Raw genomic sequence first — 111,741 nt, forward strand, 5'->3', positions numbered from 1 at the left:
AGATGTAAACCGTGGGCAGGTTTTGGGGCTGCTGCGCAGCCCAACGCGGGGCAAGCCCGCTCGCCACATTGATATTGCCCAACCTCGCGCGCAGCATCGAGAATCACAACGCCATGACTACCTTGGCCCCTCCCAGGCCTTCGAGGGCATAACTCTTGTACTCATACACCCGCCCCTGAACATCCAATCGAAGCTCGCCATCCTGCTCACTCACTTGCACAGTGGGCTCTTGGGTTTTCAGAAAGGGATGTGCCGACACTAATGTGGTGAGTATTTCCTGATCATTACCCAGATCCTTATGGACGTAGTATCTGTAGGAAAAGCCCACCGTCGCTCCGCCTTGGCCATCTCGCGCACCGTAAATCGAATTACCGTTGCCCAAGGAATACTTCAACACCACTTCGTCCAGAGCCGGCGCTCCGGGTGACATCAGCCAACTGCCGCCGATATAGATCAGGCAGACCGCCAGCAAGCAATTACGCAGAACAGGTGTGAGTCCCTTAATGGCCTTGAGAAATTGCATACTCAATACCTCTCCTTATCCAATATTGATCTCGCGGGTCGTCACCAAAAGGCTCACCGCCCCACCATAATCCAAAATCCGGAAGCGTGGTTTTTGCGAGGGTTTGAGCAACACCTGCCGCCCGCAACAGCACATGCTCTGGAATCCCCAGCACGGCGCCTGTTGCACCGTAATTGAAATTACCAAAAGCCTCGTATTGACGTCCCCGCCTCTTGTAGTTCCAGGGGCCGGCGGCACGAACCTGAGAATAAAACCAGGAGTAGGCGAATGCCGACCCGGGCTTGAGATGAATGCGTTTGCATGTAGATATCGCCATGTTTTCAAGAATTGAAACACCAGGCGGCATTAACGGTACGGCCATTGCGAGTCCTAGCTGGCAGTGAGGAGCTAAGAAGCTAGCCATCCCACCCAGGCTTGAATACCCGCTCAATCAAATGCAGAACTCGCCTACAGCCAACTCATACCATTCCGACATTCTTTGATCATTTGCATGGTCTGCGAGGACGTGTCGCCGTGTCCTCCGACAGACAGCGAAGAATGTTCGGATAGGCTTTTCAGGCTATGGCTCAAAGACCCAGCCGAAATAGTCGATTATCTTGACTACCACTGAGTAGGAGTACCTATATGGGTATGCACAACCCACCTCACCCGGGTGAAATCCTGCTAGAGGATGTGGTCCCTGCCCTGGGCATCACCATCACCGAAATGGCCAGGCACCTTGGCTTCGCCCGCGAAACCTTTTCAAGGATCTTGCATGGCCACGCGCCTCTCAGCCCCGGCCTTGCCGTGAGGTTTGAGCGAGCCGGCGTGAGTACCGCGCACCTATGGCTGTCGATGCAAAGCGCCTACGACTTGTGGCAGGCCGAGCATCGGGAGCAGCCGATGATTGAGCCGTTTGCGCGGATTGATTGAGATCTTGGGCCGAGCACAATTCAGTGTGGGAGCTGGCTTGCCAGCGATAGCGGCGGGTCGGTTGTTGATGTTGCGACTGACAAGCCGCCATCGCAGGCAAGCCAGCTCCCACATTTTGATCTTCACGGGATTTGAGTGTGGGGTTCAGGCCAACCCGGACTCCACCAGCAGCGCCTCCAACCCCATCAAATCCGGCACCTTCGCCACATGCTCACCCACCTGTACCGCTGCCAGTTCCAGCGGGCACAGCGGTACATCGACATAGCTCAACTGGCTATCGAGCTTGTAAGAACGCGGAATTCCCTGAATCACCAGCGCAATAAACTTCAACGTCGGCCGCCCGCCCAAGGCGTTCAACACCACAATGCGCGAGCGCTCTCCCGTCACGATGGCCTCGCCGCATACCGCTTCGAAGCTGATCAATGGCAATTGCCGATCACGCCACGTCACTTGCCGCAAATACCATGGCGGCGCATCACTGGCCGGTTCGCCGCGTTGGAAGTCGATCAGCTCGGCGATGGCGACGTTGGGCAGCACCAGGTGGCGGTCGGCCAGGGGCAGGAGCAGGCCGGTGAGTTGGCTGGTGCGGTGGTCAAGCATGGGACTTGCTCCAATAGGCGATGCTTTCCAGCAGCACCGACTCTTGATACGGCTTGCCGAGGTAGTCGTTGACGCCAATCGCCATGGCGCGGTCGCGGTGTTTCTGGCCGGTACGCGAGGTGATCATGATGATCGGCAGCCGCATCAGGCGCGGGTCGTTGCGCACCTGGATGGCCACCTCGAAACCGTCCATGCGCGGCATTTCGATGTCGAGCAGCATCAGGTCCGGGGTGTGTTCTTCGAGCACGGCGATGGCGTCGATGCCGTCTTTGGCCGTGAGCACGTTCATGCCGTTGCGCTCCAGCAGGCGGCTGGTAACTTTGCGCACGGTGACCGAGTCGTCCACCACCAACACCAGCAATGGGCGCTTTTTCAGCGGGTCGTTGAGGATCAGTGGTGCATCAACCGTCTGCGCGGGCAACGCCGGTTGCCGCGCGCGGATATGCGCGAGCAAATCGATGATCAGCACCACGCGGCCATCGCCGAGGATGGTCGCCCCGGACAAGCCCTGGACCCCGGCAAACTGCGGGCCCAGGCCCTTGACCACAATCTCGCGCGTGCCGGCCATGGCATCCACGTGCACCGCCACGCGGCGCTCGTTGCACTGCACCAGTAGCACCGGCACCGGCTGGTACTGACCCAGCAATTTCGGACGGGCAACGGTGTGTAGCAGGTCGCCGAGGTAGAACAGCTCGTAGCGCTGGCCGGCGTATTCGTAGCGCGGCGGGTCTTGCTGATAGTGCCCGGCCAACTCGTGCGGCAGCACGCGCACCAGGCCCTCGATGGTGTTGAGCGGGATCGCGTATTGATCGTCTGCGCATTGCACCATCAGCGCGCGGTTGACCGACACGGTGAAGGGCAGGCGAATGCGAAAGTGCACGCCCTCGCCCGGCGTCGAATCAATGAACATCGAGCCGCCGAGTTGACGCACCTCTTCATGCACTACGTCCATGCCCACGCCACGCCCGGAAATCTGCGTGATTTTTTCCGCCGTGGAGAACCCCGGCTGCAGGATGAACTGCAAGACATCGCGGTCGCTGATCTCTTGATTGGGATCGAGCAGGCCACGCTTGATCGCCTTGCGCCGCACCGCTTCGAGGGGCACGCCGGCGCCGTCGTCGCGCATGTCGAAGACGATGTCGCCGCCTTCGTGGGTCAGGTCCAGGGTGATGCGCCCCTTCTCCGGCTTGCCGGCGGCCAAGCGTGCGTCGCGGGATTCCAGGCCATGGTCGACGGCGTTGCGCAGCATATGTTCGAGCGGCGCGGCCATGCGCTCCAGCACGTTGCGGTCCATCTCACCCTCGGCATTGCCGACGATGAATTCCACGTCCTTGCCCAGCTCGCCCGCCACTTGGCGCACGATGCGCTTGAGGCGCGGCAGCATGCGCTCGAACGGCACCATGCGCGTGCGCATCAGGCCTTCCTGCAACTCGGTGTTGATGCGTGCCTGTTGCTGCAACAGGTCGTGGGCGTCCTGGTTGCGGCGTTCGAGCGTGTCCTTGAGGTCGAGCAGGTCGGAGGCCGATTCAGAGAGTGCGCGGGACAATTGCTGCAACTGTGAATGGCGGTCCATTTCCAGCGGGTCGAATTCTTCATACCCCAGGCGTTCGGCCTCGGCCTGCTGGCGACTGAGGATGCGGCCCTGGGTCTCGGTGTCGAGGCGGCGCAGTTGGTCGCGCATGCGCTCGATGGTGGTTTCCACTTCAGTCAGAGCGATGCGCGCGTCGTTGACCTGCTGCTCGATCCGGCCACGAAAAATCGAGGTTTCACCGGCGAGGTTGACCAGGTCGTCGAGCAGGTCGGCGGAGATTTTCACCATGTCCGCAGCGGGGTCTACCGCGGCTTCGACCTTGCCCGCCGGCAATGCCACCGGCACCACCGGTTCATCGCTGGGGTGCACGAGGCTTTTGATGCGCTCGATCAGCTTGTCCACCGAACCCACCGGCAGGCCATCGGCGACCGCATCGATCATCTGCGCCAGGCGGTCATGGCAGCCTTGCAGCAATGCAAACAACTCGTCGGACGGCGCCAGCAAGCCGGCGGACAAACCCTCGTAGAGAAACTCCAGTTCATGCGCCAGATCACCAATCGGCCCGATCTCGACCATGCGCGCGCCACCCTTGAGGGTGTGCAGGTCGCGCAGCAGGGTTTCGACTTCCTGGCGATTGTTCGGCTCGGCCTGCCAGCGCAGCAACGCGCTGCCGGAACTGTCGAGAATGTCGGCGGCCTCTTCAAGGAAGATATCCAGCAACTCCGGGTCGGCGCTCGAAGTTTCAGCGGCCTGCGCCGCGGCGGAGGGCGTACCGCCCTGGCGCAGCGCGCGCACCTTGGCGATCAGCTCGGCGCTGTCACTCAGGGGCTGATGGTGTTGCAGCTCTTCCAACTGCAGCGCCAAGCGTTCATGGCTGGCCATCAGTACTTGGGACAGCTCGGGGGAGTAGCTGTAGCGACGGTCCACCAGGCCTTCGTAAAGGCATTCCAGCTCATGGGCCAGGTCGCCCACCGGGCCGATTTCGGCCATCCGCGCGCCGCCCTTGAGGGTGTGCAGGTCGCGCTGCAATGAGGACAACGGCGCCGCGCTGTCGGGCTCCAGCAACCAGCGCTTGAGGGACTGCCCGGCGCTGTCGAGGATATCCACCGCCTCTTCCAGGAAGATCTCGACGATCTCGTCGTCCATGACGGTGTCGTGCTCCAACTGCTGCGTCGCGGCGCCCAGTTCGGAGATGCTCAGGGCGCGGCTGCCATCACTTTTGATCAGGCCGGTGGCGGACGGGTCGAGCGCCTCATCCAACAGTTCACGCAGCGCCTCGACCCGTGCCGGCGCCGGATTGATTTCCTGCCCCGCGGCCAGTTGGTCGAGCATGCTGATCAACGCTTCATGGGCCTGCTCGGCCTCATGGAAAAACCGCTCGCTGACCGCCAGGCTGCTCTCTTCCACGGCGCCATACAGGTCGAGCAAGGCTTCACACAGTTCGTCGATGGCGTGCAGGTCGGCGACGTGCGCGCCCTCGCCCAGCGTAGTCAGTTCGTCGAGCAGCGCGGTGAGCTCCTGGCGTTCGCCGGGATGCTGTTGCCAGCGGCGCAGCAGGCTTTCGGCGTCCAGCAGGATGTCCATGCCCTGGGCCAGGAAGTTGGCGATCAACTGCGGGTCGCGCTTGATGCGCAGGCCGGTGTTGGGCGCATCGAGCAGCGCTGCGAGCTGTTGATCGAGCAGGCTTTGGGTCCGATTGATCAGGTCCTGCGCGCCCTGGATCGGCGCCAGGGGATCGCTCAGGCGGCGCAGCCCGCGCTGGAACAGGCCCTCGGCTTCGAGCAGCAACTCCACTTCGTCCAGGTCCAGTGGCAGGCGGTGCGCCTTGTACTCGCGGGTCAGGTGATCGAGCGGACGCGCCAGCTCGGCGATAGGCAGCACGCCAGCCATGTAGGCGCTGCCCTTGAGGGTATGCAGGGCGCGCTGCAATTCATCGCTGACTTGCAGCGGCACATGCTCGGCGGCTTCTTGCAGGAAGTGGTTGAGGCTCTCCAGGTGACTCTGGGCTTCGTTGCGGAAGATCTCCAGCAGCATCGGGTCATGGGCTTCGGCGACCGGCGCCTGCGCACCGCTGGCCAAGGCGTGGGCGCGAGCGGCCAGGGCGTCGACTGCATCACGCTGGTGCTGGTCGTCGGTGGCAAAATCGGCGATCAGTTCCGGCAGCAAATCCACCGCCTCGTCCAGCACCTGTTGTACCTCGGGACCGAGCGCCACGCTGCGCTCCAGCACGCGGTTGAGCAGGTTCTCCACGGCCCAGGCCAGCTCGGCCAGCACCAGCGCGCGCACCATGCGGCCGCTGCCCTTGAGGGTGTGGAAGGCGCGACGCATTTCGCCCTGGGCGGTTTTATCGCCGCTGTTGGGCAAGGAGCGGTGCAGCACCTCAAGGACTTCGTCGGTTTCTTCGAGGAAGACCTCACGCAGCTCGTCGTCGATCGGTTCCTCATCGGCCGGCGGCGGCAGCAGGCTGCCGGGACGCTGCAGGGCCGGCGGGTTGAGGCGCGAAGTGGGGCTGGCCAGGGCGTCGAATTGGGATTGGCTGGGCGCGATCTCGGTCGAGAGTGCCCCGTCCGGCGCGACCAGCGCCTGGCGCCAAGGCTTTTCGGCGGGCAGATAACCCAGCGCGGCCAAGCCCTGGGTGGCCAGCTCCAGCACTCGTTCGCCGGCGGCGTCGGGGTCCTGGAGCATGCGTTCGAGGTAGTATTCCAGGCTGCTGATCACATCGGCAAAATGCCCCAACTGCGCCTCGGAAGGCGGGCTGTCGTGGGTCATTAACTGTTCATCGACATAATCGGTGCAACCGCGCATCAGGCTCGCCGCCCGTGGCAGCGGAATCATCGCCAGCGCACCGCGTACCTGGCTCAGCAGCTCCGGCAGGGATTCCAGGCGCTGGCGGCCCCACTGCGCTTCGATGCAATCAATCACTAACTCCTTGGCCTGGCGCAGGCACTGGCAGGACTCGCGGATCACCAGTTGATGAATCTGGGTCAGGTCCGTGGTCGGCAGGCGGCTCTCTTCGCGGCTTTCCGGCTCGACGGTGCCGACCATGCCGGCCAGCGTCGCTTCGACATACAGCAAGGCACCCGCGACATCCATGAGCACCGCGTCATTCGGCTCGCGCTGCCCCTGGGCCAGGCTCAGCACCACGGCGAGCTGGTCGATAATCACTTTGCGTGGCTGGCCAAAGCCCAGCACGGCCAGGGTATCGGCGATCTGCCGCAACGGCGCGAGCAGCGCGTCGAGGTCGCTGGTGTGCTGGCGGTCGCTGCGCACGAACAGGTCGAGACGTTCCTTGACCCGCACCAGTTCCTCGCACAACGCACCGAGTACCGAGCCCATGGCATTGCGGTCCGGCCCGGCCAGGCGCGCGCGTTCGGCATCGACCACGGCACTGTCGGGCAAGGCCTCATCCAGGCCGTAGCGCTCCTTGAGGCTTTGCATGCGCGGCGTCGGCCGGGTGACCTTGGCCACGTAGAACAGCAGGCTCTTGAGCAATTCATCCGGCGCCGGCCGGTTGATCGCGCCAATGCCCTGGGCCAGCAGGCGCTTGAGTTCCTTGTCACTGGCCTTGAGCAGGCTGCGCAGCGCCGGGCTGTTGGCGATCACGCCGGTGAGCATGCCCTCGACCAGCGCCGAGGTGACCTGCCACAGCGGCAACAGCGGCGCACCCTGGCACAGGGCTTCGAGGCGGGCAAAGACCCGCGCCATGTCTTCCAGGTTGCTCGGGCCGTGGTCTTCACGCAGCAGGCCGGCCAGGGCCTGTTGCAGCAATTGGTGCCACTGGCGCAGTTGCTCGGCAAGGTCAGGGGCGGCGCGCTGGGCCAGGGCTTCGTCGGGCAGCGGTGCAATCGACAGCAGTTGCGGGCTGAACAGGCTGGTTTCCGAGAGCAGGCTTTCACCGCGTGCGGTGCGCAGGTCGTTGAGCAGCGGCAACACTACCAACGGCAGGTCGCGGCGGGCGCTGTGGATGCGGTCCAGGTACAACGGCAATTGACCGAGGGCCTGTTGCAACAGGCGGATGCTTTCATCGCGCCGGCTGACACGCCCGGCCTGCAGGGCCAGGGCCAGTTCTTCGATCTCTTCGGCGAGCAGCGCCGCGCCGTAGAACTCGACCATTTGCAGCGCACCGTGGACCTGGTGGATACCGGCCAGGCACTCGGCGATCGCGTCGCCATCGCTGGTGTCGACATAGGTATCGAGCGCCGACCGGGCCTGCTTCAGGGTTTCGGCAATGTCGCCCTTGACCCATTCGAGGGCCACGTAGTCGTGCCGATCAACCATAACTGCTCCGCTTAGATTTCGTGAATTGCGTGTGTTGCCAAGAACCCTGGAGATCCATGTGGGCGCTGGCTTGCCTGCGATGGCGGTGGGTCAGCTGCAGATGTATCCACTGACAGTCCGCTATCGCAGGCAAGCCAGCTCCCACAGTTGGACTGTGGTGTTCTCCAGATAGCCTTTCAATCATCCACCTGTTTTGGCGGCGGCAAGGTGAACCCCGATACCGACCGGCGCAACTGGCTGGCCATCTTCGCCAGGTTGCCGATGCTTTCCGCAGTGGCGGTGGAGCCCGACGACGTCTGGGTGGTGATCTGCTGGATCACGTTCATGGTCAGCGAGATCTGCCCCGCCGACGAGGTCTGCTGCTGCGCCGCATTGGAGATGCTCTGGATCAGTGCCGCGAGGGTTTTCGACACGCCTTCGATCTCTTCCAGCGCCACCCCGGCGTCCTGCGCCAGCCGCGCGCCGCGCACCACTTCGGTGGTGGTCTGCTCCATGGAGATCACCGCTTCGTTGGTGTCGGCCTGGATCGCCCGCACCAGGGTTTCGATTTGCCGGGTGGCGGCGGAAGAACGCTCGGCGAGCCGCTGCACTTCATCGGCCACCACCGCAAAACCGCGCCCGGCATCACCGGCCATGCTCGCCTGGATCGCCGCGTTGAGGGCGAGGATGTTGGTCTGGTCGGCGATATCATCGATCAAGCTGACGATATCGCCAATCTCCTGGGACGACTCGCCCAGGCGCTTGATGCGCTTGGCGGTGTCCTGGATCTGCTCGCGAATGTTGTCCATGCCGTGGATGGTGTTGTGCACCACCTCGTTGCCTTTGTTGGCAATCTCCACCGAACGCTCGGCCACCGCCGAGGATTCAGCGGCGTTGGCCGAGACCTGGTCGATGGACTGGGCCATCTGGTTGATCGCGGTGGAGGCTTCGGCGATCTGTTGGGCCTGATGCTCCGAGGCCTGGGCCAGGTGCATGGCGGTGGCCTGGGTGTCCTGCACCGCGCCGGCGACTTGCCCGGCGGTGAGGTTGATGGTGGCGACCAGGTCGCGCAGTTGGTCGACGGAATAGTTGATGGAGTCGGCGATGGCGCCGGTGAAGTCCTCGGTCACAGACGCCGTCACGGTGAGGTCGCCGTCGGCCAGGTCCTCGATTTCATCCAGCAGGCGCATGATCGCGTTCTGGTTGCGCTCGTTCTTCTCGGCGGTTTCATGCAGCTGGCGGTTGGTCTCGCGCACCATGACCAGGCCGATGAGGATGATCGAGGTCAGCGCCAGCAGGCCCAGCACGTAGCCGCCGATGGTGTCGAAGCTGCGCCCGCTGGCGAGGTTTTCAAAACCGGTGGCCAGGTGCGAGGCTTCATCGAGCAGGGTTTGCGACAGGTTGAAAATATTGCTCGCCGAAGCGCGCACCTGGAACAGCTGCGGCGAGGTCTCGAGGATTTCATCCACGGAGCCGGAGACAAACTCGAACAGCTCGGCAATTTCTGCCAGCCGCGCACGGGCGTCGCGGTCTTCGACCTGAGTGATGCGCAGCCCGGCGTTGCCCTGGAGCATGCCGTTGAGCACCTGGCCGAAGCGGTTGGCGTCGCGGCCGAAAGCGTCGGCGGCCTGCACGGCGGTTTCGTCGCCGGCGAGCACGGTATTCACCGCGCCGAGAATGCGCTCGGCCAGCAGCGACTGGCGCTGGGCCAAGGCCACCTGGCTGGCCGGGGCGCCGCGTTGCAGCAGGATATCGACGACTTTTTCCGACTCCATCTGCAACTGCGGCACGGTTTCAGCCAGGGTTGCGGCCACCTGGTGCAGGGACAGCACGGTCTGCTCGCTGGCGAGGATCGCGTCGGTGTTCTTCAGCAGCGCTTCCCAGTCGGTCTGTACCGCGCGCATTTCCGCACGTACAGCATTGGGCGCGGCGGGCAGCCCGGTCTCAATGTCACCTTTTTTCAGGTAGCCCCAGCGTTGCGCGAAGTCGTTGCGCGCATCGCTCAAGAGCTTGAACGCAGCCGCCTTGCCGGCAGCCGCTTCGGTGGCGTTCTTGGCGATGCGCTGGGACAGCACGCGCAACTCACCGGCGTGGCCGATGTACTGCTTGTCGTAGGTGGACTGGGTATTGAGGTACGCGAAGTTGGCGAACAACAGCATGATGAACACGATCAGCGCGATAAACAGCATGATGATCTGCGAGCGGCTGCGTGAAGCGGCCTGGGGTTTGGGCGTGGTCGGGGTGCTCATGCGGCAACATCCATGAAGCCTGGGGCCTGGGCCAGGGCGAAGGGGCTGAACACCTGCCACTGCTGGTCGCCATCGAACTGGCCCTGGATAAACGGTGCGGCGAAAGCTGCGCTCGCCCGCAGTGCGTCTTGTGCGAAATGCTGCATGCCTACCACCTCGTCTACCAGCAGCCCGACAAACAGGTCGTTGAATTCCACTACCAGCACCCGCCGCTGCTTGCGCGCCCGGGACAGTTCCAGGCCGAGAAACCCGCCCAGGTCCATCACCGGCAGCAAACGCCCGCGCAGATTGGCCACGCCCTTGACCCACGGCTTTACCCCCGGCATCAAGGTGCAGCGCGGCTCGTGCAAGACCTCGGCGACTTCGCCCATGGGCGCCACATACCAATGCGGCCCCAGGCGAAAACCGATCCCGCTCCAGCGCTGCAGGCGGGTTTCCTGCGACGGCAGGTCGGCGGCCAGCAGGCGGCAGCGGCGGTCGATGTCCAGCAGCAGCTCGAAGGCGGTTTGCGACTCGGTCATCATCGCGAGCCTTTAGCCGGCCAGCACCTTGTTCAGCGTGGCGATCAGGGTTTCTTCATCCACCGGTTTGGTCAGGTAATCCTTGGCGCCCTGGCGCGCGCCCCAGATCTTGTCGGTTTCCTGATCCTTGGTGGTGATGATGATGATCGGGATGCCGTTGGTTTCCGGCTCCTTGGACAGCTGGCGCGTGGCCTGGAAGCCATTGAGCCCCGGCATCACGATGTCCATCAGCACGGCATCGGGCTTTTCCTGGCGGGCCAGGGCCACGCCGTCCGCGCCGTTTTCGGCCTTGAGCACCTGGTGGCCATGCTTTTCCAGCATGCCGGTGAGTTTGTACATTTCAGTCGGCGAATCGTCGACGATCAGAACGCGTGCCATGGTTTTCCCCACTACATTGGTCGGCGCCAGCCCTTGTGGGGCGGCGTCAGTGTGCTTGTTCTACTGCGGCGAACCCAGGCACGTAGGCCTTGATCGCGCCCAGCAGTTCTTCCTTGCTGAAAGGCTTGGTCAAAAACTGATCGACACCGACGATGCGCCCCTTGGCCTTGTCGAACAGGCCGTCCTTGGAGGACAGCATGATCACCGGGATCGACTTGAACGCCGGGTTGTTCTTCACCAGGGCGCAGGTCTGATAACCATCCAGGCGCGGCATCATGATGTCGACAAAGATAATGTGCGGGTGATGATCAACAATCCGGGCCAGGGCATCGAAACCGTCGATGGCCGTGATGACATCGCACCCCACGTTCTTCAACAGGGTCTCGGCGGTGCGGCGGATCGTTTTCGAATCGTCGATCACCATCACTCTCAAGGCGTTGGAATGCTGTTCCATATCTGCTCTACCATCGCCACAGCGAATCGGTTTTCGGTGTGTACTGCCTGATGTTGCACAGGATGAGCGCCGCAAGCCTTGGAATTCAAGGGCTGCTGCGCCGTGGCAGTCTTTTTAGCACAGTCTCCGGGCGCAATCTATCGAGCAACCGGCCAGGTGGTTTTTCCTTGACCCACAACAGCCGCAGCGCCACTCTGACGCCACTTTTATGCGCCTAATTTGCTAGAGGAAATCCCCCATGAGCGTTCGCGTCGGCATTGTCATGGACCCTATCGCCAGCATCTCCTATAAAAAGGACAGCTCGCTGGCCATGCTCCTGGCCGCCCAGGCCCGCGGCTGGAGCCTGTTCTATATGGAACAGCCGGATCTTTACCAGGGTGACGGCCAGGCTCGCGCGCGCATGCGCCCGCTGCAGGTGTTTGCCAACCCCGAGAAGTGGTTCGAGCTTTCGGACGAAATCGACAGCCCCCTGAGCGACCTGGACGTGATCCTGATGCGCAAGGACCCGCCGTTCGACATGGAATTCGTCTACTCCACTTACCTGCTGGAGCAGGCCGAGCGCGCCGGGGTATTGATCGTCAACAAGCCGCAGAGCCTGCGCGACTGCAATGAAAAACTGTTCGCCACGCTGTTCCCGCAGTGCACGCCACCGACCGTGGTCAGCCGCCGCGCCGATGTGCTGCGTGAATTCGCCGCCAAGCACGGCGACGTGATCCTCAAGCCGCTGGACGGCATGGGCGGTACCTCGATCTTCCGTCACCGTGCAGGGGATCCGAACCTGTCGGTGATCCTGGAGACCCTGACCGCGCTGGGCACCCAGCAGATCATGGGCCAGGCCTACCTGCCGGCGATCAAGGATGGCGACAAGCGCATCCTGATGATCGACGGCGAGCCGGTGGACTATTGCCTGGCGCGCATCCCGGCGGCCGGCGAGACCCGTGGCAACCTCGCCGCGGGTGGCCGTGGTGAAGCGCGGCCGCTGTCGGACAAGGACCGCTGGATCGCTTCCCAGGTCGGCCCAACCCTGCGCGAAAAGGGCCTGCTGTTTGTCGGCCTCGACGTGATTGGTGAAAACCTCACTGAAATCAACGTCACCAGCCCCACCTGTATCCGCGAGATCGACAATGCGTTCGGCACCAATATTGGTGAAATGCTGATGGCGGCGATTGAGCGCAAGCTCCAGGCCAAGTGACATAGAACAGCCGGACATAAACCAACATTGCGTTATCATGCGCCACCTGTGAAACGCGCGATGTTGGTTTTCTTGTCATGACACTCCCGTCCGATCTGCCCCCCGAACTCTCCCACAGCGGCGTGCGCCCGGCTGATCGGCTCGGATTTACCCTGTTCCTCGCTGCACTGATTCACCTGGCCTTGATCCTCGGCGTGGGGTTCACCATGGTCGAACCCAAGCAGATCACCCAGACCCTGGAAATCACCCTCGCCACGTTCAAGAGTGAAAAACCGCCCGAAAAGGCTGACTTTCTCGCCCAGGACAACCAGCAGGGCAGCGGCACGCTCGACAAGAAAGCGGTGCCCAAGACCACCGAAGTGGCGCCGTTCCAGGACAACAAGGTCAATAAAGTCACCCCGCCACCGCCTGCGCCCAAGCCCGAAGTCAAACAGGCTGCGCCCAAGGCCGCCGTGACCACCGTCGCGCCCAAACCGCAAAAAGCCCCGACCCAGCGCGAAAAGGCCAAGACCGAACCGCAACCCGAGCCTGTAAAGCCGGCGCCCACGTTCGACAGCTCGCAGCTCTCCGACCAGATCTCCAGCCTCGAAGCCGAACTGGCCAACGAACAGCAGCTCTACGCCAAGCGCCCGCGCATCTACCGGTTGAACGCCGCGTCGACCATGCGCGACAAGGGCGCCTGGTATAAGGATGAGTGGCGCAAGAAGGTCGAGCGCATCGGCAACCTGAATTACCCGGATGAAGCCCGACGCCAGCAGATTTATGGCAATTTGCGCTTGTTGGTGTCGATCAACCGCGACGGCACGTTATATGAGGTGCAGGTGCTGGAGTCCTCCGGCCAGCCGCTGCTCGACCAGGCTGCCCAGCGCATCGTGCGCCTGGCCGCGCCCTTTGCGCCGTTCACCGGCGACCTGAATGACGTCGACCGCCTGGAAATCATCCGCACCTGGAAGTTTGCCAAGGGCGACCGGCTGTCCAGTAACTGACACACCGCCCCCTGGCAGCCAGCAGGACTAATAGGGCGAACAGGCTTATTGTGGCGAGCGGGCTTGCCCCGCGTTGGGCTGCGCAGCAGCCCCACTCTTCTCATCGCGCTCCTGCTGAAAAACCGCAGTGTCAGATTTTAGGGCCGCTGCGCAGCCCAACGCGGGGCAAGCCCGCTCGCCACAGTGAGCCCGCCCACCACAGCAGCCCCGCTCGTGACAATTAGGGCCCGCCGCAGCTTGTCAGTTCGCGCCTCCCCCGCCACACTAGCGGACATGAAAAATGTCAGCCCGACCTACCTCAAGCACCAATTCCTGATCGCCATGCCCCATATGGCCGACCCGAACTTTGCGCAGACCTTGACCTATATAGTCGAGCACACGGCCAATGGTGCCATGGGGCTGGTGGTGAACCGCCCGCAGGAGCTGAACCTGGCGGATATCCTCGAGCAACTGCGCCCCGAGATCGACCCGCCGGCGCGTTGCCAGGGCGTGCCGATTTATATCGGCGGGCCGGTGCAGACGGATCGCGGTTTTGTGCTGCACCCCACCGGGCCAAAGTTCCAGGCCACGGTTGACCTGGAAGGTGTGTCGCTGTCCACCTCCCAGGACATACTGTTCGCCATCGCCGACGGCGTCGGCCCGGAGCACAGTGTCATCACCCTCGGTTACGCAGGGTGGGAGGCCGGGCAGCTGGAAGCCGAACTGGCCAGCAATGCCTGGCTGACCTGCCCGTTCGACGCCGACATCCTGTTTCACACCGCCAGCGAACTGCGCCTGGAGGCGGCCGCCGCCAAGCTGCGCGTCAACCTCAGCCTGCTCACCAGCCAGGCGGGGCACGCCTGATGGCTTTGCGCTTGATCCTCGGGTTTGACTACGGCACCAAACAGATCGGCGTCGCGGTCGGCCAGGTCATCACCGGCCAGGCCCGCGAGTTGTGCACCCTTAAAGCCCAGAACGGCGTGCCGGACTGGAACCAGGTCGAAGCCCTGATCAAGGAGTGGAAGCCCGACGCCGTCGTGGTTGGCCTGCCCTTGAACATGGACGGCACACCCAGCGACATGTGCCTGCGCGCCGAGAAGTTCGCGCGTCGCCTCAATGGCCGCTACAACCTGCCCTTCTATACCCACGACGAACGCCTCACCACCTTCGAAGCCAAGGGTGAGCGCCTGGCCCGTGGCGGGCAAAAGGGCAGCTACCGCGACAACCCCGTGGACGCCATCGCCGCCGCCTTGCTGTTGCAGGGTTGGCTGGATGAAAACACCGCTTTATTTGAATCCTGACTGACGCGGCTTGCCGCGTCTTTTTACGTTTGAGCCCGGACCTTGCCGTCACCCCGCCGCGCAAGGCCTAGAAGGAGCCACCATGAGCCTGCCCAATCCCGCCGAACTGATCAGCCAGATGGCGACGAGCCTGACGGCCCATCTGCAACACCGCGCCATCAGCGAACCGCGCTTCATCGGCATTCGCACCGGCGGTGTGTGGGTGGCCCAGGCGTTGCTGGAAGCACTGGGCAGCGATTCGCCCCTGGGCACACTGGATGTGTCCTTCTACCGCGACGACTTCAGCCAGAACGGCCTGCACCCACAAGTGCGCCCATCGGCCCTGCCATTCGAGATCGAAGGCCAGCACCTGGTGCTGATCGACGACGTGCTGATGAGCGGCCGCACCATCCGCGCCGCCATGAACGAGCTGTTCGACTACGGCCGCCCAGCCAGCGTGACCCTGGTCTGCCTGCTGGACCTGGACGCCGGCGAACTGCCGATCAGCCCGGATGTGGTCGGCGCCACCCTGTCGCTTTCAGCCCATCAGCGGGTAAAATTGTCCGGTCCTACGCCGCTCGAACTCGAACTGCAAGACCTTGCCCTTTAAACCGCCTTGTAAAGAGTCCCCGCGATGACGCCTCTAGATGCCAAGCGCCCGCTGCAGCTCAATGCTCAGGGCCAGTTGCAACATTTCTTGTCCCTCGACGGTTTGCCCCGCGAACTGCTCACCGAAATCCTCGACACCGCCGACTCGTTCCTCGAAGTCGGTGGGCGGGCGGTGAAGAAGGTCCCGCTGCTGCGCGGCAAGACCATCTGCAACGTGTTCTTCGAGAACTCCACCCGCACCCGCACCACCTTTGAACTGGCGGCCCAGCGGCTGTCGGCCGACGTGATCACGCTGAACGTGTCGACGTCGTCGGCGAGCAAGGGCGAGACCCTGCTCGACACCCTGCGCAACCTGGAAGCCATGGCCGCCGACATGTTCGTGGTCCGCCACGGCGACTCCGGTGCCGCACACTTCATCGCCGAGCACGTGTGCCCGCAGGTCGCGATCATCAACGGCGGCGACGGCCGTCACGCCCACCCGACCCAAGGCATGCTCGACATGCTCACCATCCGTCGGCACAAGGGCAGCTTTGAAAACCTCTCGGTGGCCATCGTCGGCGACATCCTGCACTCGCGGGTCGCGCGCTCGAACATGCTGGCCCTGAAGACCCTGGGTTGCCCGGACATCCGCGTGATCGCGCCGAAAACCCTGCTGCCGATCGGCATCGAGCAATACGGCGTGAAGGTCTACACCGACATGACCGAAGGCCTCAAGGACGTGGACGTGGTGATCATGTTGCGCCTGCAGCGCGAGCGCATGGCCGGTGGCCTGCTGCCGAGCGAAGGCGAGTTCTACCGCCTGTTCGGCCTGACCACCGCGCGCCTGGCCGGGGCCAAGCCGGATGCCATCGTGATGCACCCCGGCCCGATCAACCGCGGGGTGGAGATTGAGTCGGCGGTGGCCGACGGCAACCAGTCGGTGATTCTCAACCAGGTGACCTACGGCATCGCCGTGCGCATGGCGGTGTTGTCCATGGCCATGAGCGGGCAAACCGCGCAACGTCAATTCGAGCAGGAGAAGGCCCAGTGAAGCTCAGCATTCTCGGCGCCCGAGTCATCGATCCGGCCAGTGGCCTGGATCAAGTTACCGATCTTCATCTGGAAGCCGGCAAGATCATCGCCCTCGGCGCGGCGCCCGCAGGCTTCGCCGCCAGCGAGACCATCGACGCCAAAGGCCTGGTGGCCGCGCCTGGGCTGGTCGATCTGAACGTCGCCCTGCGCGAGCCGGGTTACAGCCGCAAAGGCAACATCACCAGCGAAACCCGCGCCGCCGCTGCCGGTGGCGTGACCAGCCTGTGCTGCCCGCCACACACCAAGCCTGTGCTGGACACCTCGGCCGTGACCGAGCTGATCCTCGACCGCGCCCGCGAAGCCGGCAATTGCAAGGTGTTCCCCATCGGCGCCCTGAGCAAAGGCCTGGAAGGCGAACAACTCGCCGAGCTGATCGCCCTGCGCGACGCCGGTTGCGTGGCCTTCGGCAACGGCCTGGAAAGCTTTCGCAGCACCCGCACGCTGTGCCGTGCCCTGGAATACGCGGCCACCTTCGACCTGACGGTGATCTTCCACTCCCAGGACCGCGACCTGGCGGAAGGCGGCCTGGCCCATGAAGGCGCGGTCGCCAGCTTCCTCGGCCTGCCGGGCATTCCGGAAACGGCGGAAACCGTGGCCCTGGCCCGCGACCTGCTGCTGGTGGAACAAAGCGGCGTGCGCGCGCACTTCAGCCAGCTGACCAGCGCTCGCGGCGTGGCCCTGATCGCCCAGGCGCAGGCTCGCGGCTTGCCGGTGACGGCGGATGTCGCCCTGTACCAGCTGATTTTGACGGACGAGGCGCTGATCGACTTCTCCAGCCTGTACCACGTACAACCGCCCCTGCGCACCCTGGCCGACCGTGAAGGGTTGCGTGCGGCGGTCAAATCCGGCGTGGTCTCGGCGATCTCCAGCCATCACCAGCCCCACGAGCGTGATGCCAAGCTGGCGCCGTTTGGCGCGACCGAGCCGGGCATCAGCAGCGTAGAGCTGTTGCTGCCGTTGGCGATGACCCTGGTGGAAGACGGCCTGCTGGACTTGCCAACCCTGCTGGCACGCCTCAGTGCCGGCCCGGCCGAAGCCCTGCGCCTGCCGGCGGGCAAACTGGCGGTGGGTGCAGCGGCGGACCTGGTGCTGTTTGATCCGGCCAGCTCCACGGTGGCCGGTGAGCACTGGCTGTCCAAGGGTGAAAACTGCCCGTTCATCGGCCATAGCCTGCCGGCGACGGTGCGCTACACCTTGGTGGATGGGCGGATCAGCTACCAGGCCTGAAGCGGGCGCGGTAAAAAAGCGGGCTTGCTCGCGAATGCGGTGGATCAGTCAGCCTGTTTGGCGGCTGACACACCGTATTCGCGAGCAAGCCCGCTCCCACATTGACTCTCTATTAGGCTTGAAAGTCTCAGCGTCCGCTGTTGCGCTCGGCATTGCGGATCGAGACCTGGGTATTCAACGTCCAGAAGTCATACAGCACCCCCACCAGGAACAACCCGCCGGTCAGCAGGTAGATCAGGCCGGTGATCCATTTGCCCTGGTACATGCGGTGCACGCCGAATACGCCAAGGAACGCCAACAGAATCCACGCCACGTTGTATTCGATGGGCCCGGCGGTAAAACGCAGGTCCGCTTCACGGTCCATGGCCGGGATCAGGAACAGGTCGATCAGCCAGCCGATGCCCAGCAGGCCGAAGGTGAAAAACCAGATCGTACCGGTCACGGGCTTGCCGTAATAGAAGCGGTGCGCGCCGGTAAAACCGAAAATCCAGAGCAGGTAACCAATCACCTTGCTGTGGGTATCTTGCTGCGGACCAATCTGTTGATAGGTGTTCATGCAGTACCTCTTTTGCCTCGATAGATAAATTTTTTCACTTTCTTTGTGACTTTTTTACGGGCGCCCGACGTACGGCCAATGGTATCTTCACTGCCCTGAAAGCCTTATGCCACCTGACTTGTGTAGGACAATTGCGGCGATTCGTCGCGTTTTTCCTGAATTTGACCCCAAGGTTCAGTCGACAAACGGCCTGAGAACAGCACAAAAAGCTGTTATAAAGTTGCGCGCAAACCCATAAGAGCCACGCCTAATGCGACCATTTTTCAAGACATGGCTAACCATCTGCCTATTAATGCCACTGGCCGCCCACGCCACCAATCGTGAGCAACGACTTCCTAACGTCAACGGTTTCACCCCTAAAGTCCACAGCACGCCAAGCACGGCCAAGTCGGTAAAGCAGACCGTCAACCGCCCGACTCAACTGAGCACGGTGCACGGCAAATCGTCGACACACCTGGTTGCCGCCAACACCAAGCAAAGCAGCAACGTCCTCAGCCGCGCCGTCAACGTGCTCGGTACACCTTATCGTTGGGGCGGCAGCAGCCCAAGTAAAGGGTTCGATTGCAGCGGTTTGGTGAAATATGCGTTTAACGACGTCGCCGCAGTGGATTTGCCACGCACTTCCAACGCCATGGCCGCTGGCCACGGACAGAAGGTCGAGCGCAAGGACCTGAAACCGGGTGACCTGTTGTTCTTCAAGCTCAAGAGCCGCCAGGTCAACCACGTAGCCATCTACCTGGGCAACGACCGCTTCATCCACGCACCACGCCGTGGCAAGGCCGTCAGCATCGACACGCTGAAAAAGCCGTTCTGGGACAAGAACTACGTGATTGCCAAGCGCGTTCTGCCTAAAGAGCAAAACAGCAACCTGCGCGTCGTGCAGCGCTAGATCCAACCGGCAGCCGCCCTCCTGTTTGAAATGCAATCAAATGTGGGAGCGGGCTTGCCTGCGATGACGGTGTGTCAATGGCAGAGATGTCGTCTGACAGTGCGCTATCGCAGGCAAGCCAGCTCCCACATTCAACCTGCGTCGCGTCGAATATGGCGATCACACAGCGGATTATCCCCTGTGGGAGTTGTCGAGCCTTGGCGAGGCTGCGAAAGCGGTGTGTCAGCCAAAGATAACGCCCGCAATGCCGTCGCCTTCGCAGCCTCAATGGGGCTCCACAGTTGCTCCCACATTGATATCAGCACTCTCTAGATATCTGCAGGCACCCTCGCCTTCTCCCGTGCATCCGCTTGGCTGACCAGCCCTTCGCTGACCAGCGCCTTCAAGCTCATGTCCAGCGTCTTCATCCCCAACGCCCCGCCGGTCTGAATCGCCGAGACCATCTGCGCCACCTTGTCTTCGCGGATCAAATTGCGAATGGCCGGCGTGGCCAGCATGATTTCATGGGCCGCCACCCGCCCGCCGCCGATCTTCTTGACCAGCACTTGGGCCACTACCGCCTGCAGCGACTCCGACAGCATTGAGCGGACCATGGCTTTTTCTCCCGCCGGGAACACGTCCACAAGGCGGTCCACGGTCTTTGCCGCCGACGACGTGTGCAGGGTGCCAAAGACCAGGTGGCCGGTCTCAGCGGCCGTCAGCGCCAGGCGGATGGTTTCCAGGTCGCGCAGCTCACCCACCAGGATCACATCCGGGTCTTCGCGCAGTGCCGAGCGCAAGGCCGTGGAAAAGCTATGACTATCGCGGTGGACCTGGCGCTGGTTGATCAGCGCCAGGTTCGGCGTGTGGATAAATTCGATCGGGTCTTCCAGCGTGAGGATGTGCTGGCGTCGGTGCTGGTTGAGGTAGTCGATCATCGCCGCCAGGGTGGTGGACTTGCCGGACCCGGTCGGCCCGGTCAGCAGCACCAGGCCGCGCGGCAGTTGGGCGATACGCCGGAACACCTCGCCCAACTCAAGGCCTTCCAGGCTCTGGACTTCAGAGGGAATGGTGCGAAACACCGCGGCCATGCCGCGATCCTGCTGGAACACATTCGCCCGGAACCGCGCCAGCCCCGGCAGCGCGAAGGCGAAATCCGTTTCAAGAGATGTTTCGAAATCCTTTTGCTGGTATTTGTTCAGCAACGGGCTCAACAAGTCCGCCACTTGCGGGGCCGAAAGCACCGGGCAATCCAGCGGCCAAACCTCGCCATCGATTCGCAACATGGGTGCAAGGCCTGCCGACAGGTGCAGGTCAGAGGCGCCACGACGCACGCTGGCCGTGAGCAATTCAGTGATATCCATAGGGCTTTCCATTTCCAGTAGAATGCCGCGGACTCCATATCCACGGGCGCATCTTGAATGTCGACGATAGCAGACAACATCGGCCTGGTTAGCCAGCGCATCCGCGCCGCAGCCGACGCCGTGCAACGTGACGCAAGCAGCATCCACCTGCTGGCCGTGAGCAAGACCAAACCCGCGCAAGCCGTGCGCGAAGCCTATGCCGCCGGCCTGCTCGACTTCGGCGAGAACTATCTGCAGGAGGCCCTGGGCAAACAGGCGCAATTAACCGACCTGCCCTTGAGTTGGCACTTCATCGGCCCCATTCAATCGAACAAGACTCGCGCGATCGCCGAGAACTTCGCTTGGGTGCATTCCGTGGACCGCCTGAAAATCGCACAACGCCTGTCCGAACAACGCCCGGCCGACCTGCCACCGCTGAATATCTGCATCCAGGTCAATGTCAGCGGCGAAGCCAGCAAGTCCGGCTGTACACCCGCCGACCTGCCGGCCCTGGCCAACGCCATCAGCGCCCTGCCGCGCCTGAAACTGCGTGGCCTGATGGCGATCCCTGAGCCGACTGAAGATCGGAGCGCACAAGATGCAGCGTTCGCTGCCGTGCGCGAGCTGCAAGCCAGCCTGAACCTGGCGCTCGACACACTTTCCATGGGCATGAGCCACGACCTCGAGTCGGCCATCGCCCAAGGCGCCACCTGGGTGCGGATCGGTACCGCCCTGTTTGGCGCCCGCGACTACGGCCAGCCATGAAATGGCTGACATCCATCTGAATAAGGACCTGTCATGAGCAACACGCGTATTGCCTTTATCGGCGCCGGCAACATGGCGGCCAGCCTGATCGGCGGCCTGCGGGCCAAAGGCCTGGACGCCGCGCAGATCCGCGCCAGCGACCCCGGTCACGACACCCGTGCCCGCGTCAGCGCCGAACACGGTATTCAAACCTTTGCTGACAACGCCGAGGCCATCAGCGGCGTCGATGTGATCGTGCTGGCGGTCAAGCCACAAGCGATGAAAGCCGTGTGCGAAAGCCTGCGCCCGAGCCTGCTGCCACACCAGTTGGTGGTGTCCATCGCTGCCGGCATCACCTGCGCCAGCATGAACAACTGGCTCGGCGCGCAGCCGATCGTACGCTGCATGCCCAACACGCCGGCGCTGCTGCGCCAGGGCGTGAGCGGCCTGTACGCCACCGCCGAAGTGAGCGCCGAACAGCGCGACCAGGCCCAGGAGTTGCTGTCTGCCGTGGGCATTGCCCTGTGGCTGGAACAGGAACAACAGCTGGACGCCGTCACCGCCGTCTCCGGCAGTGGCCCGGCGTACTTCTTCCTGCTGATCGAAGCCATGACCGCCGCTGGCGTGAAACTCGGCCTGCCCCACGAAGTCGCCGAGCAACTGGCCGAGCAAACCGCCCTCGGCGCCGCGAAGATGGCCGTTGGCAGCGAAGTTGACGCCGCCGAGCTGCGCCGTCGCGTGACGTCTCCAGGTGGCACCACCCAGGCGGCTATCGAATCGTTCCAGGCCGGCGGCTTTGAAGCCCTGGTCGAAAAAGCTCTGGGTGCCGCGGCACATCGTTCGGCTGAGATGGCCGAGCAGCTGGGCAAATAGTCGTCCCCTACATAGGAAACAAACATGCTCGGAATCAATGACGCTGCCATTTTCATCATCCAGACGCTGGGCAGCCTGTACCTGCTGATCGTGCTGATGCGCTTTATCCTGCAACTGGTGCGGGCGAACTTCTACAACCCGCTGTGCCAGTTCGTGGTCAAGGCCACCCAGCCCTTGCTCAAGCCGCTGCGCCGGGTGATCCCGAGCCTGTTCGGCCTGGACATGTCGTCGCTGGTGCTGGCGCTGCTGCTGCAGATCCTGCTGTTCGCGGTGATCCTGATGCTCAATGGCTACCAGGCCTTCACTGTGTTGCTGTTGCCTTGGGCGCTGATCGGCATCTTCTCGCTGTTTTTGAAGATCATCTTCTGGTCGATGATCATCAGCGTGATCCTCTCCTGGGTCGCTCCCGGCAGCCGTAGCCCGGGTGCCGAACTGGTCTACCAGATCACCGAGCCGGTGCTGGCGCCGTTCCGTCGCCTGATCCCCAACCTCGGCGGCCTGGATATTTCGCCGATCTTCGCGTTCATCGCGATCCAGCTGGTGCAAAGCTGGGTGATTCCGCGCCTGGCGTTCTATGCGTTCATGCCCAAGGAACTGTTCGGCCTGATCTGACGCTGAACAAATGTGGGCGCTGGCGTGCCTGCGATAGCAGCACAGCGGTGTAACCCAAACACCGAGGTGCCCGCATCGCAGGCAAATCGGCGCCCACATTTTGTATCTGCCTACCGGTGCAGGCCTTTGCTTGCCGCTGGGTGCAGCGGTCTTTAGACTTACGCCTCATTTAAACGAGAGCAGGGTCGATGCCAGCTGCCTTCCCCCCCGATTCTGTTGGACTGGTCGTGCCCCAAGTGGCGCACTTCAGCGAACCGCTGGCCCTGGCCTGCGGCCGTTCGCTGCCTGCCTACGACCTGATCTATGAAACCTACGGCCAGTTGAACGCCACGGCGAGCAACGCCGTGCTGATCTGCCACGCCTTGTCCGGCCATCACCATGCCGCCGGCTACCACAGCGTCGACGAGCGCAAGCCCGGCTGGTGGGACAGCTGCATCGGCCCCGGCAAGCCCATCGACACCAACACGTTCTTTGTGGTCAGCCTGAACAACCTCGGCGGCTGCAACGGCTCCACCGGTCCCAGCAGCCTCAACCCGGAAACCGGCAAGCCGTTCGGCGCCGACTTCCCGGTGCTGACCGTGGAAGACTGGGTGCACAGCCAGGCACGCCTCGCCGACCTGCTGGGCATCGCCCAATGGGCCGCCGTGATTGGCGGCAGCCTGGGCGGCATGCAGGCCCTGCAGTGGACCATCACCTACCCGGATCGCGTGCGCCACTGTCTGGCAATCGCCTCGGCCCCCAAGTTGTCGGCCCAGAACATCGCCTTCAACGAAGTGGCGCGCCAGGCCATCCTCACCGACCCCGAGTTCCACGGCGGTTCGTTCCAGGAAGCCGGCGTGATCCCCAAGCGTGGCTTGATGCTGGCGCGGATGGTCGGGCACATCACCTACCTGTCCGATGACTCCATGGGCGAGAAATTCGGCCGTGGCCTCAAGAGTGAAAAGCTCAACTACGACTTCCACAGCGTCGAGTTCCAGGTCGAAAGCTACCTGCGTTACCAGGGCGAGGAGTTTTCCGGGCGTTTCGACGCCAACACCTACCTGCTGATGACCAAGGCCCTGGACTACTTCGACCCGGCAGCCAACCATGACGATGACCTGGCGAAAACCTTCGAAGCTGCCACGGCCAAGTTCTGCGTGATGTCGTTCACCACCGACTGGCGCTTCTCGCCGGCCCGCTCCCGTGAGCTGGTGGACGCGCTGATGGCTGCGCGCAAAGACGTCTGCTACCTGGAGATCGATGCTCCGCAAGGCCACGACGCCTTCCTGATCCCGATCCCGCGTTACCTGCAGGCGTTCGGCAATTACATGAACCGCATTACTTTGTGAGAACGCCATGAGAGCCGACCTGGAAATCATCCAAGACTGGATCCCCGCCGGCAGCCGCGTGCTCGACCTTGGTTGCGGCGATGGCGAACTGCTGAGCTGGCTGCGCGACAACAAGCAAGTCACCGGCTACGGCCTGGAAAACGACCCGGACAACATCGCCCAGTGCGTGGCCAAGGGCATCAACGTGATCGAGCAGGACCTGGACAAGGGCCTGGGCAATTTTGCCAGCAACAGCTTCGACATCGTGGTGATGACCCAGGCCCTGCAGGCCGTGCACTACCCGGACCGCATCCTCGACGAAATGCTGCGCGTAGGCCGCCAGTGCATCATCACTTTCCCCAACTTCGGCCACTGGCGTTGCCGCTGGTACCTGGCCACCAAAGGCCGCATGCCGGTGTCGGACTTCCTGCCCTACACCTGGTACAACACGCCGAACATTCACTTCTGCACCTTCGAAGACTTCGAAGCCCTGTGTGGCGAGCGTGAAGCCAAGGTGATCAACCGCCTTGCCGTCGATCAACAGCACCGCCACGGCTGGGCGAGTAAGCTATGGCCCAATCTGTTGGGCGAAATCGGTATTTACCGGGTCAGCAGTCCTGGCCTGACGGACCACAAGATTGCCGTCTAATCACCTTCAAGAGGGACGATCATGAGTCGCCTGGCTATTTTTCTACTGACCACACTGCTTGGGGCCAATGCCATGGCTGCCGACGCTATCGACCCCAATCGCACGAAAGAATTTGGCGATATCACCGTGCGTTACAACACGTTTACCTCGAGTTTCCTGCAACCGGAAACCGCCCAGGAGGTAGGCGTTGTACGCAGCAAGAACAAGGGGTTGATCAACGTTTCGGTATTCAAGGGCGTAACGCCCGTGGTGGCGCAGGTGACTGGCACCATCAAGGACTTGAGTGGCAAGAGCGAAGTGCTGACGTTCAAGCAGATCACCGAAAAAGGCGCGACCAATTACCTGGCGCCTTATTCCGTACCGCAGCAAGAGGTCAAGATTTTTACCATCAACGTTGAAACCGGTGGCAAGGCTCATAGCTTCCAATTCAACCAAGAACTGTTTCCGGCGCAATGATGAACCTCACCCAACTCGTATTGGCCAGCCATAACGCCGGCAAACTCAAAGAACTCCAGGCCATGCTCGGTGAGTCCGTGCAGCTGCGCTCGATTGGCGAATTCAGCCAGGTCGAGCCGGAAGAGACCGGCCTGTCGTTCGTCGAAAACGCCATCCTCAAGGCTCGCAACGCCGCACGCATCTCCGGCCTGCCGGCGCTGGCGGATGATTCGGGCCTGGCGGTGGACTTCCTCGGCGGCGCCCCTGGCATCTATTCGGCACGCTATGCCGACGGCAAAGGCGATGCGGCCAACAACGCCAAGCTGCTGGACGCCCTCAAGGACGTACCGGACGCGCTGCGCGGCGCACAGTTCGTCTGCGTGCTGGCCCTGGTTCGGCATGCCGATGACCCGCTGCCGATCCTCTGCGAAGGCCTGTGGCACGGGCGCATCCTGCACGCGGCCAGCGGCGAGCACGGGTTTGGCTATGACCCCCTGTTCTGGGTGCCGGAGCGTAATGTTTCCAGCGCCGAACTGAGCCCCGCCGACAAGAACCAGATCAGCCACCGCGCCCGCGCAATGGATTTGCTGCGCCAACGCCTGGGCCTGAAATGACCCAGAACACCTCTGCGCAGCCACTGATCCACGGTGGCACGCAAACACCACGGGCGGCCCTGCCCCACCTGCCGCCCCTGGCGCTGTATATCCACATCCCGTGGTGCGTACGCAAATGCCCATATTGCGACTTCAACTCCCATACCGCCAGCGCAGTGCTGCCGGAAGAAGAGTATGTCGACGCGTTACTGGCCGACCTTGATCAAGACCTGCATGCCGTTTATGGCAGGGAACTGAGTTCGATCTTCTTTGGCGGCGGTACGCCGAGCCTGTTCAGCGCCGCCGCGCTGGGCCGCCTGCTCAAGGGCGTGGAAGCACGCATCCCGTTTGCCAGCGATATCGAGATCACCCTGGAAGCCAATCCCGGCACCTTCGAACAAGAGAAGTTCGTGGCCTACCGCAAGCTGGGGATCAACCGGCTGTCGATCGGCATCCAGAGCTTCCAGCAGGAAAAGCTCGAGGCGCTCGGGCGCATCCACAATGGCGATGAAGCCGTGCGCGCTGCCGGCATGGCGCGCCAGGCCGGGTTTGATAACTTCAACCTGGACCTGATGCACGGGCTGCCCGATCAGTCCCTGGACGACGCCTTGAGCGACTTGCGCCAGGCCATCGCACTGAAGCCGACGCACTTGTCCTGGTACCAGCTGACCCTGGAACCCAACACCGTGTTCTGGAACCAGCCGCCCGCGCTGCCGGAAGACGACACGCTGTGGGACATTCAGGAAGCCGGCCAGGCGCTGCTGGCCGAACACGGTTACGCGCAATATGAGGTCTCGGCCTATGCCCAGCCAGGTCGCCCGGCGCGGCACAACCTGAACTACTGGAGCTTCGGCGACTTCATCGGTATCGGCGCCGGTGCCCACGGCAAGCTCAGCCACCCGGACGGGCGCATTGTGCGCACCTGGAAGACCCGTGCGCCGAAGGACTACCTCAACCCGGCCAAAAACTTCCAGGCCGGAGCGAAAGAACTGACCAATGAGGAGCTGCCGTTCGAGTTCCTGATGAACGCCCTGCGCCTGACTGAAGGTGTCGACGCCAAGCTCTACGCCGAACGCACCGGCCTTGAGCTGGCGAGCCTGGACGCCGCGCGCCGCGAGGCAGAACAAAGTGGCTTAATGCAGGTCGAACCGTCACGCCTGGCGGCCACTGACCGCGGGCAACTCTTTCTCAATGACCTGTTGCAGAAGTTTTTGAGCTGATCGCTCTAAGGAAATCGAATGGATCTGGTACTCGACCTGCTCGCCACCGTATCCCGCTGGAGCCGTAGCAACCTGTCGGAAATCTCCCTGGCCCTGGTCGGCTGTTTGCTGGTGTTGTTTGGCGCCGATATCAAAGGCTGGGTCGAAGCGCGCCTGGGCAGCATCGCCGGGGCATTGCGCGTGCCGTTGATGGCCCTGGTGTGCATGATCGGCAGCGGCGCCGCGCTGATCTACGCCACGCCATGGATCGTGCGGGGGCTGAGCCAGTTCAATAACTACAGCCTCGCACCGGTGCTGGTGGTGGTGCTGGTATTGATTGGCGTAGTTGCGGACCGCCGCTGATTTAAAGCGCACCGCAAAACAACTGTGGGAGCTGGCTTGGCTGCGATGCAGGCACCTCGGTGTATCAGTGATACCCAGGTGTTGCTATCGCAGGCAAGCCAGCTCCCACAGTTGATTGCACTTCAGGTTTCCAGCTGATTAAGCCAGCTTCTCGAACTTCAAATCCCAGACACCATGCCCAAGCCGCTCGCCGCGGCGCTCGAACTTGGTGATCGGCCGCTCGGCCGGGCGTGGCACGCATTTGCCGTCTTCGGCCAGGTTGCGGTAGCCAGGGGCGACGTTCATCACTTCCAGCATGTATTCAGCATACGGCTCCCAATCGGTGGCCATGTGCAGGATACCGCCGACTTTCAGCTTGCTGCGCACCAGTTCCGCGAAGGATGCCTGGACGATGCGGCGCTTGTGGTGACGGGCCTTGTGCCATGGATCGGGGAAGAACAGCATCAGGCGATCCAGGCTGTTGTCGGCGATGCAGCGGTTGAGCACTTCGATCGCGTCGCAGTCATACACCCGCAGGTTGGTCAGGCCTTGGGTCAGCACGCCATTGAGCAGCGCGCCGACACCCGGACGGTGTACTTCCACGCCGATGAAATCCTGCTCCGGCGAGGCGGCGGCCATTTCCAGCAGCGAGTGCCCCATGCCGAAACCGATTTCCAGGGAGCGCGGGGCCGAACGGCCGAAGACGTGGTCGTAGTCCACCGGCGCATCGGCCAGCGGCAGGACGAACAGTGGCGTGCCCTGCTCCAGGCCCTTTTGCTGGCCTTCGGTCATGCGCCCGGCACGCATCACAAAGCTCTTGATGCGGCGGTGCTTGGACTCGTCACCTTCGTCCACGGTGTTCGGCGTTTCGTTTGATTCAGTCATCAATAGCTCTTACTTGATCAGACCATCCAGCGGCGAAGAGGCGCTGGCGTAGAGTTTTTTCGGCATGCGACCGGCGAGGTAGGCCAGGCGGCCCGCGACGATGGCGTGGTTCATGGCTTCAGCCATCATGATCGGCTGCTGGGCGTGAGCGATGGCCGAGTTCATCAGCACCGCGTCGCAGCCCAGCTCCATGGCGATGGTGGCGTCGGACGCAGTGCCCACGCCCGCATCCACCAGCACGGGGATCTTGGCTTCTTCGAGGATGATCTGCAGGTTGTACGGGTTGCAGATGCCCAAGCCGGAACCGATCAGGCCGGCCAGCGGCATCACGGCGATACAGCCGATTTCTGCCAGTTGGCGCGCGATGATCGGGTCATCGCTGGTGTAGACCATCACGTCGAAGCCTTCCTTGACCAGCGTTTCGGCGGCCTTGAGGGTTTCGATCACATTGGGAAACAGGGTTTTCTGGTCGGCCAGCACTTCCAGCTTCACCAGGTTGTGGCCATCGAGCAGCTCACGGGCCAGGCGGCAGGTGCGCACGGCCTCGATGGCGTCGTAGCAACCGGCGGTGTTGGGCAAGAAGGTGTAGCGATCCGGCGACAGCACTTCGAGCAGGTTTGGCTCGCCTTCGATCTGGCCGAGGTTGGTGCGGCGCACGGCGAAGGTTACGATCTCGGCACCCGAGGCTTCGATGGCCAGGCGGGTTTCTTCCATGTCGCGGTACTTGCCGGTGCCGACCAGCAGGCGGGACTGGTAGGTACGACCGGCCAGGACGAAGGGCTTGTCGCTACGAACGATGCTCATGGGAAATCCTCTGTGTGGGTGAGGTTCTGCAGAATACGCGGTGGCGCACAGGCGCCGGGCGGGCTAGCCGCCGCCGATGGCGTGGACCACTTCGACCTGGTCACCTTCGGTGAGCGCGGTCTCGGCGTGCTGGCTACGCGGGACGATATCCAGGTTGAGTTCCACTGCGACGCGACGCCCGGTCAGGTCCAGACGGGTCAGCAGGGCCGCAACGGTTTCACCGTCGGGCAGTTCAAAGGATTCGCCGTTCAACTGAATGCGCATGCCACGGGCCGCCATCGTTTTTAGGGGCCAGCATTCTAGCCCGATTGGGACCCAAAGGTCAGCTCCAAGCGTCAAGCGGTCAGCTGCAAGCGCCAGGCAGCGAGGCCAAGGAAAAACCAGCCGAGCAGAAACGCCAACCCGCCGAACGGCGTAATGATCCCCAGTTTGCTGATGCCGGTCAGGGTCAGCACATACAGGCTGCCGGAGAACAACAGGATGCCGACGGCAAAGGAGATGCCCGCCCAGCCGACCAACCGGCCAGGAATATGTGCGGCCAGCAGCGCCACGCCAAACAGTGCCAGGGTGTGTACCAGCTGATAGGTCACGCCGGTATGGAAGATCGCCAGGTAGTCGGCGCTCAGGCGGTTTTTCAGGCCATGGGCGGCGAAGGCGCCGAGGGCAACACCGGTGAAGCCGAAAAAGGCAGCCAACATCAGAAAACCACGCAGCATGAGGAACTCCAGTCAGACTCAAAGGGCCGGGTCTGTATAATGGCCCGCTCAACGGGTTCGGCCAAGCCATCTCTATGCTGCGTCTCCTCTTCAATCGTTTTCTCAAAGTCGTGAAATGGTTCGCCATCGGCAGTGTCTTGCTGGTGCTGCTGTTTCGTGTCGTCCCGCCCCCCTTCACCGCGTTGATGGTGGAGCGCAAGGTCGAATCCTGGTTTGACGGTGAGCCGATTGACCTGCAACGTACCTGGGTGCCGTGGGACCAGATCTCCGATGACCTGAAAGTGGCGGTGATGGCCGGTGAAGACCAGCGTTTCCCGCAACACTGGGGCTTTGATTTCGGCGCGATCCAGGCAGCGATCCTGCACAACGAGCGCGGTGGTTCGATCCGTGGCGCCAGTACGCTGAGCCAGCAGGTCTCGAAAAACCTGTTCCTGTGGGCCGGCCGCAGTTATCTGCGCAAGGGCCTGGAGGCCTGGTTTACCGGGTTGATCGAGGTGCTTTGGCCCAAACAGCGGATTCTTGAGGTGTACCTCAACAGCGTGGAATGGGATGAAGGCGTATTTGGCGCCGAGGCTGCCGCGCGGCATCACTTTGGGATGAGTGCCAAGGCGCTCTCCCGTCAGCAGGCCAGCTACCTGGCGGCGGTGCTGCCTAACCCTCGGGTGTGGAGTGCCAGCCATCCGACTGCCTATGTGGCGCGGAGAGCCGCGTGGATTCGCCAGCAGATGAGCCAATTGGGTGGGGATGGTTACTTGGTGGAGTTGAATAACTCCCGCAAGGCGCCGTGGTCCGACTGAGACCCTACCAGGGATTGCGTGAGGCTCTGGGTTTTGCGCACAAACAAAAATGCCCCAATCTTTCGATCGGGGCATTTTTTTAGCTTTTCGCAGCGTTTTAGGCGGCGATCGACAACTTCAGCTTGTTCATCGCGCTTTTCTCAAGCTGACGAATCCGCTCGGCCGACACGTTGTACTTCTGCGCCAGGTCGTGCAGCGTGGCTTTTTCTTCCGCCAGCCAGCGCTGGTAGAGGATGTCACGGCTGCGGTCGTCCAGCACTTCCAGCGCTTCGTGCAGGTTGTGGTTGGAGTTGTCGCTCCAGTCGGCGTCTTCCAGTTGACGCGCCGGGTCGTACCGGTGGTCTTCCAGGTAATTGGCCGGCGATTGGAAAGCACTGTCGTCGTCCGCTTCGGCGGCCGGGTCGAACGCCATGTCATGGCCAGTCAGACGGCTTTCCATCTCGCGCACTTCACGCGGCTCCACGCCGAGGCTTTCGGCCACGCGGTGGACTTCCTCGTTGTTCAGCCACGCCAGGCGTTTCTTCTGGCTGCGCAGGTTGAAGAACAGCTTGCGCTGGGCCTTGGTGGTCGCGACTTTCACGATGCGCCAGTTGCGCAGGATGAACTCGTGAATTTCCGCCTTGATCCAGTGCACAGCAAACGACACCAGGCGCACACCCATCTCAGGGTTGAAGCGCTTCACAGCCTTCATCAGGCCGACGTTGCCTTCCTGGATCAGGTCAGCCTGGGCCAGGCCGTAGCCGCTATAGCTACGGGCGATATGTACGACAAAACGCAGGTGGGCGAGCACCATCTGCCGAGCCGCCCCCAAATCCTGCTCATAGTAGAGACTCTCGGCCAGTTCACGCTCCTGCTCCGGTGTCAGCAATGGAATGCTGTTCACCGTGTGCACATAGGCCTCCAGGTTCGCACCCGGGACCAAAGCATAAGCAGGTTGCAAAGAAGTGGTCATACGAAAAAACCTCCGACTCACATAACTCGTGCAGTTCAGCACTGCGAAAATTGACCGGGAACCGTAGGACAAGTTCCCTAAACCACTGATACGGTCAATACAAACGAAACCACATTACCTTGACATTAACTACTTCGGCGCCAACTCACGTAAATGCCGTGCGACCGCAATCCAAGCACCGATATACCCCAACAGGACCGCGCCAAGCAAGAGCGACAGACCATCGGCCACTGGCACACCGGCCAGGGCAAAATCACTGCCGTACAAGCCGGCAAGCCCGACTACCGCGTCGTTCAGCCAGTTCAAGCCAAACGCCAGCACACCCCAGGACAAAATCCCGGCACCGAAGCCATAAAGCGCGCCCATGTACAGAAAAGGCCGACGCACATAGCTGTCCGTGCCGCCGACCAGTTTAATCACTTCTATCTCGGTGCGACGGTTTTCAATATGAAGACGAATGGTATTACCTATCACCAAAAGTAATGCAGACACCAACAACACCGTCAGGCCGAACACAAACCGGTCACCCAGCTTGAGAATTGCCGCCAGCCGCTCAACCCAGACTAGATCAAGTTGTGCCTGTTGAACCTTGGGCAGCTCTGCGAGTTTTTGTCGCAGGGCTTCCAGGGCCGGCTTGTCGACTTCATTCGGCGTCACCAGCACCACGCCCGGCAGTGGGTTCTGCGGCAGCTCCTTCAGTGCCTCGCCCAGGCCGGATTGCTGCTGGAACTCTTCAAGGGCCTGGTCGCGGCTGATGTACTCGGCATCGGCCACACCCGGCAGGTTCTTGATGTCATCGCGCAGGCTCTCGCCGTCTTTGGCGCTCGCATCCAGGTTCAGGTACAGCGAAATCTGCGCCGCACGCTGCCAGGAGCCGCCCAGGCGCTCGACATTATTGAGCAGCAGCGACAGGCCCATCGGCAGGCTCAGGGCCACGGCCATCACCAGGCAGGTGAAAAAGCTGCCGATCGGTTGTTTGCCCAAGCGACGCAGGCTGTCCAGCAGGCTGGCGCGGTGGCTTTCGATCCAGGCGCGCAGCAAGGTGCTGAAGTCAGGACCGTCGTCTTCGTCGTGTTTTTTCTTTTTCGGCTGCGGATCGGCCGGTTTCGGTGCCACGCGTTCGGACACCTTGGGGCTGCGTGTAGCACTCATACGCCGGCCTCCCCGTCACCGATCAGGCGGCCACGCTGCAGGGTCAGCATGCGATGGCGCATGCGCGCGATCAGGGCCAGGTCGTGACTGGCGATCAGCACGCTGGTGCCCAGGCGGTTGATGTCTTCGAACACCCCCATGATCTCGGCCGCCAGGCGCGGGTCGAGGTTGCCGGTCGGTTCGTCCGCCAGCAGCAAGGCCGGACGGTGGACGATAGCGCGGGCAATGCCGACGCGCTGTTGCTGGCCGGTGGACAGGTCGCCGGGGTAGAGGTCGGTCTTGTCCGACAGCGCTACGCGCTCCAGGGCCGAATCCACGCGCTTGACGATCTCGGCCTTGGACAGCCCGAGGATCTGCAGCGGCAAGGCAATGTTGTTGAACACCGTGCGATCGAACAGCAACTGGTGGTTCTGGAACACTACGCCGATCTGGCGGCGCAGGAACGGAATCTGTGCATTGCTGATGGTGGCCAGGTCCTGGCCGGCCAGCAGCAGTTTGCCGGTGGTCGGGCGTTCCATGGCCAGCAGCAGGCGCAACAGGGTACTTTTGCCGGCGCCAGAGTGGCCGGTGACAAACAAGAACTCGCCCCGCCGTACTCGAAAGCTCAGCTCATGCAAGCCGACATGCCCGTTGGCATAGCGTTTACCGACCTGTTCGAATCGAATCATGAACGCTCCCGCTCGGCAAACAGTGCCTGTACAAAGGGTTCGGCTTCAAAAGTGCGCAGGTCGTCGATACCTTCACCGACGCCGATATAACGAATCGGCAACCCGAACTGTTTGGCCAGGGCGAAGATCACACCGCCCTTGGCCGTGCCGTCGAGCTTAGTCAATGCCAGGCCGGTCAGTTGCACCGTCTGGTTGAATTGTTTGGCCTGGCTGATGGCGTTCTGGCCCGTACCGGCATCGAGCACCAGCAGCACTTCGTGCGGCGCGTCGGCGTCGAGCTTGCCGATCACGCGGCGGACTTTCTTCAGCTCTTCCATCAAATTGTCTTTGGTGTGCAGGCGACCGGCGGTATCCGCGATCAGCACATCGATGTTACGGGCCTTGGCGGCTTGCACGGCGTCGAAGATCACCGAGGCGGAATCGGCGCCGGTGTGCTGGGCGATGACCGGGATCTTGTTGCGCTCACCCCACACCTGCAACTGCTCCACGGCAGCGGCACGGAAGGTGTCGCCGGCAGCGAGCATGACTTTCTTGCCTTCCGACTGCAGCTTCTTCGCCAGCTTGCCAATGGTGGTGGTCTTGCCGGCGCCGTTGACACCGACCACCAGGATCACGAACGGCTTGTTCGGCGTGATCACCAGCGGCGCTTCCACCGGTTTGAGCATCGCTGCCAGCTCGGCCTGCAGGGATTTGTAGAGGGCATCGGCGTCGGTCAACTGCTTGCGCGCGACCTTCTGGGTCAGGCTCTGGATGATCACCGCGGTGGCTTCGACGCCCACGTCGGCGGTCAGCAGGCGGGTTTCGATGTCTTCCAGCAGCTCGTCATCAATGACCTTCTTGCCCAGGAACAGGCTGGCCATGCCTTCGCCGATGCTGGCGCTGGTTTTGCTCAGGCCTTGCTTGAGGCGGGCGAAGAAACCGGTCTTGCTGGTTTCGGCAGGCGCGGCAGGCTCTTCGATGACGGCAGGGGCGGCAGACACTGGCTCGACCACCACCGGTGCCGGTGCTGGCGCTTCTACGACAACCGGCTGCGGCTCAATGACCACCGGAATCGGCGGCGCCACATGTTCGGCCTGTACATCTTCAACCAGTGCCACGGGCTCTTCGGCCACCGGCAATTGCGGCCATGGCTTGTGCTCGGGTTCTGGTTGCGGCTCTGGCTCTGGCTCTGGCTCAACCTCGGCCAGCGGCTGCAGCACCGGCTCGGCCATCGGCAATACCACCGGCGCCGGCGCTTCGGCAACCGGTTCGGCTTCTACTATAGGGTCCGGGATCGGTTCGGCTGGAACCTGCGGCTGTTCGGCGACGGGGGTTTCCTGCGGCTTTTTGCGCAGCCATCCGAACAGGCCTTTCTTCTCGCCAGCCGCAGCTGGGGTCTTCTTGTCGTCGTTGGAACCAAACATGGAGACGGCTATCTCAAGGTAGCGACGCGCCTGGGGGGGCGTCGGTAAATAAAATTCGATGCGTAACAGACTGTTTTTTAGCCAGCTCGTTCATGCGCAACATTTCGTAAGGCCTAAAACGGCCTCAACACGACTGCCGCAGTGGCCGTCCTTAAATCCGATCAGTATCCTAGCACCTCCTCGCCCGCCGACGCTAAGACCAAGCGGGCAGCCCAACAGGTTTAAAAACGAATGAATGCTCTAGCCCGCCACGCCGCAGGCCTGCTGTTCAGCACAGTTTGTCTGCCTCTCTCAGCCCTGGCTGCCGACCCACAACCCACCCACGAATTCACCCTGGATAACGGCCTCAAGGTGGTCGTGCGCGAAGACCATCGCGCGCCGGTGGTGGTTTCCCAGGTCTGGTACAAGGTCGGTTCGAGCTACGAAACCCCGGGCCAGACCGGTTTGTCCCACGCCCTGGAGCATATGATGTTCAAGGGTAGCGCCAAGGTCGGCCCCGGCGAAGCGTCGCTGATCCTGCGCGACCTGGGCGCCGAAGAAAACGCCTTCACCAGCGATGACTACACCGCCTACTACCAAGTGCTGGCCCGTGACCGCCTGGGTGTTGCCTTCGAGCTCGAAGCCGACCGCATGGCCAGCCTGCGCCTGCCGGCCGACGAGTTCAGCCGCGAAATCGAGGTGATCAAGGAAGAGCGCCGCCTGCGCACCGACGACAATCCAATGTCCAAGGCCTACGAGCGCTTCAAGGCCATGGCCTACCCCGCCAGCGGCTACCACACGCCGACCATCGGCTGGATGGCCGACCTGGACCGCATGAAGGTCGAAGAGCTGCGCCACTGGTACCAATCCTGGTATGTGCCGAACAACGCCACCCTGGTGGTGGTCGGCGACGTGACCCCGGACGAGGTGAAAAACCTGGCCCAGCGTTACTTCGGCCCGATTCCCAAGCGCGACGTGCCACCCGCCAAGATCCCGATGGAGCTGGCCGAGCCTGGCGAGCGCCTGCTGACGATGCGTGTGCAGACCCAACTGCCGAGCGTGATCCTCGGTTTCAACGTCCCGGGCCTGGCTACCGCCGAAGACAAGCGCTCGGTACAAGCCCTGCGCCTGATCTCGGCCCTGCTGGACGGCGGCTACAGCGCGCGTATTTCGGAGCAACTGGAGCGCGGTGAGGAGCTGGTCTCCGCCGCATCCACCAGCTACGACGCCTACACCCGTGGCGACAGCCTGTTCACCCTGACCGCCACGCCGAACCAGCAGAAGAAAAAGACCGTCGCCCAAGCCGAAGCGGGCCTGTGGCGCCTGCTGGAAGAATTGAAGTCCAAACCGCCGACCGCCGAAGAACTGGAGCGCATCCGCGCCCAAGTGATCGCCGGCGTGGTCTATCAGCGCGATTCCATCACCAGCCAGGCCACAGCCATCGGCTCGCTGGAAACCGTGGGGCTGTCCTGGACGCTCATGGACACTGAACTGGCCGACCTGCAAAGCGTGACCCCGGAAGATATCCAGAAAGCCGCGCGCACCTATTTCACCCGCGAACGTCTGAGCGTCGCCCATGTTATGCCTGAGGAGACCGCTCATGAGTGATCGCAAAAGCAGCCGCCTGGTCCTGCCGGGCTTGATCGTCGTCACCTTGATCGCGGCAAGTGCCGTGTATTTCCTGCGCCCGAGCGACTCGATGGCCAGCCAGGCGCTGGACACGGCGCAATCGGCCAACACGCTGCAATCGCTGGCTGAGCTGGACGGCAAGGCGCCGACGAACCGCAAGCTCGATGTGCAGACCTGGACCACCGCCGAAGGCGCCAAGGTGCTGTTCGTGGAAGCCCATGAACTGCCGATGTTCGACATGCGCATCCTGTTCGCCGCCGGCAGCAGCCAGGACGGCAACACCCCAGGCGTGGCACTGCTGACCAACGCCATGCTCAACGAAGGCGTGCCGGGCAAGGACGTCAGCCAGATCGCCAGCGGTTTTGAAGGCCTGGGCGCCGACTTCGGCAATGGCGCTTATCGCGACATGGCTCTGGTATCCCTGCGCAGCCTCAGCGACAGCGATAAACGCGACGCCGCCCTGGCACTGTTCGACCAGGTGATCGGCAAGCCGACCTTCCCTGCCGACTCTCTTGTGCGGATCAAGAACCAGATTCTCGCCGGCTTCGAGTACCAGAAGCAGAACCCCGCCAAGCTGGCCAGCCTGGAGCTGTTCAAGCGCCTGTATGGCGATCACCCGTACGCGCACCCGAGCGAAGGCACGCCGCAAAGCATCCCGAAGATTACCCTCGCGCAGTTGCAGGCGTTCCACGCCAAGGCTTATGCAGCAGGTAATGCGGTGATCGCCGTGGTCGGCGACCTGACCCGCGCCGAAGCCGAAGCCATGACGGCCAAGGTCTCGGCGTCGTTGCCCAAGGGCCCGGCGCTGGCCAAGATTGCCCAGCCGACCGAACCCAAGGCCGGCCTGAGCCATATCGAGTTCCCGTCCAAGCAGACGCACTTGCTGTTCGCCCAACTGGGCATCGACCGCGCCGACCCGGACTACGCAGCCCTGTCCCTGGGCAACCAGATCCTCGGCGGCGGCGGTTTCGGCACGCGCTTGATGAGCGAAGTGCGCGAGAAGCGCGGCCTGACCTACGGCGTGTACTCCGGTTTCTCGCCGATGCAGGTGCGCGGCCCGTTCATGATCAACCTGCAGACCCGCGCCGAAATGAGCGGTGGCACCCTGCGCCTGGTCGAGGAAGTGCTGGCCGACTACCTCAAGACCGGCCCGACACAGAAGGAACTGGACGACGCCAAGCGTGAGCTGGCCGGCAGCTTCCCATTGTCCACCGCCAGCAACGCGGACATCGTCGGACAACTGGGCGCGATGGGTTTCTACAACCTGCCGCTGAGCTATCTTGAAGATTTCATGAAACAATCCCAGGCCCTGACCGTAGAGCAGGTCAAGGCTGCCATGAACAAACACTTGAGCGCCGACAAGATGGTCATCGTGACCGCCGGCCCGACGATTGCGCAAAAGCCACTACCGCCCCCCACTGACAAACCCGCCGAGCAGCCGCTCGGGGTTCCGGAGCATTAATGGCCAGTTCATCTCGCCCGAAAAAACCTGTCCACAACGTGCATAACGGTGTGGGCCAACTGCGCATCATTGGTGGCGAATGGGGCAGCCGCAAGCTGAGCTTCCCCGACGTCGTCGGCCTGCGCCCCACGCCTGATCGCGTGCGTGAAACCCTGTTCAACTGGCTCGCGCCGTATATCGGCGGGGCCAAAGTGCTGGATCCGTTTGCCGGCAGCGGCGCATTGTTCCTCGAGGCGCTGTCCCGTGGCGCAGCCCAGGCCCAGGCGCTGGATGCAAGCAATGTGGCGGTGTCCAGCCTCAAGGAACACCTCGGCACCCTGCGCTGCACCAACGGCCAGGTGCAAACCGCCGACGCGCTGCGCTATCTGGAAACCCAGCCGGCAAGCGAATACGACGTGGTATTCCTCGACCCGCCGTTCAACCAGAACCTGTTGCCCGCCGTGTGCACCTTGCTCGAAGAGCGCCAATGGCTGGCGGCGGATGCATGGATCTACACTGAAAGCGAGACCGCGCCGTCAACCCTCGGCTTGCCTGGCGCCTGGCGCCTGCACCGGGAGCAGAAGTCCGGTCGGGTGTATTACGCGTTGTGGCATCGGTTGGTCGACAGCGTCGCTTAATCTGTGGCGAGCAAGCTTGTTGTGGTGAGCGGGCTTGCCCCGCGTCGGGCTGCGCAGCAGCCCCATAACCGCGACGGTGCTCTAACTGAATTAATGCGGCGTTCGTGTTGGGGCCGCTTCGCACCCCGACGCGGGTGCAAGCCCGCTCGCCACAGACTGAGAGTTTCATGACACCGTCCTCCGAACTGTTCACCCCCGCCTTCGGCCTCGGCAACCCTCACCTGCAAACCCTGTGGGGGCCGCTATGGCGCCCCACTACCCATATCGAACGCCAGCGCGAACGCCTGTGGCTGGAAGACGGCGATTTTCTGGACCTCGACTGGCATGGTCCGCATGACGCGCAGGCGCCATTGGTGCTGGTGCTGCATGGGCTGACCGGCTCATCCAATTCCCCCTATGTAGCCGGCCTGCAAAAAGTCCTCGCGGCTCAAGGCTGGGCCAGTGCCGCCTTGAACTGGCGTGGCTGTTCCGGCGAACCAAACCTGTTGGCACGCAGCTATCACTCGGGCGCCAGCGAGGATCTGGCCGCGGCGATTGCCCACCTGCGCGCGAAACGGCCGTTGGCGCCGTTGTATGCAGTGGGTTATTCGCTGGGGGGCAATGTGCTGCTCAAACACTTGGGCGAAACCGGCGAAGCCTCCGGCTTGCAAGGCGCGGCGGCGGTGTCGGTGCCGTTCCGGCTGGACCAGTGTGCGGACCGTATCGGGCTGGGTTTCTCGCGGGTTTATCAAAAGCACTTCATGCGTGAAATGCTCGCGTATATCCGCGTCAAACAAAGCCGTTTTTTACAGGATGGCCGGGCAGACGGGCTGAAAACCCTGGAAGCCCTCGGCTCACTGGAGAAGATGCGCACGTTCTGGGACTTCGATGGCCGGGTCACCGCGCCACTGCACGGTTTCCTGAGTGCCGAGGACTACTACCGCCGTGCGTCGAGCCGCTACTACCTGGGGGCGATCCGCACCTCGACGCTGATTATCCAGGCGGCCGATGATCCATTTGTATTCGCCCATAGCCTGCCCGAGGCCAGCGAGTTATCGGAGTGCACCGAGTTTGAGCTGACGGCAAAGGGTGGGCATGTGGGGTTCGTCGACGGCTCGCTGAGGCGCCCGGGTTATTACCTCGAACGCCGAATTCCTCAGTGGCTACTGGCACAACACGGCTGAACATGGAGAGGCTGGCTTGCCTGCGATAGCAGTGTGTCAGCCGATTATCCGCTCGCTGACACGCCCTCATCGCAGGTAAGCCAACTCCCACACTCGATGCGGTTCACACCGCAACCGACTCAGTCGCCCGTAGCAATTTCACGCTGCGGATCGGTAATCCACTCACTCCACGACCCCGCATACAACTTGCCCAACGGATAACCCGCCAGGCTCAGGGCGAACAGGTTGTGGCACGCCGTCACCCCTGAACCGCAATACGCCACCAACTCCTCCGGTGAACGCCCCTGCAATTGAGCGGCGAAACGCTGCTTGAGCTGGTCGGCTGGCAGGAAACGGCCATCACTGCCAAGGTTTTCGGTGAACGCCGCACACTGCGCGCCGGGGATGTGCCCGGCGATCGGGTCGATGGGTTCCACGTCACCGCGAAAACGTGGCTGGGCGCGGGCATCGATCAAGGTCAGGCCCGGTTGGCCCAGGCGTTTTTGCAGGTGTTCTGCATCCAGCACCAGGCGGTTGTCCGGCGTCCCGGCGAAGGTACCCGGCTCGACCACCGGCGCGTCCAGGCTCAGCGGGAAACCGGCGACGTGCCAGGCCTTGAGGCCGCCGTCCAGGATAAACACACCGTCACGTTTGCCCAGCCAGGCCAGCAACCACCAGGCGCGGGCAGCAAAGGCGCCGGGGCCGTCGTCATACAGCACGACATCGGTGTCGGCGTTAATACCCCAGGCGCGCAATTGCCGGGCAAAGGTGTCCGCCACCGGCAACGGGTGACGACCGGTCACGCCCTTGGTCACCGGGCCGCTGAGATGGCGCTCGAGGTCGGCGTACTGCGCGCCCTCAATATGCCCTTCGGCATAGCTGCACAGCCCGTAGTCCGGGTCTTCCAAGGCAAAACGGCAATCCAGGATCACCAGCCCGGCCGACTTCTGGCGCTCGGCCAATTGCTGGGGGCTGATCAGTTGGGCAAGCGGCATGACGGACTCCTGTGAACAGATTCGGGAAAGGTCCTACTTCACTTCTTCCAGTGCCTGATTCAACGGCACGTAAAACTCTTTGAACAGGGCATCCACCGCGTCTTTCGCCTGGGGCGTGACGAACCCGGCCTCCAGCACCAGCACCTGGTAGACCCCGCGCTTGATGGCTTCGGCGCTCAAATGGGCGGAGTTTTCATTGGTGGTGCACAAGAACCGCACCCACGAGGTGAGGATGATCCACGCATTGAGGGTCAGGGCCTCGGTCTGCACCGGGTCCATGTTGAGGATGCCGGCATCGACAAACCCTTGGTAAATGGCGTTGCCCTGGATCAGGCAGCGCTGGGAAAACCGTCGGTAGCCAGTCGCCAGTTCCGGGTCGCTTTCCAGCAAGTGCTCAAGGTCACGGTGCAGGAAGCGGTAGCGCCACATGCCGGCCAGCACGGCCTGCAGGTAAAAGCGCTTGTCTTCGACGGTCACGGCGCGGCCTTGGGGCGGGCGCAGAAAACTGTCCACCAACGCTTCGTACTCACGAAACAACACGGCGATGATCGCCTGCTTGTTGGGGAAGTGGTAGTACAGGTTGCCCGGCGAAATTTCCATATGGGCGGCAATGTGATTGGTGCTCACACTGCGCTCGCCCTGCTGGTTAAAAAGCTCCAGGCTGGTTTGCACAATGCGCTCGCTGGTCTTTACTCGTGGTGCCATAGGGGATCAGCTTCTAAACACGTGATGGGGCATCTTACGGCCTATCCTTGCAAGGATAAATCTGCATGTTGCTGCAATGTTATTTGACAATTTAGAGCAATGACTCTAAAAATCCACGCAGACCTATAACAATCGGGAACTGCGCCATGTCTGCCAACATTGCCTATCTGCAAGATTCCCAGGCGCTGGATCATCTCCAGGACCTGTTCGACGCGCAACGCCGTGCCTATGCCGCCAACCCGATGCCGCCGGCGGCGCAGCGCCAGCAGTGGCTCAAGGCTCTGCGTGATGTGCTCAGCGACGAACGCCAGGCGTTGATCGACGCGATCAGCCAGGACTTCAGCCACCGCAGTGCAGACGAAACCCTGTTCGCCGAATTGATGCCCAGCCTGCATGGCATTCACTACGCCAGCAAACACCTCAAGGGCTGGATGAAACCTTCCCGTCGCGCTGTAGGCATTGCCTTCCAGCCGGCTTCAGCCAAGGTGATCTACCAACCGCTGGGCGTGGTCGGGGTGATCGTGCCCTGGAACTACCCGCTGTACCTGGCCATTGGCCCCCTGGTCGGGGCGTTGGCCGCCGGAAACCGGGTGATGCTCAAGCTCAGCGAGTCCACACCCGCCACCGGCGAGTTGCTCAAGGCGCTGCTGGCGAAGATTTTCCCCGAGGACCTGGTGTGCGTAGTGCTCGGCGAGGCCGAAGTGGGCATGGCGTTTTCCAAGCTGCGTTTCGATCATCTGCTGTTTACCGGCGCCACCAGCATCGGCAAACATGTGATGCGCGCCGCGGCCGAACACCTCACGCCGGTGACCCTGGAATTGGGCGGCAAGTCACCGGCCATAGTGTCTGCCGATGTGCCACTCAAGGATGCCGCCGAACGAATCGCCTTCGGCAAGGCCTTGAATGCCGGGCAAACCTGTGTGGCGCCAGACTACGTGCTGGTGCCGGAAGATCGCGTTGAGGGTTTCGTCGAGGCTTACAGCAAGGCCGTCCGCGGGTTTTATCCGACGCTAACCGATAACCCGGACTACACCGCCATCATCAATGAGCGGCAACTGGCCCGGCTGAATGCCTACGTCAAGGACGCCACCGACAAGGGCGCCACGCTGGTCCCCTTGTACGATCAGGGCCAGGCCCGGCGCATGGCCCACAGCCTGTTGCTGAATGTCAGCGATGACATGACCGTGATGCAGGACGAGATCTTCGGCCCGGTGCTGCCGATCGTGCCGTATCGAGGCCTCGACCAGGCGTTTGCCTACATCAACGAAAGGCCTCGCCCACTGGCCCTGTATTACTTCGGCTACAACAAGGGCGAGCAGAATCGCGTACTTCACGAGACTCATTCCGGCGGCGTGTGCCTGAACGACACCCTGCTGCACGTGGCCCAGGATGACATGCCCTTTGGCGGCATCGGCCCCTCGGGCATGGGCCACTACCACGGCCACGAAGGTTTTCTCACGTTCAGCAAAGCCAAGGGCGTGCTGGTGAAACAGCGCCTCAATGCGGCCAAGTTGATCTACCCGCCGTACGGCAAAGCCATCCAGAAGTTGATCCAGAAGCTGTTCGTTCGCTGATTCCGCCACTCTCGGGATAACAATAACAATGAACCCTAGCCTGACTGATTCACCCGCGCTGTCGCGGCGCGGCGTATTGAAAATCGGCTTGTGCGCCAGTGCTTTCCTGGCCACGGCCGGGCTCGGCGCCAGCCTCAGCGGCTGCTCCAGCAGCACCCCGGCCAGCGGCTTTGCCATGCTGCGCAGCAGTGACCTGCCGTTTTTGCGCGCGGTAATCCCGGTGTTGCTCGAAGGCGCGGCAAGCGCCCAAGAGGTGGTCGCCGGGATTGACGACACTCTGAAAAAACTCGACTACAGCCTGCAGCACCTGTCGCCGGAAATGTTCAAGCTCACCCAGCAACTGTTCGACGTATTGGGCATGGGCATCACCCGTGGCCCATTGACCGGCATCTGGGGCAGTTGGGAAAACGCCAGCGCGGAGCAGATCCGCAACTTCCTGCACCGCTGGGAAAACAGCTATCTCAACCTGCTGCGCATGGGCCAGGGCTCGCTGCTCAAGCTGGTAATCATGTCGTGGTACTTCCGCCCGCAGTCCTGGGCGCATTGCGGCTATCCGGGCCCGCCCAAGGTCTAGCCCTGGCTGAAAACCCGCTGCAATGTGGGGCTGTACCCGCAGGCAGGCCGCTTTCGCAGGCAAGCCAGCTCCCACACTGACTGCAACTTCGTATAACAATAAGAGTGCCTGTCTATGCCCGTACCCGATCTGTTCCGCGACGGCCTGGCCCGTGGCTGGAAAACCCACAATGGCGCCGCCCTCGACAACGACCTGACCCTGGAGGCCGACGTAGCGATCATCGGCAGCGGCGCCGGTGGTGGCACCACCGCCGAGATCCTCAGCGCCGCCGGCTACAAGGTGTTGCTGATCGAAGAAGGCCCGCTCAAGACCAGCAGCGACTTCAAGCTGCTCGAGGACGAGGCCTACACCAGCCTGTACCAGGAAGGCATCGGCCGCATGAGCAAGGATGGCGCGATCACCATCCTGCAGGGCCGCGCGGTGGGCGGGACCACGCTGATCAACTGGACCTCCAGCTTTCGTACGCCGGACGCGACACTTTCCCACTGGGCCAGCGAATATGCGGTGAAGGGCCACAGCAGTGCCGAAATGGCGCCCTGGTTCGAAAAAATGGAGCAACGCCTGGGGATTGCCCCCTGGGCCATGCCACCCAATGCCAACAATGACGTGATCCGCAAAGGCTGCGAAAAGCTCGGCTACAGCTGGCACGTGATCCCCCGCAACGTGCGCGGCTGCTTCAACCTGGGTTATTGCGGCATGGGCTGCCCGGTCAACGCCAAGCAATCGATGCTGGTAACCACCATCCCCTCGACCCTGGAAAAAGGCGGCGAGCTGCTGTATCTGGCCCGCGCCGAACGCCTGCTCTACAGCGGCGACCACATCAGCAGCCTGGAATGCGTGGCGATGGATGAACGCTGCGTGGCACCGACTGGCCGCAAAATCACGGTCAAGGCCAAGCATTACGTGCTGGCCGGCGGCGGCATCAACAGCCCCGCCTTGCTGATGCGCTCGGATGCCCCGGACCCGCATTCGCGGCTGGGCAAGCGCACCTTCCTGCACCTGGTGAATTTCTCCGCCGGGCTGTTCGAGGAGGTGATCAACCCGTTCTACGGCGCGCCGCAGTCAATCTACTCCGACCATTTTCAATGGCAGGACGGCACTACCGGCAAAATGTCCTACAAGCTTGAGGCGCCGCCGCTGCACCCGGCACTCGCCAGCACCCTGCTGGGCGGCTACGGCACGCAGAACGCCATGGACATGAAGCAATTGCCCAACACCCACGCGATGCTGGCCTTGCTGCGCGACGGTTTCCACCCCGACAGCCCGGGCGGCAGCGTGGAGTTGCGCGGCGATGGCACACCAGTGCTCGACTATCAGGTATCGGCGTACGCCTGGGACGGCCTGCGTCGCGCCTTTCACAGCATGGCCGAGATCCAGTTCGCGGCGGGAGCCAAGTCGGTCAAGCCGCTGCACCACGATGCGCGCTACGTGACGAGCCTGGGCGAAGCCCGCACGCTGATCGAAGGGCTGAACCTGGAACTGCACCGCACCTGCCTGGGCAGCGCCCATGTGATGGGCGGTTGCGCCATGGGTGAAGACCCGAAAAATGCGGTGGCCGACAGCCTTGGCCGTCATCACCAATTGCGCAATCTGTCGATCCACGATGGCTCGTTGTTCCCCACCAGCATTGGGGCCAACCCGCAATTGTCGGTGTATGGATTGACCGCGCAACTGGCGACAGCCTTGGCCGAACGTCTGAAAACAGCGTGAAAAAACACGCTATTCGCCATGTCTATAGTGCTTTCTTCTGCATAAGTTGACTTGGCCGACCGGGACGGCTGCGATACCATCCGGTTCCCCAACGGACTCCGCCAGGACGACGCGATGAACCGAGTGTTGTACCCAGGTACCTTCGACCCGATTACCAAAGGCCATGGCGATCTGGTCGAACGTGCCTCACGCTTGTTCGACCATGTGATCATCGCGGTCGCGGCCAGCCCCAAGAAAAACCCGCTGTTTCCCCTGGAACAGCGCGTGGAGCTGGCGCGTGAGGTCACCAAGCACCTGCCCAACGTGGAAGTGGTGGGCTTTTCCACATTGCTGGCGCACTTCGCCAAAGAGCAGAACGCCAATGTGTTCCTGCGTGGCCTGCGTGCGGTGTCGGACTTCGAATACGAATTCCAGCTGGCCAACATGAATCGCCAACTGGCACCGGACGTGGAAAGCCTGTTCCTCACGCCGTCGGAGCGATATTCGTTCATTTCCTCGACGTTGGTCCGTGAAATTGCCGCTTTGGGCGGAGATATCACCAAGTTCGTGCACCCGGCCGTGGCCGATGCGCTGACACTGCGTTTCAAGAAGTAATTTCTGTAAGCGGGCTTATTGTGGCGAGCGGGCTTGCCCCGCGTTGGGCTGCGAAGCGGCCCGAATAAAGCCACCGCGTAGTTTCAGCCAGCGCACAGCCGCCTGTTTCAAGGCCGCTTCGCAGCCCAACGCGGGGCAAGCCCGCTCGCTACAGGTCAGCATGCCAGTTGGCCGCAGGTCATGTGCACTCGCACTGCGGGCGCCAATGCGGCACAATTGCGCGCATTAGTTTTCAGATGCCTTGGCTGACAGCCCTGGCAGGAGTTTCCATGTCCCTGATCATCACCGACGATTGCATCAACTGCGACGTCTGCGAACCCGAGTGCCCGAACGCTGCGATTTCCCAGGGCGAAGAGATCTACGTGATCGACCCGAACCTGTGCACCCAGTGCGTCGGCCACTACGACGAGCCTCAGTGCCAGCAAGTGTGCCCGGTGGATTGCATTCCGCTGGATGAAGCCCATCCGGAAACGGAAGAGCAGTTGATGGCCAAGTACCGGTTGATTACCGGCAAGGCCTGAGGTTCTTTAGTGCCTGTAAGGGCCTCTTCGCGAGCAAGCCCGCTCCCACAGTTGACCGAGTTCCAAAATGAGAATGCGGTCGAATGGGAGAGCAGGCTTGCTCGCGAAGGCGGCAACAGCCATCCCCTGGCAATCAGCTCTGGCACTTGGGGCAAAACACACTCGCCCGCTGCCCCAGCACCACATTGCGCAGCTCGGTCCCACAGACCTTGCACGCCTCGCCCCCGCGGCCGTAGACGAACAGCTCCTGCTGGAAATAGCCCGGCTGCCCGTCGCCACCGATAAAGTCCCGCAGCGTCGTGCCACCCCGCTCAATAGCAGCGGCCAGCACGCGCTTGATCTCGATCGCCAGCTTCAAATAACGCGCCCGTGAAATGCCTCCAGCCGCGCGACGCGGATCGATCCCCGCCGCAAACAGCGCCTCGGTCGCGTAGATATTGCCCACCCCCACCACCACCGCGTTGTCCATGATGAATGGCTTCACTGCCATCGACTTGCCGCGGGACAGTTGGAACAAGCGCTCACCATCAAACAGGTCGGTCAACGGCTCCGGCCCCAGGCGAATCAGCAGTTCATGGTTGTGCGGGTCCTGGCTCCAGAGCATCGCGCCGAAGCGCCGGGGGTCGGTGTAGCGCAGGGCCATACCCGATTCCAGCTCGATGTCCACGTGCTCATGCTTGGCCGCCGGCATGCCGACTTCCACCAGCCGCAAGTTGCCCGACATGCCCAGGTGGCTGATCAAGGTGCCGACTTCGGCGTTGATCAACAGGTACTTGGCCCGCCGCTCCACCAGCACGATGCGCTGCCCGGACAGGCGCACATCCAGGTCTTCCGGGATCGGCCAGCGCAGGCGCCGCTCGCGCACCACCACGCGACTGACCCGCTGGCCTTCCAGGTGCGGAGCAATCCCGCGCCGGGTGGTTTCGACTTCTGGTAACTCGGGCATGTGTATCTCTTGAAGGAAGGGTCAGTGCGCGCCCAGTTCGCGGATCGACAACTTCATGCTCTCGAAGTCGTAGTCCGACAGGCCCACGTAGTCCAGCACCATATGCCCGATCGCATTCCATTCATGATCGACCGCCTGGTTGCCCAGCACCCGATACGACGAACAGATGTGCTCGGCCATTTTCAGGATCGCCAGCAGGTTTTTCAGCTGAGAGTTGCGCGACGACTCATCGCTGAAAATCGCCAGGGCGTTGTGGTGGTTGGCGATGGCGTCGGTCACATGTTCCGGCAGGCGCCAGGACTTGGCGGTGTAGTAGCCGACCACCGCGTGGTTGGTGTTGAACGCGTTGTTCTCGGTGTCGACCACACGGCAGTCGGGGCCGGCATTGCCATAGGCCTCTTCCAGCACCGCCATGTAGTTGGGGAAGCGCTTGAGCATCAGCGGCACGCCGCAATCGTGGAACAGGCCCAGCGCATACGCCTCGTCGACGGCTTGCGAGCCGGTGCGCTTGGCGAGTGTCAGGCAGGTCATCGCCACATCCTGGGCGGTGTCCCAGAAGCGGTTGAGGGTGACGATGGTGTCATCGCTCATCTCGCCCTTGATCGACTGCGCGTTGATCAGGTTGATGATCGAACGGCTGCCCAGCAGGTTCACCGCGCGCTGGATCGAGGCGATCTTGTTGCTCAGGCCGTAATACGGCGAGTTGACGATTTTCAGCAATGCACCGGACAGGCCAGGGTCCTGGGAGATCAATCGCGCGATCACTTCCAGGTCCGGGTCGGGCATGTATTGCTCCATCTGCAAATCCACCATGATTTGCGGCTGGGGCGGCACGCTGATGCCTTGCAGGGCCTGTTGGATCTGTTCGGCGGAAAGCTCTTGGGACATAAGTACATACTCTGGGCTAGGCGGGGATTCTAACCCTTATGAAGACTTGACCGACACCCAAATGCCGAACTGAAACCGGATCAAAATGTGGGAGCGGGCTTGCTCGCGAAAGCTCGGTGTCAGTCGCCGAATACAGTGGCTGATCCACCGCTTTCGCGAGCAAGCCCGCTCCCACATGTCTGGCGGCGCCGCGAACTCATGCACAACACGGTATACTCCCGCTCTTTTTTCCGGAGCGACGTCATGTCCCTGCCAAGCCTGCGTCTCAAAGCCAACGCCGATCGTCGTTTGCGCAACGGCCACCTGTGGGTCTACAGCAACGAAATCGACGTGGCCGCCACCCCACTTCACGGCTTCCAGGCGGGCGACCAGGCCATCCTCGAAGCGGCCGGCGGCAAGACCCTGGGCATCGTGGCCATGAGCCCGAACAACCTGATCTGTGCTCGCCTGCTGTCGCGCGACATCAAGCTGCCATTGGACAAGTCGCTGCTGGTGCATCGCCTGAACGTCGCGCTGTCCCTGCGTGATCGCCTGTTCGACAAGCCGTTCTACCGCCTGGTCTACGGCGATTCCGACCTGCTGCCAGGCCTGGTGGTCGACCGTTTCGGCGACATCCTGGTGGTGCAGATCGCTTCGGCGACCATGGAAGCGCATAAAGAAGACGTGATCGCCGCCCTGACCCAAGTGCTCAAGCCGAGTGGCATCCTGTTCAAGAACGATTCCGCCGCGCGCGACGCCGAAGGCCTCAACCGCTACGTCGAAACCGTGTTCGGCCTGGTGCCGGAATGGGTTGCGCTGGAAGAAAACGGCGTGAAATTCGAAGCCCCGGTGATCCAGGGCCAGAAGACCGGCTGGTTCTACGACCACCGCATGAACCGCGCACGCCTGGCCCCGTACGCCAAAGGCAAGCGCGTGCTCGACCTGTACAGCTACATCGGCGGCTGGGGCGTGCAGGCTGCGGCTTTCGGCGCCAGTGAAGTGTTCTGCGTCGACGCCTCGGCCTTCGCCCTTGATGGCGTGGAGCGCAACGCCGCGCTGAACGGCTTCGCCGAGAAGATGACCTGCATCGAAGGCGACGTGTTCGAGGCCCTCAAGGAACTCAAAGCCAGCGAAGAACGCTTCGACGTGATCGTCGCCGACCCGCCGGCCTTCATCAAACGCAAGAAAGACATGAAAAACGGCGAAGGCGCCTACCGCCGCCTGAACGAGCAAGCCATGCGCCTGCTCAGCAAGGACGGCATCCTGGTCAGCGCGTCGTGCTCGATGCACTTGCCCGAAGACGACCTGCAAAACATCCTGCTGACCAGCGCCCGTCACCTGGACCGCAATATCCAGATGCTCGAACGCGGCGGCCAGGGCCCGGACCACCCGGTGCACCCGGCGATTGCCGAGACGCGGTATATCAAGAGCATTACGTGCCGGTTGTTGCCGAATAGCTAACGCTGAGACTGACTGTAGGAGCCAGCAGGCTCCTACAGGAATCCAGGAATTTTCATACCCTCTCTTGCTTTGACTTTCCTCGCTCCAGACTCGATCCTCGACCCCCTCAAGGAATAGAGTCCATGTAAATGCACAGCGCCACAAAGCCCACAACGAAACCGTTTCTCATCGCACTGCTGATGATCCTGACGTTGCTGGGTGTATTTCCCCTCGACGTCGTACTCCCTTCATTTCCCGCGCTTGCCGAACACTTTCAAACCTCAACAGTAGATATCGCTAGGTCCATCAGCCTTTTCGCGATTGGCTTTTCTTGCTCGTTGCTGTGGATAGGGCCGCTATCCGACAGGATAGGTCGCAAGAAGCTGCTACTGGCCAGCATGACCGTGGCGATTGTTGGTGCAATTGGCTGCATAACCGCCAATAACTATTCACAGTTCTTACTTTTCCGAGTAGTTCAAGCCGTTGGTTGTGGCGGCTTTGTGCTGTCTCAAGCGCTGGTTCAGGATATGTTCGTGGGCAAGGAACAGGAGCGACTGCGGATCGCAATCGTGACCGCCGGAGGTATCTTCATTTCGATCTCGCCATTAGTTGGTGCATGGCTGCAAACGCATTGGGGTTGGCAGGCCAGCTTCTACGTATTTACAGCATTTGCCATATTGCTCCTGTTTATGACCTATCGACTACTCAGCGACACCCAACCCGCCGTCCATCCAAGCCGCCACACTATTCTCAAGGGCTACGCGCAAATTTTTGCAGATCGCCATTTCGTCAGTTACGCCACGATTTCCGGAATCACCTTTGCCTGCCATTTTTCATTTATCGTCATATCCCCCATCATTTTCATGGACCAGTTAGGGCTGTCGCCCTATCAGTACTCACAGGTCTTGCTGCTTTATGGCGCAGCTTATGTGTTAGGCGGCGTGTCAGCGGGCTGGTTGAACAAACGGTTACTGGCCAACACCCAGATCGCGACCGGCTTGTGGTTAATCGCGACATCCGGTGGGGTAATGTTGTTGCTGGCCTATGGGAACGATATTTCTACCTGGACCGTTTTGATTCCAATGCTGATCTGCACAGCCGGTACCACCATCACCAGGCCAATTTCAAACTCACGGGCCATGAACCTTTTCCCCCACTCCGCAGGCGCGGCCGCATCAGCCACCACAGTTGTGATATTCATTGCCGGTGGGTTGATCAGTGCTCTGATCAGTACTTTGACGCACAATCTGAGCACCACCCTCGGATTGTGCTTTTTGATTCTGAGTGCTCTGGGCCTGGGGTTGAATGAATGGGCCAAACACCGCCCACACGTCCTGTAGCCGCTATCTCCACACTTACGGCCATTCCCTCCAGCCGCCAGCGGTGTAGAATCGGGCGTATTCATCGCCAGTCATCCCCCGGCGGGTTTATGAGCTCGAGGCCCAAGCAAGCGGCGATCCCGCGACGCGAGTGGCAACTTCCGGACACACGGCCATTTTCTGAGTGTTCCAGACGTCAATAGAAGCTCACTCCCCAGTAGTAGTTACCTGATTAGCCGCCCGGAGTGCTCCATGCCAGATTACCGCTCGAAAACATCCACCCATGGCCGCAACATGGCCGGCGCGCGCGCACTGTGGCGCGCCACGGGGATGAAAGATGACGACTTCAAGAAGCCGATCATCGCGATTGCCAACTCGTTCACCCAGTTCGTACCGGGCCACGTCCACCTCAAGGACCTGGGCCAACTGGTCGCCCGCGAGATCGAACGTGCCGGCGGTGTAGCGAAAGAATTCAACACCATCGCCGTGGATGACGGCATCGCCATGGGCCATGACGGCATGCTGTACTCGCTGCCGAGCCGCGAGATCATCGCCGACTCCGTGGAGTACATGGTCAACGCTCACTGCGCCGACGCCATCGTGTGCATCTCGAACTGCGACAAGATCACCCCTGGCATGCTGATGGCCGCCCTGCGCCTGAACATCCCGGTGATCTTCGTCTCCGGCGGCCCGATGGAAGCCGGCAAGACCAAACTGGCCTCCCACGGCCTCGACCTGGTCGACGCCATGGTCATCGCCGCCGATTCCAGCGCTTCTGACGAGAAGGTCGCGGAATACGAGCGCAGCGCCTGCCCGACGTGCGGTTCGTGCTCCGGCATGTTCACCGCCAACTCGATGAACTGCCTGGTCGAAGCCCTGGGCCTGGCCTTGCCGGGCAACGGCTCGACACTGGCCACCCACAGCGACCGTGAGCAGCTGTTCCTGCAGGCCGGCCGCACCATCGTCGAACTGTGCAAGCGCTACTACGGCGAGAATGACGAGTCGGTGTTGCCGCGCAACATCGCCAACTTCAAGGCGTTCGAAAACGCCATGACCCTGGACATCGCCATGGGCGGTTCCACCAACACCATCCTGCACTTGCTGGCCGCGGCCCAGGAAGCCGAGATCGATTTCGACCTGCGCGACATCGACCGCCTGTCCCGTCACGTGCCGCAACTGTGCAAGGTCGCGCCGAACATCCAGAAGTACCACATGGAAGATGTGCACCGTGCCGGCGGGATCTTCTCGATCCTCGGCTCGCTGGCCCGTGGCGGCCTGCTGCACACCGACCTGCCGACCGTGCACAGCGCGTCCATCGCCGAAGGCATCGCCAAGTGGGACATCACCCAGACTGACGACGAAGCCGTGCACACCTTCTTCAAGGCTGGCCCGGCTGGCATCCCGACCCAGACTGCGTTCAGCCAGTCGACCCGTTGGGACACCCTGGATGACGACCGTGAAAACGGCTGCATCCGCAGTGTCGAACACGCCTACTCCCAAGAAGGCGGCCTGGCCGTGCTGTACGGCAACATCGCACTGGATGGCTGCGTGGTGAAAACCGCCGGCGTGGATGAGTCGATCCATGTGTTCGAAGGCAACGCGAAGATCTTCGAAAGCCAGGACAGTGCCGTGCGCGGCATCCTCGCCGACGAAGTGAAGGCCGGCGACATCGTGATCATCCGCTACGAAGGCCCGAAAGGCGGCCCAGGCATGCAGGAAATGCTCTACCCGACCTCCTACCTGAAATCCAAGGGCCTGGGCAAAGCCTGCGCCTTGCTGACCGACGGACGTTTCTCCGGCGGTACTTCCGGCCTGTCCATTGGCCACGCTTCGCCTGAAGCCGCTGCCGGTGGCGCGATTGGCCTGGTGCAGGACGGCGACAAGGTGTTGATCGACATTCCGAACCGCTCGATCAACCTGTTGATCAGCGATGAAGAGCTGGCGGCACGCCGCGTTGAGCAAGACAAGAAAGGTTGGAAGCCGGTCGAGAAGCGTCCGCGCAAAGTCACCACTGCGTTGAAGGCCTATGCCCTGCTGGCCACCAGTGCCGACAAGGGTGCTGTGCGTAACAAAGCGATGCTCGACGGCCTGTAAGCCTCGCGCATAAAAAATGCCCCGCCAAGTGCGGGGCATTTTTTTGCCTGGAACAACGCTCCAAAACACTGAAGATCAACTGTGGGAGCTGGCTGTCTGCGATTGCGGCCTTGAGTCCTGCATTGATCTCGTTGACGCCATCGCCGGCAAGCCGGGCTCCCACAGGGGCAGGCTGAGCCTGAACGAACTCGGTTCATGTGGGAGCTGGCTTGCCTGCGATGGCGGCCTTGAGTCCTGCATTGATCTCGTTGACGCCATCGCTGGCAAACCGGGCTCCCACACGGGCAGGCTGAGCCTGAACGAACTCGGTTCATGTGGGAGCTGGCTTGCCTGCGATGGCGGCCTTGAGTCCTGTATTGATCTCGTTGACGCCATCGCCGGCAAGCCGGGCTCCCACAGGGGCAGGCTGAGCCTGAACGAACTCGGTTCATGTGGGAGCTGGCTTGCCTGCGATGGGCGCGCCTCGGTGTTACTGAATCTCCTCAGGCTTGACGATCACCCAGTTCTTGTCCGCCGTCACCGGCAACCCTTCCTTGGCCTGCGCCGCCGCGTGCTTGGCGATCATGCCGTTGAGTTGGGTCATGTATTTGTCCTTGCGGTTGATCCACAGGTGGATGCCGCCCTTGGCCACGTCCACATCGTGGAACAGCATGTAGCCATCGCTGGTCGGCGTGTCGCCGCCGACGATCACCGGTTTTTTCCATTCGTCGATGTAGGTGAGGATGGCTGCGTGCTTGCCCGCCATCCAGGTGGCCGGGGTCCACAGGTACGGGGTCAGCTCCAGGCCGAGGTTGGCCTTCTCGTCATATTTGCCGGCGGCAATCTGCTTGCGCGCGGTGGTCAGCTCGCCGGTCTTGCGGTCCTTGAGCAAGGTGCTCACGCCGATCACATTCTCCGGCTTGACGTTGTAGCCGTACTTCGGATCGGCGGCGACCATGCGCACCAGCTCTTCCGACGCGGCGGTCATCACATACACCTCGATGCCGTTTTCCATCAGCTTGTTGTACAGCTCGGCCTGGCCGGTGAAGACTTTCGGCGGCTGCACCTCAGATTGCTTCACCACGTCGCCTTCAAAATAGCTGACCGGCACGGGCTTGCCAGACGCCATCAGCTCATCGACCTGCACCTTGAGCTCCTTAAGGGTGAAACCGGAGAACACCTGGGCAACCCACGGGTAGCAGACCATGTCGTCGACTTCGCAGAGGCGATAGTAGTAACTGAACAGACTTTCCTTATGGTCGGCGGTGTCTTTGAACGGCATAAGCTTGAGCGACGGATCAAGGCTGTCGCGGGTGATCAGGCCCTTGTTTTCCATGTAGGGCAGCAGGGATTCTTCGAGGTCGTAGCGGTAGCTGGTGTTGTCCATGTCGAACACCGCGTAATTACCCTTGTTGGCGTTGGCGGCGATCATTTTGTTCAGTTGCTCGGCGGCCGGTGCCGGCCAGTGTTTCAACTCGGTGGCGGCCATGGTTTGTCCGGCAAGGCCCAGACACAGCGCGGCGGCAAACAATCTCGAAGCGAGCTTCATATGCGTTTTCTCCCTGAGTTAAAAACATCGACGCTAACAAATCCCTGTGACAGTTACCGCCCGAGCGCGACCGCTTGCGTCGTGATTGCGCCAAAGGCGTGTGCATGCGCGCCAGATGCTTATTCCAAAAACGACAGTCACCATTCCATATCGGTATTAAATCAATATATTTCAAGCTGTTAGGCTTTCCGGTTCGCAATCGCAGGCTCACGCGATTGGCTGCCTTCTCAACGGAGCTTCAATGAATCTGCCCCTGATTCTCAACTTACTGGTGTTCGTGGCCCTGCTGCTGGGCCTGGCACAAACTCGTCGCACCAACTGGAGCCTCGCCAAGAAGGTGCTGGTTGCGCTCGTACTCGGCGTGGTGTTCGGCACTGTCTTGCACACGATCTACGGCGACGGCAACCCGGTGCTCAAAGCCTCCATCGGCTGGTTCGACCTGGTCGGCAACGGCTACGTGCAACTGCTGCAAATGATCGTGATCCCGTTGGTGTTCGCCTCGATCCTCAGCGCCGTGGCGCGCCTGCACAATGCCTCGTCACTGGGCAAGATCAGCTTCCTGACCATCGGCACACTGCTGTTTACCACCGCGATTGCGGCGCTGATCGGCATCGGCCTGACCAACCTGTTCGGCCTCACCGCCGAAGGCCTGGTGGCCGGCACCCAGGAAATGGCGCGCCTGCAGGTGATCCAGAGTGATTACGCCGGCAAGGTCGCCGACCTGAATATCCCGCAACTGCTGCTGTCGTTCGTGCCGGCCAACCCGTTTGCCGACCTGGCCCGGGCCAAGCCGACCTCGATCATCAGCGTGGTGATTTTCGCCGCCTTCCTGGGGGTTGCCGCGCTGCAGCTGCTCAAGGATGACGTGGAAAAAGGCCAGAAAGTGCTCAACGCCATCGACACCCTGCAAGCCTGGGTGATGCGCCTGGTGCGCCTGGTGATGAAGCTGACGCCGTACGGCGTATTGGCGCTGATGACCAAAGTGGTCGCCGGCTCCAACCTGCAGGACATCATCAAGCTCGGCAGTTTTGTCGTGGTCTCGTACCTGGCCCTGGGCCTGATGTTTGTGGTGCACGGCCTGCTGCTGTCCCTGGCCGGGATCAACCCGCTGCGTTTCTTCCGCAAGGTGTGGCCGGTGCTGACCTTTGCCTTCACCAGCCGCTCCAGCGCGGCGGCGATCCCGCTGAGCATTGAAGCGCAGACCCGTCGCCTGGGCATCCCGCAATCCATCGCCGGGTTCGCCGCCTCGTTTGGCGCGACCATCGGCCAGAACGGCTGCGCCGGCCTCTACCCGGCGATGTTGGCGGTGATGGTCGCGCCGACCGTAGGCATCAACCCGCTGGACCCACTGTGGATCGCGACGTTGGTAGCAATTGTGACCCTGAGTTCGGCCGGCGTTGCCGGCGTGGGTGGCGGTGCAACCTTCGCCGCGCTGATCGTGCTGCCGGCCATGGGTTTGCCGGTGTCACTGGTGGCGCTGCTGATTTCCGTGGAGCCACTGATCGACATGGGCCGCACGGCATTGAACGTGAATGGCTCGATGACGGCAGGCGCGATCACCAGCCAGGTCATGGGGCAGACGGACAAAGCGTTGTTGAATGCGGATGAGCATGCGGAGTTGGCGCAGGCCTGATAGACCGCATTCGCGAGCAAGCCCGCTCCCACATTTTGACCACATTCTCATGTTAGAACTCGGTCAAATGTGGGAGCGGGCTTGCTCGCGAAGCTCTTAGGCTTTTTCCCAAACCTCGAAGTTATACGCCGGCTTATCTCCCTCAGCCGCATTCTCGACATTCGACACCAGCTTCCACTGCTTCGTATCAAACTCCGGAAACCAAGCATCCCCTTCCGGACTCAGCGCCACCCGCGTCAAATACAGGCGATCCGCCTGCTCCAGCCCCTGCGCATACAACTGCGCGCCACCGATCAGCATCAGTTCGTCCACGCCTTGTGCCTTGGCCCATTCCTCAGCGCGCTCTACCGCCGCGTCCAGTGACGGAAAAACTTCCGCACCTTCCAGCGCCAGGCCGGTCTGACGGCTAACCACAAGGTTCAAGCGCCCAGGCAGCGGTCGGCCCAGGGAGTCCCAGGTCTTGCGCCCCATGATGATCGGCTTGCCGAGCGTGGTGGCCTTGAAATATTTGAAATCCCCCGGCAAATGCCAGGGCATGCTGTTGTCGACGCCGATCACGCGGTTTTCACCGAGGGCTGCGATCAGGCTTAAAGGGAGAGTTTTTTTCATGGCGACGAGAATACCAGAGGTGCGAGCCAGCGGTTATGCTCCAACCTCACTTGCTCAACAGGACGGCGCGTGACTGCACTGAACCCCCTGCAAAAACTCTGGCTGACAGAAACCGTGCGCCTGCGGGAAGAACACGCCGGCCCCCTGGAAGACCTGGAAGCCAATCGCCTGGCCCGCACCGCCGGTGGCGACCTGCCGACACGCATCCAGCAGCGTGCCTTGCACCTGGCCGAGCGCGATGGGCTCACGGCCGCCCTCACCCGCTGGCTGCAAGGCGCGCGCCTGGCGCTGGTGCTGCTGGCCATCGTCGCCGTGATCAGTGGCGCGGGCCTGGCGTTTGCCGCATTGGGCAGCGGCCTGACGCCGGTGAATGTGTTCTGGGCGCTCGGCAGCCTGCTCGGCTTGAACCTGATCCTGCTGCTGAGCTGGGCGCTGGGCCTGCTGTTTGCCGGCGAACACAGCGCCAGCCTCGGCCGACTGTGGTTATGGCTCAGCGAAAAACTCGCGCGTGATGCCAAGGCCGCCCAACTGGCGCCGGCATTGCTGCTGTTGCTGCAACGGCAAAAGCTCAATCGCTGGGCCGTGGGTGTGCTGGTCAACAGCCTGTGGCTGCTGGCGTTGCTCAGTGCCCTGGTGATTCTTCTTACGCTACTCGCCACCCGCCGCTACGGCTTTGTGTGGGAAACCACCATCCTCGGTGCCGACACCTTTGTTACCGTGACCCAGGCCCTCGGCACCCTGCCCGCCCTGCTCGGCTTCAATGTCCCGAGCATCGAGATGATCCGCGCCAGCGGCGATGCCGCGCTGAATATCGAAAGCGCTCGCCAGGCCTGGGCCGCCTGGCTGGTGGGCGTGCTGCTGGTCTACGGCCTGCTGCCCCGGCTGATCCTCGCCCTGCTGTGCCTGTGGCGCTGGAAACGCGGGCGCGCCGCGCTGCGCCTGGACCTCAACCTGCCCGGCTACAGCCAACTGCGCGAACGCCTGATGCCGAGCAGTGAACGGCTTGGGGTCAACGACGCCGCGCCCGAACAGCTGCACCACGCCACCGGCGGCGTCAGTGAACTGGAAAGCGACGGCGCGTTGCTGGTGGCCATCGAGCTGGATGACCAGCACCCCTGGCCGCCGAAACTGCCGGCCAGCGTGAAGAACGCCGGCATCCTCGACAGCCGCGAATCGCGCAACAAACTGCTGGAGCAGCTCAGCCGCTTCCCGCCGGCACGCCTGGCCATCGCCTGCGATCCACGCCGCTCGCCCGACCGTGGCAGCCTGGCGCTGATCGCCGAACTTGCGCGCAGCGCCACCGCCACCCGTGTATGGCTGCTGCAGGCCCCGCCTGGCCAGGCGCTGGACGCAGAGCGCCTGGGTGATTGGCATGCCGCGCTGCACCAACTCGAGCTGCCCTTCGCCGACTGCGCGCCGCTGAACTGGCTGGAGACCGGTCATGACTAAACCGCTCAAACTCGCCGTGGTCGGCCACACGAATGTCGGCAAGACCTCCTTGCTGCGCACCCTCACCCGGGATGTCGGCTTCGGCGAAGTCTCTCATCGCCCCAGCACCACGCGGCATGTAGAAGGTGCACGCTTGTCAGTGGACGGCGAAGCCTTGCTGGAGCTGTACGACACGCCCGGCCTGGAAGATGCCATTGCCCTGCTCGACTACCTGGAGCGTCTGGATCGACCCGGCGAACGCCTGGACGGCCCGGCGCGCCTGGCGCGCTTCCTGGAGGGCAGCGAAGCCCGCCAGCGCTTTGAACAGGAGGCCAAGGTGCTGCGCCAACTGCTGGCCTCGGACGCCGGCCTGTATGTGATCGATGCCCGCGAGCCGGTGTTGGCCAAGTACCGCGACGAGCTGCAAGTGCTGGCCAGCTGCGGCAAGCCGTTGCTGCCGGTACTCAACTTCGTCAGCAGCAGTGACCACCGCGAGCCGGACTGGCGTGAAGCCCTGGCGCGCCTCGGCCTGCATGCGCTGGTACGGTTCGACAGCGTCGCGCCGCCGGAAGACGGCGAGCGGCGCCTGTATGAAAGCCTCGCCCTGCTATTGGAAAACGCCCGTCCGCAACTGGAGCGGTTGATTCTTGACCAGCAAGCCCAACGCCAGGCCCGCCAGCAAAGCGCCGCGCGATTGATTGCCGAGCTGTTGATCGACTGTGCCGCGTGTCGACGCAGCGTGGTCACCGAAGACGAACAGCAGGCCATCGTGGAGTTGCGCAAAGCCGTACGCCAGCGTGAGCAAAAGTGCGTCGAGGCGTTGCTCAAGCTGTTCGGCTTTCGCCCACAGGACGCCGCCGCCAGTGATTTGCCGCTGCTGGACGGCCGCTGGGGCGATGACCTGTTCAACCCGGAAACCCTCAAGCAGCTCGGCGTGCGCGTCGGCGGCGGGATTGCGGCAGGCGCGGCCGCGGGTGCCGGCGTGGACCTGCTGGTCGGCGGCCTGACCCTCGGCGCCGCCGCCATCGCCGGTGCCATTGCTGGCGGCGCGCTGCAGACCGCGCGCAGCTATGGCAGCCGCCTGCTCGGCAAGATCAAGGGCCAGCGCGAGCTGACCGTCGACGACAGCGTGCTGCGCCTGCTGGCCCTGCGCCAACGCCAATTGCTCAAGGCCCTGAACCTGCGCGGCCATGCGGCGATGCACAGCATCAAAATCGATACGCCCCAGGACAAGACCTGGCGCGAAGGCAAGTTGCCGGATGCGCTGCACAAGGCTCGCGCCCATCCACAATGGTCATCCCTCAACCCGCACGCCAAACTCAGTCAGGCCGAGCGCCAGGAACAGGTCGAGGCCCTGGCCCAGCGTCTCGACCAGACTTAAGCCGCCAGCAGCTGCCGAGCCTTGGCCTTGAGCACGTCGAGGTCGAGCACCGGCACGTGCATTTCCTTGGCCTGCTCGTCCCAGTGGCGCAGGCGCAGGCTGACCTGGCACAGCGGATCCTGCTCGAAGGCCCGGGCCTCCTCGGCTGTCATGACCCCGCCCTGATAACCCAGGGTGCGCCGGCTGGCTTCGCTCAAGCGCGCGTAGTAGTCCGGCTGGCTGAAGGTCAGGTAACGCTTGGCCTGCACGTGGTACTCCACGAGTTTGGCCAAGCGCTCGCTGAAACCCGCGCGGCGCAGGTAATCCGCCCCCAGCCGTTCGTGGCTGACCACGCCGTACCCGTCCATGTTCTCGGCGCCCTGGCCGCACAGGTGGCCGATATCGTGGAAGAACGCCGCCAACACCACTTCATCGTCAAAGCCTTCGGCCATGGCCAACTGCGCCGCCTGGGACATGTGCTCGATCTGCGACACCGGCTCGCCAATGTAATCCGCCGTGCCGTGCTGTTCGTACAAGCCGAAGACGTCGGCTATCGCCTGTTCCGGGTTCATCACGCCTCTCCCCACAGTGTGGTGATATTTCGCTCGGCCAGCGCCGGCCCCACGCTCATGCCCACGCCGGTGTGCATCAGCGCCGCACTCACGCCTGGCGCCGCGCGCAGGAAGGAAAACGGCCCCGGCCCACGAGCACCGTAGACGCCCTGCCAGCGCTCGACCACCTGGATCTTGCACCCCAGCGTCTGCTCTGCCAACTCGATCATCCAGTCATCCACCTGCTCGGCATTGAACGGCGAGGCGTCGCTGCCGTAGTGGTGGGAGTCACCGATGATCAACTCGCCATGCGGCGTCGGACTAATCAGCAAATGAATGCCGTGTTCGTGCAGGTGCGGCGTTTCGCGCAGGATCTGGGCCTGCACCGGCGCGGCTTCCGGCAGGTCGGCGAAGGCACCGTAGTGCACGCAACTAAGGCCAGTGAGCAGCGCGTGTTGCAGGTTCAGGTTGACCGCCGGGCGCGCACGCAGCATCTGCAGCCGGCAGATGCTCGGGTTGAGTTCGGCGATCGATTCGGCCAGCAGGGTCTGGTAGTCGTGGCCGGAGCACACGATGATCTGCTCTCCGCGAAAGCTGCCCGCCGTGGTGTGCACCTGGCCCGGCTCGACGTCGCGCACCAGCGTGGAGAAATAGAACTCCACGTTCAGCTCTTGCGCCAGGTAGCTGATCAGCGCCGGGATCGCTTCACGCGAATACAGCTGCTGATCGTCCTTGCCATGCAGCGCGGCACGGTGATGACGGAACTGGCCGCCGTACAGATCCTTCATGGCAGCGCCTTGCAGCAGTTCGACGTTGTAGCCGTGCTCTGCAGCGCGGCCAGCGCAAAAGGCTTCCAGCAGATGCTCCTCCGCTTCGGTGCGGGCGAACAAGTAAGAGCCGTTACGCTTGAGCTGCAGACCTGCCCGCTCAGCCCAGTGCCCCCAGATAGCACGGCTTTCCCGGGCCAGGTCAAGCATCGGCCCCGGCGGTTGGCCGGTGACCAGTGCCTGGCCGAAGTTGCGCACCGAGGCACCCAGCGGCGTGGCGCTGCGCTCGAAGACCTTGACCTTGAGGCCGCGCTTGGCCGCGGCGTAGGCGTGTGACAGGCCGAGGATGCCGGCGCCGATGATCAGCAGTTGTGTCATGAAGACCTCTCGTTCCCGCGCTCCGCGTGGGAATGCATCCTGTGACGCTCTGCGTCACGACTGCAAAAGCGGACGCAAAGCGTCCAGAGCCGCATTCCCACGCAGAGCGTGGGAATGATCAGGGTTATTGTTTTTCCGACTTGCCGTCATAGCGCTTGCGCCATTCGGTCAGGATGCTGTCGCGGTTTTTCGACGCCCAGGCGAAGTCGTTCTTGATCAGGCGCTGCTCGTAGTCGGCCGGCAATTCGGTCTGCGGCTTGGCAATACCCGGCTGGGCGAGCACCGCGAAGTTGTCCTTGTACAGGTCCATCGCCGCTGCACTGGCGGAGAAGTCGGCGAGCTTTTTAGCCGCGTCGGCGTGGGCAGTGCCCTTGATCACCGCCGTGGCTTCAATGTCCCAGCCCAGGCCTTCTTTCGGCAGGATGATGTCCAGCGGCGCGCCCTGGCGTTTCAACTGCACCGCCGGGTATTCGAAGGAAATGCCGATCGGGAACTCGCCCGAGGCCGCCAGCTTGCACGGCTTGGAACCGGAGTGAACGTACTGGCCAATGTTCTGGTGCAGGTCGTCCATGTACTGCCAGCCCTGCTTCTCGCCGAAGGTCTGCAGCCAGGCGCTCACATCCAGGAAGCCGGTACCGGACGACGCCGGGTTAGGCATGACGATCTTGCCCTTGTACTCGGGCTTGGTCAGGTCCTGCCAGCTCACCGGCTTGGTCAGCCCCTGCTTCTCGGCCTCGACGGTGTTGAAGCAGATGGTCGCGGCCCACACGTCCATGCCGACCCAGGCGGGTGGGTTGGCAGCGTCGCGGTAATTCTTGCCGATCTTGTCGAGGTCCTTCGGCGCGTAGTTGTCCAGCATGCCCTGCTGGTCGAGGATCGCCAGGCTGGAGGCCGCCAGGCCCCACACTACGTCGGCTTGCGGGCGATCTTTCTCGGCCAGCAGCTTGGCCGTGATGATGCCGGTGGAGTCGCGCACCCATTTGATTTCGACGTCGGGGTTGGCCTTTTCGAACGCCTGCTTATAGGTCTTCAACTGCTCGGCTTCGAGGGCCGTGTACACGGTCAGCTCGGTCTTGGCGAAGGCATTCAGGCTGAATGCAGTGAATACGGCAGCGACCAGCGCCAGGGGCTTGAACATGGAGCACCTCCTTCAGGGATGTTTTATTGGCCCGGCGCGCTTTGGCGCCAGGCTTGGGAGCGGCGCAGCGCGCCACGTGAAGCCCACGCCAGCAGCAGCGAGACGCCGGCCGAGGTGAACAGGATCAGGGTCGACATGGCAGCGGCGCCGCCCACGTTGCCGGCGTCGTCCATGTTCAACACGGCGACGGCGGCGAGGATGGTGTCGGGGCTGTAGAGGAAGATCGCGGCCGACACGGTGGTCATCGCCGACACAAACAGGTAACGCACGATGTCCAGCAGCGCCGGCAGGCAGATCGGCACCGTCACGCGCAGGTAGTGGCGGTACAGCGGCGCCTTGAGCGACAGCGCGGCCGCTTCGAACTCGGCGTCGAGCTGGCGCAGCGCAGTGGTGGCGGTCATCTGTGCGGTGGTCAAATAGTGAGCAATGGTGCACACCACCAGCAACGTCATGGTCCCGTAGAACACATGCAACGGGTTGCCGTTGAGATTGAAAAAGAACACGTAGCCCAGGCCCAGCACCAGCCCCGGCACGGCCATCGGCACGAAGCTGAGCATGCGCAGCGCCAGGTTCAGGCCTTTCTGGCCCTTGGTCTTTTCCATCAGGTAGGCGCCGGTAAAAATCAGCACGCTGCCGATCAACGCGGTGCACAGGGCCATCGTCAGGCTATTGCGATAGGCCAGCCAGCCGCCGCCGGCCGTGTCTTCGAACTGGTAGTGGTTGAGCGACAACGACAGGTTGTACGGCCAGAACTTCACCAGCGACGAATACACCGCCATGCCAAACACCAGCAGCAACACCGCGCAGATCAGCAGCACGATGGCCAGGTAGCAGCCGTCTCTGGTGCGCGACGGCGCCGGCCGGAAGACCTGGGCGCGGCCGCTCATGGAATCGCCATGACGACGGCGCAACCAGGCATCCACGCCAAAGCTGAACAGCGCCGGCAGCAGCAACACCATGCCGATCAATGCACCGCGACCGAATTGCTGCTGGCCGACTACCGCCTTGTAGGCCTCCAGCGCCAGCACCTGGTAATCGCCGCCGACCACCACGGGCACGCCGAAGTCGGTGATGGTCAGGGTGAACACCAGGCAGAACGCGGCGAACACCGCCTGGCGCGTGGCCGGCCAGGTGATACTGCGAAACGCTCGTGCCGGGCTGGCGCCCATGCTTGAGGCTGCATCGAACAGTCGCGCGTCCGCGAGGGAAAGCGCTGACAGCAGGATCATCAAGGCGTGTGGGAAGGTGTAGATCACCTCACCGAGCACAATGCCCCAGAAGCCGTAGATATTGTCCGAGAGCATCCCGCGCAGCATGCCCTGGTTGCCGAACAGATAGACCAGCGCAATGCCCGGCAGCATCGACGGTGCCATCAATGGCAGCAACGACAGGCCACGCCAAATCGCCTTGCCGGGAATCAAGGTGCGTTGCAGCGCGTAGGCAAACAGGTAGGCCAGCGGTACGACAATGGCCGCCACGCTGAGGGACACCTTCAGGCTATTGCCCAGCAGCCAGTGGAAGTTATCGCTGGTGACCAATTCCCGCGCCGCGACCAAGCCACCGCCCTGCCCGGCCTCGCTGCTGAAGCCGCGCCAGAAGATCGCCAGCAACGGCAGCAACACGGCGATGCCCAGCAGTAACAGCCACACCAGTTTGCCGCCGACCACGAAAATGCGGTCGCCCCGTTCGGCGTGGGACACCTGTCGCGCGGTGGGCAGAATCATCACGGCCGCCATCTCAGGCAAACACCTGCAGGCTGCGGGGCGGCAACGCCACCCAGATGTCCTGGGCGCCCAGGCGCGGCATGGCTTCCGGGGCGAGTTCGGCGAGCAGCGGATGACCGGGCAGTTGCTCCAGCTCAAAGCTCATGCGGCAGCGATTGCCGAGGAAGGTGATCTCGCGAACTTTGGCCGGGAACAGGTTTTCTTCATGCACCGGCGGATTCACGCTGATCGCTTCCGGGCGACAGAACAAACGGCCGGAACTGGCCACGCCGGCATCATCGGCCAGGCGCATGTTCATCCCCCCCACCTGGGCATGGCTGGCACTGTTGCGGCTGAAGGGCAGCCAATTGCCCTGGCCGACAAACTCCGCCACAAATGGCGTGGCCGGGCGGTCGTAGATTTCCTGCGGCGTGGCGTATTGCTCGACCTTGCCGTTGTTCATCACGGCGATGCGGTCGGCCATCAGCATGGCTTCGTCCTGGTTGTGGGTAACCATCAGCGTAGTGATGCCCAGGCGCCGCTGCAGCTGACGCAACTCGGTGCACAAATGCTCGCGCACACGGGCGTCGAGGGCCGACATCGGCTCGTCCAGCAGCAGCAACGACGGCGCGGGCGCCAGCGCACGGGCCAGGGCGACGCGTTGCTGTTGACCGCCGGAGAGTTGGCCGGGGTACTTTTTTTCACTGCCGACCAGGCCGACCAATTCGAGCATCTGGCCGACGCGCTTGCGCACTTCATCGCGACCACTGCCGGTGAGGCCGTAGCCGATATTCGCTTCGACGGTCAGGTTGGGGAACAACGCGTAGGACTGGAACAGAATGCCGTAGTCCCGCGCCTGGGGTGGCAGCAGGGAAACGTCGCGGCTGCCCAGGTAAAGTTCGCCGCTGTCCTGGCGTTCCAGGCCGGCGATGCAGCGCAGCAAGGTCGTCTTGCCGCAGCCGGACGGGCCCAGCAGGCACACCAGCTCGCCGGCGGCGACGTCCAGGGACACGTTGTCCAGCGCGGTAAAGGCGCCGAAGCGTTTCTGGATACCGCGCACCTTCATCGGTGCGCCGGGTTGGGTCAGGGCTGTGTTCATGCAAGGCACCTCATCAAACGGATGAAGGCCATGCTAGGCAGCCAATGCGTCCCTCGTGTGGCAGAAAGGCAAAAGGGAGTGATAGTCGTATTGGTGGATTTGGGTAGGCCTCATAGAGATGCGTCGCCGGGTGTAGCGCTTTCGCGGGCAAGCCCGCTCCCACATTTGGACCGCATTCTCATGCTGGAACTCGGTCAAGCGTGGGAACGGCCTTGCCCGCGAAGAGGCCCGTCAACCCCACCCAAAAACTCAGAGCGGCGACATTTCCTGCGCCAACCCCAGGAACGCCGCTGGCAGGCGAGCCGATTTTCTTTCCTTGAGGCAGTACAAATACTCCGGGATCTGCGGCGCATTCTCGATAGTCAGCACCCGCAGCTGCGGGTCATGGGGCACTTCCTGGCGGGCAATGATGCTGATACCAATATTGCGCAGCACCGCCTCGCGGATCGACTCCCGGCTGCCGATTTCCAGCAATGGCCCGTAGCTCACGCCCGCGCCTTGCAGCATCTCTTCGGTCAGCCGCCGCGTGGTCGAGCCCGCTTCGCGCATCAACAAGGTGTGCCCGGCCAACGCCGTCAGCGGCACATGATCAAGCTTGGCCAGCGGATGGTTGCGATGCACCGCCAGCACCAGCGGGTCGGTGCCCAGCACGCGGCGGATCAGGCGCGGGTCTTCCAGCAGTTGCGAGGAGGCGGCGACATCGACGCGGTAATCGTCGAGCGCTTCGAGCACTTGCTGGGAGTTGCCGATTTCCACTGACACCTCCACCTGAGGCAGGCGTTCGCGAAAGGCTTTGACCAGGTCGAGAATGTAGTACGGCGCGGTGGCGGCAATCCTCAGCGCGCCCTGGACCTGGCCGCTGTTGCGCAGGAAAAACTCGATGTCGGCTTCCTGCTGCAACAGCGCCTTGACCATCGGCAGCAGGCGCGCGCCCTCGTCGCTGACAGTGAGGCGGCGCCCGCCGCGGTAGAACAGCTCGACGCCGTACTGGCTTTCCAGGTTACGAATCTGGGTGGTGACCGTGGGCTGGCTCAGGCCGAGTTTTTTCGCCGCCTGGGTAATGCTGCCCAGGCGGGCGACCATGAAAAACGCCTTCAACTCGGCACTCAGCACACCACCCTCTCATCGTCTATTTGCGCAACAGGCGCAGGCCATTGAACACCACCAGCAGGGCCACGCCCATGTCGGCGAACACCGCCATCCACATGGTGGCCAGCCCCAGGAAGGTGACCACCAGGAAGATCGCCTTGATCACCAGCGCCAGGGTGATGTTCTGCCTGAGGATACTCGACGTTTGCCGGGAGAGCCGAATGAAAGCCGGAATCTTGCGCAAATCATCGTCCATCAACGCCACGTCGGCGGTCTCGATGGCGGTGTCGGTGCCCGCTGCGGCCATGGCAAAACCGATCTCGGCGCGCGCCAGGGCCGGGGCGTCGTTGATGCCATCACCGACCATGCCGACCCGATGACCCTGGCCATACAGGGTTTCGATGGCTTGCAGCTTGTCGGTGGGCAGCAGGTCGCCCTGGGTCTGATCGATGCCGACCTGGGCCGCGATGGCCTGGGCGGTGTGGGTGTTGTCGCCGGTAAGCATCAGGGTCTTGATGCCCAGCGCGTGCAGTTGCTGGATGGCTTCACGGCTGCTGTCCTTGACCGTGTCGGCCACGGCGAACAGCGCCAGCGGGCCGGATTTGTCGAGCAGCAGCACCACGGACTTGCCTTGTTTTTCCAGGGCGAACAGTTTCTCTTCCAGCTCCGGCGAGCACAGGCCCAGGTCTTCGACCAGGCGGTGGTTGCCCAAGTGGTAGGTCTGGCCATTGATATCGCCGCGTACCCCACGGCCGGCCAGGGCCTCGAAGTTATCCACAGGGTGGCTCGGCAGGTTTTTATCCACCGCTGCGTTGGCAATCGCCAGCGACACCGGGTGGTCGGAACGCCCGGCCAAACTGGCGGCCAGCGCCGGGGCACTGGCCTCGACGTTAGGGAACAGCGCCAGGTAATCGGTTTGCACCGGCTTGCCGTGGGTGATCGTGCCGGTCTTGTCGAGGGCCAGGTAGTCAAGTTTGTAACCGCCCTCCAGGTACACGCCGCCCTTGATCAGGATACCTTTGCGCGCCGCTGCCGCCAGGCCACTGACGATGGTCACCGGGGTGGAGATCACCAGCGCACAAGGGCACGCCACGACCAGCAGCACCAGGGCGCGGTAGATCCAGTCGAACCAGGCGCCGGCCATGAACAGCGGCGGGATCAGCGCCACGCCCAGGGCAAACAGGAATACCGCCGGGGTGTAGACCTTCGAGAAGCTGTCGACAAACCGCTGGGTCGGCGCGCGTGCGCCCTGGGCCTGCTCCACCGCGTGGATGATCCGCGCCAGCGTGGATTGATTGGCCGCTGCGGTGACCTTGTACTCCAGCGAACCGGCCTGGTTGATGGTGCCGGCGAACACTTTGTCGCCCACGGTCTTTTCAATCGGCAGGCTTTCACCGGTGATCGGCGCCTGGTCGATGGTGGATTGGCCAGCGGTGACTTCACCGTCGAGGCCGATGCGCTCGCCGGGCTTGACCCGCACGATCGCCCCAAGATCGATACTTTTAACCTCTAGTTCCAGCCAGCTGCCATCGGCCTGTTGCACGGTGGCCTGTTCCGGAGTCATTTGCATCAAGCCACTGATGGCGTTGCGCGCACGGTCCAGGGATTTGGCTTCGATCAACTCGGCCACGGTAAACAGGAACATCACCATCGCCGCTTCTGGCCACTGGCCAATCAACACCGCACCGGTCACCGCGATGCTCATCAAGGCGTTGATGTTCAAGTTGAGGTTTTTCAGGGCAATCCAGCCCTTTTTATAGGTGGTCAGGCCGCCGCTGAGGATCGAGACCAGCGCCACCACGGCAATCACCCAGGTCGGCGCGGCATGGGTGAAGTGCAGCACTTCGGCGGCCAGCGCGCCGACGCCGGACACCGCCAGCGGCCACCAATGTTTCTTGGCCGGCGGCGCGGCGGCCGGGGCGCCTTCTTCGATGGGGTCGGCCTGCATGCCGATGGATTTGATGGCGTCGATGATCGGCGTGGTGCTCGGCAGATCGTGGGTGACGCCAAGGATCCGGTTGATGAGGTTGAATTCCAGCTGCTGCACGCCGGCGAGCTTGCCCAGTTTGTTCTGGATCAGCGTCTGCTCGGTGGGGCAGTCCATGGCTTCGATGCGGAAGGTACTCAGGCGCGAACCGGCAGTCGGCGCCTCACTCAGTTGCACCACCGCAGGCGCGGGTGCGCCGGAGCAGCAGGAACCGCCGTGGCCGTGGTCGTGCACGGGGGTGAGTTTCTTCGGGCCATGATCATGGTCATGCTTGTGGTCGTGCTTGTGCGGGGTGTGAAGGGAGTCGCTCATCAGGTCGCGTCCGTAAGGTGCCTGTTGCCAAGTAAAGACCCTATAGCCACTATAGGGTCAAGCACCCATTTGGAGATTGCTGCGATGAAGATCGGCGAACTGGCCAAACTGACCGACTGCCCGGTGGAAACCATCCGTTATTACGAGAAGGAAGGCCTGCTGCCGCCGCCGGCGCGCACCGAGGCCAACTACCGCGTGTACACCCAGGCGCACAGCGAGCGGCTGGTCTTTATCCGCAACTGCCGCAGCCTCGACATGACCCTCGAGGAAATCCGCAGCCTGCTGGGGCTGCGCGACAGCCCACAGGACCAGTGCGAAAGCGTGAATGCGTTGATCGACGAGCATATCCACCACGTGAAAGCGCGGATCGACGGGCTGCTGGCGCTGCAGGAGCAACTGCTGGACCTGCGCCAGCGCTGTGGCGGCGGGCCAGAATGCGGGATATTGCAGCGGTTGGAGGTCAGCGGAAGCGTGCTGGCCAGCGAGGCCGAGCCTTCACACGTGGGCCGAAGCCACGGGCATTAACTCAAGCGAACACAGAACCCAATGTGGGAGCAGGCTTGCCTGCGATAGCGGTGTATCAGCACCCGATAGGTGACTGATATACCGCTATCGCAGGCAAGCCTGCTCCCACAGTTCAGACCAAGGCAGTTTTTAAATGGCGACGTCAGCCTTGATGCTCGGATCAGCGTCGTAGCCCACGATCTCGAAGTCCTCGAACTTATAGTCGTAGATCGACGCAGGCTTACGCTTGATCACCAGCTCCGGCAGCTTCTTCGGTGTGCGCGCCAGCTGGGTGCGGATCTGCTCCATGTGGTTGCTGTAGGCATGGGTATCGCCGGTGGTGACGATGATCTCGTGCGGGATCAGGTCGCACTGCTGGGCCAGCATATGGGTCAGCAGCGCCAGTGCGGCAGTGTTGTACGGCAGGCCGAGGAACACGTCGGAGCTGCGGATATACAGCTGCATCGACAGATGACCGTCATGCACGAACGCCTGGTACAGCAAGTGGCACGGCGGCAGGGCTTGCTTGCCGTTGCGCGCGTTTTCCTGCGGGCTCTTGGTTTCGTCGGGCAGGTACTCGACGTTCCAGCCGTGGAACAGGATGCGGCGGCTGTTGGGGTTGGTCTTGAGCGTGTGGACCATGTAGTCGATCTGGTTGATCTTACCGCCGTCCTTGGTCGGCCAGGCGGTCCACTGCTCGCCGTACACCGGGCCCAGGTCGCCGTCTTCGGTGGCCCATTCGTCCCAGATACGCACGCCGTTTTCGTTCAGCCACTTGATGTTGGTATTGCCGCTCAACATCCAGATCAATTCGTTGGCGATGCTTTTGAAGTGAAGCTTCTTGGTGGTCAGCAGCGGGAAGCCGTCGGCCAAGTTATGCCGATACTGACGGGCGAACACGGCCTTGGTGCCGGTGCCGGTGCGATCGCCCTTGGTCAGGCCATTGGTCACGACGTCGTTCAGTAGTTCGAGATATTGCTTCATGTGTTTACCCGTATCGTTGAAGCCGAGACCTCCTGGCCTCGGCGTTCGAATTTAAAGCGCGGTGTTCTTGATCGGCTGTGGACGGTTGTAGGCCCACCACAACAGGCCCAGGCCGCCGAGGATCATCGGCAGGCTGAGGATCTGGCCCATGGTCACCCAGCCCCACGCCAGGTAGCCCAGCTGCGCATCCGGCACGCGCACGAACTCGACGATGAAACGGAAGATCCCATAGAACAGCGCGAACATCCCCGACACTGCCATGGTTGGGCGTGGCTTGCGCGAGAAGATGTACAGAATGAGGAACAGTGCCACACCTTCCAGGGCGAACTGGTACAGCTGCGACGGATGGCGCGGCAGTTGCGCCGGGTCGCTGAACGGTGGGAACACCATGGCCCACGGCACGTCGGTCGGCTTGCCCCACAGCTCGGCATTGATGAAGTTGCCAATCCGCCCGGCGCCCAGGCCGATCGGCACCATCGGCGCGACGAAGTCCATCAGTTGGAAGAACGACTTGCCATTGCGACGGCCGAACCACCAGGCGGCGATCATCACACCGATGAACCCACCGTGGAACGCCATGCCGCCCTTCCACACTTCAAAGATCAGCGTCGGGTTGGCGATGTACGCCGACAGATCGTAGAACAGCACATACCCCAGTCGTCCGCCGACGATGACGCCCATCGACAGCCAGAACACCATGTCGGAGAGCTTCTCCTTGGTCCAGGTCGGGTCGAAACGGTTCAGGCGGCGGGAGGCCAGCAGCCAGGCCCCGCCGATGCCGATCAGGTACATCAACCCGTACCAGTGGATTTTCAGCGGACCGATGGCCAGGGCCACCGGGTCGATCTGCGGGTAAGGCAGCATTGCGACTCCTCGTTAATCATTCGATAGTGCGACCGGACCATGCCCGTGCGCGATTAAGCCTGCGTTACAACAAAAAGTTTAAACCGACGCAAAACAGCAATCCGGCGAACAGCCGCTTGAGCAAACGCGGCGACAACCGGTGTGCCAGGCGTGCGCCGAAGCGGGCGAACACCATGCTGGTCAGGGCGATGCCCAGCAGCGCCGGCAAATACACGAACCCTAGACTATGAGCGGGCAAGAGCGGGTCATGCCAGCCCAGAATCATGAAACTTAATGCACTGGCCACGGCAATCGGCAGGCCACAGGCCGATGAAGTGGCCACCGCCTGCTGCATCGGCACGCTGCGCCAGGTCAAGAACGGCACGGTCAGCGAGCCGCCGCCAATCCCGAAAATCGCCGAGGCCCAGCCGATCACCGAGCCGGCTACGGTCAGGCCGACCTTGCCCGGCACCGTGCGGCTGGCCTTGGGCTTGACCTCCAGGGCCAGTTGCACGGCCACCAGCAGGGCAAACACCCCAATGATCTTCTGCAGATGCGGGCCGGAAATCGCCTCGGCGGTCAGCGCACCAAAACCGGCGCCGATCAGGATGCCCAAGGTCATCCACAGGAAGATCGGCCAACGCACCGCGCCACGCCGGTGGTGCTCACGCACGGCATTCACCGAGGTGAAGATAATCGTCGCCAGGGACGTGCCCACGGCCAGGTGCGTCAGCACCTGCGGGTCGAAGCCCTGCAAGGTAAAGCTGAACACCAGCACCGGCACGATGATGATCCCGCCGCCCACGCCAAACAGCCCGGCGAGCACGCCCGCACAGGCGCCGAGTAGCAAATACAGGAGAAATTCCATGGGAGCCCCCAAACCAAGTCCGGCATGTTAACGGATGGAAGGCATGCGACCCAACTGGATACGATGGAACGCCGCTGCCTGTATGGGTAGAGTGGCTAAAAACACAAAAGGGAATCGCCTGATGTGCCTGATTGTTTTCGCCTGGCGGCCGGGCCACGCCCAACCGCTGATCGTCGCGGCCAACCGCGATGAGTTCTACGCCCGCCCCAGCCTGCCGCTGGCCCAGTGGCCGGATGCGCCAGCTATCTACGCCGGCCGCGACCAGGAAGCGGGTGGCACCTGGCTGGGGGTCAATGCCGATGGGCGGTTTGCCGCCCTGACCAATATCCGCGACCCGCATCAGCCGCCAGCACGCAAGTCACGCGGCGAACTGGTCTCACGCTTTCTCAGCGGATCGCTGCCGATTGACCAATATCTCGCCGACGTTAACGGACGTTCGATTGAATATGCCGGTTTCAACCTGCTGGTGGGCACGCGGGATGCGTTGTGGCATTACAACGCCAACCACACCGAGCCGACGCAGTTGAAGGCTGGGGTGTATGGATTATCCAACGCAGGGCTGGACACGCCGTGGCCCAAGTTGCTCAAGGCCAAGGCAGCACTGAGCGAGTTGCTGGACGATCCGCAGCCGGATGCCTTGCTGGCGATCTTGAGCGACCCGCAGACCGCGCCCTTTGCCGACTTGCCGGATACCGGCGTGGGACTGGCGACCGAGAGCCTGTTGTCGAGCGTGTTTATTGCGAGTCCCAGCTATGGGACAAGGGCGAGTACGGCGTTGATTGTGAATGCCGACGGCACGCGACGGATGGTGGAGCGCAGTTTCGGCCCGCACGGGGGGCGTTTGGGTGAGGTGGAACTGAGTATTTGACGGCGCCTGGATTGGCGCCATCGCCGGCAAGCCGGCTCCTACAGGGGAATGCATTCCAACGGTAGGAGCTGGCTTGCCAGCGATGTCTAGAGGGTCTTGGCAGAAGCCGGGTTGATCATCCGCGTCAGCCCCAGGTTCTTCAGCGCCAACTGCAGCGAACTGTGGATAACTTGCGGGTTGTCGATGGTCATCAACTCCGCCAGCAGGTCCTTGGCCATGCTCAGTTCGACCTGGCGCAGCATCCACTTCACCTTCGGCAGGTTGGTGGCGTTCATCGACAGGCTGTCAAAGCCCATCGCCATCAACAGCACCGCCGCCGCCGGGTCGCCGGCCATTTCACCGCAGATACTCACCGGCTTGCCTTCGGCATGGGCGTCGCGCACCACGTGCTGCAGGGCTTGCAGCACCGCCGGGTGCAGGTAGTCGTAGAGGTCGGCCACCCGTGGGTTGTTACGGTCCACGGCCAGCAGGTATTGGGTCAGGTCATTGGAGCCCACCGACAGGAAGTCCACCTGGCGCGCGAGCTCCTTGGCCTGGTACACCGCTGCCGGAATCTCGATCATCACGCCAATCGGCGGCATCGGCACGTCGGCGCCTTCGTCGCGCACTTCACCCCAGGCACGGTGGATCAGGTGCAGGGCCTCTTCCAGCTCATGGGTGCCGGAGATCATCGGCAGCAGAATGCGCAGGTTGTTCAGGCCCTCGCTGGCCTTGAGCATGGCGCGGGTCTGCACCAGGAAGATTTCAGGATGGTCGAGGGTGACGCGGATACCGCGCCAGCCGAGGAAGGGGTTGTCTTCCTTGATCGGGAAATACGACAGTGACTTGTCGCCGCCGATGTCCAGGCTGCGCATCGTCACCGGTAACGGGTGGAAGGCGGACAGTTGCTCGCGATAAATCGCCAGCTGCTCCTTCTCACTCGGGAAACGCTGGTTGATCATGAACGGCACTTCGGTGCGGTACAGCCCCACCCCTTCAGCACCGCGCTGCTGCGCACGGGCCACATCGGCGAGCAGGCCGGTGTTGACCAGCAGCGGCACGCGATGGCCATCGAGGGTCACGCACGGCAACTCGCGCAACGAATCGAGGCCCAGCGCCAGTTGTTTCTCTTCCTCGACCACCTCGGCGTATTGCTTGCGCAGCACTTCGCTGGGGTTGGTGAAGACTTCACCGCGATGGCCATCGACGATCATGTCGATGCCGTCGACCTTGGAATACGGCAGGTCCACCAGGCCCATCACCGTCGGGATGCCCATGGCCCGGGCCAGGATCGCGACGTGGGAGTTACCCGAACCCAGTACCGAGACCAGGCCCACCAACTTGCCTTCCGGCACTTCGCCGAGCATGGTCGCGGTCAGTTCTTCACTGATCAGGATGGTGTTGTCGGGGTAGACCAGGTTGGTGGTGCGGTCTTCCTGCAGGTAGGCCAGCAGACGGCGACCGAGGTCACGCACATCCGAGGCCCGTTCGCGCAGGTAGGCGTCGTCCATCAATTCGAAACGGTTGACGTGATCGGTGACCACCTGGCGCAGCGCGCCCTGGGCCCACTGGCCGGTCTTGATCACGGTCTTGACTTCGTTACCCAGGGACGCGTCGTCGAGCATCATCTGGTACACGTCGAACAGTGCGCGCTCTTCAGGGCGCAACTGCGTGGCCAGCTTGGTCGACAGGTTGCGCATGTCGGCGCGCACGCCTTCCAGGGCAGTCTTGAACAGTTTGATTTCAGCGTCGATGTCATCGACGGTCTTGTCCGGCACCACATCCAGGTCGGCCGGCGGCAGCATGACCACGGCGGTACCGACCGCCGCACCCGGCGAACCCGGCACGCCGACGAACTTGGCTTCCTGGATGCCCTTGCCCTGGCGCCCCAGGCCGCGAATCGAGCCGGTGGCCTCGGCGTGGGCAATAACCCCGGCGAGCTGCGCGCTCATGGTCACGAGGAAGGCTTCTTCACCTTCGTCGAACTGGCGGCGTTCTTTTTGCTGGATGACCAACACGCCGACAACGCGGCGGTGGTGAATGATCGGTGCGCCGAGGAACGAGGCGTAGCGCTCTTCGCCGGTTTCGGCAAAGTAGCGATACCGCGGGTGATCGGCGGCGTTTTCAAGGTTCAGGGGTTCTTCACGCGTCCCCACCAGGCCCACCAGACCTTCATTGGGCGCCATGCTGACCTTGCCGATGGAGCGCTTGTTCAAGCCCTCGGTGGCCATCAGCACAAAACGGTTGGTCTCGGGGTCCAGCAGGTAAACCGAGCAGACCTGGCTGCCCATGGCTTCCTTGACGCGCAACACAATAATCCCCAACGCCGCCTTGAGATCCTTGGCGGAGTTAACTTCCTGGACGATCTTGCGCAGCGTATTGAGCATGGCTCGGGGTCGAACTCCGTCGTCAGTCGCGCGCTAAAAGGCGCGGGGCAAGCTCTTTGAGAGCGCGACGATAAACCTCGCGCTTGAATGTCACCACCTGGCCCAACGGGTACCAATAGCTGACCCAGCGCCAGCCATCGAACTCCGGTTTACCGGTCAAATCCATCCGCACCCGCTGCTCGTTGGAGATCAGGCGCAGGAGAAACCATTTCTGCTTCTGGCCGATGCACAGCGGTTGGCTGTGGGTACGCACCAGGCGTTGCGGCAAACGATAGCGCAACCAGCCACGGGTACAGGCCAGAATTTGCACATCTTCGCGCTCAAGGCCGACTTCTTCATTCAACTCACGGTACAAGGCGTCTTCAGGGGTTTCATCGGGGTTGATTCCGCCTTGAGGAAACTGCCAGGCATCTTGGTTGATTCGGCGAGCCCATAGCACCTGTCCGGCATCATTCGTAAGAATAATCCCGACATTAGGACGGAAACCATCGGGGTCGATCACGGCAACAACCTCGCAAACGCATGTCGCCGCATTGTTCCACAAAGGTTGCTGAAGCGGCAACGAGGCTTCTTACCTTATGTGCACTCTTGTGAAAAGACCGTATTCTGGACGCCTTTTTACAGACTTTTCAGCGAGTAACTGCAATGCGCCTGGCTTTATTCGACTTGGACAACACCCTTCTCGGCGGTGACAGCGACCACGCCTGGGGCGATTACCTGTGCGAGCGCGGGATTCTCGACCCGGTGGCCTACAAGGCCCGCAACGACGAGTTCTACCAGGATTACCTGGCCGGCAAGCTGGACAACGCCGCCTACCTGAACTTCTGCCTGGAAATCCTCGGCCGTACCGAGATGGCCCAGCTGCAGGAGTGGCACAACGACTATATGCGCGACTGCATCGAGCCGATCATCCTGCCGCTGGCCGTAGAGCTGCTGGCCAGGCACCGCGCCGCCGGTGACAAGTTGGTGATCATTACCGCCACCAACCGCTTCGTCACCGCGCCCATTGCCGCACGCCTGGGCGTGGAAACCCTGATCGCCACCGAGTGCGAGATGGAAAACGGCCGCTACACCGGGCGCAGCACCGATGTGCCGTGCTTTCGCGAAGGCAAGGTGACGCGCCTGAATCGCTGGCTGGAAGAAACCGGGTACACCCTGCAAGACAGCTACTTCTATAGCGACTCGATGAATGACCTGCCGCTGCTGGAGCAGGTGACGCATCCGGTGGCAGTGGATCCGGATCCGAATCTGCGCGCTGAAGCCGAGAAGCGCGGCTGGCCGGTCATCACCCTGCGCAACTGATACCCCTGTGGTGAGCGGGCTTGCCCGCTCACCACAAAAAGGCCTACTTGTCAGAGTAACCGCCTGAAGCCCTAGACCGGCTTGGCCCCCATCAACCCCGCAATCACCACGAACCCCACCAGGCTGACCACCGCCAGCACCAGGGTGAAATTCAAACTGCCGCCCTCGCCTTTGCGCAGGCGATTGAGCCGTGCCACCAACCAGAACCAGGCCAGCGCCGCCACGGTATAGAGAATGCTGGAGCCCAGGATCCAGGTCTGCCCCAGTGGCCAGCCGATCAGGTGCACCAGCCACCAGCCGGTGAATGGCATGCTCAGCAGGCAAATCCCCATCAACAACCATACGAACGCCCACGGGCGCTGCACGGTCACCGCCGGGCCGGCGCTGCGTTTGCGCCAGGCCAGCAGCGCCAGGCCGAGCCCGCTGAGCAGCAGCAGGACCGTGGCGGTGATGTGGATAACTTTCAGGGTGGTCAGGGTTTCCATGTCTCGTCTTCCTTAAAGGCCGCCCCCATCAGCGTAGTCGCTCAACCGAGGAACAGTTTGTAGGCCGGGTTATCACTTTCATCCCAGTACGGGTAGCCGATCGCTTCAAGCGCTGCCGGCACCAGGTGACGCTCGTCCGCCGGAACCTGCAGGCCAGCGACCACACGGCCGTCTGCTGCGCCGTGGTTGCGATAGTGGAACATCGAGATGTTCCAGCGCCCGCCCAATTTGTTAAGAAAGTTGAACAAGGCCCCCGGGCGCTCCGGGAATTCAAAGCGCAGCACCACTTCATCACTGACCTGGGCCGCATGCCCGCCGACCATGTGGCGAATGTGCAACTTGGCCAGTTCGTTCTCGGTCAGGTCCAGCACCGGGAAGCCTTTGCTGGTAAGACTGGCGATCAGCGCGCTGCGCGGGTCATTTTCCGGATGCGTCTGCACGCCAACGAAAATGTGCGCCTCGCTGCCGGAGTGGTAGCGGTAGTTGAATTCGGTGATCTGGCGCTTGCCCACGGCCTCGCAGAACGCCTTGAAGCTGCCCGGCTTCTCGGGAATGGTCACGGCGATGATGGCTTCACGGCCTTCACCCAGTTCGGCGCGCTCGGCCACATGGCGCAGGCGGTCGAAGTTGACGTTGGCGCCGGAGTCGATCGCCACCAGGGTCTGCCCGGTGACGCCACGGGTCTCCACGTACTTCTTGATCCCCGCCACGCCCAGCGCGCCCGCCGGCTCGGTGATGGAACGGGTGTCGTCGTAGATATCCTTGATCGCCGCGCAGATTTCATCCGTGCTGACGGTGATCACTTCATCTACATAGTCTTTGCAAATGTCGAAGGTGTGCTGGCCGATCTGCGCCACCGCCACGCCGTCGGCAAAGATGCCCACGGTCGGCAAGACCACGCGCTCACCCGCGGCCATGGCGGCCTGCAGGCAGTTGGAGTCGTCCGGCTCGACGCCGATGATCTTGATTTCCGGGCGCAGGTATTTCACGTACGCCGCGATGCCGGCGATCAGCCCGCCGCCGCCCACCGGCACGAAAATCGCGTCCAGCGGCCCTGGGTGCTGGCGCAGGATTTCCATCGCCACGGTGCCCTGCCCGGCAATGGTGTGCGGATCATCGTAGGGGTGGATGTAGACGTAGCCTTTTTCGTCGACCAGTTTCAGCGAGTAGGCCAGGGCTTCCGGAAAGGAATCACCGTGCAGCACCACTTTGCCGCCCCGCGAGCGCACGCCTTCGACCTTGATTTCCGGAGTGGTCTTGGGCATCACGATAGTCGCCTTGACCCCCAGCACCTTGGCCGCCAGGGCCAGGCCCTGGGCATGGTTGCCCGCCGACGCGGTAACCACGCCACGCGCGCGCTCCTCCGCCGTCAGTTGGGTCAGCTTGTTGTAGGCGCCGCGAATCTTGAACGAGAACACCGGCTGCAGGTCTTCGCGCTTGAGCCAGACCTTGTTGCCAAGGCGCTCGGAAAGCTGGCGGGCGGTCTGCAGCGGGGTTTCTACGGCAACGTCGTAGACGCGCGAGGTGAGGATCTTTTTGACGTACTGTTCAAGCATCGGCAGGCATCACTGGGCGGGTTGGGCAGGGCCAAGGAGTCTAACCCAGCGTTTGGCCGGGAGACCACACGAATCCCAAGGTTTGTTGGGGTATACTCGCGCCCCTCTTTTACTCCCCGCCCGTTCCGGAGCCCGCATGACCCAGGATCAACTCAAACAGGCAGTGGCCCAGGCCGCCGTCGATTTAATCCTTCCCAAACTCGACGACAAGAGCATCGTCGGTGTCGGCACCGGTTCCACTGCCAACTGCTTCATCGATGCACTGGCCCAGCACAAGGGCGCGTTCGATGGCGCCGTAGCCAGCTCCGAAGCCACCGCCGCTCGCCTCAAGGGCCATGGCATTCCGGTGTACGAGCTCAACACCGTGAGCGACCTGGAGTTCTACGTCGACGGCGCCGATGAAAGCGACGCGCACCTGAACCTGATCAAAGGCGGCGGTGCGGCCCTGACCCGCGAGAAGATCGTCGCGGCCGTGGCCAAGACCTTCATCTGCATCGCCGACGCCAGCAAGCTGGTGCCGGTACTCGGCGCGTTCCCGCTGCCGGTGGAAGTGATCCCGATGGCCCGCAGCCACGTGGCCCGCGAGCTGGTGAAGCTGGGCGGCGACCCGGTGTACCGCGAAGGCGTGTTGACCGACAACGGCAACATCATCCTCGACGTGTTCAACATGCAGATCACCAACCCGGTGGAGCTGGAGACGCAGATCAATGCAATCGTCGGCGTGGTCACCAATGGCCTGTTCGCCGCGCGCCCAGCCGATGTACTGCTGCTGGGCACCCCCGAGGGCGTGAAAACCCTCAAGGCCTGACGCGTTACTCAATGTGGGAGCGGGCTTGCTCGCGAAAGCGGTGTGTCAGTGAAAGATTCTTCAACTGAACCACCGCTTTCGCGAGCAAGCCCGCTCTCACATTGGTCCTGCGGTACTTCAGGGATGGGGTTTCTTGAACACGTAGAACAGGTTCGGCTCGCTGACCAGGTATAACGTGCCCTCGTCATCCATGGCGATCCCCTCGGCCTGCGGCACCCGCTTCTTCAGGCCATGGCGCCCGTTGAGCAGCGACAGGCTGCTCAGCGGGCGACCGTCGATATCCAGCTCCAACACCAGGAAGGACTCATCCGAGAGCGCCAGCAAGTGACCGCTGCGCTCGTCGTATTGCAGGCTCGACAGGTCGCGCACAAACAGCCCGGCGTCACGCTTGGGGTTGTTGATCACATGCACCGAGTAGGTTTTTTCCGGTTTGAAATGCGGGAAGCCGTGGACCTCATAGATCAGCATCGGGTCGCGCTCCTTGGCCACGAACAGGCGCTTGCCGACAGAATCGTAGGCCAGCCCCTCGAAGCCCTTGTTGCCACCCACATGCAAGCCCAGGGTCATCTGTTCCGCATCGGCGGCGTCGAGGAATTTGGTGTCGTCATCCACATGCACCTTGATCAGGCGCTGCTGGCGCTCGTCGCTGATGACGTAGATGTTGTCACTGATGAACTCCACCGCCTCGGCATCGCCAAATCCTACCAGCGGGATACGCCGCAAAATCTTGCCTTGAAGGGACAGCTCGATCAGCTCGGCATTTTTATTGGTGACGGTAAACAGGCTTTTGCGCAGCGGATCGTAGGTGAGGGCCGAGACGTCGTCGTCGAGCCCGTCGATCACCTGGGCTTCCAGGACCACCCGGTAATCGGCCAGGCCGATCGAGCGCTCATCGGTCGGCTGGCGCCAGGCCTGCCAGTTGAACCAGGCGCGCTCGAACAGACGAAAATGCTGCGCAACGGCCCCGGCACTGATCAGGGCGATCAGCGCGAGCACGAAGAATAGAGGTTTGGGGCGGGCAAGTCGGCGCATCGGGCGAGCTCAAAGTCAAAAGTGGCGAATGAATATCACGCCTGTCTGAATTTAAACTTAAACGCACCCCGGTGTCTGGCTAATGCCGCTGATAGAGAAATATCCGACGTAATTTGTCTGCTATTTCTGTTTTTCGAAACGATAAAACAGATTTGGCTCACTGACCATGTACAACGTGCCGTCCTCGTCCATGGTCACCCCCTCCGCCCGTGGAATGGTTTTCTTCAGCCCGTTGAAACCGCCGAGCAGGGTCATGAAGCTGACTTGCTCGCCCTTTTCATCCAGCTCCAGCAACAGGTGGGAGTCGGCCGAGAGCACCAGCAAGTGCCCGGTACGCGGGTCTATAGCCAGGGCCGAGAGGTTGCGCATGTCCAACTCCTTACTCGCCAGCTTTTGCTTATCGCCCGTCAGGGTCTGGCTGCCATCGCTTTTCCAGGTGAACAACGCCGGCGGACGCTCTTCGCCCAGGATCAGCTGCTGGTTGCGCTTGTCCCAGGTGATGCCTTCGAAGGCCTTGTTCTGGTCTTTGGACGGGCCGAGGTCGTACGTCGGGAAATCGGCCTTGTTCAATTGCTGGGTGGTCGCGTCGACCTTGACGATGGTGAGCGTGTGCTGGCGCTCATCGACGACTGCCAGCAGGCCATTTTCCATCACTGTCACGCCTTCCGGATTGTCCCAGCCATTGAGCGGCATCTTGCGCAGCACATCGCCCTGCAGGCTCAGCTCGGCAAGAAAGGGGTTCTTGCCCATCACTGAAAACAGGGTTTTGGTCTGTGGGTTGTAGGAGACGTCCGAAGCTTCGTCCTTCTCCATGCCAGGCAACAACTTGCCATCGATCACCGCATGGTAATCCGGCAGCCACACACTCTCCTGGCGCTCGGCCGGAGTTTCAAAGCGCTCCAGCACCCACAGCAGGCCGCGATCGTCCCAGTGCATGGCCCAGGAAACGCCGTACACGATCGCCCCCGCCAGGAAAAGCCAGGAATACCAGCGCAAGGCAAAGCGAGAACGCGGCTTGGAAGTAGCAGAGGGCAGAGGCACGGCCATTGAACGCTTTTCCGGAAATTCAGCTTTAGGGATTAGCACAGGATCAACGGGCCCGCGCGCTGGAGGCTGAGGATTATCCGGATGGCGTGTGAAAAAAATGCAAAAACTTGAATTTCAGGCTCACACAAACACCTGTGGGAGCCGGGCTTGCCCACGATGAGAGTGGGTCAATCAACACTCAAGGTGACTGACACACCGCCATCGCGGGCAAGCCCGGCTCCCACATTGTTGACCGCGCCTGGTTAGCGAACGCTGCTTTCGAAGCGGTTCACGCCGGTCAGTTCCAGCACCAGCTCATCACCGACATTCAACGGGCCGACGCCGGCAGGGGTGCCGGTGAGGATCACGTCGCCGGCCTGCAGCGAGAAGCAGCCGGCCATGTGCTGGATCATCGGGATGATCGGGTTGAGCATCTGCGAGCTGTTGCCATCCTGGCGCACTTCGCCATTGATGCTCAGGCGGATGCCGATATCGGTGACGTCCGGGAACGTGCTGCCGACCACAAACGGCGCGATCACCGCCGCGCCATCGAAGGACTTGGCGATTTCCCACGGCAGGCCCTTGGCTTTCAGCTCGGCCTGCTTGTCGCGCAGGGTCAGGTCCAGGGCCGGGGCGAAGCCGGAAATGGCGTCCAGCACTTCTTCACGGCTGGGCTTGGTCGACAGGGGCTTGCCGATCAGCACCGCGATTTCGGCTTCGTAATGCACCGAACCGCGCTCGGTCGGAATGCTGAAACCGCCTTCAAGCGGTACCACGCAGCTGCCCGGCTTGATGAACAGCAGCGGCTCGGTCGGCACCGGGTTATCCAGTTCCTTGGCATGTTCGGCGTAGTTGCGCCCGATACACACCACTTTACCCACAGGAAAGTGGATGTTGGTGCCGTCGACATACTTGTGCTGGTAGCTCATGGAACGACTCCTTCAGGGCGATTAAACAGCGAAGATCTTGCCGGGGTTCATGATCCCGTTCGGGTCGAACACCGCCTTGACGGCCTTCATGTATTCGATTTCAACCGGCGAACGGCTGTAGGTCAGGTAGTCGCGCTTGGTCATGCCCACGCCATGTTCGGCGGAGATCGAGCCGTTGTACTTCTCGACGGTCTCGAACACCCACTTGTTGACGGTGGCGCACTTGGCGAAGAACTCATCCTTGCTGAGGTTTTCCGGCTTGAGGATGTTCAAGTGCAGGTTGCCGTCGCCGATGTGACCGAACCAGACGATTTCGAAGTCCGGGTAGTGTTCACCGACGATCGCATCAATTTCCTTCAAGAACGCCGGCACCTTGGAGACAGTCACCGAGATATCGTTCTTGTATGGGGTCCAGTGCGAAATCGTCTCGGAGATGTACTCGCGCAGCTTCCACAGGTTATGGAGCTGGGTTTCGCTCTGGCTCATCACGCCGTCCAGCACCCAGCCCTGCTCGACGCAATGCTCGAAGGTTTCCAGCGCATGGTTGGCGACTTCTTCGGTGGTGGCTTCAAATTCCAGCAACGCGTAGAACGGGCACTCGGTGTCGAACGGCGCCGGCACGTCGCCACGGCCCATGACCTTGGCCAGGGCCTTGTCGGAGAAGAATTCGAAGGCCGTCAGGTCCAGCTTGCTCTGGAACGCATGCAGTACCGGCATGATCGAGTCGAAATCGGTAGTCCCGAGCACCATGGCGGTGAGGTTTTTCGGCGCCCGGTCCAGGCGCATGGTGGCTTCGACCACAAAGCCCAGGGTGCCTTCGGCGCCGATGAACAGCTGGCGCATGTCGTAGCCGGTGGCGTTCTTGATCAGGTCGCGGTTCAGCTCCAGTACGTCGCCCTTGCCGGTGACGACTTTCATGCCGGCCACCCAGTTACGGGTCATGCCGTAGCGAATGACCTTGATCCCGCCGGCATTGGTGCCGATATTGCCGCCAATCTGGCTGGAACCGGACGACGCGAAGTCCACCGGGTAATACAGGCCTTTCTCTTCGGCAGCGTTCTGCAATTGCTTGGTGACCACGCCCGGCTGGCACACGGCGGTGCGGTCGGTGAGGTTGAGGTCGAGGATCTGGTTCATGTAGTCGAACGACACCACCACCTCGCCATTCGCCGCCACGGCAGCGGCCGACAGCCCGGTACGACCACCGGACGGCACCAGCGCGACCTTGTGTGCATTGGCCCAACGAACGATAGCCTGCACCTGCTCGATGGTCTTGGGGAACACGATGGCGGTCGGCGCAGGGGCGAAGTGCTTGGTCCAATCCTTGCCGTAAGCCTCCAGGGAGTCGGCATCGGTCAGCACTTTGCCGGGCTCAACCAGGGTCTTTAGCTCATCAATCAGGGCAGGATGGGTCATCGACAGAACTCTCGAACAATTCATGGTCATCCTGAGAACGCTTCACGTCGCAGGAATGAGTGTTTAGCGGGGCGCGTATGCTAGCATACCGCCCCCGCAGGACAGAGCCCAAGGGCGTTTCTGCGGTGACGGCTTTCCTGCCGTCCGGGTCAGCTTAAGCGATCCGATTCCCTGCCATTTTTCTCCGGGATACAGGTTTACGCAGATGAGCAAGACTTCTCTCGATAAGAGCAAGATCAAGTTCCTTCTTCTGGAAGGCGTCCACCCATCGGCCGTCGACGTTCTGAAGGCCGCCGGGTACTCCAGCATTGAGTACATCACCAGTTCTCTGCCGGAAGCCCAGCTCAAGGAAAAGATCGCCGACGCGCACTTTATCGGCATTCGCTCCCGCACTCAGCTGACCGAAGAGATCTTCGACCACGCCAAGAAACTCGTGGCGGTCGGCTGTTTCTGCATCGGCACCAACCAGGTCGACCTCAATGCAGCGCGCGAGCGCGGCATCGCGGTGTTCAACGCCCCGTACTCCAACACCCGTTCCGTCGCGGAACTGGTGCTGGCCGAGGCGATCCTGCTGTTGCGCGGTATCCCTGAGAAGAACGCTTCCTGCCACCGTGGCGGCTGGATCAAGAGCGCAGCCAACTCCTTCGAAATCCGGGGCAAGAAGCTGGGTATCGTTGGTTACGGCTCGATCGGCACCCAACTGTCGGTCCTGGCTGAAGGCCTGGGCATGCAGGTGTTCTTCTACGACACCCTGACCAAGCTGCCGCTGGGCAACGCCACCCAAGTGGCGAGCCTGACCGAACTGCTGGGCATGTCCGATATCGTCACCCTGCACGTGCCGGAAACAGCTGAGACCCAGTGGATGATCGGCGAGAAGGAAATCCGCGCCATCAAGAAAGGCGGCATCCTGATCAACGCTGCACGCGGCACCGTGGTCGAGCTGGACGCCCTGGCCGACGCGATCAAGGACAAGCACCTGATCGGCGCCGCCATCGACGTGTTCCCGGTGGAGCCACGCTCCAACGACGACATCTTCGAAAGCCCGCTGCGTGGCCTGGATAACGTGATCCTGACCCCGCACATCGGCGGTTCCACCGCTGAAGCCCAAGCCAACATCGGCCTGGAAGTGTCGGAGAAGCTGGTCAAGTACAGCGACAACGGTACGTCGGTGTCCTCCGTCAACTTCCCGGAAGTGGCGCTGCCGGCTCACCCTGGCAAGCACCGTCTGCTGCACATCCACCAGAACATCCCTGGCGTGATGATGGAGATCAACAAGGTGTTCGCGGAAAACGGCATCAACATCTCCGGTCAGTTCCTGCAGACCAACGAGAAGGTTGGCTACGTGGTGATCGACGTCGACGCCGAGTACTCGGACCTGGCACAAGAGAAGCTGCAGCACATCAACGGCACGATTCGTAGCCGCGTGTTGTTCTAACGCTGCAAACGCTGCACAAAAAAATGGGAGACCCGCAGGGGTCTCCCATTTTTTTGTCTGAACAAATCTTACTTGACGTTAACCGTGATCACTTTCGACGCTACAGTCGGGTTGAACTGCATGTGCAGTTTGTCGCCAGCTACGAGTTGCAGCGTGTGCTTGCCTGGGGTGAGGGTCAGTTCGGTTTCGGTCTGGGCCTTGCCGTAGTGAATCACGGTGTCGGTGGCGGGGATCGGCACGCTGGCGTCAGGCAGTTCTTTCTGGTCGACCAGCAGATGGTGGTGGCCGGTACCTGGATCCTGGCTGGTAGCCGGAGCCAGTTTCAGACCTTCCATGCCGAATTTTACGGTGAAGGTTTTATCCACGGTGGCGCCGTCTTTTGGCGACACGATAAATACCTTGGCGCCTTCAGGTGGCGCGCTGCGCGGGATACCGTCGGCGGCAGTGGCCAACATCGAAGCACCCAGCAGCAGGCTGGCCAGGGTGGCACGGGACAATAAGGCTTTCATTCGCTTCTCCAGTTTTTCCAGGAAATCTGTTCGGTTATGACAACTTAGCGACAAATTGCTGTCCAAGGCACTCAACACCATAGCAAAGCGATGCTGAACGGCGCCTCGCACATTCGAAATCTCTAGGAGTGACCATGCGCTTTTCGCCTGGCCTGTTACTTTTGCTTCCCCTCATGAGCCCTTTGGCTCACGCCGAACTGGTTGATGATGTGTTTGATCGCGGCGAACTGCGCATCGCGCTAGAAGCCAACACCCCGCCGTTCAACTTCAAGGAAGGCGACAAACTCACCGGCTTCGAAGTGGAACTTGGCGAGCAATTGGCCAAGGAAATGGATGTACGCCCCTCGTTCATCACCACCGATGACACCGACCTGCTGCCAGGCGTGGCAACCGGCAAGTACGACGTGGCCATCAACCATATCGCTATGACTGCCGAGCTGCAGGATCGTTTCGATTTCAGCGAGGCTTACCTCGAAAAGCCGCAACTGGCGATTCCCTTCCAGAAGGGCAACCCGGCGTTCAAGGCGAGCCTGGACAAGGCGTTGCAGCGCGTGAAGGCCGATGGCCGATTGAATGCGCTGACCCAGAAGTGGCTGGAACCCCAATTGTAGGAGCCGGCTTGCTGGCGATAGCAGTCACCTCATTCTGCAGCTGATTCACCGCGGTCGCCGGCAGCCGGGTCCTACAGGTGATTCAGCGCCTGGGCCGCTTCGGGTAGTTCCAGCTCACTGAACACCTGCACCCCATGCTGCCTGAGCAGCGCCGCGGTCACGCCTTCGCCGCTGACTTTCACGCCGGTAAAGCTGCCGTCGTAGGTCAGCAGGTTGCCGCAGGATGGGCTATTGGCCTTGAGGATGGCGATGCGGATGTTGTGGCGCTGCACCAGCGCCAGGGCCTGGCGGGCGCCGTCGAGGAAGGCAGCGCTGAAGTCCTCGCCCTCGGCCGTCAGCACTTGGGCGCGCCCTTCCCACACATCGACGCCCTGCCCACCCGCAATCTCGGCCGCCGGGCGCGGCGTGGGCAGGCCACCCGAGACCTCGGGGCAGATCGCAACCACACGGCCTTCGGCCTGCCATGCCGCCAGTTGGTCGAACGGCCCGCTGGCCCCACCGTCATAGCGCACCTTGTGGCCAAGCAGGCAGCGACTGATCAGAATCTTGTGCATGATTAAAACGGCTCGTTGCCCCGCCGGCGAAACCAGCCGGTGAGGGACAGGCGTTCGCGCGTGGCGGGCATGACTTCGTGGGGCACCTCGCCCGACAGGAACACCACCAGGCAACCGCCGGTGGGCACCACATCGTATTCGACGCCGTCCTTGAGGTACATGCGTAACTGGCCACCGTGCTCGGGCAGCCAGGCGTCGTTCAGGTAGATCACCGCCGAGACCATGCGTCGGTCATCGTCACGGAAACGGTCGAGGTGCTTGAGGTAAAACGCCCCCGGCGGGTACATCGCGAAGTGGCTTTCGAAATCTTCCAGGCCCAGGAACAGGCTGCGGTTCATCGCCAGGCGCAGGCTGTCCATCAACCCCATATAACGGTCGCAGACCGCCGCATCCCCCTCCTCCAACCACTGGATATGATCACCGCGAATGCCCTCGCGAATCTCCTGGGCCGGCCCGCGGCCGACTGCCGCCGGGGCCAATTCACCTTCGGCCGCACGTTTACGGCACTCAGCCGCCAGTTCCAGGGTCAGAGCCTGGGGCAGGAAGCCGTTCTGCTGCGACCAGCCTTTTTCGGCCAGGTCATCAACGATGCGTTGCAGCAGGGGGTGATCGAGGGGTATTTGCATGGCGCGCATAGTATCCATACGCCTGGGAATCCGACAGAGCCGCCGAGCGTCTGAACACACTTTAGTCAGGTGACCGATAGGATTTCTCGACAAATCCTACGCCCGACACGGACAATAGTGGCCGACTGACAGGAGTCCATATGCGTCGTTTGTTTTTTTCCTTGCTGATGTTCTGCGTTTTGCCCGCTTGGGCAGACGGCCATGACCAGTTGTACAAGGTCGCCGGCTGGGCCGAACAACGTGCGCATTTCAATGACGCCCTCAGTGCCGCCCAGCAACGCTACCGCAATAGCCTGCCGCCGGCGGTGTACCAGGCGCTGGTCGACAACAGCAATAAACGCTTTGCCGCCCAGGCCATGGACCAGCGTGCCGAGGCGCAATTGCGCAAGAACCTCGCCGACCCTGCGCCTGCCCTGGCGTTTTTCCAATCGCCGCTGGGCCGCAAGATCGTCGCCGCCGAGTTGCTCGCGACCCGCCGCGACCAGTTGGCCAAAAACGCCCAGGGCCTGCCGCACATCGAAGCCGACGCCACTCGCAGCCTGATCATCGGCCACCTGGCGCAAGCCCTGCCGGCACGCGAGGCCGGTGCGGAAGTCAGCCTGGCCATCGCCGGCGTCGCCGCCGACAGCCTGAGCCAGATGATCCCCGGCCTGCTGGGCGGTGGTCAGGCCCAGGGCATGTTGAACGGCCAGCGCGAGCGGCTGATGCAACAGATCGGCAATGACTTGAACAATACGTTGCTGTACGTCTACCGGGACTTGTCCGACCCTGAGCTGGAAGAATTCGCCACCTTTGCTGAATCGCCGCAGGGCAAGGCGTATTACCAGGCCGCCCTGGCAGCCATTCGCGCAGGCCTGGCGGTGGGCCAAAGCACTTCCAGCCTGGCCCCCTGATCCTCTGTAGGAGCCGGCTTCAGGTCAGGTGGCGGGTCAGAAAGCTGAAGTACTCCTGGCGAATCTCGGGAATCTCGTTTGCCAGGTGATGCCTGCCCCGCGCCAACATCAATACCTCGGGCTGGTCGAACTTGCCGCGCAGCACCTGCAAGTTGTGCTGCCAGTCCACCGTCATGTCTTCCTCACCCTGCACAATCACCGGTCGCCGTGGGCTGCGCGGCGCGGCTTCGATGCGCTTGATCCAGCGCGCCAGGGCGCCCACCCACGCGGTGGGCAGTTGGCGGGGCTGCAGCGGATCGGCTTCCAGGAACGGCTTGAAGGCCGGGTCATGAGTGTTGTCGCTGAAGCGCCGCGCGATGCCTTTGACGAATGGGCGCAGCAGGTAATAGCTGACCTGCGACCAACCCCACGCACGCGGCCGCACCAACGGTGACAGCAGGAAGGTCTGGCCCTGTGCCGGGCTGTCGGCGCCGTGGTTGAGCAGGTGATCGACCACCACCGCGCCGCCGGTGCTTTGCCCGAACAAGTGCCAGGGTTGCGGCAACTGCAGGGCCCGAGCCTGCTCGAACAGCGCCTGCACCACGTGCTGGTACACGGCGAAATCATCGATGCTGGCGCGCGCGCCACTGGATAACCCATGGCCCGGCAAGTCGCAGGCGATGACCACAAAGCCCTGGTCCAACGCCCACTCCACCACATGGCGATACAGGCCCATATGGTCGTAGAACCCGTGGAACATGAACATCGTCGCCACCGGCTGCGGCGGCCACCACACCTGCGCGACCACCGCAAACCCATCGACCTCCAAACGACCCAGCCGGCTTACCGCCGGCACTTTGCGCGCCGCCAGGTCCAGGCCGTAGAAGCGCTGGTAGACCCGCGCCTCGGCGCTGAGCGGTTGCGCATCCACCAGGGGCCGCAAGCTTTCGCGCAGATGATCAGGGTCAAAGGTAACGGGCATAAAGGGTTCCAGACTGACGGTGAAGATGAATATCGAGCTGCGATATTCATCTGTCAGGACAAGCATGGCAAGCTACGCGACCTGCGAGGATAGATCTGAATGCGACAGCCTTACCGTACCGCCCTGTTCGCCAGCCTGATCCTGATCATCTGCGCCGGTGTGCTGTGGGCGGCCTATGACTGGTTCCAGGGCCGCTACCTGCGCGCGTTCAGCGAACACACGGCGGTGTTCTCCGGCGACGCCCTGCGCCTGCCCGCCGAACTCGCCGGCACGGGCCCGATCCGCCTGGTGCACTTCTGGGACCCGGCCTGCCCCTGCAACGTCGGTAACCAGCAGCACCTGGGCGAATTGATCGAGCAGTACGCGCCCCAGGGCGTCGAATTCTATGCCCTGCAAAAACCTGGCAGCCACGGCCAATTGCCCGACAACCTGCGCAAGATGAAAACCCTGACCGCCCTGCCCGGTGCCGACCAAGTACCGGCCAGCCCTGCGGTGGGCATTTGGGATCGCACCGGCAAGCTTGCGTATTTCGGCCCCTACAGCGAGGGGCTCACGTGCAATTCGAGCAACAGCTTCATCGAGCCGATCCTGAAGGCCCTGGACAGCGGACGTGAAGTGAATGCCACGCACACCCTGGCGGTGGGCTGCTATTGCGCATGGAGCAAAGCGCCAAACTGAACGCAGGCTGTTCAACGGGCAAACTCCAATCACCCGGTCAACCGGCTGCTGTATCGTACGTTTTCGCAGAGAGTGTAAGCGTAGGAATACATGAGCCAGTTAACCATCATCCTCTGGATGCTGAACGTTATCGTCGACACCTCCGGCCAGCTGGCCTTCAAGGCCGCCGCGTCGGCCAGTGCCGAGCATGACGGTATCGCCCACTGGAAACACATGCTCAAGCGCCCGTGGATCTGGCTGGGCGTGATCTGCTACGTCTTCGAATTCGTATTGTGGCTGGCGTTCCTGACGCTGGTGCCGTTATCGGTCGGGGTGATGCTGGGCTCGATCAACATCGTCGTGATCATGATTGCCGGCCGTTTCCTGTTCAAGGAGAGCCTGAGCAAATGGCGATTGATCGGCATCATGCTGATCGCCTGTGGCGTGACCGTCGTGGGGTTTGAATGATGAAGCGCTTCTATATCCTCGGTTTCCTCGCGCTGATCGTTTTCGACACATTGGCGCAGGTGAGCTTCAAATTCGCCTCGGTGCACGCCGAGCCGCTGACGATGGACGCCGCGTGGCTGGTGCGCGTGTTTGGCGCACCGTGGATCTACGGCGCGTTCGTCGGCTACATCGGCGCGTTCTTCACCTGGATGACCTTGCTCAAGTACGCCCCGGTGGGCCCGGCGTTCGCGGCGTCTCACCTGGAGCTGATCAGTGTGACGCTGATCTCCGTGTGGCTGTTCGACGATACCCTGACCCTGCCGAAAATCGTCGGCGGCGCGCTGATTATTGCCGGGATCCTGTGCCTGGCGCGTAGCGAAGACAAAGACAGTCAACAGGTCGAGGTCGAGCCGTCGCAGGCGCCCGCCTCATGACCCGCCGGTGGGAAATCCCTCCCACCGCAGGCCTGCCCTTGCGCTGGCGGGATTTGCTCAACCTCTCGGGCGACCTGGCCCCGGCGCTGGCCCGTCAATTTTCGCTGCCACTCCCCGCCCTGACCTGCTCCGGCACCGCAGCATTGATTATCGCCCTGCGCGTCTTGCAGCAACGCATGCCCGGCCGCACCCGGCTCATCGTGCCGGCCTACACCTGCCCGCTGGTGGCGTTGGCCGCCCATTACTGCCCGCCGCTGCGCGTCGTACCCTGTGATTTGCAGCCCGACAGCATCGACCTGGACGAGCGCCAACTGGCACAGCTGTGCGATGAAAGCACCTTGGCCGTGGTGGTCACCCACCTGGCCGGGCGCGTGGCAGATGTCGACGCGGCCAAACGCATTGCCGGCGCTGTCGGCGCCGCGATCATTGAAGACGCCGCCCAAGCCATGGGCGCACTCGACGATGGCCGCAGCGTCGGGCTCAAGGGCGATGTGGGGTTTTTCAGCATGGCGCTGGGCAAGGGGCTGACCACCGCCGAAGGCGGCGTGCTGTTCAGTCGCGACCCGGTGCTGCATCAGGCGCTGCACCGCCACTGCCGGCAGGACCTGCCCTTCAGCCTGCGCTGGGAGCTGCAACGCAGCGCCGAACTGTGGGGCTACGCCCTGCTCTATCAACCACGCGGCCTGCATTACGTGTATGGCAACGCGTTGCGCAAGGCGCTGGCCAATGGGGATGAAGTGGCCGCAGTCGGCGATGACTTTTCGGTCTACGACATCCCGCTGCACCGCCTGGGCGGCTATCGCCAGAAGGTCGGCGCGGCGGCACTGGCTCGCTTGCCGGACCACCTGCAACAAGGCCGCGTCCGCGCTTTGCGCCGTGCAGCGCGCTTGAACGCCCTGCCCGGCGTCACGGTGATCATGGACAGGCCAGGGCAGCAAGGCACCTGGCCGTTCCTGATGGTGGTGATGCCCTCTGCAGACACCCGCGATGCGGCGATGGCCCGGCTGTGGACCTCAGGCTTGGGCGTGACCCGCCTGTTTATCCACACCTTGCCGGGCTACGCCGAGGTGCTGCCACTCTTGCAGCCGGGTGGCGATATCACCCGAGCCCAGGCCTTCGCTGCCCGCACGCTGTCGATCAGCAACAGCCATTGGCTGAGCGATGCGCTGTTCGAGCAGATAGTCGACCAACTCAAGGTTATCGTCGCCAGGCCTGATTGATGTGCGCCACCAGGCGACTGTTCAGCGCGTTCTGCTGCTGTTGCCAGATCTGCACCTGCGCCTCAGGCAACGCTTCCTGGCCGTCGGACGCACTCAGCCAGCGCTTGAACCGGCTTTCATAGTGGTAGGCCGACACATCGCCGGTGATGTCTGCACCGATGACCTGGCCCTGGCAGGCGCTGATCAGGTCGGTCAAATGGTGCTCCAGAAACTCACCCTGGTCCCAGTTGGTGTTCACCACCTGCGGGCTCAGCACGTCTTTATCGATGGACAGGTACACCGGCAGCGAGCGGTCAAACTGTGCCAGGAACGCACGCATCAACTCATCCGGGTTGCCGAAGGCGCGATTGCTGCGACCGGCGCCGATCCAGTTCATCCAACGGGTATCCACGTTGACGCTCCAGTAGGTCAACTTGCGCTTGAGCAGCGGCGACCAGTGATTTTCCCAGGCGTGGCCCAGGCCGATGTCCTGCGAGCCAATGCCGAGTACATGCACATGCTCGACCTGGGGCAAACGGCTGGCCCAGTAGACCCATGAGCCGCAGTGGATGCCGAATGGGTAGCGCATGTTGTCCGGGTGATTGTCACAAATGATCAGCTGGAATTTCTGCTGCGTCGGCAGGCGGTTCAGCAACAGTTGGCTGAGGTGGTGATAGTCGCCGCTGCCGGTGAAGACACAGCCGTAATCGCTGGGCATCTGCGCGCCCAAGGCCGTTTCCAGCGCATTGAATTGCGCCCAGCGACAGCCAAAACGGATCCTCTCCTGCCAGTCCTGCAGCGCCAGGGTGATCGCGCCGGGAATATCACTGACGGCGCCATCGAAGTCCAGAATCAGCGGGGCTCGGTCCAGGTTCATTCGGTTTTCTCCTGGTGCCACTGCCCCTCGCCTTCAAAGTGATGGCGCAATCGCTTGCCGAGCGTGCGCAACAGTGGGTTGCGTATCCACACCAGGTGGCGGGTCAAGGTGAAGTCCGCGCCGAGGCTGGCCTTGACCTGCGGGTCGGTCCAGCCCGCCACATAAAACTTCAGGCCATTGGCCACGGCGTACTCCAGGTTCACGAACCAGCTGACGAAGTACAGGTTGAACTCCAGCGCCTGCGGGTAGTTGAGGCCAATGTACTTGTCGAGCAGCTTGTCGCCCTCCACGTAGCACAGGTTGTAGCCGATCAGTTCATCGCAGTGCCAATAGCAGAACACGCGCCCGTTGCTGTCGGCGTCCCTCAGCAGGCTGCTGAAGAACTCAGGGGTGAGCAGGTCGAAATGGATCTCGCTCTGGTCGTACACCGCCCGGTACAGCCCATACAAATGCGCCAGCCAGGCTTCATCGTTGAAGCGCGCATCGCCGGTGTCGAGGATCTCCACGCGCAACGCCTCACGACTGCGCAGCTTGCGTCGGATATTGCGACGCCGGCTGTGGGACAAACGCGCCAGGTATTCATCAATCGTGGTGAAGTTGATCGGCACATACGCCAGCGCCTGGCCCTCGAGGCTGATAAAGCCACGTCGGGCGCAGTCATCGATCAGCGCTTGCGCGTAGCGGTTGTCCGCCTCGCTGAGCAGTGGGGAGTTGCACGGCACGTCTTTGACGATGGTGAGTTTGCGCTGCGGCGCACACTCATGTTGCAGCCACTGCGCGAGGTCCTCGGGCGCCACCCCCTGGGGCAGCGGTGAGTATTCACTGACGGTGGTGCCCACGAAGCAGCTGTCGATTCGCAGCCAGCGGTTCCAGAAGCGATAGCCGGGCCAACCGCGCACACGCTTGACGAACGCATCGTCGGCGGTGGTCAACAGGTCGAACGGGGTAAAGAAATAGGGCAGGCCCTGGTCCGATAGCCGTGCATCAAAACCCACCGGCGGGTGCTGCAAAAAGCGCCCGATCAGTGACTGCGCTTCCAGGCTGCACGCGTAGGCAACCTGGGGACGGCTGGAGTCGGGCATCGGTTGCATGGCGCAAGTCATGGCAAAAAGCTCAAAGATGACAGGTGCAATAATAGCCGCTTCGGGGTGTTCCCCACTTGAACCTCGGCTGTCGGCGAGACGCATCAAGATGCAATACCAGCATTTCCCGCAGTGTCCACCAAACCGATTAGACTCCCTTGACCTTCAAGGTGAATGACTCAAGGACCGTCCATGAAACGCAGCCTGACCGTGCTCGCTATCCTGATTGCCGCCCTCCTGGCCGGCGCCGGCTGGTATGTCTACAGCAAGCAGCCGACCCGCCAGGGCACCGAAACACTGGCGAACCTGCAAGGCACGGTCACCGTGCGCTACGACGACCGTGGCGTGCCACACATTCGCGCCGAGAACGAGACCGACCTGTACCGCGCCCTCGGCTACGTGCATGCCCAGGACCGTCTGTTCCAGATGGAAATCATGCGACGCCTGGCGCGCGGCGAGCTGGCCGAGGTGCTCGGCCCCAAGGTGCTGGAGACCGACAAGCTGTTTCGCAGCCTGCGCATTCGCGACCGTGCTGCCACCTACGTGGCGCAACTGGACCATGAGTCGGCGCACTGGAAGGCACTGCAAGCCTATCTGGACGGCATCAACCAGTATCAGGACAGCCACGCCAGTCCGATGGAATTCGACGTGCTGGGCATCCCCAAGCGGCCGTTCACCGCGGAAGACACCATCAGCGTCGCCGGGTACATGGCCTACAGCTTTGCCGCTGCCTTTCGTACCGAGCCCTTGCTGACTTACGTACGCGACCAGTTGGGCAGCGACTACCTCAAGGTCTTCGACCTGGACTGGCAACCCAAGGGTGCGCTCAACCTGGCCGACAGCGACTGGAAGACCCTCGGCGCCCTCGCCTCCCTGAGCGAGCAGGCCCTGGCGGACAACGGCCTGCCGCAGTTCGAAGGCAGCAACGCCTGGGCCATCAGCGGCAGCCGCACCAAGAGCGGCAAACCGTTGCTGGCGGGTGACCCGCATATCCGCTTCTCGGTGCCGTCGGTGTGGTACGAGGCGCAACTCTCCGCGCCGGGCTTCGAGTTGTACGGTTATCACAACGCGCTGGTGCCGGTGGCCTTCCTGGGGCACAACCTGGACTTCGGCTGGAGCCTGACCATGTTCCAGAACGATGACCTCGACCTGATCGCCGAGAAGGTCAACCCGGACAACGCCAACCAGGTCTGGTACCACGGCCAGTGGGTCGATATGACCCACAGTGAGCAACAGATCGCGGTGAAGGGCCAGGCGCCCGTGACACTGACGCTGCGCCAGTCGCCCCACGGCCCGATCATCAATGACGTGCTTGGCGAGAACGGCGGCAACACGCCGATCGCCATGTGGTGGGCGTTCCTCGATACCCAGAACCCGATCCTCGAAGGCTTCTACCAGCTCAACCGCGCCGACACCCTGGCCAAGGCGCGCGCGGCGGCGGCCAAGGTCTCGGCGCCGGGGCTGAATATCGTCTGGGCAAATGCCAAGGGTGATATCGGCTGGTGGGCGGCGGCGCAATTGCCGATTCGCCCGGCCGGGGTCAATCCTGGGTTTATCCTCGACGGCAGCACGGCACAGGCCGACAAACTGGGGTTCTACCCCTTCAGCGCCAACCCCCAGGAAGAAAACCCGGCGCGCGGTTATGTGGTGTCCGCCAACGCCCAGCCGGTATCGCCCACCGGCATGGAGATCGCCGGTTATTACAACCTCGCCGACCGTGGCCAGCAGTTGAACACGCAGTTGAGCGACAAGAGCGTGAAGTGGGACGTGAATAACAGCCAGGCCTTGCAGCTCGGCACCACCACCGCCTTCGGCCCACGCCTGCTGGCACCGCTGCTGCCGGTACTGCGTGAAGTGGTCAAGGACCCGGCGCAGCTGAAACTGGTGGAGCAGTTGGCCACGTGGAAAGGCGATTACCCGCTGGACTCCACCAGTGCCACCCTGTTCAACCAGTTCCTGTTCAACCTGGCCGACGCCACCTTCCACCCGAAACTGGGCGATGGCATGTTCAAGACCCTGCTCGGCACCCGTGTGATCGACGCCGCCTTGCCTCGCCTCGCGGCCAGTGCCGACTCGCCGTGGTGGGACGGTAAGCGCGCCGACACGGTCAAGCTCGCCTGGGACAACAGCCTCGCGCACCTCAAGGCGACCTTCGGCGATGATCCGAGCCAGTGGCAGTGGGGCAAGGCGCACACCCTCACCCATGGCCACCCGCTGGGCTCGCAGAAGCCATTGGACCTGATCGTCAATGTCGGGCCCTTCCCGGCACCCGGCACCCACGAAGTGCCGAACAACCAGTCGGCGAACATCGGCCCGGCGCCGTGGCCAGTCACGTACGGCCCGTCGACCCGTCGCCTGATCGACTTCGCCGACGTGGCCCACGCCCTCACCATCAACCCGGTCGGGCAAAGCGGCGTGCCGTTCGACAAGCACTACGGCGACCAGGCAGAAACCTACATCGAAGGGGGCTACGAGCAGGCGCATTTCAGTGACGAGGAAGTCACCGCGAATACGCGCGGCACGTTGAAGCTGCTCCCAGCCAGATAACCGCGATCACGGTGGGAGCTGGCTTGCCTGCGATTGCATCACCTCGGTTACCGCGAGGGACCGAGGTGCCTGTATCGCAGGCAAGCCAGCTCCCACAGGTCGACCCACGCTCAACCCCCTCAAACCGGCGCCGCAAAGTTGAGCCGGAACTGTTGCGGCGTCACGCCCAGCCGGCGGTTGAACACACTGCGCATGTGCTGCGCGTCGCGAAACCCGCATTGGTAGGCGACGGTCTTCAACGGCGCCGGGCTGCTTTCAAGCATCACCCGCGCCGCATCCACCCGCGCCCGCTCGACAAACTCCGCCGGAGTGATCCGCGCTTCACGGGCGAATACCCGCGAGAAGTTGCGCGCGCTCATGTTGGCAGCCTTGGCCAGGTCGGCGATGCCCAGGTCTCCGGTCAGGTTGGCCAGCACGTACAGCTGCACCAGCGCCACCGCCGAGGTACTTTCAGCGTGAGGCGTCAGGAACGGGCTGAACTGCGACTGCCCGCCAGAACGCTGGGTGAACACCACCAGGCGCTTGGCCACACTCAAGGCCACCTCCGGGCCGTGGTCCTGGGCCAGCAGGTACAACGACAAATCGATACCCGCCGTGACCCCGGCCGAGGTGTAGAGGTTGCCATCCTGCACATACAGCCGATCGGCCTCGACCTGGGCCGAGGGGCACAACCGCGCCAGGTCGGCGGCATCATTCCAGTGGGTGGTGACGGTCTTGCCCTCCAGCAATCCGGCGCGGGCCAGCATGAACGCACCATTGCAGATCGAACCGTAGCGTTGCGCCCGGCCAGCGGCGGCGCGCAGCCAATCATCGAATGCCGGGCCGAAATCCTCGAACGGCAATTGCGGGCCACCGGCTACCAGCAGCAGGTCATAGGCCTGCAGCGCCTCGCTGTAATGCCGGTGGGCCTGCAAAGAGAGGCCGTTGGAGGCGGCCATCATGCCGTGGCCAAAACCGATGACTTCCAGTTGGTAGTGATCCGGCGGCGCCAGAAAACGGTTGGCCTCGCAGAACACATCCATGGGGCCGGTCACGTCCAGAGACTGGACGCCGGGGAAGATCAGGATGGCGACGGTTTTGCCCATGGGTGGTAAGCCTTGATTAACTGAATGAACACAAATCCCCTGTGGGAGCGGGCTTGCTCGCGAATACGGTATGTCAGTTGATACAGGTGTTGACTGAATCACCGCATTCGCGAGCAAGCCCGCTCCCACATTTTGATTTTCGCAGGCTTCGATGGATCAATCGCCAGCTACACCCTAGCCGATTTTGTCTTGGCACGATGTCGCAGCACATTGGCCGGGATCGCATCCTCGCCGCGATGGCCCGTTCGCGGGTGCGCGACCACACTGGGCACCTCGGCGCCAACCCCGGCGCTTGCCTGAGGAGAACGACCATGAGCACCACCATCGCCGGCATCAAGATCCCGGACAGCGCTTTGGCCAAGGCCACTACCGAATACATCCGCGACATCGAATCCGACCTGCTCTACCACCACTCCCGCCGGGTGTTCCTGTTCGGCGCATTGAGCGGTGAACGCAAACAGCTGGCCTACAACCCGGAGCTGTTGTACGTCGGTGCGATGTTCCACGACCTGGGCCTGGTCGAAGGCCATCGCAGTGACGACGAGCGTTTCGAAGTCGATGGCGCCAATGCCGCCGCCGCGTTCCTCAAGCCCTACGGCCTGAGCGATGACGATATCGAACAAGTGTGGCTGTCGATCGCCCTGCACACTACGCCGGGCGTGCCGCAACACCTGCGCCCGACCGTGGCGCTGGTCACCGCCGGCGTGGAAATGGACGTGCTGGGCATGGACTACGCCGCATTCAGCACTGTGCAGCGCGAAGCGGTGGTGCATGCGCATCCACGGGGTGAAGGGTTCAAGGAGTGCATCATCTGCGCGTTTGCCGACGGCTTGCGCCATCGTCCGCAGACCACGTTTGGCAACGTGAAGACCGATGTGCTGGTGGATCAGGAGCCGGGGTTCAAGCCGATGAATTTTGTCGAGGTGATTCGCAAATCGCCCTGGGTGGCATAACACCCCGAACCCTGTGGCGAGGGGGCTCGTCCCCCGTTGGGCCGCGCAGCGGCCCCCTTCGGCCACCGCATTCTTTCAGACAGAATGCGGTATCCGGTTTTGGGGCAGCTGCGCAGCCCAACGGGGGACAAGCCCCCTCACCACAAAGCCCGCACATTTCGACCGCGCCGGGTTTTAGACCGGAGCCGGCGCCCGGCGCTTGTCCGGCTGCTGCCAGCCATCGGCCGCCGCCTCTTCAATCGCCTGCTGGATCGCCTTCTTGCGCAGCTCTTCGGCACGGCGGCTGAAGAACCACACCAGGAAGGTCACCAGCGACACCGCCAGCAGAATCAGGCTGGCCACGGCGTTGATCTCGGGTTTGACCCCCAGGCGTACCGCCGAGAACACTTCCATCGGCAACGTGGTCGATCCAGGGCCCGACACGAAGCTGGCCAGTACCAGGTCATCCAGCGACAGCGCGAAGGACATCATCCCACCCGCCGCCAATGACGGCGCGATCATCGGGATGGTGATCAGGAAGAACACCTTCCACGGCCGCGCGCCGAGGTCCATCGCCGCTTCTTCGATCGACAGGTCCAGCTCCCGCAGACGCGCCGACACCACCACCGCCACGTACGCCGCACAGAAGGTGGTGTGGGCGATCCAGATCGTGACGATGCCACGCTCCTGAGGCCAACCGATCATCTGCGCCATGGCCACGAACAGCAGCAACAGCGACAGACCGGTGATCACTTCCGGCATCACCAGCGGCGCCGTCACCAGGCCGCCGAACAACGTGCGGCCCTTGAAGTGGCTGATGCGTGTCAGCACGAACGCCGCCAACGTACCCAACGCCACTGCCGCCACCGCCGTGTAGCAGGCGATTTCCAGCGAGCGCATCACCGAGCCCATCAACTGGGTGTTGTCCAGCAGGCCCACGTACCACTTGATCGACCAACCGCCCCACACCGTCACCAGTTTGGATTCGTTGAACGAGTAGATCACCAGGATCAGCATCGGCAGGTAGATAAACAACAACCCCGCCACCAGCATGAAGCTTGAGAAACTGAAGCGCTTCATATTTTGCCCTCCATCTCTTTGGCTTGGCTGCGGTTGAACAGGATGATCGGCACGATCAGGATCGCCAGCATCACCACCGCCAGGGCAGACGCCACCGGCCAGTCACGGTTGTTGAAGAATTCTTGCCACAACACTTTACCGATCATCAGGGTTTCCGGGCCGCCCAGCAGTTCCGGAATCACGAACTCGCCCACCACCGGGATAAACACCAGCATGCAGCCGGCGATGATGCCGTTCTTGGACAGCGGCACAGTGATCTTCCAGAAGCTGTTGAAGGTACTCGAACCCAGGTCCGAAGCGGCTTCCAGCAGGCTCTGGTCGTGTTTCACCAGGTTGGCGTACAGCGGCAGGATCATGAACGGCAGGTACGAATATACCACGCCGATGTACACCGCGATGTTGGTGTTGAGGATCTGCAGCGGCTCGTTGATCAGCCCGATGGACATCAGGAAGCCATTGAGCAGCCCGTTGTTGCTGAGGATGCCCATCCACGCATACACGCGGATCAGGATCGCAGTCCAGGTCGGCATCATGATCAGCAGCACCAGTACGGTCTGCATCTCTTTGCGCGCGCTGGCAATCGCGTAGGCCATCGGGTAGCCGATCAGCAGGCACAGCAGCGTGCTGAAGAACGCCATTTTCAGCGAGCCCAGGTACGCGGCGATGTACAACTCGTCGTCGCCGAGCATCGCGTAGTTGGCCAGGTTGAGCACCAACTGCAGTTTCTGCTCAACGAAGGTGTAGATCTCGGTGTAAGGCGGGATCGCCACGTCGGCTTCGGCAAAGCTGATCTTCAGGACGATGAAGAACGGCAGCATGAAGAACAGGAACAGCCACAGGAAGGGAATGCCAATGACCGCATGACGGCCACTGGGGGTTATTCGTTGCAGGCGGCGCTTGAGCTTCTTCATATTCATGAGCGAAGTACCACGCCGCTGTCGTCTTCCCACCAAACGTAGACCTGGTCACCCCAGGTCGGTCGCTGGCCACGGCGCTCGGCGTTGGCCACGAAGGACTGCACCAGCTTGCCGCTTGGCAGTTCCACGTAGAACACCGAGTGCCCGCCGAGGTAGGCGATGTCGTGCACCTTGCCGCTGGACCAGTTGTGCTCGCAGGTCGGCATTTCGGTGGTGACCAGCAGTTTTTCCGGGCGAATGGCGTAGGTCACCGACTTGTCTTCCACCGACGTGGCGATGCCGTAGCCCACGTAGATATCGCGGTCCAGGTCGGCGCACTTGAGCACCGCGTGGCCTTCGGCGTCATCCACCACCACGGTATCGAAGATGTTGACGTTGCCGATGAACTCGCACACCAGGCGGCTGGTAGGGGTCTCGTAGATGTCGATCGGGCTGCCGATCTGGGCGATCCAGCCCAGGTGCATGATCGCGATGCGCTCGGCCATGGTCATGGCCTCTTCCTGGTCGTGGGTCACCATCACGCAGGTCACGCCGACGCGCTCGATGATCTCGACCAGCTCCAGCTGCATCTGCGAGCGCAGCTTCTTGTCGAGTGCACCCATCGGCTCATCGAGCAGCAGCAGTTTCGGACGCTTGGCCAGCGAACGCGCCAACGCCACCCGCTGGCGCTGGCCACCGGAGAGCTGGTGCGGCTTGCGCTTGGCGTACTGGCTCATCTGCACCAGCTTGAGCATTTCGGCCACGCGGGCGTCGACCTCGGCCTTGGGGATCTTGTCCTGCTGCAGGCCGAAGGCGATGTTCTGCGCGACGGTCATGTGCGGGAACAAGGCGTAGGACTGGAACATCATGTTGATCGGCCGCTCGTAGGGCGGCATGTCAGTGATGTCTTCGCCGTCGAGGTAGATGCGCCCCTCGGTCGGGCGTTCGAAACCCGCGAGCATGCGCAGCAAGGTGGACTTGCCCGAACCCGAACCGCCGAGCAGGGCGAAGATCTCGCCCTTCTTGATTTCCAGGGACACATCGTCCACGGCAATCGTCTCGTCGAACTTCTTCGTGACCCGGTCGATTTTGACCAGCACCTTTTTCGGTGTCTGGTCGCCCTCGAGGGCTTTCTTATAGGCGCCGGAGGCAACTGCCATTTACGAAACTCCCAGAAAAAAAGAGTGCGGTTCACCCGTGGCGGGCGAACCTTGGATAGTTTGAGCTTTAAGCCTTACTTGCCCGTCTTGACCTTGGTCCAGCTACGGGTCATTAAACGTTGCACTTTCGGGGGTAGCTCGAAGTTGACGAATGTCCGGTCGAGAACCGCCTGCGGTGGGTAAACCGCTTCGTCGGTGCGTATCGATTGCTTCATCAGTTTGTCCGACCCCGGGTTAGGGTTGGCGTAACCGACGTAATCACTGACCTGGGCGATCACCTCAGGTTGCAGCAAATAGTTGATAAAGGCGTGGGCCTCTTTGACGTTGGTCGCATCCTTGGGGATCGCCAGCACGTCAAACCACAGGTTGCCGCCTTCTTTCGGAATCGTGTAGGCGATGTTCACGCCTTTGCCCGCCTCGGCCGCACGCGCCTTGGCCTGGAACACATCACCGGAGAAGCCGGCTGCCACGCAGATGTTGCCGTTGGCCAGGTCCGAGATGTATTTGGAAGAATGGAAGTAGGTCACATAGGGCCGCACTTTCAGCAGCTTCTCTTCGGCCTTCTTGTAGTCCTCGGGGTTGGTGCTGTTGGGGTTCAGGCCCATGTAGTTGAGCACCGCCGGCAGCATTTCATCCGCCGAGTCCATGAACGACACCCCGCAGGTCGCCAGCTTCTTCATGTTTTCCGGTTCGAACAGCACGGCCCAGGAATCGATATGGTCGACGCCCAGCACTTCCTTCACTTTATCGACGTTGTAACCAATGCCATTGGTGCCCCACAGGTACGGTACGGAGTACTGGTTGCCCGGGTCGTTCTTTTCCAAGCGCTTGAGCAACACCGGGTCGAGGTTGGCGTAGTTCGTCAGCAATGACTTGTCGAGCTTCTGGAACGCCCCGGCCTTGATCTGCTTGCCCAGGAAGTGGTTGGACGGCACTACCACGTCGTAGCCGGTACGCCCGGCGAGCAACTTGCCTTCCAGGGTTTCGTTGGAATCAAACACGTCATACACCGGCTTGATACCGGTGGCCTTCTCGAAGTTGGCCAGGGTGTCCGGGCCGATGTAGTCCGACCAGTTATAAACATGCACAGTCGGTGCGGCCTGCACGCTGACAGCCAGCGTGATACCTGCACCTACCAGCAAGGCTTTGCGAAATAAAGAAAATGGCAAGTGGAGGTCCTCTTAAATAGTTGGGCCCAAAGTTGTTGCCCGGCAACAAAACCGGCGCGCAACTTACCCTCGATAAACCGATCCGGCAAAACTTTCTGTCATTTAATGTGTGTGAGGGGGACTTGCCCCCAATGGCGGTGTGTCAGCTTGCACAGGTGTTTCTGATACAACGCCATCGGGGGCAAGCCCCCTCCCACAGGTTTTAAGGCTTACTTGCCCGACTTGATCTTGGTCCAGCTGCGTGTCATTTCACGCTGTGTAGCTGCCGGCAAGTCTGCAATGGCGTAGAGCTTGGCCTGCACATCCGCTGGCGGGTAGATGCCCGGGTCGCTGGTGATGTCTTTGTCGACCAGTGCGGTGGCTTTCTCGTTACCGTTCGGGAAACGTACGCTGTCGGTGATCGCCGCCATTACTTTCGGCTCGAGCAGGTAGTTCATGAACTTGTAGGCGGCTTCGACGTTCTCGGCATCTTTAGGGATGGCGACCATGTCATAGAAACTGCCGGCGCCTTCTTTCGGAATGTCGTAGGCAACCTTGACCTTGCCACCGGCTTCAGCCGCGCGGGACTTGGCCTGCTGGATGTCACCCGAGTAACCCACGGCGACGCAGATGTTGCCGTTGGCCAGGTCCGAAATGTACTTGGACGAGTGGAAGTAGCCGATCGAAGGACGCAGCTTGAGGAACAGTTCTTCGGCTTTCTTCAGGTCTTCTTTCTTCTGGGTGTCGGTCGGCAGGCCCAGGTAGTGCAGCGCCACCGGCAGCATTTCGGTTGGCGAGTCGAGGAAGCTCACGCCGCAGCTTTTCAGCTTGGCGATGTTTTCCGGCTTCATCAGCACGTCCCAGGAATCGATCTTGTCGACGCCCAGCGCGGCCTTGACCTTCTCCGGGTTGTAGCCGATGCCGATCGAGCCCCACATGTACGGGAAGGCGTGCTTGTTGTCCGGGTCGCTGACCGACACGGCTTTGAGCAGGGACTTGTTCAGGTTGCCGTAGTTGGACAGCTTGGACTTGTCCAGCTCCTGGTAGACGCCGGCCTTGATCTGCTTGGCGAGGAAGTTGTTCGACGGTACGACGATGTCGTAGCCGGACTTGCCTGCCAGCAACTTGGCTTCCAGGGTCTCGTTGCTGTCAAAAACGTCGTACACCACTTTAATGCCCGACTCTTTTTCAAAGTTGGCGATGGTGTCCGGTGCAATGTAGTCGGACCAGTTGTAGACGTGCAGCACTTTATCGTCTGCCTGGGCCGCGCCCGCCATTGCGCCCATCAGGGACAAGGCGAGGAGAGTCTTGCCAGCGTTCTTCAAACCTAATGCCTTCATTTGGTGATGCTCCAATTTTTTCTTTTTTGGGCCACAGCTCTTGTGTCTGGCAGCCCTTCGAAAGGGCAACAAAACAGGGCGACAGTCTGGCAAGTTCCGGGGCCGGCTTTCAACCAAAGCCCCGTTTTTATAACAACCCAGACGCAGCGCCCGAAGCCGCTGCGCACTGAGCCTAGCACTTAGCCCTGCAATGCCGCCAAAGTCAGGTCCAGGCACTGCCGCGCCTTGGTCACCAGCTCGTCGATTTCAGCCTTGCTGATCACCAGCGGCGGCGAAATGATCATGGTGTCGCCCACGGCGCGCATGATCAGGCCATTCTCGAAGCAGAACGTGCGGCAGATCATGCCCACACCACGGCCTTCGTAACGCTTGCGCGTCGCCTTGTCCTGCACCAGCTCGATCGCACCGAGCATGCCGACACCGCGAACTTCACCCACCAACGGGTGATCAGCCAGCTCCCTCAAACGCTTTTGCAAATAGGGTGCCGTTTCGTCATGCACACGCTTAACAATTTGTTCATCGCGCATGATGCGGATGTTTTCCAGGGCGACTGCTGCCGCCACCGGGTGACCGGAATAGGTGAAGCCGTGGTTGAAATCGCCGCCTTCGTTCAGCACCGCGACCACTTCGTCGCGCACGATCAGGCCACCCATCGGGATATAGCCCGAGGTCAGGCCCTTGGCGATGGTCATCATGTGCGGCTTGAGGTCATAGAAATCGCTGCCGAACCACTCACCTGTACGGCCGAAACCGCAGATCACTTCATCAGCGATAAACAGGATGTCGTACTTGGCGAGGATTTCCTTGATGCGCGGCCAGTAAGTGGCTGGCGGCACGATCACGCCACCGGCGCCCTGGATCGGCTCGGCAATAAACGCACCCACGTTGTCCACGCCCAGCTCCAGAATCTTCTCTTCCAGCTGGTTGGCCGCCCACACGCCGAACTCTTCCGGGCTCATGTCGCCGCCTTCACCGAACCAGTACGGCTGGGCGATGTGGGTGATGCCCGGGATCGGCAGGTCGCCCTGCTCATGCATATAGGTCATGCCGCCCAGGCTGGCACCGGCCACGGTGGAGCCGTGATAGCCATTCTTGCGCGAGATGATGGTTTTCTTGTTCGGCTGGCCCTTGATCGCCCAGTAGTGGCGAACCATGCGCAACATGGTGTCGTTGCCTTCGGAGCCGGAACCGGTGAAGAACACGTGGTTCATGCCGGCGGGGGCGATGTCGGAAATGGCCTTGGCCAGCTCCAGCACCGGCGGGTGAGCGGTCTGGAAGAAGAGGTTGTAGTACGGCAGTTCTTTCATCTGCTTGGCGGCGGCGTCAGCCAGTTCATCGCGACCGTAACCGATCGCCACGCACCACAGGCCGGCCATGCCGTCGAGGATCTTGTTGCCTTCGCTGTCCCACAGGTAAACGCCGTGGGCTTTGGTGATGATCCGTGGGCCTTTCTCTTTCAATTGCTTGAAGTCGCTGAACGGCGCCAGGTGATGATCGCTGCTCAAGGCTTGCCATTCACGGGTTTGCGGGTTGTTGCTGGACATACCAATCTCCTAGACATTTCAGGTGAGGGCGCGCCGTTCCCACGGCGCGCCCGGCGCATCAGACGGCGAAGAGCAGGAATTCCCGCTCCCACGAACTGATCACGCGCTTGAAGTTTTCATGTTCGGCCCGCTTGACCGCGACGTAGCCTGTGATGAATTTTTGACCCAGGTATTTCTCGATGGTCTTGCTGTTTTCCATGCGTTCCAGGGCGTCTTCGATGGTCAACGGCAGGCGCAGGTTGCGGCGCTCGTAACCACGGCCCACCACCGGCGCACTCGGGTTATGGCCTTCGACCATGCCGATGTAGCCGCACAGCAGGCTGGCGGCAATCGCCAGGTACGGGTTGGCGTCGGCGCCCGGCAGGCGGTTTTCCACGCGGCGGTTCTGCGGTCCGGCATCCGGCACACGCAGGCCGACGGTGCGGTTTTCTTCGCCCCACTCCACGTTTACCGGCGCCGAGGTGTCCGGCAGGAAGCGACGGAACGAGTTCACGTTGGGAGCGAACAGCGGCAGCAACTCAGGGATGAATTTCTGCAGGCCGCCAATGTGGTTGAGGAACAGCTGGCTCATGGTCCCGTCTTCATTGGAGAAGACGTTCTTGCCGGTGGCGATGTCGATGATGCTCTGGTGCAGGTGCATCGCGCTGCCGGGCTCGCCGGTCATCGGCTTGGCCATGAAGGTGGCGGCCACGTCGTGCTTGAGCGCGGCTTCGCGCATGGTGCGCTTGAACACCAGGATCTGGTCGGCCAGGGACAGCGCATCGCCGTGACGGAAGTTGATTTCCATCTGCGCGGTGCCGTCCTCGTGGATCAGCGTGTCGAGGTCCAGCTCCTGCAGCTCGCACCAGTCGTAGACGTCTTCGAACAAGGGGTCGAATTCGTTCGCCGCTTCTATAGAGAAGGATTGGCGACCGGTCTCCGGGCGACCGGAACGGCCGATCGGCGGTTGCAGCGGGAAGTCCGGGTCTTCGCAGCGCTTGGTCAGGTAGAACTCCATCTCCGGCGCCACGATGGGCTGCCAGCCGCGGTCGGCGTAGAGCTTGAGGACTTTCTTGAGCACGTTGCGCGGCGACAGCTCGATCGGGTTGCCTTGCTTGTCGTAGGTATCGTGGATCACCTGGGCGGTGGGCTCGATGGCCCAGGGCACCAGGAACACCGCGTTCTGGTCGGGGCGGCAGATCATGTCGATGTCGGCCGGGTCGAGCAATTCGTAATAGATGTCGTCTTCGACATAGTCGCCGGTCACGGTCTGCAACAGAACGCTCTCGGGCAGGCGCATGCCTTTTTCGGCGATGAACTTGTTGGTCGGCGAGATCTTGCCCCGGGTGATCCCCGTCAGGTCGCCAATCATGCATTCGACTTCTGTGATCTTGTGGTCTTTCAACCAATCGGTGAGCTGGTCGAGGTTGTTACTCATAAATGCCTCTGGGCTGGGTTTCCTGACATCCATTAAAAGGTCAGGCGTTGGTTGACGCAGCATCCGCGTCGTCTCTTCGTTCAGGGTAGGAGCTTACCTGCCATTTGCTGCAGCGTTGCATTCCTCAAGCCAAAGTCGTGCAGAATCATGAGCAGCACCTGGCGCAGGCACCATTCACAGGCAAATTCGAGGGCAGCAAAGGGGCAAAGAAGAGGTCCGCCCAGGCGTCAAGAATATTGGCCGGGGCGCGGGCGTTCACACAGGATGAATGAACGGATGACAACGCCTGCGTGGAGCAGGCCGAGACGCCAAGTGGCGGCAGGAAACACATGAAGCACCCCGGTATTATTGCTGTTATGGGTTTGAATCGAGCTTAGCCTTGTTCATTTTTTTACACAACACCCCCGTAAAAAATACAACACGGCCCGCTCAAGCCTGCGAGTCCCAAGCCCTTCAAACCCAAAAAACCGCCCCAAAAAGCCCCAAAAAAGCCTTCGCGGCGCTTTTTTAGGGCAAAAAAGGCCTCGCTTGACTTCGGCATGCCGTTCGGGTTGACTGAAACCAGAAAAGATCAATGATTGATATTTTTAACAACAAAGGTGTTGCATCATGTCGGTACCCCCGCGTGCCGTTCAGCTTAACGAAGCGAACGCGTTCCTTAAGGATCATCCTGAGGTTCTGTACGTAGACCTTCTAATTGCGGATATGAATGGTGTGGTGCGCGGCAAGCGCATCGAACGCACCAGCCTCCACAAGGTTTACGAGAAGGGCATTAACCTGCCTGCCTCTTTATTTGCCCTGGATATCAACGGCTCTACGGTGGAAAGCACCGGCCTGGGCCTGGACATCGGTGATGCTGACCGAATCTGTTATCCGATCCCCGACACCCTGTGCAATGAACCCTGGCAAAAGCGCCCTACCGCGCAACTGCTGATGACCATGCACGAACTTGAAGGTGAACCTTTCTTCGCCGATCCGCGCGAAGTGCTCCGCCAAGTTGTAAGCAAATTTGACGACCTCGGTCTGACCATCTGCGCCGCCTTCGAACTCGAGTTCTACCTGATCGACCAGGAGAACGTGAACGGCCGCCCACAACCGCCCCGCTCGCCGATCTCCGGCAAACGCCCGCACTCGACACAGGTCTACCTGATCGACGACCTCGACGAATACGTCGACTGCCTCCAGGACATCCTGGAAGGTGCAAAAGAGCAAGGCATCCCGGCCGACGCCATCGTCAAGGAAAGTGCCCCGGCACAGTTCGAAGTGAACCTGCACCACGTGGCCGACCCGATCAAGGCCTGCGACTACGCGGTACTGCTCAAGCGCCTGATCAAGAACATCGCCTACGACCATGAGATGGACACCACCTTCATGGCCAAGCCTTACCCAGGCCAGGCAGGTAACGGTTTGCACGTACACATTTCGATCCTGGACAAGGACGGCAAGAATATCTTTGCCAGCGAGGATCCCGAGCAGAACGCCGCATTGCGTCACGCGATCGGCGGTGTGCTCGAGACCCTGCCCGCCCAAATGGCGTTCCTGTGCCCCAACGTCAACTCCTACCGTCGTTTCGGCGCACAGTTCTACGTGCCGAACTCGCCGTGCTGGGGCCTGGATAACCGCACCGTGGCGATTCGCGTACCGACCGGCTCGTCCGACGCCGTACGTATCGAGCACCGCGTGGCCGGCGCCGACGCCAACCCTTACCTGCTGATGGCTTCGGTCCTGGCAGGCGTGCACCACGGTCTGACCAACAAGATCGAACCTGGCGCACCGGTGGAAGGCAACAGCTACGAGCAGAACGAACAAAGCCTGCCGAACAACCTGCGTGATGCATTGCGTGAGTTGGACGACAGCGAGGTGATGGCCAAGTACATCGATCCTAAATACATCGATATCTTCGTCGCCTGTAAGGAAAGTGAGCTGGAAGAGTTCGAACACTCCATCTCCGACCTTGAGTACAACTGGTACCTGCATACCGTCTGACGGTTGTGGTGAGCAGGCTTGTCCTGCGTTGGGCTGTGAAGCGGTCCTGGAGTGGGCAACTTGGTGTACCTGGTGCATCGGGTTCTGCTTGAAGGGGGCTGCTTCGCAGCCCAACGCAGGGCAAGCCTGCTCGCCACACTGGGTGTGCCTGTCTGCTTGGTTGTCTGTCTGCTTGGTCTGCCCTGTCTGCTTGGTGCCTGTTCGCTTGGTATGCCTGTCTGCTTGGTTGCTGGCTACCTGGATGACTGCATGCCACAACAGGCTCACTTGCCACACCTACACAGTCGCCTCACAGGTATGGATCATCCTTAAGCTCTGCGTACAATGCGCTCTGCCTTGTAGGAGACATCCATGACCACCCGCCCCGCCACCCCTCGCAAACCCCGCGCCCGCAGCCAGGCACGGATCGACGCGATTCTCGATGCCGCCCGCACCCTGCTGGCCGCCGAAGGCGTGGCGAGTCTGTCGATCTACAGCGTGGCCGAGCGTGCGCAGATTCCACCGTCGTCGGTGTATCACTTTTTTGCGAGTGTGCCGGCGCTGCTCGAGGCGCTCACGGCAGACGTGCACGCAGCCTTCCGGGCGGCCATCCAGGCGCCCATCGAGCATGAGTCACTCCAGCACTGGCGTGACCTGTCCTGCATCGTCGAGCAACGCATGCTCACCATCTACAGCAACGACGCGGCAGCACGTCAGCTGATCCTCGCCCAGCACGGGTTGACCGAAGTGACCCAGGCGGACCGCCAGCATGATCTGGAGTTGGGGGATTTGATGCTCGAAGTATTCAATCGCCACTTCGAGGTGCCGACACTGCCCACGGACGTGGATGTGTTTGCCCTGGCGCTGGAGCTGAGCGACCGCGTGTACGCACGTTCGGTGCATCAGCATGGGCAGATCACTACGCGCATGGCCGAGGAAGGCATGCGGGTGTTCGATGCCTATGTGGGCCTTTACCTGCCGCCCTACCTGCCCAAACGATAAGTATTGCGTTGGCGGGGCCGGCCTTTTCGCCAGCAAACCCGCTCCCGCATTGCCCGCATTCCTAGGTTGGAATGCCGTTAAATGTGGGAGCTGGCTTGCCTGCGATAGCGATTTCGAGGGCGCCAATCACAACTTGGCGATCGACACCTCGGTGGATTTCACGAAGGCAATCACTTCGCTGCCGATCACCAGCTCCAGCTCTTTGACCGAGCGCGTGGTGATCACCGAAGTGACGATGCCGGAGGCGGTCTGTACGTCGATTTCCGACAGCACGTCGCCTTCGACGATTTCCTTGATGGTGCCTTTGAATTGGTTACGTACGTTGATGGCTTTAATAGTCATGCGATTTCTCCTGGGGTCGAAATAGCTGCAAGTTGTTAGCTACCAGCTGCAAGTCAAAGCACTTTGCTTTCCCTTGCAGCGTGAAGCTGAAAGCTTGCCGCTGCTTTATTGCGCCCAACGCAGTTGCGTAGGCAGCGGTGAAACAGGTTCGGGTTCCGGCGGCGTGCCGGGCAACGACAACACACGGTTCAATACTTCGGCTTCCAGCGCGGCCAGGCGATGTGAGCCCCGCACCCGTGGGCGCGGCAGGTCCACGATCAGGTCGAGACCGATTTCACCGTCTTCGATCAGGATTACCCGGTCGGCAATCGCCACGGCTTCGCTGACATCGTGGGTCACCAGCAACACGGTGAAACCGTGCTTTTGCCAGAGGTTCTCGATCAGTTGCTGCATCTCGATACGGGTCAGGGCATCCAGCGCGCCCAGCGGCTCATCCAGCAGCAACAGGCGCGGTTGATGGATCAGCGCACGGGCCAGGGCCACGCGTTGCTTCTGGCCACCGGACAAGGCCGCTGGCCATTCATTGGCACGTTCCGCCAAGCCCACCGCTTCCAGGGCTTCCAGCGCCTTGGGACGCCAGTTGCCCTTGAGGCCCAGGCCAACGTTGTCGATGATCTTTTTCCACGGCAGCAGGCGCGCTTCCTGGAACATCAACCGCGTGTCCTCAATTGCCTCGCTCAGCGGCGCGGAACCGGCCAGCAGCTCGCCACCGCTGGCTTTGTCCAGGCCGGCAAGCAAGCGCAGCAAAGTACTTTTACCGCAGCCGCTGCGGCCGACCACGGCCACGAACTGGCCGGCCGGAATGTGCAGGTCGATGTCCTTGAGCACTTCCCGCGCACCAAAGGCCTTGCGCAATTTGCGCACCGCCAGCGGGATACCCTTCAACAGGCGTGGAGGTTGTTGAGCGGTCATGCCGCACCTCCTTTATTCACTTGGTAAGCCGGGTGCCAGCGCAGCCACACACGCTCCAGGCCGCGGGCGGCCAGGTCGGCGAGCTTGCCGAGGATGGCGTACATGACAATGGCCAGGACCACCACGTCGGTTTGCAGGAATTCGCGGGCATTCATCGCCAGATAACCGATGCCGGAGCTGGCCGAGATGGTTTCCGCCACGATCAGCGTCAGCCACATAAAGCCCAGTGCGAAACGCACACCCACCAGGATCGAAGGCAACGCGCCCGGCAGGATCACTTGACGGAACAGGCTGAAGCCGGACAAACCATAGCTGCGCGACATTTCCACCAGCGCCGGATCGACGTTGCGGATGCCGTGATAAGTGTTCAGGTAGATCGGGAACAGCGTGCCGAGGGCGACCAGGAAAATCTTCGCGGTTTCGTCGATGCCGAACCACAGGATCACCAGCGGGATCAGCGCCAGGTGCGGCACGTTGCGGATCATCTGCACCGAGCTGTCCAGCAGGCGTTCGCCCCACGTCGACAGGCCAGTGATAAAGCCCAGGGCCAGGCCGATACTGCCGCCGATCACGAAGCCGAGGCCAGCGCGCCAGCCACTGATGGCCAGGTGCGTCCAGATTTCGCCGCTGCGGACCAGGTTGATCCCGGCCTCAATCACCGCGCTCGGCGCCGGCAGAATGC

The 111,741-nt window shown here is 62.1% G+C and carries 108 protein-coding genes (1 of these 108 only partly in view); 49 read left to right on the forward strand and 59 right to left on the reverse strand.

Going from position 1 to position 111,741, the window contains the following annotated elements; translation table 11 throughout:
• Window positions 1-103 precede the first annotated feature (103 nt).
• Window positions 104-523 carry a hypothetical protein gene (locus tag BBG20_RS08235; RefSeq protein ID WP_065902111.1) on the reverse strand — a complete coding sequence of 140 codons (420 nt, stop codon included), beginning with the start codon at window positions 521-523 and terminating at the stop codon, window positions 104-106.
• Window positions 501-884 carry a polymorphic toxin type 44 domain-containing protein gene (locus BBG20_RS31655; protein WP_083221346.1) on the reverse strand — a complete coding sequence of 128 codons (384 nt, stop codon included), beginning with the start codon at window positions 882-884 and terminating at the stop codon, window positions 501-503. The genes BBG20_RS08235 and BBG20_RS31655 overlap by 23 nt, the downstream gene beginning before the upstream one ends.
• Before the next feature lie 263 nt (window positions 885-1,147).
• Between BBG20_RS31655 and BBG20_RS08240 the strand changes: the two genes are divergently transcribed.
• Window positions 1,148-1,435 (forward strand): HigA family addiction module antitoxin, encoded by a 288-nt coding sequence (locus tag BBG20_RS08240; RefSeq protein ID WP_065902113.1) that lies wholly within the window; start codon window positions 1,148-1,150, stop codon window positions 1,433-1,435.
• A 144-nt stretch (window positions 1,436-1,579) separates the two neighbouring features.
• On the opposite strand, the gene BBG20_RS08245 is transcribed toward BBG20_RS08240, so the two are convergent.
• The 6 genes from BBG20_RS08245 to pilG form a co-directional block, all read right to left on the reverse strand.
• Window positions 1,580-2,035: a chemotaxis protein CheW gene (locus BBG20_RS08245; protein WP_065902115.1), complete on the reverse strand. Its 456-nt coding sequence runs from the start codon at window positions 2,033-2,035 to the stop codon at window positions 1,580-1,582.
• Window positions 2,028-7,844: an Hpt domain-containing protein gene (locus BBG20_RS08250; RefSeq protein WP_065902117.1), complete on the reverse strand. Its 5,817-nt coding sequence runs from the start codon at window positions 7,842-7,844 to the stop codon at window positions 2,028-2,030. The genes BBG20_RS08245 and BBG20_RS08250 overlap by 8 nt, the downstream gene beginning before the upstream one ends.
• Window positions 7,845-8,020: 176 nt before the next feature.
• Window positions 8,021-10,072: a methyl-accepting chemotaxis protein gene (locus tag BBG20_RS08255; protein WP_065902120.1), complete on the reverse strand. Its 2,052-nt coding sequence runs from the start codon at window positions 10,070-10,072 to the stop codon at window positions 8,021-8,023.
• Window positions 10,069-10,593: a chemotaxis protein CheW gene (locus tag BBG20_RS08260; RefSeq protein WP_065902122.1), complete on the reverse strand. Its 525-nt coding sequence runs from the start codon at window positions 10,591-10,593 to the stop codon at window positions 10,069-10,071. Before BBG20_RS08260 ends, BBG20_RS08255 begins: the two co-directional genes overlap by 4 nt.
• A gap of 12 nt (window positions 10,594-10,605) precedes the next feature.
• Entirely contained in the window at window positions 10,606-10,971 is a 366-nt protein-coding gene (pilH, locus tag BBG20_RS08265) for a twitching motility response regulator PilH (protein WP_014720320.1), read from the reverse strand.
• Window positions 10,972-11,017: 46 nt separating this feature from the next.
• The gene (pilG, locus tag BBG20_RS08270) at window positions 11,018-11,425 is read right to left on the reverse strand and encodes a twitching motility response regulator PilG (RefSeq protein ID WP_010564379.1); all 408 of its coding nucleotides are present in this window, start codon (window positions 11,423-11,425) and stop codon (window positions 11,018-11,020) included.
• Between the two features lie 238 nt (window positions 11,426-11,663).
• Between pilG and gshB the strand changes: the two genes are divergently transcribed.
• The 7 genes from gshB to BBG20_RS08305 all read left to right on the forward strand — a co-directional run bounded on the left by gshB (window position 11,664) and on the right by BBG20_RS08305 (window position 17,769).
• A complete protein-coding gene (gene gshB / locus BBG20_RS08275; RefSeq protein WP_065902124.1) occupies window positions 11,664-12,617 on the forward strand; it encodes a glutathione synthase in 954 nt (317 codons plus the stop codon).
• A 77-nt stretch (window positions 12,618-12,694) separates the two neighbouring features.
• Window positions 12,695-13,603: an energy transducer TonB gene (locus BBG20_RS08280; protein WP_065902126.1), complete on the forward strand. Its 909-nt coding sequence runs from the start codon at window positions 12,695-12,697 to the stop codon at window positions 13,601-13,603.
• A gap of 273 nt (window positions 13,604-13,876) precedes the next feature.
• Window positions 13,877-14,446 carry a YqgE/AlgH family protein gene (locus tag BBG20_RS08285; RefSeq protein ID WP_065902129.1) on the forward strand — a complete coding sequence of 190 codons (570 nt, stop codon included), beginning with the start codon at window positions 13,877-13,879 and terminating at the stop codon, window positions 14,444-14,446.
• Complete coding sequence (gene ruvX, locus BBG20_RS08290) at window positions 14,446-14,883, forward strand: Holliday junction resolvase RuvX (RefSeq protein ID WP_065902131.1); 438 nt, start codon at window positions 14,446-14,448, stop codon at window positions 14,881-14,883. The genes BBG20_RS08285 and ruvX overlap by 1 nt, the downstream gene beginning before the upstream one ends.
• Before the next feature lie 82 nt (window positions 14,884-14,965).
• Window positions 14,966-15,472 (forward strand): bifunctional pyr operon transcriptional regulator/uracil phosphoribosyltransferase PyrR, encoded by a 507-nt coding sequence (gene pyrR / locus BBG20_RS08295; RefSeq protein WP_065902137.1) that lies wholly within the window; start codon window positions 14,966-14,968, stop codon window positions 15,470-15,472.
• A 24-nt stretch (window positions 15,473-15,496) separates the two neighbouring features.
• The gene (locus BBG20_RS08300; RefSeq protein WP_065902138.1) at window positions 15,497-16,501 is read left to right on the forward strand and encodes an aspartate carbamoyltransferase catalytic subunit; all 1,005 of its coding nucleotides are present in this window, start codon (window positions 15,497-15,499) and stop codon (window positions 16,499-16,501) included.
• Entirely contained in the window at window positions 16,498-17,769 is a 1,272-nt protein-coding gene (locus tag BBG20_RS08305) for a dihydroorotase (RefSeq protein ID WP_065902139.1), read from the forward strand. Before BBG20_RS08300 ends, BBG20_RS08305 begins: the two co-directional genes overlap by 4 nt.
• A gap of 127 nt (window positions 17,770-17,896) precedes the next feature.
• Here the strand turns inward: BBG20_RS08305 and BBG20_RS08310 are convergent, their stop codons facing one another.
• Complete coding sequence (locus BBG20_RS08310; RefSeq protein ID WP_065902141.1) at window positions 17,897-18,325, reverse strand: NINE protein; 429 nt, start codon at window positions 18,323-18,325, stop codon at window positions 17,897-17,899.
• A gap of 250 nt (window positions 18,326-18,575) precedes the next feature.
• On the opposite strand from BBG20_RS08310, the gene BBG20_RS08315 reads away from it, so the two are divergent.
• Complete coding sequence (locus BBG20_RS08315) at window positions 18,576-19,214, forward strand: C40 family peptidase (protein ID WP_065902143.1); 639 nt, start codon at window positions 18,576-18,578, stop codon at window positions 19,212-19,214.
• Between the two features lie 308 nt (window positions 19,215-19,522).
• Here the strand turns inward: BBG20_RS08315 and BBG20_RS08320 are convergent, their stop codons facing one another.
• Window positions 19,523-20,557: a type IV pilus twitching motility protein PilT gene (locus BBG20_RS08320; protein ID WP_065902145.1), complete on the reverse strand. Its 1,035-nt coding sequence runs from the start codon at window positions 20,555-20,557 to the stop codon at window positions 19,523-19,525.
• 57 nt (window positions 20,558-20,614) lie between these two features.
• On the opposite strand from BBG20_RS08320, the gene BBG20_RS08325 reads away from it, so the two are divergent.
• From BBG20_RS08325 to BBG20_RS08365, 9 genes are all read left to right on the forward strand, one after another.
• Window positions 20,615-21,301, forward strand: coding sequence for a YggS family pyridoxal phosphate-dependent enzyme (locus tag BBG20_RS08325; RefSeq protein WP_065902147.1), 687 nt, complete (start codon window positions 20,615-20,617; stop codon window positions 21,299-21,301).
• A 33-nt stretch (window positions 21,302-21,334) separates the two neighbouring features.
• Window positions 21,335-22,153, forward strand: a complete 819-nt coding sequence (proC, locus tag BBG20_RS08330; protein WP_065902149.1) for a pyrroline-5-carboxylate reductase — start codon at window positions 21,335-21,337, stop codon at window positions 22,151-22,153.
• Window positions 22,154-22,177: 24 nt separating this feature from the next.
• The gene (locus BBG20_RS08335; RefSeq protein WP_065902151.1) at window positions 22,178-22,765 is read left to right on the forward strand and encodes a YggT family protein; all 588 of its coding nucleotides are present in this window, start codon (window positions 22,178-22,180) and stop codon (window positions 22,763-22,765) included.
• A 188-nt stretch (window positions 22,766-22,953) separates the two neighbouring features.
• Entirely contained in the window at window positions 22,954-24,093 is a 1,140-nt protein-coding gene (gene metX, locus BBG20_RS08340; RefSeq protein WP_065902154.1) for a homoserine O-succinyltransferase MetX, read from the forward strand.
• Window positions 24,094-24,100: 7 nt separating this feature from the next.
• Complete coding sequence (gene metW / locus BBG20_RS08345) at window positions 24,101-24,721, forward strand: methionine biosynthesis protein MetW (protein WP_016972957.1); 621 nt, start codon at window positions 24,101-24,103, stop codon at window positions 24,719-24,721.
• 21 nt (window positions 24,722-24,742) lie between these two features.
• Window positions 24,743-25,177 carry a DUF4426 domain-containing protein gene (locus BBG20_RS08350; RefSeq protein ID WP_065902156.1) on the forward strand — a complete coding sequence of 145 codons (435 nt, stop codon included), beginning with the start codon at window positions 24,743-24,745 and terminating at the stop codon, window positions 25,175-25,177.
• Window positions 25,174-25,770, forward strand: a complete 597-nt coding sequence (gene rdgB / locus BBG20_RS08355; protein WP_065902158.1) for an RdgB/HAM1 family non-canonical purine NTP pyrophosphatase — start codon at window positions 25,174-25,176, stop codon at window positions 25,768-25,770. The genes BBG20_RS08350 and rdgB overlap by 4 nt, the downstream gene beginning before the upstream one ends.
• Window positions 25,767-26,969, forward strand: a complete 1,203-nt coding sequence (gene hemW / locus BBG20_RS08360) for a radical SAM family heme chaperone HemW (RefSeq protein ID WP_065902162.1) — start codon at window positions 25,767-25,769, stop codon at window positions 26,967-26,969. Before rdgB ends, hemW begins: the two co-directional genes overlap by 4 nt.
• 18 nt (window positions 26,970-26,987) lie before the next feature.
• A complete protein-coding gene (locus BBG20_RS08365) occupies window positions 26,988-27,311 on the forward strand; it encodes a DUF3392 domain-containing protein (RefSeq protein ID WP_016972961.1) in 324 nt (107 codons plus the stop codon).
• 138 nt (window positions 27,312-27,449) lie between these two features.
• On the opposite strand, the gene trmB is transcribed toward BBG20_RS08365, so the two are convergent.
• The 4 genes from trmB to BBG20_RS08385 all read right to left on the reverse strand — a co-directional run bounded on the left by trmB (window position 27,450) and on the right by BBG20_RS08385 (window position 29,695).
• Complete coding sequence (trmB, locus tag BBG20_RS08370; protein WP_065902164.1) at window positions 27,450-28,175, reverse strand: tRNA (guanosine(46)-N7)-methyltransferase TrmB; 726 nt, start codon at window positions 28,173-28,175, stop codon at window positions 27,450-27,452.
• Between the two features lie 9 nt (window positions 28,176-28,184).
• Window positions 28,185-28,979 carry a thiazole synthase gene (locus tag BBG20_RS08375; RefSeq protein WP_015886353.1) on the reverse strand — a complete coding sequence of 265 codons (795 nt, stop codon included), beginning with the start codon at window positions 28,977-28,979 and terminating at the stop codon, window positions 28,185-28,187.
• Window positions 28,980-29,042: 63 nt separating this feature from the next.
• The gene (gene thiS, locus BBG20_RS08380) at window positions 29,043-29,243 is read right to left on the reverse strand and encodes a sulfur carrier protein ThiS (protein WP_032865944.1); all 201 of its coding nucleotides are present in this window, start codon (window positions 29,241-29,243) and stop codon (window positions 29,043-29,045) included.
• Window positions 29,244-29,314: 71 nt separating this feature from the next.
• Window positions 29,315-29,695 (reverse strand): DUF423 domain-containing protein, encoded by a 381-nt coding sequence (locus BBG20_RS08385; RefSeq protein WP_065902165.1) that lies wholly within the window; start codon window positions 29,693-29,695, stop codon window positions 29,315-29,317.
• A 74-nt stretch (window positions 29,696-29,769) separates the two neighbouring features.
• Here BBG20_RS08385 and mtgA point away from each other — a divergent pair, with 74 nt between their 5' ends.
• Window positions 29,770-30,492 carry a monofunctional biosynthetic peptidoglycan transglycosylase gene (mtgA, locus tag BBG20_RS08390; protein ID WP_065902167.1) on the forward strand — a complete coding sequence of 241 codons (723 nt, stop codon included), beginning with the start codon at window positions 29,770-29,772 and terminating at the stop codon, window positions 30,490-30,492.
• Window positions 30,493-30,589: 97 nt separating this feature from the next.
• Here the strand turns inward: mtgA and rpoH are convergent, their stop codons facing one another.
• From rpoH to ftsY, 4 genes are all read right to left on the reverse strand, one after another.
• Window positions 30,590-31,444: an RNA polymerase sigma factor RpoH gene (gene rpoH / locus BBG20_RS08395; protein ID WP_003176698.1), complete on the reverse strand. Its 855-nt coding sequence runs from the start codon at window positions 31,442-31,444 to the stop codon at window positions 30,590-30,592.
• A gap of 129 nt (window positions 31,445-31,573) precedes the next feature.
• On the reverse strand, window positions 31,574-32,596 hold the full coding sequence (ftsX, locus tag BBG20_RS08400; protein ID WP_065902169.1) for a permease-like cell division protein FtsX: 1,023 nt from the start codon (window positions 32,594-32,596) through the stop codon (window positions 31,574-31,576).
• Window positions 32,593-33,264, reverse strand: coding sequence for a cell division ATP-binding protein FtsE (gene ftsE / locus BBG20_RS08405; RefSeq protein ID WP_003213784.1), 672 nt, complete (start codon window positions 33,262-33,264; stop codon window positions 32,593-32,595). Before ftsE ends, ftsX begins: the two co-directional genes overlap by 4 nt.
• A complete protein-coding gene (gene ftsY, locus BBG20_RS08410) occupies window positions 33,261-34,667 on the reverse strand; it encodes a signal recognition particle-docking protein FtsY (protein WP_065902171.1) in 1,407 nt (468 codons plus the stop codon). Before ftsY ends, ftsE begins: the two co-directional genes overlap by 4 nt.
• 231 nt (window positions 34,668-34,898) lie before the next feature.
• On the opposite strand from ftsY, the gene BBG20_RS08415 reads away from it, so the two are divergent.
• The 4 genes from BBG20_RS08415 (at window position 34,899) to BBG20_RS08430 (ending at window position 39,517) form a co-directional block, all read left to right on the forward strand.
• Window positions 34,899-36,254, forward strand: coding sequence for a M16 family metallopeptidase (locus BBG20_RS08415; RefSeq protein ID WP_065902173.1), 1,356 nt, complete (start codon window positions 34,899-34,901; stop codon window positions 36,252-36,254).
• The gene (locus BBG20_RS08420) at window positions 36,247-37,737 is read left to right on the forward strand and encodes a M16 family metallopeptidase (protein ID WP_065902175.1); all 1,491 of its coding nucleotides are present in this window, start codon (window positions 36,247-36,249) and stop codon (window positions 37,735-37,737) included. Before BBG20_RS08415 ends, BBG20_RS08420 begins: the two co-directional genes overlap by 8 nt.
• Window positions 37,737-38,354, forward strand: coding sequence for a 16S rRNA (guanine(966)-N(2))-methyltransferase RsmD (gene rsmD, locus BBG20_RS08425; protein WP_065902177.1), 618 nt, complete (start codon window positions 37,737-37,739; stop codon window positions 38,352-38,354). Before BBG20_RS08420 ends, rsmD begins: the two co-directional genes overlap by 1 nt.
• Before the next feature lie 167 nt (window positions 38,355-38,521).
• Window positions 38,522-39,517 (forward strand): hydrolase, encoded by a 996-nt coding sequence (locus tag BBG20_RS08430; RefSeq protein WP_065902180.1) that lies wholly within the window; start codon window positions 38,522-38,524, stop codon window positions 39,515-39,517.
• A 119-nt stretch (window positions 39,518-39,636) separates the two neighbouring features.
• On the opposite strand, the gene BBG20_RS08435 is transcribed toward BBG20_RS08430, so the two are convergent.
• Both BBG20_RS08435 and BBG20_RS08440 read right to left on the reverse strand, forming a co-directional pair.
• Window positions 39,637-40,491, reverse strand: a complete 855-nt coding sequence (locus tag BBG20_RS08435; protein ID WP_065902182.1) for a sulfurtransferase — start codon at window positions 40,489-40,491, stop codon at window positions 39,637-39,639.
• Between the two features lie 33 nt (window positions 40,492-40,524).
• Entirely contained in the window at window positions 40,525-41,196 is a 672-nt protein-coding gene (locus BBG20_RS08440) for a TetR/AcrR family transcriptional regulator (protein WP_065902184.1), read from the reverse strand.
• A 146-nt stretch (window positions 41,197-41,342) separates the two neighbouring features.
• Here BBG20_RS08440 and BBG20_RS08445 point away from each other — a divergent pair, with 146 nt between their 5' ends.
• The 5 genes from BBG20_RS08445 to BBG20_RS08465 all read left to right on the forward strand — a co-directional run bounded on the left by BBG20_RS08445 (window position 41,343) and on the right by BBG20_RS08465 (window position 46,169).
• Window positions 41,343-42,770, forward strand: a complete 1,428-nt coding sequence (locus BBG20_RS08445; RefSeq protein WP_065902186.1) for a coniferyl aldehyde dehydrogenase — start codon at window positions 41,343-41,345, stop codon at window positions 42,768-42,770.
• 28 nt (window positions 42,771-42,798) lie between these two features.
• Window positions 42,799-43,344 (forward strand): twin-arginine translocation pathway signal protein, encoded by a 546-nt coding sequence (locus tag BBG20_RS08450; protein ID WP_065902189.1) that lies wholly within the window; start codon window positions 42,799-42,801, stop codon window positions 43,342-43,344.
• Between the two features lie 114 nt (window positions 43,345-43,458).
• Window positions 43,459-45,054, forward strand: a complete 1,596-nt coding sequence (locus tag BBG20_RS08455; RefSeq protein WP_065902192.1) for a GMC family oxidoreductase — start codon at window positions 43,459-43,461, stop codon at window positions 45,052-45,054.
• Window positions 45,055-45,168: 114 nt separating this feature from the next.
• Window positions 45,169-45,648: a pantetheine-phosphate adenylyltransferase gene (gene coaD / locus BBG20_RS08460; RefSeq protein ID WP_003176711.1), complete on the forward strand. Its 480-nt coding sequence runs from the start codon at window positions 45,169-45,171 to the stop codon at window positions 45,646-45,648.
• Between the two features lie 269 nt (window positions 45,649-45,917).
• The gene (locus BBG20_RS08465; RefSeq protein ID WP_017139475.1) at window positions 45,918-46,169 is read left to right on the forward strand and encodes a YfhL family 4Fe-4S dicluster ferredoxin; all 252 of its coding nucleotides are present in this window, start codon (window positions 45,918-45,920) and stop codon (window positions 46,167-46,169) included.
• 133 nt (window positions 46,170-46,302) lie between these two features.
• Here BBG20_RS08465 and mutM read toward each other — a convergent pair whose 3' ends face one another.
• Complete coding sequence (gene mutM / locus BBG20_RS08470; protein WP_065902194.1) at window positions 46,303-47,115, reverse strand: bifunctional DNA-formamidopyrimidine glycosylase/DNA-(apurinic or apyrimidinic site) lyase; 813 nt, start codon at window positions 47,113-47,115, stop codon at window positions 46,303-46,305.
• A 21-nt stretch (window positions 47,116-47,136) separates the two neighbouring features.
• Window positions 47,137-47,949: an HDOD domain-containing protein gene (locus tag BBG20_RS08475; RefSeq protein WP_177343930.1), complete on the reverse strand. Its 813-nt coding sequence runs from the start codon at window positions 47,947-47,949 to the stop codon at window positions 47,137-47,139.
• A gap of 297 nt (window positions 47,950-48,246) precedes the next feature.
• Between BBG20_RS08475 and BBG20_RS08480 the strand changes: the two genes are divergently transcribed.
• The 3 genes from BBG20_RS08480 to ilvD all read left to right on the forward strand — a co-directional run bounded on the left by BBG20_RS08480 (window position 48,247) and on the right by ilvD (window position 52,835).
• The gene (locus tag BBG20_RS08480) at window positions 48,247-49,443 is read left to right on the forward strand and encodes a class I SAM-dependent rRNA methyltransferase (RefSeq protein ID WP_003195152.1); all 1,197 of its coding nucleotides are present in this window, start codon (window positions 48,247-48,249) and stop codon (window positions 49,441-49,443) included.
• Window positions 49,444-49,571: 128 nt separating this feature from the next.
• The gene (locus tag BBG20_RS08485; protein WP_065902199.1) at window positions 49,572-50,762 is read left to right on the forward strand and encodes a multidrug effflux MFS transporter; all 1,191 of its coding nucleotides are present in this window, start codon (window positions 49,572-49,574) and stop codon (window positions 50,760-50,762) included.
• Between the two features lie 231 nt (window positions 50,763-50,993).
• Window positions 50,994-52,835 (forward strand): dihydroxy-acid dehydratase, encoded by a 1,842-nt coding sequence (gene ilvD, locus BBG20_RS08490; RefSeq protein WP_065902201.1) that lies wholly within the window; start codon window positions 50,994-50,996, stop codon window positions 52,833-52,835.
• A gap of 469 nt (window positions 52,836-53,304) precedes the next feature.
• Here ilvD and BBG20_RS08495 read toward each other — a convergent pair whose 3' ends face one another.
• On the reverse strand, window positions 53,305-54,363 hold the full coding sequence (locus BBG20_RS08495) for an HAD family hydrolase (protein WP_065902203.1): 1,059 nt from the start codon (window positions 54,361-54,363) through the stop codon (window positions 53,305-53,307).
• A 241-nt stretch (window positions 54,364-54,604) separates the two neighbouring features.
• On the opposite strand from BBG20_RS08495, the gene BBG20_RS08500 reads away from it, so the two are divergent.
• Window positions 54,605-55,996 (forward strand): L-cystine transporter, encoded by a 1,392-nt coding sequence (locus BBG20_RS08500; RefSeq protein ID WP_065902204.1) that lies wholly within the window; start codon window positions 54,605-54,607, stop codon window positions 55,994-55,996.
• Between the two features lie 96 nt (window positions 55,997-56,092).
• Here BBG20_RS08500 and BBG20_RS08505 read toward each other — a convergent pair whose 3' ends face one another.
• Window positions 56,093-56,605, reverse strand: coding sequence for a dihydrofolate reductase (locus tag BBG20_RS08505; RefSeq protein WP_065902205.1), 513 nt, complete (start codon window positions 56,603-56,605; stop codon window positions 56,093-56,095).
• A gap of 69 nt (window positions 56,606-56,674) precedes the next feature.
• On the opposite strand from BBG20_RS08505, the gene BBG20_RS08510 reads away from it, so the two are divergent.
• On the forward strand, window positions 56,675-58,054 hold the full coding sequence (locus BBG20_RS08510) for a DUF2868 domain-containing protein (protein ID WP_065902206.1): 1,380 nt from the start codon (window positions 56,675-56,677) through the stop codon (window positions 58,052-58,054).
• Window positions 58,047-59,414, forward strand: coding sequence for a DUF3482 domain-containing protein (locus tag BBG20_RS08515; RefSeq protein WP_065902208.1), 1,368 nt, complete (start codon window positions 58,047-58,049; stop codon window positions 59,412-59,414). Before BBG20_RS08510 ends, BBG20_RS08515 begins: the two co-directional genes overlap by 8 nt.
• On the opposite strand, the gene BBG20_RS08520 is transcribed toward BBG20_RS08515, so the two are convergent.
• The 7 genes from BBG20_RS08520 to BBG20_RS08550 form a co-directional block, all read right to left on the reverse strand.
• The gene (locus BBG20_RS08520) at window positions 59,411-59,965 is read right to left on the reverse strand and encodes a phosphonate degradation HD-domain oxygenase (protein WP_065902210.1); all 555 of its coding nucleotides are present in this window, start codon (window positions 59,963-59,965) and stop codon (window positions 59,411-59,413) included. The genes BBG20_RS08515 and BBG20_RS08520 overlap by 4 nt on opposite strands.
• On the reverse strand, window positions 59,965-61,089 hold the full coding sequence (locus BBG20_RS08525) for a TIGR03364 family FAD-dependent oxidoreductase (RefSeq protein WP_065902212.1): 1,125 nt from the start codon (window positions 61,087-61,089) through the stop codon (window positions 59,965-59,967). Before BBG20_RS08525 ends, BBG20_RS08520 begins: the two co-directional genes overlap by 1 nt.
• A gap of 124 nt (window positions 61,090-61,213) precedes the next feature.
• Window positions 61,214-62,227, reverse strand: coding sequence for a putative 2-aminoethylphosphonate ABC transporter substrate-binding protein (locus BBG20_RS08530; protein WP_065902214.1), 1,014 nt, complete (start codon window positions 62,225-62,227; stop codon window positions 61,214-61,216).
• 23 nt (window positions 62,228-62,250) lie between these two features.
• The gene (locus BBG20_RS08535; RefSeq protein ID WP_065902217.1) at window positions 62,251-63,963 is read right to left on the reverse strand and encodes a putative 2-aminoethylphosphonate ABC transporter permease subunit; all 1,713 of its coding nucleotides are present in this window, start codon (window positions 63,961-63,963) and stop codon (window positions 62,251-62,253) included.
• Between the two features lies 1 nt (window position 63,964).
• On the reverse strand, window positions 63,965-65,029 hold the full coding sequence (locus BBG20_RS08540) for a putative 2-aminoethylphosphonate ABC transporter ATP-binding protein (protein WP_065902219.1): 1,065 nt from the start codon (window positions 65,027-65,029) through the stop codon (window positions 63,965-63,967).
• A 249-nt stretch (window positions 65,030-65,278) separates the two neighbouring features.
• Window positions 65,279-66,142, reverse strand: coding sequence for a LysR family transcriptional regulator (locus BBG20_RS08545; RefSeq protein WP_065902221.1), 864 nt, complete (start codon window positions 66,140-66,142; stop codon window positions 65,279-65,281).
• A gap of 16 nt (window positions 66,143-66,158) precedes the next feature.
• A complete protein-coding gene (locus BBG20_RS08550) occupies window positions 66,159-68,417 on the reverse strand; it encodes a heavy metal translocating P-type ATPase (RefSeq protein WP_065902223.1) in 2,259 nt (752 codons plus the stop codon).
• An 84-nt stretch (window positions 68,418-68,501) separates the two neighbouring features.
• Here BBG20_RS08550 and cadR point away from each other — a divergent pair, with 84 nt between their 5' ends.
• Window positions 68,502-68,942, forward strand: a complete 441-nt coding sequence (gene cadR, locus BBG20_RS08555) for a Cd(II)/Pb(II)-responsive transcriptional regulator (protein ID WP_065902224.1) — start codon at window positions 68,502-68,504, stop codon at window positions 68,940-68,942.
• A gap of 129 nt (window positions 68,943-69,071) precedes the next feature.
• Here the strand turns inward: cadR and BBG20_RS08560 are convergent, their stop codons facing one another.
• From BBG20_RS08560 to BBG20_RS08570, 3 genes are all read right to left on the reverse strand, one after another.
• Entirely contained in the window at window positions 69,072-69,905 is an 834-nt protein-coding gene (locus tag BBG20_RS08560; protein WP_060753507.1) for a thymidylate synthase, read from the reverse strand.
• A 51-nt stretch (window positions 69,906-69,956) separates the two neighbouring features.
• Complete coding sequence (gene lgt, locus BBG20_RS08565) at window positions 69,957-70,769, reverse strand: prolipoprotein diacylglyceryl transferase (RefSeq protein WP_065902226.1); 813 nt, start codon at window positions 70,767-70,769, stop codon at window positions 69,957-69,959.
• Between the two features lie 64 nt (window positions 70,770-70,833).
• Window positions 70,834-71,616 (reverse strand): sulfite exporter TauE/SafE family protein, encoded by a 783-nt coding sequence (locus tag BBG20_RS08570; RefSeq protein ID WP_065902229.1) that lies wholly within the window; start codon window positions 71,614-71,616, stop codon window positions 70,834-70,836.
• A 121-nt stretch (window positions 71,617-71,737) separates the two neighbouring features.
• Here BBG20_RS08570 and BBG20_RS08575 point away from each other — a divergent pair, with 121 nt between their 5' ends.
• Complete coding sequence (locus tag BBG20_RS08575; protein ID WP_065902234.1) at window positions 71,738-72,484, forward strand: NRDE family protein; 747 nt, start codon at window positions 71,738-71,740, stop codon at window positions 72,482-72,484.
• A gap of 86 nt (window positions 72,485-72,570) precedes the next feature.
• Here BBG20_RS08575 and ptsP read toward each other — a convergent pair whose 3' ends face one another.
• Together ptsP and BBG20_RS08585 are read right to left on the reverse strand one after the other, a co-directional pair.
• Window positions 72,571-74,850, reverse strand: coding sequence for a phosphoenolpyruvate--protein phosphotransferase (gene ptsP, locus BBG20_RS08580; RefSeq protein ID WP_065902236.1), 2,280 nt, complete (start codon window positions 74,848-74,850; stop codon window positions 72,571-72,573).
• Between the two features lie 22 nt (window positions 74,851-74,872).
• A complete protein-coding gene (locus BBG20_RS08585) occupies window positions 74,873-75,352 on the reverse strand; it encodes an RNA pyrophosphohydrolase (RefSeq protein ID WP_003176750.1) in 480 nt (159 codons plus the stop codon).
• Window positions 75,353-75,495: 143 nt separating this feature from the next.
• Here BBG20_RS08585 and BBG20_RS08590 point away from each other — a divergent pair, with 143 nt between their 5' ends.
• On the forward strand, window positions 75,496-76,152 hold the full coding sequence (locus BBG20_RS08590; RefSeq protein ID WP_065902238.1) for a histidinol-phosphatase: 657 nt from the start codon (window positions 75,496-75,498) through the stop codon (window positions 76,150-76,152).
• 71 nt (window positions 76,153-76,223) lie between these two features.
• On the opposite strand, the gene BBG20_RS08595 is transcribed toward BBG20_RS08590, so the two are convergent.
• Both BBG20_RS08595 and ilvA read right to left on the reverse strand, forming a co-directional pair.
• Window positions 76,224-76,637 carry a DUF2269 family protein gene (locus BBG20_RS08595; protein WP_065902240.1) on the reverse strand — a complete coding sequence of 138 codons (414 nt, stop codon included), beginning with the start codon at window positions 76,635-76,637 and terminating at the stop codon, window positions 76,224-76,226.
• A gap of 41 nt (window positions 76,638-76,678) precedes the next feature.
• The gene (ilvA, locus tag BBG20_RS08600) at window positions 76,679-78,193 is read right to left on the reverse strand and encodes a threonine ammonia-lyase, biosynthetic (protein WP_065902242.1); all 1,515 of its coding nucleotides are present in this window, start codon (window positions 78,191-78,193) and stop codon (window positions 76,679-76,681) included.
• Window positions 78,194-78,329: 136 nt separating this feature from the next.
• Between ilvA and rpiA the strand changes: the two genes are divergently transcribed.
• Entirely contained in the window at window positions 78,330-79,001 is a 672-nt protein-coding gene (rpiA, locus tag BBG20_RS08605; protein ID WP_065902245.1) for a ribose-5-phosphate isomerase RpiA, read from the forward strand.
• A 117-nt stretch (window positions 79,002-79,118) separates the two neighbouring features.
• Here rpiA and BBG20_RS08610 read toward each other — a convergent pair whose 3' ends face one another.
• The 4 genes from BBG20_RS08610 to BBG20_RS08625 all read right to left on the reverse strand — a co-directional run bounded on the left by BBG20_RS08610 (window position 79,119) and on the right by BBG20_RS08625 (window position 83,404).
• Window positions 79,119-80,033: an SdiA-regulated domain-containing protein gene (locus BBG20_RS08610; RefSeq protein ID WP_065902246.1), complete on the reverse strand. Its 915-nt coding sequence runs from the start codon at window positions 80,031-80,033 to the stop codon at window positions 79,119-79,121.
• Window positions 80,034-80,153: 120 nt separating this feature from the next.
• On the reverse strand, window positions 80,154-81,080 hold the full coding sequence (locus tag BBG20_RS08615; RefSeq protein WP_065902248.1) for an SdiA-regulated domain-containing protein: 927 nt from the start codon (window positions 81,078-81,080) through the stop codon (window positions 80,154-80,156).
• Between the two features lie 242 nt (window positions 81,081-81,322).
• The gene (locus tag BBG20_RS08620) at window positions 81,323-81,988 is read right to left on the reverse strand and encodes a fumarylacetoacetate hydrolase family protein (protein WP_065902254.1); all 666 of its coding nucleotides are present in this window, start codon (window positions 81,986-81,988) and stop codon (window positions 81,323-81,325) included.
• 21 nt (window positions 81,989-82,009) lie between these two features.
• Window positions 82,010-83,404, reverse strand: coding sequence for an FAD-binding oxidoreductase (locus BBG20_RS08625; protein WP_065902256.1), 1,395 nt, complete (start codon window positions 83,402-83,404; stop codon window positions 82,010-82,012).
• A 205-nt stretch (window positions 83,405-83,609) separates the two neighbouring features.
• On the opposite strand from BBG20_RS08625, the gene serA reads away from it, so the two are divergent.
• Window positions 83,610-84,839 carry a phosphoglycerate dehydrogenase gene (serA, locus tag BBG20_RS08630; RefSeq protein ID WP_065902258.1) on the forward strand — a complete coding sequence of 410 codons (1,230 nt, stop codon included), beginning with the start codon at window positions 83,610-83,612 and terminating at the stop codon, window positions 84,837-84,839.
• A gap of 68 nt (window positions 84,840-84,907) precedes the next feature.
• On the opposite strand, the gene BBG20_RS08635 is transcribed toward serA, so the two are convergent.
• On the reverse strand, window positions 84,908-85,348 hold the full coding sequence (locus BBG20_RS08635) for a DUF4399 domain-containing protein (RefSeq protein WP_065902261.1): 441 nt from the start codon (window positions 85,346-85,348) through the stop codon (window positions 84,908-84,910).
• A gap of 134 nt (window positions 85,349-85,482) precedes the next feature.
• On the opposite strand from BBG20_RS08635, the gene BBG20_RS08640 reads away from it, so the two are divergent.
• Window positions 85,483-85,959 (forward strand): transporter substrate-binding domain-containing protein, encoded by a 477-nt coding sequence (locus BBG20_RS08640; protein WP_065902263.1) that lies wholly within the window; start codon window positions 85,483-85,485, stop codon window positions 85,957-85,959.
• A gap of 71 nt (window positions 85,960-86,030) precedes the next feature.
• Here BBG20_RS08640 and BBG20_RS08645 read toward each other — a convergent pair whose 3' ends face one another.
• Both BBG20_RS08645 and BBG20_RS08650 read right to left on the reverse strand, forming a co-directional pair.
• Window positions 86,031-86,513 carry a DUF523 domain-containing protein gene (locus BBG20_RS08645; RefSeq protein ID WP_065902264.1) on the reverse strand — a complete coding sequence of 161 codons (483 nt, stop codon included), beginning with the start codon at window positions 86,511-86,513 and terminating at the stop codon, window positions 86,031-86,033.
• Between the two features lie 2 nt (window positions 86,514-86,515).
• Window positions 86,516-87,148 carry a 2OG-Fe(II) oxygenase gene (locus BBG20_RS08650; protein ID WP_065902265.1) on the reverse strand — a complete coding sequence of 211 codons (633 nt, stop codon included), beginning with the start codon at window positions 87,146-87,148 and terminating at the stop codon, window positions 86,516-86,518.
• 131 nt (window positions 87,149-87,279) lie between these two features.
• Between BBG20_RS08650 and BBG20_RS08655 the strand changes: the two genes are divergently transcribed.
• Entirely contained in the window at window positions 87,280-88,032 is a 753-nt protein-coding gene (locus BBG20_RS08655) for a DUF2059 domain-containing protein (protein ID WP_065902266.1), read from the forward strand.
• Window positions 88,033-88,051: 19 nt separating this feature from the next.
• On the opposite strand, the gene BBG20_RS08660 is transcribed toward BBG20_RS08655, so the two are convergent.
• A complete protein-coding gene (locus BBG20_RS08660; protein ID WP_065902267.1) occupies window positions 88,052-88,993 on the reverse strand; it encodes an alpha/beta hydrolase in 942 nt (313 codons plus the stop codon).
• A gap of 99 nt (window positions 88,994-89,092) precedes the next feature.
• On the opposite strand from BBG20_RS08660, the gene BBG20_RS08665 reads away from it, so the two are divergent.
• The 4 genes from BBG20_RS08665 (at window position 89,093) to BBG20_RS08680 (ending at window position 91,751) form a co-directional block, all read left to right on the forward strand.
• Window positions 89,093-89,671, forward strand: a complete 579-nt coding sequence (locus tag BBG20_RS08665; RefSeq protein WP_065902268.1) for a DUF6436 domain-containing protein — start codon at window positions 89,093-89,095, stop codon at window positions 89,669-89,671.
• 90 nt (window positions 89,672-89,761) lie between these two features.
• Complete coding sequence (locus BBG20_RS08670; protein WP_065902270.1) at window positions 89,762-90,118, forward strand: EamA family transporter; 357 nt, start codon at window positions 89,762-89,764, stop codon at window positions 90,116-90,118.
• Window positions 90,118-90,531 carry a DMT family transporter gene (locus tag BBG20_RS08675; protein ID WP_065902272.1) on the forward strand — a complete coding sequence of 138 codons (414 nt, stop codon included), beginning with the start codon at window positions 90,118-90,120 and terminating at the stop codon, window positions 90,529-90,531. The genes BBG20_RS08670 and BBG20_RS08675 overlap by 1 nt, the downstream gene beginning before the upstream one ends.
• Window positions 90,528-91,751, forward strand: a complete 1,224-nt coding sequence (locus tag BBG20_RS08680; RefSeq protein ID WP_065902275.1) for a DegT/DnrJ/EryC1/StrS family aminotransferase — start codon at window positions 90,528-90,530, stop codon at window positions 91,749-91,751. Before BBG20_RS08675 ends, BBG20_RS08680 begins: the two co-directional genes overlap by 4 nt.
• On the opposite strand, the gene BBG20_RS08685 is transcribed toward BBG20_RS08680, so the two are convergent.
• A complete protein-coding gene (locus tag BBG20_RS08685) occupies window positions 91,729-92,607 on the reverse strand; it encodes a hypothetical protein (protein ID WP_065902277.1) in 879 nt (292 codons plus the stop codon). The genes BBG20_RS08680 and BBG20_RS08685 overlap by 23 nt on opposite strands.
• Window positions 92,604-93,710 (reverse strand): GNAT family N-acetyltransferase, encoded by a 1,107-nt coding sequence (locus BBG20_RS08690; RefSeq protein ID WP_083221347.1) that lies wholly within the window; start codon window positions 93,708-93,710, stop codon window positions 92,604-92,606. The genes BBG20_RS08685 and BBG20_RS08690 overlap by 4 nt, the downstream gene beginning before the upstream one ends.
• Window positions 93,711-93,881: 171 nt before the next feature.
• On the opposite strand from BBG20_RS08690, the gene BBG20_RS08695 reads away from it, so the two are divergent.
• Complete coding sequence (locus BBG20_RS08695) at window positions 93,882-96,236, forward strand: penicillin acylase family protein (RefSeq protein WP_065902279.1); 2,355 nt, start codon at window positions 93,882-93,884, stop codon at window positions 96,234-96,236.
• 119 nt (window positions 96,237-96,355) lie between these two features.
• Here BBG20_RS08695 and BBG20_RS08700 read toward each other — a convergent pair whose 3' ends face one another.
• Complete coding sequence (locus BBG20_RS08700; RefSeq protein ID WP_065902281.1) at window positions 96,356-97,321, reverse strand: GlxA family transcriptional regulator; 966 nt, start codon at window positions 97,319-97,321, stop codon at window positions 96,356-96,358.
• 311 nt (window positions 97,322-97,632) lie between these two features.
• Between BBG20_RS08700 and BBG20_RS08705 the strand changes: the two genes are divergently transcribed.
• Window positions 97,633-98,274 (forward strand): HD domain-containing protein, encoded by a 642-nt coding sequence (locus tag BBG20_RS08705; protein WP_065902282.1) that lies wholly within the window; start codon window positions 97,633-97,635, stop codon window positions 98,272-98,274.
• A 174-nt stretch (window positions 98,275-98,448) separates the two neighbouring features.
• On the opposite strand, the gene BBG20_RS08710 is transcribed toward BBG20_RS08705, so the two are convergent.
• The 7 genes from BBG20_RS08710 to BBG20_RS08740 form a co-directional block, all read right to left on the reverse strand.
• Window positions 98,449-99,333, reverse strand: coding sequence for an ABC transporter permease subunit (locus BBG20_RS08710; RefSeq protein ID WP_065902284.1), 885 nt, complete (start codon window positions 99,331-99,333; stop codon window positions 98,449-98,451).
• On the reverse strand, window positions 99,330-100,250 hold the full coding sequence (locus BBG20_RS08715; protein WP_065902286.1) for an ABC transporter permease subunit: 921 nt from the start codon (window positions 100,248-100,250) through the stop codon (window positions 99,330-99,332). The genes BBG20_RS08710 and BBG20_RS08715 overlap by 4 nt, the downstream gene beginning before the upstream one ends.
• Window positions 100,247-101,389, reverse strand: coding sequence for an ABC transporter ATP-binding protein (locus BBG20_RS08720; protein WP_065902288.1), 1,143 nt, complete (start codon window positions 101,387-101,389; stop codon window positions 100,247-100,249). The genes BBG20_RS08715 and BBG20_RS08720 overlap by 4 nt, the downstream gene beginning before the upstream one ends.
• A gap of 74 nt (window positions 101,390-101,463) precedes the next feature.
• Window positions 101,464-102,558: a polyamine ABC transporter substrate-binding protein gene (locus BBG20_RS08725; protein ID WP_065902290.1), complete on the reverse strand. Its 1,095-nt coding sequence runs from the start codon at window positions 102,556-102,558 to the stop codon at window positions 101,464-101,466.
• Window positions 102,559-102,767: 209 nt separating this feature from the next.
• Window positions 102,768-103,862, reverse strand: coding sequence for a polyamine ABC transporter substrate-binding protein (locus tag BBG20_RS08730; RefSeq protein ID WP_065902887.1), 1,095 nt, complete (start codon window positions 103,860-103,862; stop codon window positions 102,768-102,770).
• A gap of 194 nt (window positions 103,863-104,056) precedes the next feature.
• On the reverse strand, window positions 104,057-105,421 hold the full coding sequence (locus BBG20_RS08735) for an aspartate aminotransferase family protein (protein WP_065902292.1): 1,365 nt from the start codon (window positions 105,419-105,421) through the stop codon (window positions 104,057-104,059).
• Window positions 105,422-105,479: 58 nt separating this feature from the next.
• Entirely contained in the window at window positions 105,480-106,838 is a 1,359-nt protein-coding gene (locus BBG20_RS08740) for a glutamine synthetase family protein (protein WP_065902296.1), read from the reverse strand.
• Between the two features lie 609 nt (window positions 106,839-107,447).
• Here BBG20_RS08740 and BBG20_RS08745 point away from each other — a divergent pair.
• Together BBG20_RS08745 and BBG20_RS08750 are read left to right on the forward strand one after the other, a co-directional pair.
• On the forward strand, window positions 107,448-108,824 hold the full coding sequence (locus tag BBG20_RS08745; RefSeq protein WP_003213894.1) for a glutamine synthetase family protein: 1,377 nt from the start codon (window positions 107,448-107,450) through the stop codon (window positions 108,822-108,824).
• Window positions 108,825-109,175: 351 nt separating this feature from the next.
• On the forward strand, window positions 109,176-109,805 hold the full coding sequence (locus tag BBG20_RS08750; RefSeq protein ID WP_065902298.1) for a TetR/AcrR family transcriptional regulator: 630 nt from the start codon (window positions 109,176-109,178) through the stop codon (window positions 109,803-109,805).
• A 126-nt stretch (window positions 109,806-109,931) separates the two neighbouring features.
• Here the strand turns inward: BBG20_RS08750 and BBG20_RS08755 are convergent, their stop codons facing one another.
• From BBG20_RS08755 to ssuC, 3 genes are all read right to left on the reverse strand, one after another.
• Window positions 109,932-110,147: a TOBE domain-containing protein gene (locus tag BBG20_RS08755; RefSeq protein ID WP_003213899.1), complete on the reverse strand. Its 216-nt coding sequence runs from the start codon at window positions 110,145-110,147 to the stop codon at window positions 109,932-109,934.
• 105 nt (window positions 110,148-110,252) lie between these two features.
• On the reverse strand, window positions 110,253-111,059 hold the full coding sequence (ssuB, locus tag BBG20_RS08760) for an aliphatic sulfonates ABC transporter ATP-binding protein (protein WP_065902300.1): 807 nt from the start codon (window positions 111,057-111,059) through the stop codon (window positions 110,253-110,255).
• Window positions 111,056-111,741 carry the 3' portion of an aliphatic sulfonate ABC transporter permease SsuC gene (ssuC, locus tag BBG20_RS08765; RefSeq protein ID WP_065902302.1) on the reverse strand. The gene runs 103 nt beyond the window's last position, so 686 of the gene's 789 nt are visible here — the last part of the coding sequence; its start codon lies off the right edge, out of view; the stop codon is at window positions 111,056-111,058. Before ssuC ends, ssuB begins: the two co-directional genes overlap by 4 nt.

The sequence above is a fragment of the Pseudomonas aylmerensis genome, assembly GCF_001702265.1.
Taxonomy (GTDB): domain Bacteria; phylum Pseudomonadota; class Gammaproteobacteria; order Pseudomonadales; family Pseudomonadaceae; genus Aquipseudomonas; species Aquipseudomonas aylmerensis.

Excerpts from the sequence above, each read along its gene's own strand:
- BBG20_RS08235 (WP_065902111.1), bottom strand. The coding sequence starts at position 523 with ATGCAATTTCTCAAGGCCATTAAGGGACTCACACCTGTTCTGCGTAAT.
- BBG20_RS31655 (WP_083221346.1), bottom strand. The coding sequence starts at position 884 with ATGGCCGTACCGTTAATGCCGCCTGGTGTTTCAATTCTTGAAAACATG.
- BBG20_RS08240 (WP_065902113.1), top strand. The coding sequence starts at position 1,148 with ATGGGTATGCACAACCCACCTCACCCGGGTGAAATCCTGCTAGAGGAT.
- BBG20_RS08245 (WP_065902115.1), bottom strand. The coding sequence starts at position 2,035 with ATGCTTGACCACCGCACCAGCCAACTCACCGGCCTGCTCCTGCCCCTG.
- BBG20_RS08250 (WP_065902117.1), bottom strand. The coding sequence starts at position 7,844 with ATGGTTGATCGGCACGACTACGTGGCCCTCGAATGGGTCAAGGGCGAC.
- BBG20_RS08255 (WP_065902120.1), bottom strand. The coding sequence starts at position 10,072 with ATGAGCACCCCGACCACGCCCAAACCCCAGGCCGCTTCACGCAGCCGC.
- BBG20_RS08260 (WP_065902122.1), bottom strand. The coding sequence starts at position 10,593 with ATGACCGAGTCGCAAACCGCCTTCGAGCTGCTGCTGGACATCGACCGC.
- pilH (WP_014720320.1), bottom strand. The coding sequence starts at position 10,971 with ATGGCACGCGTTCTGATCGTCGACGATTCGCCGACTGAAATGTACAAA.
- pilG (WP_010564379.1), bottom strand. The coding sequence starts at position 11,425 with ATGGAACAGCATTCCAACGCCTTGAGAGTGATGGTGATCGACGATTCG.
- gshB (WP_065902124.1), top strand. The coding sequence starts at position 11,664 with ATGAGCGTTCGCGTCGGCATTGTCATGGACCCTATCGCCAGCATCTCC.
- BBG20_RS08280 (WP_065902126.1), top strand. The coding sequence starts at position 12,695 with ATGACACTCCCGTCCGATCTGCCCCCCGAACTCTCCCACAGCGGCGTG.
- BBG20_RS08285 (WP_065902129.1), top strand. The coding sequence starts at position 13,877 with ATGAAAAATGTCAGCCCGACCTACCTCAAGCACCAATTCCTGATCGCC.
- ruvX (WP_065902131.1), top strand. The coding sequence starts at position 14,446 with ATGGCTTTGCGCTTGATCCTCGGGTTTGACTACGGCACCAAACAGATC.
- pyrR (WP_065902137.1), top strand. The coding sequence starts at position 14,966 with ATGAGCCTGCCCAATCCCGCCGAACTGATCAGCCAGATGGCGACGAGC.
- BBG20_RS08300 (WP_065902138.1), top strand. The coding sequence starts at position 15,497 with ATGACGCCTCTAGATGCCAAGCGCCCGCTGCAGCTCAATGCTCAGGGC.
- BBG20_RS08310 (WP_065902141.1), bottom strand. The coding sequence starts at position 18,325 with ATGAACACCTATCAACAGATTGGTCCGCAGCAAGATACCCACAGCAAG.
- BBG20_RS08315 (WP_065902143.1), top strand. The coding sequence starts at position 18,576 with ATGCGACCATTTTTCAAGACATGGCTAACCATCTGCCTATTAATGCCA.
- BBG20_RS08320 (WP_065902145.1), bottom strand. The coding sequence starts at position 20,557 with ATGGATATCACTGAATTGCTCACGGCCAGCGTGCGTCGTGGCGCCTCT.
- BBG20_RS08325 (WP_065902147.1), top strand. The coding sequence starts at position 20,615 with ATGTCGACGATAGCAGACAACATCGGCCTGGTTAGCCAGCGCATCCGC.
- proC (WP_065902149.1), top strand. The coding sequence starts at position 21,335 with ATGAGCAACACGCGTATTGCCTTTATCGGCGCCGGCAACATGGCGGCC.
- BBG20_RS08335 (WP_065902151.1), top strand. The coding sequence starts at position 22,178 with ATGCTCGGAATCAATGACGCTGCCATTTTCATCATCCAGACGCTGGGC.
- metX (WP_065902154.1), top strand. The coding sequence starts at position 22,954 with ATGCCAGCTGCCTTCCCCCCCGATTCTGTTGGACTGGTCGTGCCCCAA.
- metW (WP_016972957.1), top strand. The coding sequence starts at position 24,101 with ATGAGAGCCGACCTGGAAATCATCCAAGACTGGATCCCCGCCGGCAGC.
- BBG20_RS08350 (WP_065902156.1), top strand. The coding sequence starts at position 24,743 with ATGAGTCGCCTGGCTATTTTTCTACTGACCACACTGCTTGGGGCCAAT.
- rdgB (WP_065902158.1), top strand. The coding sequence starts at position 25,174 with ATGATGAACCTCACCCAACTCGTATTGGCCAGCCATAACGCCGGCAAA.
- hemW (WP_065902162.1), top strand. The coding sequence starts at position 25,767 with ATGACCCAGAACACCTCTGCGCAGCCACTGATCCACGGTGGCACGCAA.
- BBG20_RS08365 (WP_016972961.1), top strand. The coding sequence starts at position 26,988 with ATGGATCTGGTACTCGACCTGCTCGCCACCGTATCCCGCTGGAGCCGT.
- trmB (WP_065902164.1), bottom strand. The coding sequence starts at position 28,175 with ATGACTGAATCAAACGAAACGCCGAACACCGTGGACGAAGGTGACGAG.
- BBG20_RS08375 (WP_015886353.1), bottom strand. The coding sequence starts at position 28,979 with ATGAGCATCGTTCGTAGCGACAAGCCCTTCGTCCTGGCCGGTCGTACC.
- thiS (WP_032865944.1), bottom strand. The coding sequence starts at position 29,243 with ATGCGCATTCAGTTGAACGGCGAATCCTTTGAACTGCCCGACGGTGAA.
- BBG20_RS08385 (WP_065902165.1), bottom strand. The coding sequence starts at position 29,695 with ATGCTGCGTGGTTTTCTGATGTTGGCTGCCTTTTTCGGCTTCACCGGT.
- mtgA (WP_065902167.1), top strand. The coding sequence starts at position 29,770 with ATGCTGCGTCTCCTCTTCAATCGTTTTCTCAAAGTCGTGAAATGGTTC.
- rpoH (WP_003176698.1), bottom strand. The coding sequence starts at position 31,444 with ATGACCACTTCTTTGCAACCTGCTTATGCTTTGGTCCCGGGTGCGAAC.
- ftsX (WP_065902169.1), bottom strand. The coding sequence starts at position 32,596 with ATGAGTGCTACACGCAGCCCCAAGGTGTCCGAACGCGTGGCACCGAAA.
- ftsE (WP_003213784.1), bottom strand. The coding sequence starts at position 33,264 with ATGATTCGATTCGAACAGGTCGGTAAACGCTATGCCAACGGGCATGTC.
- ftsY (WP_065902171.1), bottom strand. The coding sequence starts at position 34,667 with ATGTTTGGTTCCAACGACGACAAGAAGACCCCAGCTGCGGCTGGCGAG.
- BBG20_RS08415 (WP_065902173.1), top strand. The coding sequence starts at position 34,899 with ATGAATGCTCTAGCCCGCCACGCCGCAGGCCTGCTGTTCAGCACAGTT.
- BBG20_RS08420 (WP_065902175.1), top strand. The coding sequence starts at position 36,247 with ATGAGTGATCGCAAAAGCAGCCGCCTGGTCCTGCCGGGCTTGATCGTC.
- rsmD (WP_065902177.1), top strand. The coding sequence starts at position 37,737 with ATGGCCAGTTCATCTCGCCCGAAAAAACCTGTCCACAACGTGCATAAC.
- BBG20_RS08430 (WP_065902180.1), top strand. The coding sequence starts at position 38,522 with ATGACACCGTCCTCCGAACTGTTCACCCCCGCCTTCGGCCTCGGCAAC.
- BBG20_RS08435 (WP_065902182.1), bottom strand. The coding sequence starts at position 40,491 with ATGCCGCTTGCCCAACTGATCAGCCCCCAGCAATTGGCCGAGCGCCAG.
- BBG20_RS08440 (WP_065902184.1), bottom strand. The coding sequence starts at position 41,196 with ATGGCACCACGAGTAAAGACCAGCGAGCGCATTGTGCAAACCAGCCTG.
- BBG20_RS08445 (WP_065902186.1), top strand. The coding sequence starts at position 41,343 with ATGTCTGCCAACATTGCCTATCTGCAAGATTCCCAGGCGCTGGATCAT.
- BBG20_RS08450 (WP_065902189.1), top strand. The coding sequence starts at position 42,799 with ATGAACCCTAGCCTGACTGATTCACCCGCGCTGTCGCGGCGCGGCGTA.
- BBG20_RS08455 (WP_065902192.1), top strand. The coding sequence starts at position 43,459 with ATGCCCGTACCCGATCTGTTCCGCGACGGCCTGGCCCGTGGCTGGAAA.
- coaD (WP_003176711.1), top strand. The coding sequence starts at position 45,169 with ATGAACCGAGTGTTGTACCCAGGTACCTTCGACCCGATTACCAAAGGC.
- BBG20_RS08465 (WP_017139475.1), top strand. The coding sequence starts at position 45,918 with ATGTCCCTGATCATCACCGACGATTGCATCAACTGCGACGTCTGCGAA.
- mutM (WP_065902194.1), bottom strand. The coding sequence starts at position 47,115 with ATGCCCGAGTTACCAGAAGTCGAAACCACCCGGCGCGGGATTGCTCCG.
- BBG20_RS08480 (WP_003195152.1), top strand. The coding sequence starts at position 48,247 with ATGTCCCTGCCAAGCCTGCGTCTCAAAGCCAACGCCGATCGTCGTTTG.
- BBG20_RS08485 (WP_065902199.1), top strand. The coding sequence starts at position 49,572 with ATGCACAGCGCCACAAAGCCCACAACGAAACCGTTTCTCATCGCACTG.
- ilvD (WP_065902201.1), top strand. The coding sequence starts at position 50,994 with ATGCCAGATTACCGCTCGAAAACATCCACCCATGGCCGCAACATGGCC.
- BBG20_RS08495 (WP_065902203.1), bottom strand. The coding sequence starts at position 54,363 with ATGAAGCTCGCTTCGAGATTGTTTGCCGCCGCGCTGTGTCTGGGCCTT.
- BBG20_RS08500 (WP_065902204.1), top strand. The coding sequence starts at position 54,605 with ATGAATCTGCCCCTGATTCTCAACTTACTGGTGTTCGTGGCCCTGCTG.
- BBG20_RS08505 (WP_065902205.1), bottom strand. The coding sequence starts at position 56,605 with ATGAAAAAAACTCTCCCTTTAAGCCTGATCGCAGCCCTCGGTGAAAAC.
- BBG20_RS08515 (WP_065902208.1), top strand. The coding sequence starts at position 58,047 with ATGACTAAACCGCTCAAACTCGCCGTGGTCGGCCACACGAATGTCGGC.
- BBG20_RS08520 (WP_065902210.1), bottom strand. The coding sequence starts at position 59,965 with ATGAACCCGGAACAGGCGATAGCCGACGTCTTCGGCTTGTACGAACAG.
- BBG20_RS08525 (WP_065902212.1), bottom strand. The coding sequence starts at position 61,089 with ATGACACAACTGCTGATCATCGGCGCCGGCATCCTCGGCCTGTCACAC.
- BBG20_RS08530 (WP_065902214.1), bottom strand. The coding sequence starts at position 62,227 with ATGTTCAAGCCCCTGGCGCTGGTCGCTGCCGTATTCACTGCATTCAGC.
- BBG20_RS08535 (WP_065902217.1), bottom strand. The coding sequence starts at position 63,963 with ATGGCGGCCGTGATGATTCTGCCCACCGCGCGACAGGTGTCCCACGCC.
- BBG20_RS08540 (WP_065902219.1), bottom strand. The coding sequence starts at position 65,029 with ATGAACACAGCCCTGACCCAACCCGGCGCACCGATGAAGGTGCGCGGT.
- BBG20_RS08550 (WP_065902223.1), bottom strand. The coding sequence starts at position 68,417 with ATGAGCGACTCCCTTCACACCCCGCACAAGCACGACCACAAGCATGAC.
- cadR (WP_065902224.1), top strand. The coding sequence starts at position 68,502 with ATGAAGATCGGCGAACTGGCCAAACTGACCGACTGCCCGGTGGAAACC.
- BBG20_RS08560 (WP_060753507.1), bottom strand. The coding sequence starts at position 69,905 with ATGAAGCAATATCTCGAACTACTGAACGACGTCGTGACCAATGGCCTG.
- lgt (WP_065902226.1), bottom strand. The coding sequence starts at position 70,769 with ATGCTGCCTTACCCGCAGATCGACCCGGTGGCCCTGGCCATCGGTCCG.
- BBG20_RS08570 (WP_065902229.1), bottom strand. The coding sequence starts at position 71,616 with ATGGAATTTCTCCTGTATTTGCTACTCGGCGCCTGTGCGGGCGTGCTC.
- BBG20_RS08575 (WP_065902234.1), top strand. The coding sequence starts at position 71,738 with ATGTGCCTGATTGTTTTCGCCTGGCGGCCGGGCCACGCCCAACCGCTG.
- ptsP (WP_065902236.1), bottom strand. The coding sequence starts at position 74,850 with ATGCTCAATACGCTGCGCAAGATCGTCCAGGAAGTTAACTCCGCCAAG.
- BBG20_RS08590 (WP_065902238.1), top strand. The coding sequence starts at position 75,496 with ATGCGCCTGGCTTTATTCGACTTGGACAACACCCTTCTCGGCGGTGAC.
- BBG20_RS08595 (WP_065902240.1), bottom strand. The coding sequence starts at position 76,637 with ATGGAAACCCTGACCACCCTGAAAGTTATCCACATCACCGCCACGGTC.
- ilvA (WP_065902242.1), bottom strand. The coding sequence starts at position 78,193 with ATGCTTGAACAGTACGTCAAAAAGATCCTCACCTCGCGCGTCTACGAC.
- rpiA (WP_065902245.1), top strand. The coding sequence starts at position 78,330 with ATGACCCAGGATCAACTCAAACAGGCAGTGGCCCAGGCCGCCGTCGAT.
- BBG20_RS08610 (WP_065902246.1), bottom strand. The coding sequence starts at position 80,033 with ATGCGCCGACTTGCCCGCCCCAAACCTCTATTCTTCGTGCTCGCGCTG.
- BBG20_RS08615 (WP_065902248.1), bottom strand. The coding sequence starts at position 81,080 with ATGGCCGTGCCTCTGCCCTCTGCTACTTCCAAGCCGCGTTCTCGCTTT.
- BBG20_RS08620 (WP_065902254.1), bottom strand. The coding sequence starts at position 81,988 with ATGAGCTACCAGCACAAGTATGTCGACGGCACCAACATCCACTTTCCT.
- BBG20_RS08625 (WP_065902256.1), bottom strand. The coding sequence starts at position 83,404 with ATGACCCATCCTGCCCTGATTGATGAGCTAAAGACCCTGGTTGAGCCC.
- serA (WP_065902258.1), top strand. The coding sequence starts at position 83,610 with ATGAGCAAGACTTCTCTCGATAAGAGCAAGATCAAGTTCCTTCTTCTG.
- BBG20_RS08635 (WP_065902261.1), bottom strand. The coding sequence starts at position 85,348 with ATGAAAGCCTTATTGTCCCGTGCCACCCTGGCCAGCCTGCTGCTGGGT.
- BBG20_RS08640 (WP_065902263.1), top strand. The coding sequence starts at position 85,483 with ATGCGCTTTTCGCCTGGCCTGTTACTTTTGCTTCCCCTCATGAGCCCT.
- BBG20_RS08645 (WP_065902264.1), bottom strand. The coding sequence starts at position 86,513 with ATGCACAAGATTCTGATCAGTCGCTGCCTGCTTGGCCACAAGGTGCGC.
- BBG20_RS08650 (WP_065902265.1), bottom strand. The coding sequence starts at position 87,148 with ATGCGCGCCATGCAAATACCCCTCGATCACCCCCTGCTGCAACGCATC.
- BBG20_RS08655 (WP_065902266.1), top strand. The coding sequence starts at position 87,280 with ATGCGTCGTTTGTTTTTTTCCTTGCTGATGTTCTGCGTTTTGCCCGCT.
- BBG20_RS08660 (WP_065902267.1), bottom strand. The coding sequence starts at position 88,993 with ATGCCCGTTACCTTTGACCCTGATCATCTGCGCGAAAGCTTGCGGCCC.
- BBG20_RS08665 (WP_065902268.1), top strand. The coding sequence starts at position 89,093 with ATGCGACAGCCTTACCGTACCGCCCTGTTCGCCAGCCTGATCCTGATC.
- BBG20_RS08670 (WP_065902270.1), top strand. The coding sequence starts at position 89,762 with ATGAGCCAGTTAACCATCATCCTCTGGATGCTGAACGTTATCGTCGAC.
- BBG20_RS08675 (WP_065902272.1), top strand. The coding sequence starts at position 90,118 with ATGAAGCGCTTCTATATCCTCGGTTTCCTCGCGCTGATCGTTTTCGAC.
- BBG20_RS08680 (WP_065902275.1), top strand. The coding sequence starts at position 90,528 with ATGACCCGCCGGTGGGAAATCCCTCCCACCGCAGGCCTGCCCTTGCGC.
- BBG20_RS08685 (WP_065902277.1), bottom strand. The coding sequence starts at position 92,607 with ATGAACCTGGACCGAGCCCCGCTGATTCTGGACTTCGATGGCGCCGTC.
- BBG20_RS08690 (WP_083221347.1), bottom strand. The coding sequence starts at position 93,710 with ATGACTTGCGCCATGCAACCGATGCCCGACTCCAGCCGTCCCCAGGTT.
- BBG20_RS08695 (WP_065902279.1), top strand. The coding sequence starts at position 93,882 with ATGAAACGCAGCCTGACCGTGCTCGCTATCCTGATTGCCGCCCTCCTG.
- BBG20_RS08700 (WP_065902281.1), bottom strand. The coding sequence starts at position 97,321 with ATGGGCAAAACCGTCGCCATCCTGATCTTCCCCGGCGTCCAGTCTCTG.
- BBG20_RS08705 (WP_065902282.1), top strand. The coding sequence starts at position 97,633 with ATGAGCACCACCATCGCCGGCATCAAGATCCCGGACAGCGCTTTGGCC.
- BBG20_RS08710 (WP_065902284.1), bottom strand. The coding sequence starts at position 99,333 with ATGAAGCGCTTCAGTTTCTCAAGCTTCATGCTGGTGGCGGGGTTGTTG.
- BBG20_RS08715 (WP_065902286.1), bottom strand. The coding sequence starts at position 100,250 with ATGAATATGAAGAAGCTCAAGCGCCGCCTGCAACGAATAACCCCCAGT.
- BBG20_RS08720 (WP_065902288.1), bottom strand. The coding sequence starts at position 101,389 with ATGGCAGTTGCCTCCGGCGCCTATAAGAAAGCCCTCGAGGGCGACCAG.
- BBG20_RS08735 (WP_065902292.1), bottom strand. The coding sequence starts at position 105,421 with ATGTCCAGCAACAACCCGCAAACCCGTGAATGGCAAGCCTTGAGCAGC.
- BBG20_RS08740 (WP_065902296.1), bottom strand. The coding sequence starts at position 106,838 with ATGAGTAACAACCTCGACCAGCTCACCGATTGGTTGAAAGACCACAAG.
- BBG20_RS08745 (WP_003213894.1), top strand. The coding sequence starts at position 107,448 with ATGTCGGTACCCCCGCGTGCCGTTCAGCTTAACGAAGCGAACGCGTTC.
- BBG20_RS08750 (WP_065902298.1), top strand. The coding sequence starts at position 109,176 with ATGACCACCCGCCCCGCCACCCCTCGCAAACCCCGCGCCCGCAGCCAG.
- BBG20_RS08755 (WP_003213899.1), bottom strand. The coding sequence starts at position 110,147 with ATGACTATTAAAGCCATCAACGTACGTAACCAATTCAAAGGCACCATC.
- ssuB (WP_065902300.1), bottom strand. The coding sequence starts at position 111,059 with ATGACCGCTCAACAACCTCCACGCCTGTTGAAGGGTATCCCGCTGGCG.